The organism is Marinobacter sp. DS40M6 (genome assembly GCF_028581595.1).
Lineage (GTDB): Bacteria > Pseudomonadota > Gammaproteobacteria > Pseudomonadales > Oleiphilaceae > Marinobacter > Marinobacter salarius.
Genome location: NZ_JAFCAE010000008.1, coordinates 1 through 114,736, shown reverse-complemented (window position 1 = coordinate 114,736; position 114,736 = coordinate 1). Strand labels below are relative to the sequence as shown.

Genomic DNA, 114,736 nt, shown 5'->3' with positions numbered 1-114,736 from the left:
ACAACGATATCCCGAGCGGTTCTCCGAGGAGCTACCCGCCGTGGTTTCCTGGTTGGATGCCAAGGCCTTCTGCCAGTGGCTCGGGAAGCAATCCGACCGCAACGTGGACTTGCCTACAGAGGCACAATGGGAATACGCCGCCCGCTCTGGAGGCAAGTCATTTCGCCACGCCACTGATAACGGAGAACTAGAGCCGGGGCGGAACATTAGCGAAGCCAATGACCCAGCCCTGGCCCTTTACGGCAATGACCAGGACATCCCCGAACCTCCCGGTCTTTACCCTCCCAACCCTCTAGGGCTGTATGACATGTCAGCCAATGTGAGTGAATGGGTCAACGACTACTACCAACCGGACTACTACCAGCACTCGGAACGGGTCAACCCAAAAGGACCAGAAACGGGTGAGCGCAGTTCTTTTTTTGACGCGCCACTAAGGGTTATGCGCGGAGGGGACTTCGAGGTTCCCCTCGTCGGTAGTTCTACTGTTATTCGATTGCGGGGCACTCAATCACTCGCGCCTTTGGATGGCGGATTCCGCTGTGCAGCGAACTGAATGCCTCTCAATGGACTGGACGCCCGCCGTGCCCAGCAATCCCTCGTGCTTGCGTTATCATTGACGGCCCTGACTGGCTGCGATGCCATCAACGACTGACACGCCATTGAGATGGTCCAGCGCAACATGGACAACATGGTGTTCGTTGAAGGAGGTGAATTCCTGATGGGCAACCCAGGCGGATGGGCCATGGGGGCCGATACCGTTCCCGCTCATGATGTAGTGCTTGATGACTTTCATATCCAAAAGTACGAAGTCACCCAAGGGGATTTTGAGACTTTTGTGGAAGCCTCAGGACACGAAATTAAAGCGCGCTTTTAGGAAGACAAACGCAGTGAGTCCCCTGAAAGCTTTGCAAGCGAGCTCCCCGCACCTGTCTCCTAGCACGATGCTAAAGCATTCTGTCTATGGCTAGGGGAACAGACTGGTCACAAAGTGGATCTGCCCACTGAGGCCCAGTGGGAATATGCAGCACGCTCGGCAGGTAAACCGCTTCGCCATGCAACCGACAACGGAACACTGGAGCCGGGAAGGAATATCAGCGAAGCCAATGCCCCCGCTCTGGCCCGTTACGGCAACGATCTGGATATCCCCGAACCGCCCGGCCGTTATCCCCTAACCCGCTCGGGCTCTAAGACATGTCCGGCAATGTAGCAGAGTGGGTCAACGACTATTCCGCCCCAGATTACTACCAGAAATCGGAGAAAGTTAATCCCACGGGCCCAGAAACAGGTAAAGCGGTACCCGTAACCCCTAAACAAAAAGAACCCGAAAGAGTCATGCGTGGTGCTGACTACGAAGGTCCAATTATCAACAGTTCTACCGTTTCCCGGCGAGTAGTTCCTGAATCAGCTGTACCACTGAATAGCGGGTTCCGCTGTGTAAGAAACTAGGCTTCCGACCAAACGGGAGGGAGCAGATGGTTAAGAGTATAACGTCGAAAGCCATTGTTCTGTATCCTGGGCCTTGTTGGGCGATTGATACAAGAACCGCAGTACCAAACTCACATAGTTATTCTTGAGATCAACTACGCTACCCTTAGCTCCCCCTGCCTGTCCCATACGCCGGAGTATTTCCGTAAACTCTCGGTGCGTTTTTACAGTATTCACAACAGAGAAAGCGGCGGATGCCAATTGCCTGTGGTCATCCCCATTCTGGCGAGGGACCCGAGACACATTCTTTGAAAACAAGTGAAGCAATTCCGCCTTGGCTTCAGGTGTGTAAGTGGCAATCTCACCATTTGTCGCCAGTTGACTCGCTGCATTAATGGCCGCTTGGTAACTTTCCCTGGCTTCATCCCAATATTTCCTAAGATCGAGAATTGGCTTGGCTACGATATCGACCAAATCTTCGCCGCTGATCGCTTGAACACGTAACATTAGGGAGATCAGTGAAAACGCCTCGCTCTCTACCCATTCCAGGAACCGGAAATCGGACTGCTCCAAGGACCAGCGTATAAACTGCACCAGTTCCACAACCTGCAATACGCTCAGTTCAGCTGCAACGCCACCGCCACCGCCAGGCCCGAGAACTAAGTGACCTTTCAAAGTCATATAAATCTTATCCTGTGGAGATAGCCCGATCTTAAACTCGAATCCTGCTCCGAGCCCCGCAGACAATGCGAGTTCCGGCTTTACCTCCAGCAAAGACTTGAAGTCCTTATCCGCCCCATCCCGCCTTTCCTGTTCTTCTTCGGAAAGGGTTTCACCCTGGCCTGGGGCCTGATCTCCCTGAACCTCCGCATATGCCGCTTTCCACTTCACACTAAAGGCCGCTTCGTTTTTCAGGGTACCGCCAACAAATGCTTCGCCGTTGGACTCTCCACTAATTCCAACATTCTGGGGAGCGGAAGCCACCTTCACACTGGCTCCCAGCGAAGCACAGGCGCCTGCGAAGCCCTGAATAACATATTCCGCATCAGCCCGAATAAGGCCACAATGCAGCGAAACCAATTCGCCTTTCCTGTCCTGGTAGGACAGTCTGAAAGGCATGCCACCCTCGTTAGGAAACTTTGCTGCCAGGGAGGCCTTGCCTTCAAGCAAGCTGTAAGCACCCTCCATCTTGCCACCCACATGGGCTTCCTGCTTAACCGGATTGTAGGATGCCGACAATCCGGCTTGGGCGGCAAAGCGGAACATCTGTGCTTCCGTCGCCGCCGAGAATCGACCATCGCTTGTGGATATATCTTCCTTGAACAACTCAATATTGAGTTGATTGAAAAAGTTGTCTTCCTTACTCTTCCATTCTGCGAGTTTGAGCTTCAGCTCACGGCTTGTCTGCAAGGCACTCAAGGCTTGTTTGCCTGCTCCCTTGAACTGGTTGGCAGACATCGCTTCTCTCACGTCTGCCATTCTCATCGGCCGCCATCCCCGGCGAAGTTGCTCCAGCGCCTCCCGGTGTATATAACGGTAACCGGATTCACCGGAGCGCTTAATCTCTACCACATTCCAGGCTCGGGTATTACCAACATTCGGGCTGGCAAATACCTCATTGTTGGACGGCGGGCTACCCTCCACCAAACGGCTTAGGGCTTGCTCCTGTTCCAACAACAATTGTTCTTTTTCGTCCTGAAGTTCCCGATACTGCTCTACTTCTTCCGTATCCACCAGGCTCCACATCGTTGGGGTCGGACTGCTCGTAGAAAAGTACTCAGCAAGAGAGCGCCACCAAGAGGGGGTTGGTGTGTTCTCGATTTGATTCAGTCGCTCCCTGCGCCTTGCTAACGCTGCGATATCCCTCTCAGCGATGAACTCCGGCCAACGTGTCTGCTCTTTGAGAACCCTGGTTTCATGGGCCAATTGGGCCAGGGTTTCGTCACTAGCGTTACCGGAAGCCCGCTCAACACGGTACGCAATCTCCGCCTCTAGCCCCGCTCGAAGGTATTCCATCCGCTCATCCAGTGTTTCAAAGGCTTGCTGCTGTCTTACAACACTGTTTCGGTGAGCATTCAGAACGGTTTCGATATCCGGCAATGTCCGTTCCAGTTCGTGAGAGAGTCTGATAAACATTCGAAGAGTCAGTTGATCCTTCGGCTCATTCGTTGGGCGCCGATACATCGGGCTCAAGACCTCACGTCGAAGTTGTTCCACCTCTCTGCGGATACGAGCACGTCGGCGCTCCTGCCGATCAAGGCGTTGTTGCGCGTGCTGCCATCGCCCCCGATATTCCTGGAGCAGTTCTCCAGCGGAATTGCTTGTAGACGTCGGCGGCAAGGCATCAAGCTCTTTCAATTCCCGCCAGACTTCTGCCTTGGCTTCGGGAATACGGTTCTGGGATTTACCTTCCGCCTGTTGAAGCTTTTGCAATGGCGCCCGAAGTTCGTTGATCGCATGGCTCAACTCATTGCACTGTCTCTCGGTCAGTGCATGTACCACATCCGCTTCACCAGTAATGTGGAGTAACTCGACAAACTCGACCTGACAATCGGCGCAAGAGGCCTCGGTGGAACTTGAATCATTTGCGGCTCGTGGCGGAGCCAAGTTATTTCCTGGCTGTACGTCATGCTGTTGCGACATAGTCCGACTTCCTTATGCTTTCCATAGCTGTCAGCCTTTCACTAGCTGACCATTGTTCCTGTTTTAGAATTTCCCGGTACTCCCTGATTTCCGGAAAGTCATCACCATGCACTATGGCCAATCGTAACCAGCGTTCCTGGTCCGACACTTTTGTCATCCCTGCCCTATGCGCTTCCAACAACCGGTCCAAAACCCAAACAGAGGGATCTTTGTGCGAAATGAGGTTACTTTCGTAATAGCTGGCGAAATCCTGGGCCTGGGCGGCGAGCCGGTAATGGGATGCTTGTCGAAGCTGATCCTCACTGACAGGGGATAGGGGCTCTTCATTTAGCACAGCATTATCGGTAACTGCCGCTATGTGCGTTCGCCAAACCCCGCCATCGTGCCAGGTCCACTGTTCCCCCGGAGGCACAAACTGATGCCGCTGCGCGTCCCCCATGACGCACAATAGCGGCCCGAGCATCCTGGGTTCATGAAAGCGCAGTAGCCGCGAACTTTCCGAGCCAAGTAACCACTTCTGACAACGATCCCGCAGGTTTGTCGGCTCCAACGATGTATGGATCAGGACACCCAGGGGGCGGGCCTCCATGTCTTCCGTAAGCTGCTGTGTAAGCGAATGGCTGTTTCGCAGGTCCACCAGGATTGGACCACTAGACCAATTTGGTTGCCATTCACTGCCTTCAAACAAACTCCACCACGCAACGGTTTCGTTGGCCATTACATTGTAGAGCTGTTTCAGGAAGTCGTGAGCTATGGCCAGGTCGATAATCGCATAAGAAGCAACCTGAGGTTTGTCACTCTTAGGAGACATCTCCTCAAGTGTGGTTATGTAATATGCAGCGTCCATGCTCATCATACTCACAGTTGGTAATAGCCAGGTTGCCTGAATCCGCAGCCTCCTTCAGCAGGCTAGCTCTTGAAGGATCAGGGCTGGCGTTAGATCTCTGATTCGTGCCGCCCAGCACCGCTTGATCGTTATTTGGCGCAACACCTTCCGATAAAAGCTGAGGTACTTCTGGAACCTGGGCCGAAGCGCCGGCCCCACTTCCAGGCTCACCCCCGGAATTCATCTTCACCATGGGCCCGGACACGGTCACACCGCTGGGGTCCACCTTCACAAAGCTACCACCGGCTTTCAGGGTTACTTCCGCACCCGCTTCGATCACGATTTTCATACCGGCCTTGTGGTGGATTTCGCTGCCGGCTTCAATGAGCTGGTTCTTGCCCTGTTTGCTGTGGTAGCTGCCGTTGACGGTGAGGCTTGAGTCACCGCCGATGGATTCGCGCTTCTCACCATCCACCGTGGCGTGGTCATTGCCCTTGATGTGGGCCTTGCGGTGGTTGTCCACGGTGAGGTGGCTGTCATTCCTGATGACTTCGGTGCGGTTGTTTTCCGTCAGCAGGTCCAGGTCTTTCTGGGCGTGGACGTAGATCTGTTCCTTGTCCGCTTCGTCCTCGAACCGCAGTTCGTTGCTGCCCTCACCCTTGTGGGTCTGGGTCTTGAGAGTGGTTCTGGTCTTGTGCTCTGGCAACGCGTACGGCGGCGTGTTGGTGGCGTGGTAGGTTCTTCCGGTAATGATCGGCTGGTCCGGGTCGCCGTCCAGGAAGCTGACGATGACTTCGTTGCCGATTCTCGGCAGCGCCATGAAGCCATACTGGCCACCGGCCCAGCCCTGGCTGACCCTGAGCCAGGCGCTGCTGTGTTCGTCATTCTTTGAGTAGCGATCCCAGGGGAATCGCACTTTGACGCGCCCGTGTTCGTCGCAGTGGATCTCTTCGCCTTTGGGGCCGGTGACGAGGGCGACCTGGGGGCCGTCCATCAACGGGCGGTGTTCGACCTGGGGCCGCCAGGTGCGGTCCGTAGGGATGGCGTTGAAGGCGTTGTGGTAGGTGGTGGCGCCGTTGTTGCCATCCTCTTCCAGGGCCTGGGGTTGTTCTCCGGTGTGGGTGATGCTGGTGAACAGCCATTCCCGGTTCAGGCGTGGGTTGTCGTGGTCGGTGAGTTCGACTTTGGCACCTACGGTGAAGTCGGGGCGGTTGCTCTGGCCATCGGCGATGGCGGCGTCGTTCCTGAGGGCATCGAGACGGCTTTCGGTAAAGGGCTGGCCACTGGCGTCCTGCTTGAAGCGGCCGGGGTAGTCGTAGTGCTGGTAGTCTTCCCGCTGGCCGTCCAGTTTGTCGCCCTGGTGTTCGTGCATCAGTGCGTAGGCGGGGTTCTTGAAGGTGTAGTCCTTCATGGCCACGGAGGCGGCTTTCACCCGTTCCCGGTAGCGGAACTGGAAGACGGTACTCTGGCGGGTGCTGCCACCAGCCTTGGCGTTGTATTCCACCGGGTCGAGCCTGGGGGCGTCGCCGTGGTGGTCGGCGATGATGAGAGCGGGTTGGTCGTTGCCTTCCACATCGCCGTGGTAATAGCGGTAGTGCCAGCCTTCTTCAGCGGCCAGCCGTTCGACAAAGGCCAGGTCGCTTTCCCGGTGCTGGACGCAGTATTCCCGTTCTTCGGGGGTGCGCTTGAGATCAAACGCGGTATCGATAAGGCCCCGCTCTTCCAGCAGGGTGCGCACGATGGCGTCGGTGGCCTGGGTCTGGAAGATGCGGCTGTTGTGCATCAGGTCGAGGCGCCACAGGGGTGGCTGGACGATGACGTCGTAACGGGTGCGGCGATGGCCGGAGTCGCCCCGGACGAATTCGTTGATCACGCCGGTAAAGCGCCGCAGCGGAACGCCATCCTGCCACATCACCAGTTCCACGGGCTGTTCCAACACGTCTTCGGGGGCGATGTCGGGCGAGGTGCTGGCCAGTTCCAGCTTGCAGTAGCAGAGCCTGGAAAGGTACTCGGTCAGCTCGAAACGGGCGACCACGAACAGGTCTTTGGGGAGTTGGCCAAGGGTGGCCGTGAACTGCAGTCCGGTTGCCTGGGGCATGTCTTCGATCCCTGAAGAAGTGAATGTCTCTTGCTCGTCCTGAGCGAAGCCTGAATTATATACGCAATAAGGTGGCCATTAACAGGCCGCCTACCGATCAGCAACCCGCTAATATCCGGTGCTGTTGCTATCCAGCTCGAACACAAAATCCGTCGCCCGGCTGACTTCAGTGGAAAACTCACCCGACGGCAACAATTCGAACCACCGATAGCCCGGCGCCTTATCCTCCACCGAAAACTCCACGGAGCCGGCTGTAAACTGTATGCAGGTCGACGGCGTCGCCAGCAGGCGCGCACTCTTGCGGGTTTGATCCAGTTCCTGATGGATATGGCCCCAGAGGACGATTTTTACCTGCGGGAAACGATCGATCACCTGCCAGAACGCGTCACGATTGCGAAGCCCGATCGGTGACATCCAGCGGGTATCGATTTCAACCGGATGGTGGTGAAGAGCGACCAGTGCTGGCAGGTCGGGATTCTCACTCAGGGTCTTCTCCAGGAACGCCAGCTCAGGCTCCGAAAGCTCACCGAACACCTTCCCGGGAACCGAGGTGTCCAGCAGCACAAACTGCCACCCACCCTGGATAATATGGCGCTGATTGGCTCCTCGCTCGGCGGCGATACGGGATAGCAGTGGCGAATCGTCATGATTCCCGGCCATCCAGGCCGTGTCACACTGAAAGACCTCCAACTTGTCGCCAAACAGGCGGTAGGCTTCTTCGCTTGCATCCTGGGCAATATCACCCGTGGCGAGGATAAGGTCCGGCTGGCCATGGTCCCGGAAAACCTGAGCAATCACGGCATCCAGGCTGTCCCTCGTATTGACACCCAGCAGCCCACCCGCCGGATCGGCCATCAGGTGCGGGTCAGTCAGTTGTAGCACCCGGAGGGCACGCTGGTTGTCGTTCTCTGTCATGGCACTCGTGGTTCTTGCGTTTGCGCAACACACACCGGTGAAGCAGACCTACTGGCAGGTTATTGAGTTTTTCCGCCTGCATCCAGAATATTCATCACATTCTGCTCAGGCTTTCCCAGGCAATTGCCGGTTTTGACAACTCTCGCACAGTCTACGAGCACTCTATGCCATTGGATGCAGAGCAGACATACAACCTTAGTCCACGCCCTCTCCGGCGGACCAGGCGGCATGTTCCATCGGCAAGTGGCCGAAACGCAGGCAGTAATCCAGCCAGTCGGCCAGGAAACTGTTCACCTGAACTTTCTCGTCAGGGTGGTGCATGAAGCGGTTCGGGTAGTCGTTCACCGGCGCAATCTGTCGATCGCGGTAACAGCTGATAACCTCGGCCATGGTGGCATCGTGATAGACCCGAACCGTCAACTGGGGATTATTCAGCCAGCGCCCGGAGTTGTGCACCTGTTCAAGCAGCAGGGTTTCCGTAAACTTTGTGGTTTGCAGCACTTCGATGCGAACACGGCCCAGGTACTGGTCCTCACGATGAAGCTCGAATTCACAAATGGGGCGGCCCTTGGCTTCAAGCCTCCGCAGGCGGTGAAGCCGCATGTAATTACCATCACACAGCGCGCCGAAACGTCTTAGATCCGGTACATAACGCCGGGGTTTCATTACCCACTCTGTCATATCAGCTCCAACCTTCCCGCAAACGCGGGCGATTCAACTGCAACCACTGCAGCGCGATGATCGCGGCAGCGTTATTGATACGTCCATCATAAATCATTGCGATGGCTTCGTCGGCGCTGAATACATGAGCACGGATATCTTCGTGTTCATGCTCCATGCCAAACAAACCGCCGGCGGATTTGGTGCTGATGCGACCGCAGTATAGGTGGATCAGCTCTGTGCTCCCGCCGGGAGACACAAGATAGTCGCAGATTTTGTCCAGCGGTTTAAACGTCAGGCCGGCTTCTTCCTGGCCTTCTCGCTGGGCAACATCTTCGGGCGACTCACCCTCCTCGTTCATGCCAGCCACGAGTTCCAGTAACCAGGGAGACTGCTTCCGACCTAAAGCGCCGAGGCGGAATTGTTCGAGAAGAACAACTTCGTCACGATCGGGATCGTAAGGTAATACGCAGGTGGCGTCGCCGCGGATGAAGAGTTCGCGGGTGAATGTTGGCATTTGCCCGCCGTCAAAGCGCGGGTGCGTCAGCCAGAGCTTGTCCATGCGGAAGAAGCCATGGAACACGGTTTCGCGTTTTTCGATTTTTACGTCACGGTCTTTAAACTGGAACGGTTCGGTCATTACTGGTTTCAGATCCGTTTGTGAGAACGATTCTGAAAGATAGCCGGATTTACGGGGCTACTGCAAGCTCGGGCCCCAGCCTTAAATCACGGGGAGGCAGCAATTGGGAACCCCTTTTCCAAAACACGCTCAAGCCCGTCCCTGGGGCGCTTGAGCTCCGCCATCCATGGCTCCGCACAGTTTTGGAAAAGGGGTTCCCAATAACTGCTTCGAGCATTTGTGCAATCCTCAAAAAGCGACCAACGAGGCGATGACTGCCAATACCAGATTGAGCCAGGGTGGTGGCCCCGTTCAGAAACGTGCGGAGCCAGGGATGGCGGAGCCCGAGACGCACAGGGACGTCTCGAGTCGTTTTCTGAACGGGGCCACCACCCTGGCTCACACTCCGAACCAAGCAGTCTTACAAAAGGTCAAACCTTGTCATAAAGCTTGGACCCAGCCTCCACAAACTCCCGGGATTTCTCCTTCATGCCGGCATCCACCGCCGACACCTCGTCGAGGCCATTTTCCTTGGCATACTCCCGAACTTCCTGGGAAATCTGCATGGAACAGAACTTCGGGCCGCACATGGAGCAGAAGTGGGCCACCTTGGCGGAGTCCTTCGGCAGGGTTTCATCGTGGAAGGCACGAGCGGTGTCCGGGTCGAGGCCGAGGTTGAACTGATCTTCCCAGCGGAACTCGAAGCGGGCTTTGGACAGCGCGTTGTCGCGGACCTGGGCACCGGGGTGGCCCTTTGCCAGATCAGCGGCATGAGCTGCGATTTTGTAGGTGATGATGCCGGTCTTTACATCGTCCTTGTTGGGCAGGCCCAGATGCTCCTTCGGGGTAACGTAGCAAAGCATGGCGCAGCCGTACCAACCGATCATTGCCGCGCCGATACCGGACGTAATGTGGTCGTAGCCAGGGGCAATGTCCGTGGTCAGTGGCCCGAGTGTGTAAAACGGTGCCTCATCACAGCATTCCAGCTGCTTGTCCATGTTTTCCTTGATCAGCTGCATGGGCACATGGCCCGGCCCTTCGATCATTACCTGAACATCGTGCTTCCAGGCAATCTTGGTGAGCTCACCCAGGGTTTCGAGCTCGCCGAACTGGGCTTCGTCGTTGGCATCGGCAATGGAGCCGGGACGCAGGCCGTCACCGAGACTGAAAGCCACGTCATAGGCTTTCATAATTTCGCAGATGTCTTCGAAGTGCTCGTACAGGAAGCTTTCCTGATGATGAGCCAAACACCACTTGGCCATGATGGAGCCGCCACGGGACACAATGCCAGTGGTACGCTTGGCCGTCATTGGCACGTGATGCAGGCGTACGCCGGCATGGATGGTGAAGTAATCCACGCCCTGCTCTGCCTGTTCGATCAGCGTGTCGCGGAAAATTTCCCACGTCAGGTCTTCGGCAGCGCCGCCGACTTTTTCCAATGCCTGGTAGATGGGCACGGTACCGATGGGAACCGGCGAGTTGCGGATGATCCATTCACGGGTTTCATGGATGTTCTTGCCGGTGGACAGATCCATGATGGTGTCAGAACCCCAACGGGTGCCCCAGGTAAGCTTTTCGACTTCTTCCTCGATGGAAGAGCTGACCGCTGAGTTGCCGATGTTGCCGTTGATCTTCACCAGGAAGTTGCGGCCGATGATCATCGGTTCTGTTTCCGGGTGGTTGATGTTGTTGGGAATAATAGCCCGGCCGCGAGCAACTTCGTCCCGTACAAACTCAGGGGTAATTTCCTGGGGCAGAGACGCTCCGAATGATTGGCCCGGATGCTGGTCTTTCAGGAGCCCCTGCTCCCGGGCTTCCTGCAGCTTCATATTCTCGCGAATGGCGATGAATTCCATTTCCGGCGTGATGATCCCCTGGCGGGCATAGTGCATCTGGCTGACGTTCTTGCCGGGCTTGGCCCTCAGCGGCTTGCGCTCATCCATAAAACGGAGTGGGTCCAGCAGAGGGTCTTTCATCCGGCGACGCGTGAATTCAGAGGTGTAATCGGATAGCTGCTCTACATCTCCGCGCTCCTCAATCCAGGCGGAACGGATGGGCTTGAGTCCCTTACGCAGATCAATAGTGGCTTCAGGGTCGCTGTACGGACCGGAGGTGTCATAAACGGCGACGGGCGCATTTTTCTCGCCACCCATGTCGGTCGGCGTGTCGCCCACAGTAATTTCCCTCATGGGCACCCGAATATCAGGTCGGCTACCCTGTACGTAGATTTTTCGGGACTGGGGCAGCGGCTTGATGGCTGCAGAATCGACTTTTGCTGAATCGCTAAGATAGGAAGGTATTGTTGTCATAGTGCGTCCCCGGGTTGATTAGGTATACGGGTCGCGCATGACGGGCAGTGATCACAGAACGGTTCTGTGTCGTTGCAGCATATTGTCTCAAATCCCTACGCCGGTATTATCCGGATCAGGTTGCGGGTTCTGCATGGCAATCTCAGCCGGCGGTCAGATGTTCTGACGCCAGCACCCCGTCAAGACGCGAAATCAATGTAATTGACACTTACAATCAGTGCCGACTGCAAGTGTAGAGCTCAGGCCGATTATTGTCCATAATGGCGAGCCTGAAACGCTCAATGGTTATCTGAACATATGTGGCCAGGTATTCCAACACGCCGGGTGATTCACTAACAGGAGACATCATGAAGAAACGACTGCTTTCCGGGCTGATTGGACTGCTCGCAGCCCAGCCTGCACTATCCATGGATCTGGTTGAGACGTACGAGAAAGCACTCTCCTATGATTCCGGCATTGCAACCGCCCGCGCCACGTTTGAAGCTCAGCAGGCAGCAAGCGATGTCAGCCGTAGCAACCTGCTGCCGCAGATCGGTGCCTTTGGTGAAGCCAGCCACACCGACGTGGACGGCCCCAGCCAGGACGCGGCATATAAAACCTACGCCTACGGCGTCGAGCTGACCCAGCCATTGTTCCGAGCCGACACCTGGTTTAATTACGACGCCAGCAAATTCCAGACGGAAGCCGCGCAGGCCGAATACAACCTGGCTCAGCAGCAGCTGATTCTTGACGTCGCCACCGCCTATTTCAATGTCCTCAGGGCGGCAGACACCTTAACCACTGCCCGCGCTACCGAGGCGGCCATTCAGCGTCAATACGAGCAGGCACAGGAACGCTTTGATGTGGGACTGATTGCCATTACCGAAGTGTATGAGGCTCGTGCCAGCTATGACGACAGCAAGAGCCAGCGTATCGCTGCAGAGAGCGACCTGGATATCGCCCGCGAACAACTGGCACGATTGACCGGCGAGTACACTGAAGACCTGAACAACCTGCGCCGGAACTTCCCCCTCGGCCGCCCGGTGCCCATGGACCCTTCAGCCTGGGAAAACACCGCACTGAGTCAGAACTGGCAGATCCAGTCAGCCCTCTATGACCTGAACACCAGCGAGGCCAACCTGAAGAGCGCGAAAGCCGGTCACCTGCCAACGCTTGACCTGAATGCGTCCTACGGCAACACGGAGATTGATGGGCTGGAGCAGCCAACTCTGACACAGGGCCAGCGCGATGGCACAACGACCGAGGGTCGCATCGCCCTTACCCTCAACGTTCCCCTGTATATGGGCGGCGGAACCCAGGCCGGCGTGCGACAGCAGCGCTCCCAGGTGACGGTGGCGGAGCAGTCGCTAGAGACAGTACGTCGGGATGTCCGGGTAAACACGCGCAGCCTGTTCCGTACCGTGAATACCAACATCGAGTCTGCCTCTGCGCTGGAACAAACCATCATTTCCCGCCGCAGTGCATTGGATGCCACCCGCGCCGGTTACGAAGTGGGTACACGGAACATCGTGGAAGTGCTGGATGCGGAACGGAACTATTACGTGGCATTGCGTGACTTTGCCAATGCCCGTTATGACTACGTGATTAACACCCTGAACCTGAAACAGGCGGCTGGCACCCTCAGCCCTCAGGATCTGGTAGACCTGAACAACTGGCTGAGCGCATCAGCACCGGGGATTGAAGCCATGGCTAACGAGCAGGAAACCATCGACAACCCCTCCCAGTAAACTGATGAAAATCAGGCCGGGGCACCATGCCCCGGCCAATACAAAACACCGGTATCACGCCTTAGACCCGCTCAACTATCCCATCAACCACTTTCTCGAGCGCACCACGGTTGGCATTCACAACCGCCAGCGCGTTGTGACCCGCGTTTTGCGCAGAAGCTCTGTCCGAAAAGAGATGAACAACGCACCGGGCAAGAGACTCCGCTGAATCCGTAATAAACAGACCCTGTCCTGAATCAAGGCGGTCGTAAATGTTTTCGAAATTGAATATGTGCGGCCCGGAAACAACGGGTATTCCCCAAGCGGCTGGCTCCAGCGGGTTGTGGCCGCCACGTTCAATCAGCGAGCCGCCCACAAAGGCCACATCGGAGGCGCCGTAAAGCATTAGCAATTCACCCATGGTGTCACCAAGATACACCTCGCGCCCTACCTTTCCGCCCCCGTCACTTCCTGACTGGGACCGACGGACAAGAGAGAGCCCCATGGCGTCAATGAGCCTGGCCACATCATCAAAACGCTCTGGATGCCGCGGCACAATCATCAGCAATGCGTTCGGGAAATGCTCGAGGATTTGTTGGTGAGCCTCCAATATCTGGCGATCCTCACCGTCGTGGGTACTGGCTGCAATCCAAACCGGACGGTCAGCGCCCAGCGCCGCCCTCAGCCCCGAAGATTCGGCGCGTACTTCGTCCGAGACCTCAACATCAAACTTGATACTGCCGGTCACCGACACCGATTCCGGCGTGGCCCCAATACGCAGGAACCGGCCAGCGTCTTCCTCTGCTTGCGCGGCTATCCAGCTAATACTGCGGAGCAGCGGGCGAACCAGTGACGCCACCCGCTCATATCCCCGCGCGGAACGGCTGGAAAGGCGCGCATTAATGAGGAAAATGGGCACTTGGCGTTGGCGACTAAGAGCAATCATATTGGGCCAAAGCTCAGTTTCCATAATCACAAGCGCCCGGGGCCTTACGCGGCCAACAAACCGGCGCACCGCACCGGGTGTGTCATATGGTGAGAAAGCATAGTGGACCCGGTCACCGAACAAAGCCCTGGCTCGGGCCGAGCCGGTCGGCGTCATCGCGGTCATCAATATGGGGATATCAGGATTACGCCTCAGCAAGGCTTTCACCAGGGGGGCGGCGGCAATGGTTTCACCCACCGATACGGCATGAACCCATATGACCGGCTCATCGAAGGCCTCCACGTACCCCAGGCGCTCCTGCCAGCGCACGAACGCTTCAGGATTGGTACGCCCGATCCACCACAACCGCAGCAACACAAACGGCAGCGCGATGCGGAAAAAAAGGGAGTAGAAAAAATGAAGCATGGTAACTCCGGCCGGGTCGATGCGGCGATCATTCTACATAAAGCGGTGGCCGGCGTCTGCGACCTGGAATTCATGATTTTCCGCAACTTGCGGATATTGCGGCTTTAGCCGGAGATAATGGCCCTGCTAAACTCCGGTTCTTGCCGTTAAAAATCATCAGGGACTGACACGAGTGAAGACCGCTAAACAGAGAACTCGCGACACCCGCTATACCAGCTACCTACATCCGCGCTGGTGGCCAACCTGGATCGGGGTCGCTGCCATGTGGCTGGGTGCCCAATTGCCACTGAAGTTACAATGGTGGCTGGGAAAACGGATTGGTGACATCGCCTATCGCTTTGCCGGCCATCGCAAGCAAATCACCGATGTGAATATTCGCCTGTGCTTTCCAGAGTTATCCGAAACGGAAAAGCAGACACTGGTGAAGGCGTCATTCCGCGCCAACGGCATCGGTGTCATGGAGATTGGGCTGGCCTGGTTCCGCAGTCCCACCAGCTTCATGCCCATTACAGAAGTCCACGGCCTTGAACATGTCGACGCTGCGCTTGCCAGAGGCAAGGGCATCCTGTTGCTGGGCGGTCACTACAGCACCCTTGACTTGGGGGGCGCCCTGGTCACCGAATACATTGAGGCCGACGTGATGCAGCGCGACCATAACAACCCATTGATGAACGCGGTGATGACCCGCGCCAGGGAACGTCGTTATGGGGTGGCACTGGACAGCCGGAACCTGCGCGGCCTGCTCAAACAGCTCAAAAACAACCGTATCGTCTGGTACGCCACAGATCAGGACTACGGCCGCAAAGGCATCGTTTTTGCCCCATTTTTCGGAGTGCCTGCGGGGTCCATCACCGCCACCTCGCGCATAGCCGACCGTAGCGGCTGTGCCGTGGTGCCGTTCAGCCATTTCCGACGGGAACACGCTCCAGGGTACGATATCTACTTCCATCCTCCACTGGAGAACTTTCCTTCCGGAGATGACATGGCGGACGCCACATTGGTAAACAAAACCATCGAAAACGAAATCCGAAAACACCCGGACCAGTACCTCTGGATGCATCGCCGCTTCAAGACCCGTCCTTCCAGGGAAGATCCCAACCTGTACAGCAAGGACGCAAACTGAATGCGCTCCCACACGGGTTCACCCGCCCCGGTTGTCTGGCTACTGACCGATAATAAGCCTGGCCATCACAACCAGCTGAAAGGGTTGGGCAACCGGCTTCGGGTGCTGGCTGGCGCCAGCGTGAGTGAAATCGATGCGACCGAAGCGCCCCCGCCCTTGTGGCGGGCGCTGCTTGGCGTTGCGCCGGCCATGGATAAAGCCCTGGGAAGACCAAACCTGATTATCGCAGCCGGCAGCGGTACTCATCGCCTGTTGTTATCCCTGCGGCGGCTCCGAAAGGTAAAAACCGTGGTTTTAATGAAACCGGGCTTCCCTCTCAGCTGGGTCGATGCGGCCATCATTCCAGAACACGATAAGGTCCCCCCAGCCAGACATGTCCTTGCCACCGAAGGTGTCATAAACGCAATCACGCCCCTGGCCAGAATTACCGACAAACCCGAAGGCCTTGTTCTCGTAGGCGGCCCCTCACCCCATTTCGACTGGGATGACGACGTTATTCTCGGACAGTTATCCCAGCTAATGGGTCGCTACCCGGAATGGCGTTGGACGATCAGCGGCTCTCGCCGTACGCCCGAAAACCTGTTGATGCAACTGAACGACCTGGCAGGCCCGAAGGTCACGGTCGTGGATTCCAAGCGAACGCACGCCAGCTGGCTTCCCCACCAACTCGCCGCCTCCCGCGCGGTGTGGGTCACACCAGACAGCGCCTCCATGGCCTGCGAAGCTGCCACCTCCGGCGTGCCTACGGGTCTGTTTGAGCTCGCGCCCAAGAATAACAGCCGGGTCGCCCGGGGCATAGCCAGCCTGGTAGAGAAAGGGTACGTTGCGCACTGGAGTGACCATGCCTCGGTTATGGCTGGAAAATTGCGCGGATCGCAGGAGCTTTGGGAGGCTGATAGGGCCGCAAGGTGGCTGATTGAACACTTTTTAAGGGGAGGCAAACGTTGAGGATTCTGCAGGCGTTACCCGCGCTATACAGTGGCGGGGTGGAACGAGGCACCGTGGAGTTCGCCGCCGACCTGGTGAAACGTGGGCACGAGTCCTATGTGGTTTCGAAAGGCGGCCCCATGGCGGAGCAGCTTCGTGGGCAAGGCTCGGAACACATTTTCATGCCAATACACCGGAAGAACCCGGCGTCATTCGGACAAATCCTGCCCATGCGCAAGCTGCTTCTGGAGCTGAAACCGGACATCATACATGTCCGCTCCCGTATGCCCGCCTGGATCATCTTCCTGGCTCTGAAGACCATTCCAGCCAACCAGCGCCCGGCCGTCGTCTCAACCTTTCACGGCATGTATTCCGTGACCCCCTACAGCGCCATCATGACCCGGGCTGATCACATCATCGCCGTGTCCGGTTGTGTTCGGGATTATGTGCTGAACAAATACCCGGTGCCGGAAGAAAAACTGACCGTCATCCAACGGGGCGTGGACGTGAGTGCTTTTCGACAACGGGAGCTCAGCCCACAATGGCTGGACCGCTGGTTCCGGCAGTACCCACAATTGGCCCAGAAAAAGATCATCATGATGCCCGGGCGCATTTCCCGCTGGAAAGGCCAACTGGACTTCCTGGCCATGATGGCGCAGCTGGTGCAAAAACGACCGGACTGCCACGGCATCATTGTCGGCGGCGCTGAACCTGGCAAGGAGCAGTTTCTGGAGGAGCTGGAAAAGGAACGTGCCCGCCTGAACCTGACCGACAAGGTGAGTTTCCTCGGCCAGCGCAACGATATGACCACCCTCTACCTTCTGGCGGACGTGGTCTGCCACATGTCCACGAAACCAGAACCTTTCGGCCGCACCGTTACCGAAGCCCTGGCCTCCGGCACACCGGTGGCCGCCTTTGACCGAGGTGGCGCAGCCGAAACACTGCGCGCTTGTTTCTCCGACGGATTGGTACCGCCAGACAATATAGAAGCGTTTGCCCAGACCGCGCTCGCCCTCCTCGACAATCCCCGACCTGAGATAGAGATACCCTGGCGATTCCAACTGGAAGCACAGACCGAAACTACGCTGAAGGTCTATGAGAACCTTCTTGCGCGGAGGCCTGCGCACCAATGAATGCGCAAGGCCCGCTGACAATCGCGCTGATCATCGCCACACCCGGCACAGGCTGGGGCGGTATGGAAACGCACACAGCCGACCTCGCGAACGCCCTCTCGACAAGAGGCCACACCGTTCACGTTCTGGCACACAGCCACTACAGCGAACGCTTCGCCTCGCCGGTTTGTTTCCATCCACTGCCCGTGCAGCTCGGCCGACGCAACCCCTGGCTGCACTACCGCCTGCGGCGACACCTTCGCTCCATCCACCCGGATATCGTTCATGCCCAGGGCAACAAGGCCGCTAACCTGGTCAGTTCAGTCCGTCATCTGAACAGTGCAACAGTGGGTACGCTTCATGGCACCAAGCGCTCCCATAAGGGATTTGATCGGCTGGATGGCGTGATTGGTGTCAGCCGTGATATTACCGACACCATTGCCCAAGCCAATGCTCGGCTGATCCACAATGGCTTACCGCCTGTGGACACCTCCGGCGAAGAAAAGACGGAGGCCCCGACCTTCGAAATTCCTGCAGATCGCCCTCTCCTGTTAGCCGCAGGCCGTCTGGAGCCGGTAAAACAGTTCGACCGGCTGATTCGCGCCTGGGCCAGGGCCGACTGCGATGGCAGTCTGGTTATCCTGGGTGATGGTAGCCAGCGTGCCCAACTAGGCACCCTGATTCAGGAGCTGGACGTCTCAGACCAGATACTGCTTCCAGGCCACGAGCTCCATATGAAGCCCTGGCTCCAAGCCGCCACCGCCTGCATCATCAGCTCCAGCCGCGAAGGTTTTCCTTATATCATGGTGGAAGCGCTGATGGCGGGTTGCCCGGTACTGTCAACGCCAGTCAGCGGCGTGGGGGAATTCCTGCCTGAACAGAGTATTGCCGCGTCTGACCGCGTTGAGGATATCGCCACACTGATTCGCACCAATCTCCGCAACCCGATGGTTATGAGGGATTCCCAAAACAGCAGTTTCCTGTGGGCCCGGGAGCAACTCAGCCTTGAGGCGATGGTATCGAAGACTGAGGCCTTCTATCGGGACCTGTTGGCCAGTATGTCGACAGCGCGCTGATCACCGTATCCGCCAGGAGTCGATGCCCAGTTTCGGTAAGGTGGGTTCCGTCTGCCATCAAGGACTCGGCTTTCCGCTGCCATAATGGGCGGTAGGCATCAGCAAAAAACGCATTTGGCTCACGTTCGGCTAACTCTCGCAGGCCCTCATTGTAGCGCTCAATGCGCGGGTTCCGGGGTTCGTCGAGGTTCGGCGGCGTGGACACCAACGCGAACAGGGTGTCGGGGGCCGAGCGCAACACACGCTCAATATTGCCCAGATACTCGTCCAGCGGCACCTGCTCCACCGCGCCCCAACGATCCTGCAGGTGGAGACGCCGGGCCCATTTCTTCAGCTTTTTGACGAGCTTTCGGGCAAGCTTCCTGCGGGGGCTGTCCGGGTAATAAAGCACGTAGGGCGCACCACGAAAGGTGAGCCAGGAATCAACGAGCCCATACTGAATAAACACCAATTGATAATTCCTGGGCGGGAAGGCCTCAGCATACTGAAGCAGCTCACGGGTTGTGCTCATGGTATGACCACAATTGGTGAGCGAAAGGCCCAATTGCTTCGCAACGATCTGCGGCCAGACCGGTTCATGATAGTCTCTCAGGCCCTCGGTATTACAATCACCGTAGGCAATACAACCGTTCATAACGTGGCTTCCCGAGGCTTCCGTTGCACAAGGCAATAAAACGAGATTCGGATACGATCCATGATTGACCTGTCAGGCATTGAGCCATTCGCCTCTGGCTACAACCGACACTGCTACCGGCATCCGGATGATCCGGCATTGTGTCTCAAAGTACTGCGGCCTGAAAACATCGAAGTTCGGTTCCAGCGCCAGGCCTGGCCAAAGAAAATGCTCGGCAGAGCGAGGATTGATGACAACCGCCAGGAACTCCGGGCGCATCAACAGCAAGCCATTCGGGCGCTGATCAACGATGGCCACGACGAACTGGTCTGGGCGCACCTGCCGCAATTCCATGGCGCGGTGGAAACCTCGCTCGGCCTGGCAAACATGAGTGAGCTCATCTTCGATGACCACGGCCTACCGGGCGAAACGCTCGAACACTACCTGAAACACCGAGGGTTTGATCAACCGGTTCAGGACGCTGCAGACCGCTTCTGCAACTGGTTACTCGAAACCGGAATCCTCACCCGGAACCTGCTGCCCCACAACTTGGTGATCGCCGACAGGGGCGGACAACCGGAGCTGTTTCTGGTTGACGGGCTCGGCGCCCCCACCATCCCCGACAAATTGGCCACCCTCTCCGCTTGGCGAAAGCGATACATTGGCCGTCGTATCCGGCGCTTTTACCTGAGAATTGGCTGGGAAACCGGCGACCGAAGCACCAGCTGGGAAGCCTCACAGAGGCTGTAATGGCCAGCGGTCACATTCATCAACCTTGCCGCCCACGCCGGATGGTGGTAGCTTCCGCTCATCCTGTTTCCTGTTGATAGTCCTCTGGATTATGGCGTTTTCCAAAGCAACGTTTCTGATTACCGCTCTCCGGCTTGCCGGTAAACTCCCCCTGCGTGGCGCCCAGCTTATCGGGCGCTTCCTTGGCATGATCAGCTGGATGTCCAGATCCCAGTACCGCACGGTTACCGACATCAACCTGAAAATCTGCCTGCCGGAGCTGACGGACGACCAGCATGATCGAATGGTGCGCTCCAGCCTGCGGCACACCGGCCAGACCATGATGGAAATCCCCCTGATGTGGGAGTGGCCAGTGGAACGCTGCCTGGGCCTGATCCGCGAGATCGAAGGCGAAGAACTGCTCGCAGAGGCAAAAAAGGACGGCCGGGGGCTGTTGCTGCTGGCACCGCATCTCGGCAACTGGGAGCTCACCGGGCTTTACTTTTCCTCCCGGTACCGCATGGCGGCCCTCTACAGCCCGCCCCATATCCGGGAATTCGAGGATTACATGATCCAGGTTCGCGGGCGCATGGGCTCGGAGCTGGTTCGAGGTGACCGTCGCGGGCTGGCAAGACTGATCACCCTGCTGCGGGAAGGTGAGGTCGCCGGCATCCTCCCGGACCAGAGCCCAAGAGGCAAAGGCAACGCGTATGCCCCCTTCTTCGGCATGGAAGTGCGCACCATGACCCTGGTCTCGAAGTTGTTGCAGAAGTCCGGCGCCAAACCCCTGGTCACGTACTCCGAGCGCCTGAAAGACGGCGAAGGTTTCCGGCTGGTGATTCGCGAGTGCGAGCCTGGCATTGCCGACCCGGACCCGGTGACCGCCACAACTGCCCTGAACAAATCCATTGAGGATGTGGTACGGGAAGTGCCGGAACAATACCAGTGGGAATACAAACGCTTTCGCCATCGACCACCCGGCCTCCCCCACCCTTACCGGCCCGGTAGAGTGTGTAAGTAATTCCCCCCTCACACAGCCGGTGCCCGCGGAGTACTAAAACTGTATAATCCGCGTACCGAAGCAGTCTCCAAGACTGTCTTGTTTTACCTGAATAAAGGCCGGGCCGGATCCATGTCACCAGAACGCATTGGCGTAGTCATCACTACCTACAATTCCCCACTATGGCTGAGCAAGGTTCTGACGGGCTATGAAAACCAGAGCCAGCCGGACTTTCGGGTGATCATTGCTGATGACGGGTCAACCAACGAGACCCGCGACCTCATCGACCGGTTCCGCGGGCGCGGTATCCTGCAGATCGACCACGTGTGGCACGAGGACGATGGCTTTCGCAAGTGCCAGATCCTCAACAAGGCCATCCGGGAAACCGACTGCGACTATCTGATCTTCACGGACGGCGACTGTATCCCGGAACCGGACTTCATCGCCACCCATCGACGGCTGGCCGAACCAGGAGCTTTCCTGTCCGGTGGATACATCAAGCTCACCATGCCAGTTTCGGAAGCGATTTCCGACGACGATATCCGCAGCGGTGTCATCTTTGACCCCCAGTGGCTGGTCAGCAAGGGCCAACCGAAGAACCACAAGCTCTGGAAGCTGTCCAGCTCATCCCTGAAGAAGACACTCCTGAATGCCATCACGCCCGCAGCCGCCAGTTGGAACGGCATGAACAGCTCCACCTGGACCAAAGACCTGATTGCCGTTAATGGCTTCAATGAAGACATGCAATACGGTGGCCTGGACCGCGAACTTGGCGAGCGCCTCTGGAACTTTGGCCACAAGTCCCGGCAGATTCGCTACAGCACCGTGTGCCTGCATCTGGACCATGCCCGTGGTTACTCCAAGCCGGAAATCTGGGCGAAGAACCGGGCTATCCGCAAGGCCGTTAAGGACAACCGCACCTTCTGGGCCGAAAACGGCATTGAGAAGAGCCGCACGGCATGACCGAGCAAGGAAGCATGAGAACCCTGGTTGTGATCCACAGCCTGAAAATGGGCGGCATGGAACGGGTGGCCGTTAACCTGGCGGATGCTTTCGCGGACGAGGGCCACGAGAGCCACCTGCTGTCCTGCCGCAATCGCCCCAATGATCTCAGCCCTGCCAATTCTGCCGTTCACCTGCATCACTTCGATCAGTTCCAGGCGTTGATGAAATCGGTTATCGGTATTCCAGTTTTCCTGTTATCCCGCCTTCTACTGGGTGTACTGCTGCCGAAATCCCACTTTATGTGGGTTGGCTGGCTAAGCGGGTGGCTGCTGAAGGTACACATTCGCGGCCTGGAAAAGCGCTTCGGGCGTTTCGACCGCATTGTTTTCCGAGGCCTGGGTACCTTCAAGTATTTCTGGTCGTTCCGGGATGACCGCAATGTGTACGTGCTCGAAAACGTTATTCATTATGATCGCCCTCTGTGGCAGAAAAAGCTGGAATGGCAACTGGTCTTCAATAACCGACACCTGGCTTGCGTTTCCTCTGGCGTGCTGGACTCCGCTCAGGAGGCGTTCAAAAAGGGGGAGATTGAACCGAAAAGCCAGCGGGTGATCACCAACCCCTGCCCGGTGGAGCAGATTAACGCGTTGGCGCAAGAGGCCGACCCGGACATTCCAGCGGAGCCCTATATCCTCAATGTCGCTCGGCTCGTGCCTCAGAAAGGCCACGCCTTGCTGCTGGAAGCCTACAAGCAATCAGGAATCGCTCACAAGCTGGTCATTGTAGGCGAGGGTCCGTTGAAAAACGATTTGGAGGAGAAAGCGAAGGCCCTAGGCATCGCTGACCGCGTCTTCTTCGCGGGCAAACGCAGAAACCCCTACCCCTGGATGAAGCAGGCGGAACTGTTTGTGCTGGCCTCAGAATATGAGGGCCTGGGCATCGTATTGACCGAGGCCCTGGCCTGCAACACGCCGATCATGGCTGTAGAGAGCCGCGGTGGCGTACGGGATGTGTTCCGTGGCGAATTGGAGGATTTCCTGACGCCACGCACCGTGGATGGTCTGGCAAGCGGGCTCGCAACCGTGGTTAACCGCCTACCGGTCACCGTGAAACCGGAGTGGCTTGCGCCTTTCCGCAGCCGGGTGGTGGTGAGCGACTTTCTCGAATCCCCGGAAAAGCAAAGCCAACATGACTGAGCACGCCCAACCTCTCAATATTCTGGTAGCGGGCATTTATTGGTCCGGTTCCGGCGCTGTAGTGGATTACCTCAAGGGACACCCGGACTGCGTCGTGCCCCGGGGTGAATTTACCGACTTCAAACGGAGTGGACGAATCGGCAGCCTTCTGGAGGCGGACTCACCCTTCAAGGCAAAGTGGCTTGCCAGGATGATGTGGTTCGAAACCGCCATGGGCAAACTGCCTGCAGCACAGCTTAAAAAAGCGCGAGGCGCAGACCAGGCCAAGCTTGCTCCAAAGGAGCAGGTGAGACACAACCAGTTGAAGCTTGAATACCTTGGCCGCTATCGGAAACATTTAGCCAAAGGCGGTGCGCCCTCGGATAGCCGGATATGGAACGATTGGATGCACGCCGTCGGCCACGCGTACGCTGCTGGGGAAAAGGCCATCGTCTGGAACCAGCCAATCTGGGTCGGCAAACACGAAGGGACCTGGCCCGCTGTCTTTACCCCCTTCAAACTGATCGTGGTTCACCGAGATCCAGTGGACCAGTTTGCCGAAGTCGTCCGCCAGGGCAAGATCGGCAAGCGTAAATCCGACCCCGCGTTCGATGATAGCGAGAACGACGACATTGCCTATGTGCTCAAAGGCATCGCCGCAAAAATGGAAAGCCTGATGGCGCTTCAGGCGCAGTTGGGCGAAAGTTATATGCTTGCAGTGAGCTTTGAACGCTTCGTGAAAGACCACAAAACGGAAGCCCGGAGAGTCTGTGACTTCCTGGATTTCCCGGAAGCGCAACTGCCGTCAGCGCCGTTCAATCCTTCCTACTCCATCCGCAATGTCGGCATCGGAGACACGGACCAAATCCGCGGCATGCTCAAGGATCACCAGCCCCTTGTCGACCGACTATATGACCTGAGAACTCAGTTCGATAACGCGCAGTAGGATGCCAACTCACCTTTTTCCGCCATCGAGGAATAGGCTTCCAGCTCATCCGCGGTATCCACTTCCAGCCAACCGTTGTCCACCAGGCAGGCCTTCACCGGCCAGCCGGTGTCAATCAGGTGCTGGATAAAGCTCGTCATGTACATGTTATCGAAGTCCTTGCCATCGTAGGTGGCGCTACGGTCCAGTCTATCGAAAACATCGAGAAACGCCTGCACCTGATCGCCCCGGATCTTGATCAGCCCCATGTATTGAGCCTGGACCTGGCTGTAATCACTGGGCTTCTTGCCAAGCTCAGTCACAAAACCGGATTCGTTCATAACGAAGGTTTCCGCGTCATCCAACGGCTCCTCCATTCTTAACTGCCACAGGCGCTTCCACTTACGGTCCGCAGCCAGACAAACCGGCGCATCGCAGTCCAGAACGCTTTTCAGAACCGTAGGCTCATAGACGATATCCCCGTAACTGATCAGCAGATCCTCGCCGGGCTTCATCTTCTCGCGCGCGCAAAAGAGCGTGCGGACCATGTTGGTGGTTGCGTACTCGGGATTGAGGACGAGATCACCGCCTAGAGTGTCCAGGTCATCCGACCGATAGCCGCCGATGACGGTAATGCCATTGCTCACTCCGCAAGCTGCCATCGCCGCCATCTGACGATGAAGCAGAGGCTTGCCCGCCAGCGCCACCATGCATTTGGGGCGGTCGTTGGTGTAGGGGCGAAGTCGGGTGCCCTGCCCGGCGGCCAGTATCAGTGTTTGCATGGGGTACCTCTGAAAATACAGTTGAAAAGTTGTTTGTCGCGCTCAGTGAACGGCGCCTCCCGCTCCGGGTGCCACATGATGCCAGCCCAAGGCAGGCTACAATGCACATACGCCTCGATATCGCCTTCCGGGCTCAGCAACTGGGGGATGAGTTCCGCCGCCAGACCCTCCGGGGCAATCCCCCAGTTATGGAAACTGTTGACGTCCTGGTAGGGGCGAAACCAGCTATTTGTCTGTTCAGTTGGTGTCACCGCGTGTCGCGCGGCGGTATGGCCGGAGACCGGGGTGAGTTGCCCGCCCAGCCAGACGTTCATCATCTGCAGTCCCCGACAGACTCCGATAACTGGCCACCCCCGCTCGCGTGCAAGCGAAAGCAGGGTTCGTTCCGTCTCATCTCGCTCTGCCGACGTGTTGATGGCATCAGGCAGGTGAGTGAGATCATTGCCACCCGACAGGATCAGCCCCTCAATTCCCGTCGATGCCAGCCATTCGTTGAGATTGGACAGCGAGTTGGGAATGGGCACGGGCGTGAACCCCAGTGCCTCAAGAAACCGGAACCATTGCTGATCCAGGCAATCCCGGTGCTCACCATAAGACGCAACCACTTCCACGCGCTGACTGATTCCAATGCGCATCTTAACGGATGACCTCAATTCGCTTGTTGACGGGATCCAGTTCCAGCACGGTTGCCCTCGCCAATGCCTCGTACTTCCCCTCGCCTACGCCAATGGCGGCAGGTAGTCCAAACTCTGCGGCCCGTATGGCCATGTGGGAATTGGCACCGCCATACATGGTAATCAACCCGGCAATGCCATGGCCAAACAGCCAGTCATAACCGGGGTCGGCCTGGGGAATCATGGCAATTTTGCCGGACAGGTTACTCCGCTCGTCAGTGGCTCGTTTTTGCAGATCGACGCACTCGGCGGAGATCTTCCCGGCACCCACGAAATTCGCGTGGCTATCAGTGTACAGGAAGGCGTAAAAGTCACTTTCTGACAGCAGCAAGGGGGGTAATTCAACCATAGCCGCTGCCCGGCTGGCCTCATAACCTTCGGTAGCCTGGTCTGCCAGCCAGGAGGCCTCATCGGCCACCGCCACGGTTCCTGACCTCAACGCGGACAGGGCTTCAACGGAAATACACGCCATCTGCTCCCGCGTTACCCCATGACGCTCTCCGTAACCCGCCAGGCAATTCAGGGCCAGAGAAAGATGCCGGGTAAACACAAACTTGGCGTACTCACGGCCCTCGATGGCACTACGCATAAAACGCTCAAGCTGCTCAATGTCACCGGGCAAACCGGCATCTGAAACCGCCTGCGCGAACGTCTGCCTCTCATTTTCCCACGCGTCCAGAGCGATATGGGAACCCGAGTCGGCGTGCAACTCCGACGCTGAACGCTCAATCACCGGAACCAGGAAATGCTCAGGGTTATCGCCATAACAGGGCGAGGTTATGTCGTAGGTACCTGGCCGCAAGTGCCCATATTGTTGGGTGAAGGCGGCCATGGACAATTCTTGACGAGCCACCTTCGCAGCATCGTCGGTAAACCGGTGGGAAACCGTGCGGATAGAGTTGAGGAACGCATCCATGGCGCCCTGGGACAACACACCTTTTTCGACGGCCGACCGAAGCAATGTGATCGCAACAAAGGCACTGCGGGCAAGATGGGCAAACGCCAGGGTTCCGTATCGCCGACACTCTTCAAGCAGCGACAGTGCATCGTCCAGACTGGAGGCATCAGTGTTCCGGAAACACGCCAGCCGCTCTTCGAAGCGGTCAATTACTTGCAGATCCGCGTCGGTTCGAGCGATGGCGCAGGCAGTGATGGTTTTCAATCCCACGCCAAGCCGATCTGCCTCATCGGCATTAAAACCACCCTCGTGGATCAAACGTTCCCGCCAGCGCTCAAAATCCAGCGCGTAGCAGGTAGGCACCACATCAAACTCAACTTTGTCGTGTAGATGCGGGTGGCGACGTAACCACTCCATGTAGAAGTCCACCAGCCGCCCTGCCAAGCCGTCATCCAGGGATTGCGGAATGAAAGAGTTGAAGCTGGCGCGAATATCCACGTAAGGGTGCCCGGCAAACATCCTGAGCAACGGCTGGGGGCGAACGTCCCGATAACCGTATTCCGCTCTCTGGGCTGCCCACACGTCGTCCATGATCAGATAGCGATACAGGCTGGATGCCAGTCGTCCCGGCCGGGTGCCGATGATTTCAGCCGGGTTCCAGTCCGGCATCACACCGAAATAGGCACGCTTGCCGACAACAAATGGCGCTGGAGCCTGCCACTGCCGAAATCGATCCACGGCGTTCGTCAGCAAGCTCTCTGCCGCATCACTCTGAGTGAGCTCGTGCTGAACCGCAATCGGGCGCACCTGAAGGATATGGATCAGTCCGCCCTCAGTGATAGCGAATTCCATATCGAGAGAATCGAAATCCAACAGGTCCTCGACTTCCCTCAGCGCTGGCATCAGTCCCGCCAGGTTCTCCGGCACCCGTACCAGCTTCTCCGGAGCATCCCGATGAACAAAGAGGGTTTTGTGATCCCGGCTGGCACCGCTGGTGATGGACTCGGTGCTATTCGTAGTATCGTCGTAATTCACGACATAATACGGAGCCCCCGAGGACAGGGTTTTGGTGAACGCCACACCACTGGCAATCACCTGTTCCAGCATCGGCTGCACCAGAACCTGGTTGTCGGGGTGGCCATCGGGATAGGAGGCAATGACCTTCTCAATGGCGGCTCTAAGCTCGCCTTCACTCTGGCGACTGACATTGAGAACACTGGTGTAAGCGCCAGCGTTGGATACCCCGAACCCGTCCTCTGACAAGGCACTGCTGCGGACAACCAGTTTTTCCGTTTCCGATAGGCGCGCCCCGATCCGGGCGAGTACTTCTGTGTCCAAGTCCTGCCATTCGGCAACCGTAAAGCTGACCTGGTCTTCAATACGACTTCTCGTAACCACGCCCTGCAAACGATGGAGCGTCTGCGCCTTGGTGCCCAGGATAAACCGACTGAGATCGTTCGGCTCGTTCAGTTCTGCCCATCCACCGGCCACATCCACCGCAGCCACACTGAACCCACGAACCCGCAACAGCTCAAGAAGCTGGGTGAGGCTGCCCTTGCGTATGGCTTCCGGAAAATCCGACTGCCCCGCCAGAAAACCCGCAACCTTGGGCTGCAGCCGAACCAGACCAACGAATTCGGCATCGGCCAGTTCGGGAAGGATATCCCGCCCCAAACGGGTGATCCGGCCGCCGTGCACGTTCACTTTTTCACATCGCTGTAAATCTTCTTCAGAGCGCCCCTCAAACCGGTGACGCCAATTGCTGTCCACCAAAACGGCTATATCCGCCTCGCTGGAGGATAAAGATTGCACCGCGGAATCCCGAAACAGCACGTCGGAATAGGACACGTAGTGAACGACGCGATCATTCAGTGGCGCTTCCAGCAACGACGCCGCCGCACCGGTGGATTGCCAATGAGGGTTCACCGAATAGTGAAGCTCGGGATAACGCTCGGCAATTTCATCCAGCTGGTATCCGCCCACGAAATGAACGTCGGGCTCTACTGCGCACATGGAGTGCAATACCCAGTCCAGTACCCGCCTGCGACCGGTTGTGCCCCGGAGCACACTATGCTGTTCGCCGCTGAACGGCTTGCCAGCGCCGAGGATGATGAGGCGTGTCTGGCTCTCTTTCACAATTCTATCCACCCATAAATTCTAAGCTGTAATACATAACATCCTCAGGACGATATGATTAATGGCATAACGTAAAGTGCTAAACTCCGAATCCTGAAGAGAAACGCCCAGCCCGGAGTCTTTGGCGGATAGTTTACACGATAGGTGAGTCTACAGCGGCATGAGCATCACAGAGAAAAGTGGCTTTGAACAAGCTCGCAGAAACTGGAGTAGCCGTCTAAAAGCATGGGCGAGAGACAGGAAAAGCCGGCAACGGTATGGACCAGAGGCACCGCTCTTCGCGGAGCGTTTGTGGATTCCCGTAGATCAGATGCAGCACGCACTTAAATACTGGAGCACGAAGCAGAGTGGAACCGTTGTTACTGAATGGCCTGCGGAGAAAATAACATCGATCCACAACATCGAAGTTGTCAGGGCCTGCGCCCGCCATTGGCATGATAATACTCCGTGGGAAGAAACCGGTATCTACCAACAAATGATGGAATATATCCGTCAGCGAGGCAAAGTGGATCGCCTGACATCTGAGAACGATGTGAGAGTACGCTACGAAGAATTGGATGAGCTCTACAACATCGTCACCCAAAGCGGCACGTTAAGCCCCAGACATGAGCTGATTAAGGGGAATTTTCGCGAGGAAGGCGGCATCCTCGTTCACATCGGCCCGGACGGCGCTCCATACTTTGGTGGCAAGGGCCACCACAGGTTGGCCGTTGCCCTGGCGGCGGGGGTTGATCTTATTCCTGCCCAAATCGGCGTTGTTCACAGGGACGGCCTGACAAAGCTTGGCGCATTTCGGGATCAATCCTGACAGTCAGGCTACCGCACTTCACCAGCACCAAGAGCTTTGGTCTTAGCCTCTTCCACCAGATTCGCTAGTCGTGCTTTTGTTTCAACAACCAGCTTTTCCGGATCAGATTCCGTCATTTCATCATAGGTCGCTTTGGTGCCTGCAAAAAACTCACAGGAGTAGACAGGCCCTCTTCCAGTATAGACATCTCCAGAATGATGGACCGGTAGGAAGAAGTGACTCGGCAGGATGGTCATATCTTTGTTCCCGGAGGCGAAAATAGCGTCAGTAAAAGGAACCGGCCCTGTCGTCTGCCAGACTTTACGCTTCTTGTACCTCAACTTTTTCCAAACAAAACGACGCGTAATATCTCGGATCTCATTCAAGCCCGTCACCACCGAACGAATCACTTCGTGTCCAGGTCTGGCTCCCACGTAGCCGTTTGCCACAAGCCCCGGTCGGGTATACTCGTTTTCCCAAAGCGCAAAGAGATCACAACCGAAAATCCAGTCTGGCAGACGCTGCAAACAAACAGAGTCTGCATCCAAAGCGAAGCCGCCTTCCGACAACAGTATTTCCCAGCGCATTAGGTCAGCAACCCCCGCGAACCCTCTATCCAGCGTTGAGATTCGGTCCATATGTTCACGGTTGATCCAGTCGCGTTTCTTCCAGTCCTGATTGCCCCATATCCGGATCTCGTAATCAGGATGTTGACGCCTCCAGGTTTCAATATACGCATCAGGCCGCAATGACTCATCTCCGACCCAGATAAAATGAAGTTTGCGGGGGATACTGGTCATTGCTTCAAACCTGTTTGTCATAAGCGGGTGGGAAAAAGCATTGGAATCGCGACCGGTTTTTATCTGCCACCAGGTGTTGTCCGTTCACGGCCTGGCTTGAAAGTAGCAACATCGCCGGTACCCAGAAACAGAACCAGTCGAAATGGAACGGCGACAGCGGGTCACCGCCATCGAACATTAATGCAGCCAAACCCACCAGCAGCGGGATTAGCATATATCCATCTTGCTGATTCTCCGGGCGAACCCATATCCTGGCAAGAACTCCCGGGAGCCATAATGCGACCCAGAACAGAAACCCGAACACCCCCAAGAAGTAGATAACCGAAAGCGCCATATTGTGCGGGTGGCGGAATTGCTGGATAACACCTTGCTCATGGTCGAACACTACAACGGGAGTGACCTTGTTCGTAATACCATGCCCAAAAAACGGCGCACTACCAATTGAATCAAGCGTCGACATCCAGATTGCTGGTCGCCAGGACAGACCGCGACTGAGAATGAACTCCGGGTAGAAAATCAGCACCAGGGTTCCACACAGTACGGCGGCGCCAAATAGCAGGTACCAAACGCGGCTCCTGTAAAGAATAATGCAAGTGACGATCGCAACGATTATAGCTACTTGCCCCGTTCTCCTTTCCAGTGCCACCAAGAATAGAAGTAAAATGGCCAGAGCCAGAACCCCCACCCAACGGAGGTTTCTGTTTTCCTCACTCAGTATCAACCCAAGGAGCATCGCGGCCTGGGGCGCCACGAGCAAAGTGGCCAACATCGCATTCGCCGGCTTTACTCCATGGGCTTCCAGCCTTTGCTCCCCAATACCTTGGTACAGCGTCGTCGTCCAGGGCATGTCCAATATCCCGTACATTGCAAACAGATGCCATGCCCCGAGAGAGGCAGTGCAAGTGCAGGCCAACAAGAGAGCTCGCTTAAGCAATAATGTATTTCCAGACAACTTCAGGTAGGAAAACAACACAAAAATAGCCGTGGACTGTCCAGCCGCCCGGAAAGTTTTTGAATAATCCGGTGAGTTGGCCCATACCAACGATATAAGTGAGAACGCCAAATAAACGGCGAGTGGTGCCGCAGCCATCAAGAATCCCCTGCCAACCCATCCCCGGCGGATCATCAAAGGGCCCAGAATCAGAAGTGATGGCAAGCTGACGAGAGCATCGAAAATATTCAACCCCGCCCCAGTCGACTGCTGCCACATCAGCAGACTAAAAACGCATGAAAGACTGAAGCACACCCAAAGAGGCAACAACCAATCAGGAACAGGACGTGACGCCGACAAACTGACCACCTTCCGAATTAACAACATCAAATACCAGGACAACTTCCAATGCCTGGATTACATTGCAATGGCCAAACTCCACGGCCACCCCCACACTGCACAATCCATATCTGTCTGAATTCACGCAAAAGTTCAGATACAATCGCTATACTACTTGCTAATGATTGAAGCTAATGCCCCAACTATCCATTGTCATCCCGACTCACAATCGCCCTGACATGCTGAAGAAAGCTGTCGAATCAGCAATTGCCCAGACCACTAGCGACCTGGAAGTAATTGTGGTCGATGATGGAAGCAGCCCACCCATTGCTGACGACCGCTTTGACGCCAGGGTTTCAGTTCATCGCCACCCTTCACCAAGAGGCGCCTCGGCAGCCCGGAATACTGGCGTTTCACTCGCCAAGGGCACTTATACAGCATTTCTTGATGACGATGACACTTTTCACCCAGACTATGCTGCAGCGATGCTTCACTTCATGGAGAGCACCGGCGACAACATCGATTTTGCGTGGCCATCCCTTAACGTTATCGATGTTTCCAACGGGAAAACATCCAAGGCACAAGACTTCCCCTGCCTGATCCATCGCAACCATTTGGGCTCTGAGTCATCGTATGCCGCAGCAGCCTACACACGAACCACTGGCATGATATTCAGAACGACCACCATCCGCGAATTCAACGGATTTGATGAATCACTCAGTGTTTCCGAGGATCGCGAGCTCATTTTCCGCATGCTTAGCCAGGGCTGCGGCTGCGGCTCGATCGACCGGGCCCTCGTCGACTTCTTCATCCACACTGGCCCTCGCCTCAGCACCAATGACAATCTCTTGAAACAGGCCAAATGCGATGCAATGGTCGCCGATCGGCACGCCGATTTCATTGCCCAGCACCCCAAACTTGCTTCGCGCTACCTGAACCTCCTGGCTCGCAGACAGAAAGACGCAGGTCTAGCTCAGGAATATCGCTCAACGCTAAAAACGCTACTGAAGATAAACCCAATGGACATCCGTGCACTAAAGCGTTTGGTTTTGTCCTTGATCACACCAACTCGCCATCAGTCAAACTGACGAGGCGCAATGTTCCGGCTGGCTCGCTTGGCATCCAGCATTGCCCGCCAGCCTTTGACACTGGCCCAGAAAGCACCACTATCCCACTCAGAGCCTTGCTCAACAAACGCATCCTCAAGGTAGGCGGTCAACAGGGTTTCAACCATACCCTCGTCCGGCAACCTTGCGGCCACATTAGCTAGGTTGGAAATGGCAACCCCAACCGAAAGCATGCCGGAATGAACCCGGATATCGTCTTCATCCACCATGCAGAGCTCATCGCTGCCGCCCAACAGAAAGTTCGTCAGATTTCCATCCGGCTGCTCAATACCCCGTTTATGAACATCGGCCATGGTCCGGCCCAGCAGATAAATGATAGCCTTCTGCCTTGAGCGGGATGGCTCCTCCATCAGCACGGCCCTAAGCGGGCGGTACCCTTCCAGAAACGCCGTGCCATACCCAAAGCAGCGCTCCGACGACAACCAACCGGCAAATACAATAGGCGGTACCGGCCCACCCACGCGCCGAATTTTCTTGCCACGGCGCAACGCACGAATCCAATGAACCAACCCGAAAAGCGGCTTACGGTAACACTTGATCGCCGCCACCCGGCCATCCACCAGCCCCCGATAGGTAATCCGGGTTCTACGGGTATTGGAGTGAAGCTCTTCTTCGAGTTTGACGGTGGTCATTAACGTGAATCGGGCCTGATTGGAAATTTAGTGGGAGGGCTGGCGATGATAGGCTTGGAGCAGATGCTGCCAGAGGTTTTCCCGCTGGGATGGGGATAAACCTGGGCACCGCTTCCTGACAGAACGCTGAAGTCGTTCCAGGTTTCGCTGCTTCCATGCTGAATCTGTTTCATTTTCGCTCTCTGGGACCAGTTTGCAACGGTCAAAGTCGATCAGATAAAGCTGATCCCCCGTCACGAGTATGTTATCGCAGTTCAAATCAACGTGATTGAGGCCGTTGTCGTGAAAGCGTCGGATGACCTGCCCCAACTGAGCCCACAGAGACTCATCGCTTAAGCGATCGCTGTCGGAAAACGTGACGGAATTCGGTATCCGCTCTACCAGTATAGCGGCCCGATACCAGAAAAGCCGGTATTTCCAGGCAATGGCAGCAACGGCTTCCGGCACCGGCAGACCCAGCGAGCGAAGTTGGCCCAGCAACCGGAACTCGGCCACAGACCGGGTCTGTTCAAAGCCGGTAAACAAATACGTCTTTTCCGCGAAACGGGCCATCATGCCGCCACGTCTGTAATGACGAAGCACCATACCCGGCGGCTCCATATCAACAAACCAGGCACCGCCACGTCCACCAGAGGAGACCGGTTTCGCCCTTCCCTCCCAGAAGTCAGGGGAAAACCAGGACGCGGCCACCCCCTCATACCTCGGTGAGACCAGCAGCAATGACGTTCCGGAATCTGAATGAGTGCCCGTTGCCAATGTCAAAAGATCGTTACCCTCGGCCCGGCAAACCATAGGTTTGCGGGTAAAGACGTTAAAAGCCCAGTAGGCTAGAATGGCGCTCAGTTTACCAACGAGCCCCGCCCGGCTCCACATCCGGCAGTGAAAGATTGGAAACGGACCGTAACTTGATTAACTCCATCTGTATATTGCGCCTGTCCGCCATTGGCGACGTCACCCATGTCATTCCCGTGGTATTGAGCCTTCAGGAACAGGTGCCCGGCATTAGAATCACCTGGGTAATCGGCAAGATTGAAGCAAAGCTGATTGGCGACCTGCCCGGTGTCGAGTTTGTCGTTTTCGACAAGAAAGCCGGTCGAAAAGGTTATGCGGACTTGCATGACACCCTGAAAAACAGAAAATTTGACGCCTTGCTGCATATGCAGGTGGCCTTCAGGGCTAATCTCGCGGCGGCGATGATTCCGGCAAAGGTGAAAGTGGGGTACGACCGTGCCCGTAGCAAAGACCTTCACAGCCTGTTTATAAACCGGAAAATTGCTCCGGCAGCGCAACAGCACGTGCGGGATTGCCTGGCGAGTTTCCTGGAGCCACTTGGCCTGAAGCCCGCCGCACCAAAATGGGTCATTCCATTGGCCTCCGAAGATCGCGAGTTCGCCAGGCAGCACCTCGCAACAGACCGCAGGAACCTCGTGATCAGCCCCTGTGCCAGCCACACCCTTCGCAACTGGCCTGCCGAGCGCTATGCCCAGCTGGCTGATCACGCCATCCGCACTCACGGCATGAAGGTGATCCTGGTGGGCAGTCCTGCCCCCTTTGAAGCGGAATTTTGCACAGACATCGAAAATGCTATGGCGGAACAAGCGCACAACATCTGTGGCAAGGATACACTGAAACAGCTCACCGCTCTGTTGGAACGCGCCGATCTGGTCGTCGCACCGGATACCGGGCCGGCCCACATTGCCAGCTCAATGGGCACCGATGTGCTGGGTATTTTCGCGGCCAGCAATCCCAATCGTTCCGGCCCTTACAACTCGCTGCAATGGTGCGTGAATCGATATCCGGAAGCGTTGAAGCGGTTCACCGGCAAGACGGTTGAGCAGGCACGCTGGGGCGCAAAGGCGGAGTTCGAGGGGGCGATGGAACTGGTGACGGTGGAGGACGTGACGGGGATGCTGGATCAGTGGGTTGCCCAGCACTGATGCCGCGCCACTGTCTACGGCTCTCTCGGGCTACGGCTCTCTCGGGCCTTCTCTTTAACCCTCTCCCGCGATGGGAGAGGGTATGACAATCCAGGCGAGTGAAAGCACCGCTTTACTTGCGGGCGGTGTAATCCTGATAGGACTTTTCTTCCACAAATCGTGACCCCAGGGCCAGGTTCACGTCCTTCTTGATAGCGGCGCGCTTGTCGTTGGTGACATAGACGGCACGAGCCAGTTCAATAAACTTTGCGCCGAAATCCTGAGCAGCTTCCTGATCACGAATGTCGTCTTCGATTTCCCAGAGCGCCTCGTTCACTTCCTTAAGCTGCCTGCGCAGGTCTGCGATGGCTGCCTGATCCTGAACGGCCTCGTTCCAGGTGGCGCTCAGTTCGTCCAGCTCGAGCCGAACATTTTTGACCTTTTCCGCGTCTGCTATGCGTTCAGACTTGATCTCCAGAATGGTGATCTTGTCCAGCACTTCGCCGAAGGAGACCGGCACTTTGATAACGTCTGCCATTTGCTCTTCCTGCAGGTGTTGTTAGTGGACCACGGCGTTAGCCGTTAACCGCTGTCAGCCAGTGTGAATGCGCAGGACTCTTGCCCTTCACAGCATCGAAATACATACCCTGCAACTTCTCGGTCAGCGGGCCGCGCTTGCCAGCGCCGATCAAACGGCCATCCAGCTCACGGATCGGCAGCACTTCTGCAGCGGTGCCAGTAAAGAAGGCTTCATCCGCAATATAGACCTCATCCCGGGTGATACGGCGCTCTTTCACCGGAATGTTCAGCTCTTTCGCGAAATCCAGGATGGTCTGGCGGGTGATGCCTTCCAGGCAGGACGTCAGTTCCGGTGTATGGAGCACGCCATCACGCATAATGAAGATATTCTCGCCGGAACCTTCAGCCACGTAGCCTTCATTATCCAGCAACAGGGCTTCTTCGCAGCCACTGGCAATGGCTTCATTCAAGGCCAGCATGGAGTTGATGTAGTTACCGTTGGCCTTGGCCTTACACATGGTGATGTTGACGTGATGCCGCGTGTAGGAAGAGGTGCGAACCTTGATGCCCAACTCCTTCGCTTCCGGTGACATGTAGGACGGCCAGCTCCAGGCGGCGACCATCACATGAACCTTGAGGTTGTCGGCACGCAGCCCCATACCTTCAGAGCCGAGAAACACCATCGGGCGCAGGTAGGCTTCGTCCAGATTATTCTCCCGCACGGCGGCGGTCTGTGCCGCATTCAACTCGTCCTTGCTGAACGGCATGGTCATGTTGAGGATATGCGCGGAGCGGAAAAGACGATTGGTGTGATCTTCCAGCCGAAAAATCGCAGCACCCTTTTCAGTGCTGTAGGCGCGGACACCCTCGAAACAACCCAGACCATAGTGCAGGGTGTGGGTCAGCACGTGAGTTTTGGCTTCCCGCCAGGGAACCATTTCACCATCCAGCCAGATCAGGCCATCGCGATCAGCCATCGACATTGTTTCTGCTCCTAAAGCACTCTATTCGGGAAACCGGCATTCTAGCAGGAAAACTCGGGCTTACGAAGGGGCGCAATCACTCTTCCATAACTCCTCCATCACCTCTCAATCACCCCAACATAACCCGATTCCACATACTTTGGATGTAATCACGCTCTTCGGGAAACGCGTCACCCGCCACCTGGCTGTTCAGGTTCTGCAGTGCCCGCCGGTGTATCGTAGAGCGCAGGGTAATAAATGTTTCCCTGAGTTTCTCAGTGTCTTCCACCGGCAATACCCCCGCCCGGCCCAGCTCCTCCATCTGGCGAATATTATCAGACCACTGCGTCAATTCCGGATGCTCGGAACAACAGGCCAGCATCAGGTACTGCACCATGAACTCGATATCGATAATGCCGCCATAGTCGTGTTTGATATGGAAAACCTCTGGCACCTTGCCTTCGATTTGCGGGGTGCCCAGGGCGGTGCGCATCTTCTCTCGCATGCCGACCACTTCTTCCCTCAGCTTTCCCCGATCCCTTTGCTGACACAGGATGTCTGCACGTAGCTTTTCAAAGGCTTCCAACGTTTCCGGACAGCCTGCCACCCCACGGGCGCGGGCCAGCGCTTGGTGCTCCCAGATCCAGGCATCGTTACGCTGGTACTTCTCGAAGGCGGACAGCGTACTGACCAACAGCCCCGAGCTGCCCGAGGGTCGCAGGCGCATATCCACTTCGTAGAGCTGGCCGGACGGCGTCTGGGTGTTGAGAATGTGCACAATTCGCTGCCCGAGCCGGGTGTAGAAAACGGCGTTGTCGATGGGCTTGTCACCATCCGTTGACTGCTCCGGATCGGCATCGTGGATAAAGACCAGGTCAAGGTCCGAGGTGTAGCCAAGCTCGATACCCCCCAACTTGCCATAGCCAACGACGGCAAAATCGGTGTCACAGGCTGAGCCATCCTTGCGTCGTGGGTAGCCATGGCGGCTGACCAGATTAGCGAACGCCACGTCCACCACATGGTCCAGCACCACTTCGGCAATCCACGTCAGGTAGTCACTGACCTTCATCAATGGCAGGGTTTCCCGTATTTCCGAGGCGGCCACCCGCAATATGTGGGCTTTCTTGAAGTGCCGCAGAGTCTCCATCTGCTCCTCGAGATCCTCGTAGGGAATCCGCAGCATCTGCTGGCGCAGGTCATCCTGAAGTTCGGTTTTTGCCGGCGGGCTGTACAGGCTCTCTGCGTTCAACAGCTCGTCGAGCAGCAAGGGCGTTTCCGCCAGTTGGCTCGCGATCCAGGGGCTTTCACTGCACAGGCGGACCAGCTGGGTCCTGGCTCCCGGATTCTCCAACAGCAACACCATGTAGGCGGTTCTGCGCAGAATCGCTTCAACCAGTTGAAGAACCCGCACCAGCGTCTGGGACGGCCCCTCCACGTGAGTAAGCGCTTCCAACAATACCGGTATGAACTTGTTTAACCGCTGTCGCCCTTGGGTCTGCAGCGTCTGCAATGTGCGGGTTTCGCGCAGGTCGCTGAGGGCAGCATAGCTGCCTTCGGCGTCCTCAAAACCATGTTCATCGAGCCAGGCGGTCGCCGCCTCCTCGTCCATTTCACCCAGCCAAAGTTCCTGCCAGCCTTCATCAAGCGCCGCCACCTCGTGTTCTTCATCTTCGATGGCGATGATATCCGCAAAATGCGTGGCCACCCGTTCGCGATGCTTTTCCAGTTCCGCAACGCAGGCTGGCCAATCATCAAACCCCATGATCAGCGCTACACGAGCTTGCGACAGACCATCGTCCGGCAGCAGTTGGGTCTGTTTGTCTTCCATGCCCTGAAGGGCATGCTCAAGATTGCGAAGGAAGACATAGGCCTCCTTCAGCTCCTTTACCACCGGTGATGGCAACAACTCCAATTCTTCCAGCTCCTTCAGGATTACCAACAGCTCCCGCTGTTGTAATTCCCTATCACGGCCGCCCCGGATCAACTGGAAGGCCTGTACCACGAACTCAATCTCGCGGATGCCTCCATTGCCGAGCTTGATGTTATTTTCCAGGCCTTTACGGCGCACTTCCCGGCCGATCATGGACTTCATGGCACGTAGGGACTCAAACGCACTGAAGTCGATATACTTGCGATAGACAAAGGGCTTCAGGCTATCCATCAGCACTTGCCCCGCCTGCTGGTCACCGGCCACAACCCGCGCTTTTACCATGGCATAGCGCTCCCAGTCCCGCCCCTGATCCTGGTAATAGGTCTCCAGCGCAGCGAAACTCAGCACCAATGCCCCACTCTGACCATAGGGGCGAAGGCGCATATCCACGCGGAAAACGAAGCCGTCGGCGGTGATCTGGTCCAGCGCCTGGATCAACCTCTGACCCAGGCGGATAAAAAACTGCTGGTTATCAATGGATCGGCGCCCGCCACGAGTTTCGCCCTTCCCCGGGAACGCGAAGATGAGATCAATATCAGAAGAGACGTTAAGCTCGTGCCCTCCCAACTTCCCCATGCCCAGAACAATCAGGGGTTGCGGGCCTTCCTTACCCGTCGCAGGATTAACTCCCCACGGCGTTCCAGATTGTTCGCAAGTGTCTTCGTACAACCATTCCAGGGCACCCTGGATACAGGTATCGGCGAAATCACTTGTGGCCGCCATGGTTTCAGCAAGATCAGCCCACCGCATCAAATCCCGCCAGATAATCCGGAACTGTATTTCCGTCCGGAATCGCCGCAAAGCCGACTGTAGACTGCCTTCATCAACCACTTCTGAAAGAAACTCCTGCCAGCGCTGATGAAGGTAATCCGAGGTTGTGGGCTCAGCCAGGGGGCGGGACTGACATAGCGCCGCGACCTGCTCCGGATGGCGCTCAAGGGTGCGCCTGACAAACAGGCTGCGCGCGACGGCCTGGGCTACATCCTCATCGGACACACCACCCTGAGCGCCCAAAAAGCTGGGCACTCCCTCGGGAAACACCGAAGACCAGGCACCACCAACCTCATCTGCCAGACTCTTCGGTAAGGAGCGCCACGGCTCGGACATAATGCAAACCCCTGTGTCTCTGTTATATTTCCCGTACTGTATAACGAACGCTCCCCCGACTGAACCGTTGTAAGGAAACCGATGCAGAGGAATCGCCGTCCGCTGAACCCGGAACACCAGCTTTCTCACTTGCCCATGTCTGGCATTATCCGGTCACGCATCAAGCGGCTTTTTACCATTCTTGGCGGGCTGTTGATCACCCAGGTGGTGATCATTTGGGCGGCCGAGGACCTCACACTCTTCGAGTCTGCGTGGATGACCATGACAACGCTGGTTACCGTGGGCTACGGTGATTTTGCGCCGCAAACCATCATCGGACGGCTCAGCACCGTTTTCCTGATGTTCATTGCCGCCATCACGCTGCTGACACTTATCGTCAGTGATTACATCGAATACCGGTTCTACCGCCGGGAACGCATTTTAACCGGACGTTGGATATACGCCATGAAAGACCACATCGTTATCATCAACACACCGCAGACGGGTGGGGAACAGTATTTTTCCCGCTTTGCCTCCCAGATGCGGGCCGTACCCGGCTATGAAACCGTTCCCATCATCATACTGACCAGCCAGTTTCCGAACGGGCTTCCGCCCGAACTGGCAGACAACGGACTGGTTCACTTCCATGGCTCCGGCAGCGATCCGGAAGCTCTCAAGGCGGTGCACGCGGGTGCGGCCCGACATATTATCGTGCTGGCCGCCGACGAATCCGACCCAACCTCCGACAGCCTGACTTTCGATATCGCCCACAGGCTGAGTGAGTCCAACCTTGGCCAGAAAGTCACGGTGGAGTGCGTACGGGATGAAAATCGGGATCGCTTTACTTCTGTGGGTGTCCGCACCGTTATCCGACCGGTTAGAACCTATCCGGAGATCATGGTGCGCTCGGTCATCGCACCGGGGTCAGAGAAAGTCCTTGAGGACTTGTTCAATTATCAACACGACCACCCCCACCGCTACGAAATTGAACTGGACGACCTGAACTGGGCGGATATCGTCAGCGCGCTGATTCGGCATGGCATCGGCACCGCACTCGCCTATATTGACGACAACAACGAAGTCGTTTGCCACCCGCCCACCGACAAGGAAATTGAAGGTAAGGGCCTGATCGTTCTGGTGAAGTCCAGTGAGACCCCGGAAGTGGAAGTGGTGAAAGAAGCCTTGTCCCATTATCGCGATTTCATTAACAAATGGCACAACCTGCAAAAACAGGCCACTCAAGAGGATAGCAACGTCCCCAAAGCGGCCGATCAGCCATAAGCTATGCCGCTGCGATGGCCAGTTGCAGCTGGCCGAGTTCCTTGCTGGTTGTCATATCGCCGATGGACCTCCCCTCTGCCAGCATACGGAACACACACTGGCAAAACTCCTCGGCGCCGCGCTCGCGAGCCATCCGAGCTATCGCTCGAAAATCGTCTTCCTTCACGGGAGCGGGCTGCCCGATGAGCCATGACACGCTGAGGAGCGAGAGAAACTCATTCACCGACAACTCGGCATCCCGCTCTGCTTTCGGAACCGGTTGATAGAGCCCCGCGAGGTAGTACCCTTGCTCCGCCTTGCTGACAAGGTTCAGAAACACCGGCACTTCATCCGCCAGACGTCGCGCCCACGCTAGTAACAACGAGGCATCTCCAGCCTTAAGCTCAAATTCAACTTCACTGAGCGGGCGGGACTGCCCACCCGCCACGATTTCCCCGGAATCAATGGCCACCTCAACCAGGCTTTCCCCTTGCTCGATCATGACCACACGACGCTGAAAGTTGGTCTCAAACACCGGTTGCAGTTTGGCAAGGTTCACGCTCTGCCCCACAGGGGTGTCCGCGATGAGCCCCATATTGAGCGTGGTACCGATCAGCGGCCACTCCCACTCCTGGCGACGATGAGCACCATCAACGAACTCACCGCGGGTTTTCAGGGTCTGGATGTGCCTGTCACCCAACTTCCGGATTCGCAGGGCAATCTTCTGGCGGTTGAGATCCCCGTCGGGCGTGTCGTAGTAGGTGTTTCCCAACTGTAGGGTCCCGGACTCATAAGTGTTTGGCTGACCCAAAAGCCAGTCAACGGCTCGGTCCAGATCAGGCTGCGCCACGCTGAGTTTGATTTCCAGTTCCTGAGCCATCCGCCCTCCTGCCGTGTGAATTCTGATTTCAGCATACATAAAAAAACCGGCAGCCCGAAGGCTGCCGGTTTTCGACTACTTAATAGATTAGCTGATTAGCTGATCAGAAGTAGTAAACACCGCCAATGGCCAGCGCGGTGCGCTCATCTGTAAAGGCATCGTTGACGTCATCGCCATCGGTGTCAACGCCATAAACGTCGTCATCGCCGCCGCCGAGGTAGCCTTCAACGTACACGTACATGTGATCAGACAGGTTGTGCAACGCCTGCAGAGTAATGGTGCTACGCTCGGTGTCGTCTGAATCATCAGCTACGTCGAGCTCATAAGTCGCGGCGAACTGGTTCGGACCAACGGCGTATACAGCGTGAACGCCGTAGCGATTGCCAACGTCTTTACGAGTCTGGAACTGACCAGTCAGGCTCAGGGCGTCCAGGCCAACAGTGGCACGCAGGCCGTAGGTGTTCTCGTTGTTCGGACCACCAGCACCGTCGTTGGAATCCATGGCGACAGCCAGCTCTACGTTGTCAACAGCGTAGGTGGCAGCCAACTGGTAGGGATAAGATTTGTCGCTACCTTTATCAGACAGGCTAGCGTCATCAAGATCGCCATTGATCTGTACAGCCGCGCCCAGGGTCAGACCACCGAAAGACGGAGTCATGTACTGAACCAGGTCTCCTTCGCCAGTTTCGTAACCGCCACCGAAGTTATAGGCAGCAAACTCGTAGAAGTTGGCAATCTTGTCGATAGCGCTTTCGTATGTGGAGTCGTCAGAACCAACCCATACCTGGCCGAAGCTGTCGCCTTTCACACCGATGTAAGCCTCATCAACGTCTTCCAGACCGCTCTCGCGATCCTTATCGTCAGCGGCCAGACCTTCAAGTTCCAACTTGAAGAAGCCAGTGATGCCCGGAGCGATTTCATGGTCGTGCTTTACACCAATCGTGGAACCGTTATCAGCGTGCTCCACACCATTGTAGATATCTTTGTAGTCTTCGTGATATGCAACGTATTGGATGTTGCCGTAAACTTCCGGCATGGAGTCCATACGGGCTGCCAGTTCAGAAGCACTCTCCATAGCCAGCGCGGAACCAGAGAAGGTCGCTGCGGCGATTGCAGATGCGAGGAGCGTTTTTTTCATGTTGCGTCTTCCTTTTGAGTTAACTCAGGTTTTAGCGTCGGGTTAGTTTCCCGCTCTTTAGACTTCACCAGTCGGGCTGGTTGAGCCCTATTCTGTTTATTAACCATGTCAGTTTTGTGACAAGGCCATAACAATTCATTTTTCTTCTTGTCGGTAAAGAGCTCATCAGGCTCTTTACAGCTCAGTCACTTACATTGCTTTTTTAAAGCACTGAGTGATGAACCTGTTTTAATACAATGATGTCGAATTTGCAAATTTTTAATCGAGACTTTTTAGCTCAATTAAGCTTAAAAGGGAAACTATTTATGCCATGAACTGTCATCTGCTTTCGCGAAACTTTCTCTTCAAATCCGGGGCCAGAAACCATTAATTTGTTTAAAATCAGAAAATTAATGGCCAAAAACCGCTTCACGGGCGAACTAGGAACCCAGCCTGCTGGCTACTGCTGCACCAGAAAAGAACAACCACCGTTGCAATGCCTCGCAATAGGGCGACACCTCAACCCCGCCCTGGCACACCCGACACCTCCAGAAGAAACGTGACCGGCCCATCGTTTACCAAGGCCACCTTCATGTCCGCACCGAACTGCCCCTGCCCAACCCGATCTGCGCCCAACCGCGACTCACACGACGCCACGAATTCATGAAACAGGGCTTCGGCGGATTCCGGACGCGCAGCCACCGAAAATCCCGGGCGAGACCCGGACCGGGTATCAGCAGCAAGCGTAAACTGGGGAACAACGAGGAGGGAGCCGCCCGTATCGAGCAGGCTGCGATTCATCCGTCCCTGGTCGTCGGGAAATACCCGGTAGGCGAGTAGTTTTCGACACAGTTCCCGCACCGTGCTGGAGTCGTCTGACTTCTCAACTCCGAGCAACAACAACAGCCCCGAACCAATCTCGGAGATGACCTCATTGTCGACGGTGACGCTGGCGTGGGTAACCCGCTGTATCAGCCCTTTCATCAAGCTCCCTGCACAAGGACTCAAAATTCGGAACGAAGTTTATCCACGCACCAGGCTCGCCGCAACCTTCTTCATGTGACTTTACGTATCCCTACCTTCAAGCTTCGCGGCGACCTCATCGACCCCACGCATCAGGGCATCAATGATGGCGGGCTCGGACGCTGAGTGTCCTGCGTCCCGTATGATCCTCAAGTCGGCTTCTGGCCAGGCCTGGCTCAAAGCCAGAGCATTGTCCAGCGGGCACACCATGTCGTAACGGCCATGGACAATGATGCCTGGAATATCTTTGAGTAACGCCGCGTCACGTACGATCTGATTATCGTCCAGAAACGCATTATTCATGAAGTAATGGCATTCGATTCGTGCCAGGGCAATAGCCACATGGGGGTGCCCGAAGTGCTCAACCACACGAGGGTTCGGATGCAGGGTTGCACACCGCCCCTCCCAGATGGACCACGCCTTGGCGGCCTGTATCTGCTCCAGTTCGTTGCTGCTCGTCAGGCGACGGTAGTAGGCCGTCACGAGATCGCCACGTTCATCCTCAGGAATGGGTGCCAGGAAATCGCGCCAGTAATCAGGGAATACGCGGCTCGCACCTTCCTGGTAGAACCAGTGGATATCTCTGGGCCGGCAAAGAAAAATCCCCCTCAGCACCAGGCCAAGCACCCTGTCCGGGTGCGACTGGGCATACACCAGGCTCAATGTAGATCCCCAACTACCGCCAAACAGTATCCATCGGTCTACCCCAAGAAAGGCCCGCACCGTTTCCATATCGTCCACCAGTTTTTGCGTGGTGTTTCCTGAAAACTCGGCCAGCGGGCTCGAACGGCCGGCGCCCCGCTGATCCATAAGAATAACCCGGTAGCGCTCGGCGTCGAAAAAACGGCGGTGATAGTCCTCACATCCGCCGCCGGGCCCGCCATGGACAACCAGAACGGGAATACCATTCGGATTGCCGCTTTCTTCAACATACAGTTCATGGGGCGGATCAACCGCAATGCGATGCTGGGCGTTGGGCTTGATATCAGGGAACAGGGTGAGCATGAGGCGCTCCGGACAAAGGATTTAACCGGAGTTTAGCTGAAGACAACGAAAAAGGGGCGGGCCACATTGGCACCGCCCCTTAATATCACGTACTGAAGATTACTTCTTATGAGCGCGCTTACGCTCATTCTCGGTCAGAAGCTTCTTGCGCAGGCGGATCGACTTGGGCGTCACTTCCACCAATTCATCTTCATCGATGAACTCCAGAGCCTGCTCAAGGGTATGCTTGATCGGCGGCACCAGGCCGATGACCTCGTCCTTGCCGGACGCACGCATATTGTCCAGCTTCTTCCCCTTGGTGGGGTTAATCACCAGATCGTTGTCACGACTGTGAATACCACACAACTGACCTTCGTACACTTCCTGGCCGGGATCCAGGAACAACTTGCCCCGGCTCTGCAGTGTTTCCAGCGAATAAGTCAGCGCGGCACCAGTTGCCATTGACACCAGCACACCGTTCTGACGACTGGTCACATCACCGCTCTTAATAGGGCCGTAATGGCTGAAGGTTGAAGTCAGAATACCCGAACCGGAGGTCATGGTCAGGAAGGCGTTACGGAAACCGATCAGCCCGCGCGCCGGAATCGTATACTCAAGACGCATACGGCCCTTTCCGTCCGGCACCATGTTGGTCATTTCACCCTTGCGGAGCCCCATCTGATCCATAAGCGCACCCTGGTGCTGCTCTTCGATGTCGATGATGACGTTTTCGTACGGCTCCTGTTTAACACCATCGATCTCACGGATAACCACTTCCGGACGACCCACGGCGAGCTCAAAGTTCTCGCGACGCATGTTTTCGATCAACACTGAGAGGTGCAGCTCGCCACGGCCGGATACCTTGAACTTATCTGCCGACTCACCTTCTTCAACTCGCAGAGCAACGTTGTGCAGCAGCTCTTTTTCCAAACGCTCTTTGATGTTGCGGCTGGTGACAAACTTACCTTCCTTGCCACAAAACGGTGAGTCGTTGACCTGGAACGTCATGGAAACCGTCGGCTCATCCACCGTCAACGGCGGCAAGGCTTCAACATTGGCCTGGTCACACAAGGTGTCAGAGATGTACAGCTCATCCATGCCGCTGACGCAAATAATGTCGCCCGCCTGCGCTTCGTCGACTTCAACACGCTGCAGCCCGGAATGGCCCATGATCTTGAGAATACGGCCCTGGCGCTTTTTGCCGTTGGCACCAATGGCCGTAACCGGAGAGTTGGTTTTAATTTTGCCGCGCATAATGCGGCCGATGCCAATAACGCCCAGGAAGCTGTTGTAGTCCAGCTGGGAAATCTGCATCTGGAACGGACCATCCCGGTCGACGTTGGGTGCAGGTACGTGATCAACGATGGCCTGGAAAACCGCGTCCATGTTGTCGTCCAGCTTTTCGTGATCCATTCCGGCAATGCCGTTCAGGGCACTGGCGTAGACAATCGGAAAATCCAGTTGCTCATCGCTGGCGCCAAGGTTGTCGAACAAGTCGAACACCTGATCCACTACCCAGTCCGGGCGAGCTCCAGGGCGGTCAATCTTGTTCACGACGACAATCGGGTGCAGGCCCGCATCAAACGCTTTCTGGGTGACAAACCGGGTTTGTGGCATCGGGCCATCAATAGAGTCAACCACGAGCAACACGCAATCGACCATACTCATGACACGCTCGACTTCACCCCCGAAATCGGCGTGACCCGGGGTGTCCACGATATTGATGTCGTAGTCGTGCCACTTCAGCGCCGTGTTCTTGGCCAGAATGGTAATACCACGTTCTTTTTCCTGGTCATTGGAGTCCATGACACGCTCGTTTTCGAGCTCTTTGCGATCCAGAGTGCCGGACTGGCGAAGAAGCTGGTCAACCAGTGTGGTCTTGCCATGGTCAACGTGGGCGATGATGGCGATATTACGAAGTTTATCAATCACAACTATAATCCTGCAGCATGCACTGAATGACCTGAGAGGTCTTCAGTAGGCGCAAAGCCCCTTACATGCCGTCTCAAATCCGTAAAATGAATTTCATTTGTCGGGCCGGGAAGCCCGAATACCCCCTGAAGAAACTCAGCGTCTGTGCTGAATACCTGAGGCAAAAATGAAGTGGCGCGCAGTATATAGCAAACTCACTTGCGTTTATATGAAGAAAAACGCTTATCGAAGCAACAACCCAACCGCATCATTTTGGTGCATTATTTCAGCTATCGCACCGTTTTAACGCACCACGAAAGAGCGATAGGGCCACCCAATCAGCACATATCGCTCCAAAACAGCCCGAACGCCTTGGTATTGCGCACTTGTGGCGCATGCATCAAAAACTGGCAAGGCTATTGCTAAACCTTAAGCAGCCGAATTTGCAGGTAACTCGCAACAGCTTTTGTTAAGCTGCCCTACCTGAAAGAAAGATCGGGAGTCAGCACTGCTGAACGATCCGGCAACAATGTACACAGAAATCGCCCGCACGGCGGGATAACAGACGGAGCATGCACAATGTCCAAGACGATTGATCTGATCAAGGAACACGAAGTCAAATGGATCGACCTGAGATTCACTGACAGCCGTGGCAAAGAACAACACGTAACGCTGCCGGCCACCGAGGTGGACGAGGACTTTTTCAGCGACGGCAAGATGTTCGACGGCTCTTCAATCTCCGGCTGGAAAGGCATCAATGAATCCGACATGATTCTGATGCCGGACGACAGCACCTCCGTGCTGGACCCGTTCACCGAAGAAACCACACTGAACATTACCTGTGACATCGTAGAGCCTTCCACCATGCAGGGCTATGAGCGTGACCCACGCTCCGTTGCCCGCCGTGCGGAAGAGTACCTCAAGTCCACCGGCATCGCTGACGGTGCCCTGTTTGGTCCAGAGCCTGAGTTCTTTGTTTTCGATTCTGTTAAATGGAATGTGGATATGCAGGGCGCTTCCTACCACATCCACTCTGAAGAAGCCGCCTGGGTATCCGGCGAAGACTTCGATCGCAACAACATCGGTCACCGCCCGGGTGTTAAAGGTGGTTACTTTCCGGTTCCGCCAGTGGATAGCCTGCACGACCTGCGTGGCGCCATGTGTGCCGCTATGGAATCCATGGGCCTGGAAATTGAGGTTCATCACCACGAAGTCGGCACCGCTGGCCAGTGTGAAATCGGCGTTGGCGCCAACACCCTGACCCGCAAGGCTGACGAAGTGCAGATTCTCAAGTACTGCGTACACAACGTGGCCCACGCCTACGGTAAAACCGCCACCTTCATGCCCAAGCCTGTGGTTGGTGATAACGGCTCCGGCATGCACGTACACATGTCCCTGAGCAAAGACGGCAAGAACCTGTTCGCAGGTGACAGCTATGCCGGCCTGAGCGAAGCAGCGCTTTACTATATCGGTGGTGTCGTCAAGCACGCCAAGGCCATCAACGCCTTTACCAACCCTGCAACCAATAGCTACAAGCGTCTGGTTCCGGGCTACGAAGCACCGGTTATGCTGGCCTACTCCGCCCGTAACCGTTCGGCCTCCATCCGTATTCCATACGTGAACAGCCCGAAAGCACGTCGTATCGAAGTGCGTTTCCCTGACCCGGCGGCCAACCCGTACCTGGCGTTCGCTGCATTGATGATGGCCGGCCTGGATGGTATCCAGAACAAGATCCACCCGGGCGATGCCATGGACAAGGATCTGTACGACCTGCCGAAGGAAGAAGCGCTGAACATTCCGAAGGTTGCTGAAACCCTGTCCGAAGCTCTGGATTGCCTGGCTGAAGATCATGAATTCCTGACCCGCGGCGGCGTGTTCACCGAGGACATGATTGCCGGCTACATCGATCTGAAGCGCGGTGAAGTTGAGAAACTGAACATGACCACACATCCGGTCGAGTTCCAGCTCTACTACTCCTGCTAATCCGTTCGTAAGGATCAGCAACCCAGAAAAGCCCCGCCTCGTGCGGGGCTTTTTCGTGTACGACCGCACATTTCGGCCAGCCTTAACGGAATGTAACCAAGCTACCGGGTAATGGCGTTGAAATACTCATGACTGGCGCTGATAATCGGATAAAACAATCAAACAGGTTGTCTCTATGAATGCACGGTTCGCACTACTCTCAGGCATTGTCGCTCTCGCGGCGTTTCCGGTTTCCGCCGAGGTCTATCGCCAGGTGGATGCTCAGGGCAACGTTACCTATACCGACGAACCCTCGGAAGGCACGCCTGCTGAGGAGATCAAAGTGAAACCGGTCACCACGGTCACCCTGCCAAAACTCGAAGCGGTTCGTGAGCCAGAGCGGTTGCGGGAAAAAGTGCAACAGGAAGGCTCCGTCTACGACAGCGTCCGTTTCCTCGCGCCGGGCGATGACCAGGCCTTCCACAGTGGCAGCGGCGACGTGGAATTCCGCGTGACCAGTTCACCTGGCCTTCGGGGCAGCCACAAGTACGAAGTGACACTCGACGGCCAACCGGTTGGCCAGAGCGCTTCCGGGACAGTGATGGTGCGCAATGTGTTTCGCGGCACCCACGATGCAGGCGTCAATATCGTCGACAGCAACGGTGTTACCGTCAAGAGCGGCGAAACCATTACCTTCACCATCCACCGGCCCAGCGTCAACAACTGATGCACCCTTCCGGGGCCCCGACCGCTTCGAGCCGGGGCGCCATACAAACGCAGACCTGTAGCGGTTAGCGAACCACCACGCCATTCTTGATTGCACCATTTTAGTGCGATCGCACCATAAAAAAGCCATACTCTGACCATTCCCAGGGCGGATATCCGCGGGCAGGCTTTACGCAATGATATTTCTGCACTACACCACGCCGTGTTCACAGGCCTGTAACCCGCATGCCCGCTAAATGCGCACTGTCATAGCCACGAACAGCCAATGTGGTTCGTTTTTTGCAAAACTGCCTTAGCAACCCGCAAGGCCCATCAAAAGGGACAAACGAATGGCAATACCGGCCGGATACAAAAGCATACTGGACAGCCTGACCACAGCCGTACTGGTGCTGAGTGACGGGTTGCGGGTCCAGTACCTGAATCCGGCGGCCGAAAGTCTGTTTGAAACCAGCGTAACCAGAAGTAAGGGAGCCCCGATCAACGACATCCTGATCGACTCTGAAGATGCCCTGCAAACACTGTATGCGGCAGCCGAGAATGGCCAGTCGTACACCAGACGCGAAGCGGAGTTCATACTGACAAGCGGATTGCGGCTAACGGTTGATTATTCCGTGTCCCCCATAAGCCTTGAGCCAACGGAACTGTTGATCGAAATCCAGCCCAGGGACCGCTTGCTACGGATCAGCCGGGAAGAAGACATCATCTCCCAGCAGGAAACCACCCGGATACTGGTCCGGGGCATGGCCCATGAAATCAAAAACCCTCTTGGAGGTATTCGCGGGGCCGCCCAGTTGCTGGACCGCGAGCTGCACAACGAAGACCAGAAAGAATACACCCAGGTGATCATTGCAGAAGCGGACCGCCTGCGAACCCTGGTGGACCGCATGCTCGGCCCGAACAAAGCCCCAAAAATGGCGTCCACCAATATTCATGAGGTTCTGGAGCGCGTCAAAACCCTTTTGGAAGCTGAGAGCCGCGGCCGCCTGAACTTCCGAAGAGATTACGATCCCAGCCTGCCTGAGTTCCAGGGCGACAAGGAACAGCTGATTCAGGCTTTCCTTAACATCGCCCGCAACGCCATGGAAGCCGCGTTCGAGAACCAGGCGGAGATGACCGGCGACGAACAGCCGACGATCACCTTCCGCACACGCGCATTGCGACAGTTCACCATCGGCCACAAACGCCATCGCCTGGTGTGCCGCGTGGATGTGATTGATAACGGCCCGGGCATACCACCGGATCTGTTGCAAAACGTTTTCTACCCGATGATCAGTGGGCGAGCCAGCGGCACAGGCCTCGGCCTGTCCATCACCCAAAGCATCATCGGGCAACATCACGGGCTTGTTGAATGCGAGAGCGAGCCCGGAAAAACCGACTTCATCATCTTCCTGCCTCTGGAGGAAAACCAATGAGCCAACCGGCAAACGTCTGGATAATTGACGACGATCGCAGTATACGTTGGGTGCTGGAGCGCGCCCTGAACCAGGCCGGTATGCAGCCCCGGGTGTTTGAAAGTGGCGAAAGCATCATGATGAGGCTGGAGCACGAACAGCCCGATGCCATCATCAGCGACATCCGTATGCCCGGCGTCGACGGCATCACCTTGCTCTCACAGATTGTTGACTCACACCCGGATCTGCCGGTGATCATCATGACCGCCCATTCCGACCTGGAAAGCGCGGTGACCAGCTACCAGACGGGCGCCTTCGAGTACCTTCCAAAACCGTTTGACGTGGATGATGCCGTCGCACTGGTGAAGCGGGCCGTTGCTCACAGCCACGAACGCCGGGCCACCTCGGAGCCGCAAGCTGAAAGCGCACAGAGAAATGCCGAAATCATTGGTGAAGCGCCTGCGATGCAGGAGGTGTTCAGGGCCATCGGCCGATTGTCCCACTCCAACATCACCGTACTGATCAATGGCGAAAGTGGTACCGGTAAGGAACTGGTTGCCCAGGCCCTTCACAACCACAGCCCCCGGGCCAGCCACCCTTTTATCGCACTCAACATGGCCGCGATTCCAAAGGACCTGATTGAGTCCGAGCTGTTTGGCCATGAGAAAGGCGCCTTCACCGGCGCGGCTGCCGCCAGGCAGGGTCGCTTCGAGCAATCCAACGGAGGCACCCTGTTCCTCGACGAGATCGGTGATATGCCCGCCGACACCCAAACACGGTTATTGCGGGTGCTTGCGGATGGGGAGTTCTATCGGGTGGGCGGCACCACGCCTATCAAAGTGGACGTCCGCATCATCGCGGCTACACACCAGGACCTGGAAAAGCTCGTCCAGGCGGGCACCTTTCGGGAAGATTTGTTCCATCGCCTGAATGTTATCCGGGTGCACCTGCCAAAACTCGCGGAGCGCCGCGAGGACATCCCGCGGTTAATGGAACATTTCCTCAAGCGGGCTGCCCGGGAACTGGCCGTGGAAACCAAAATACTGCGCCCGGAAGCCGAGGAATACCTCACCACCCTGCCCTGGCCCGGCAACGTCCGCCAGCTTGAGAACACCTGTCGCTGGCTGACGGTGATGGCCAGTGGCCGCGAGGTTCACATCGATGACCTGCCGCCCGAGCTGATGCAGCAGGCCGAAGCGCCGGCCACCGGCCAGACCTGGCAGGAAGGCCTGCGCAACTGGTCGGAACAGGAGCTCAAACGCGGCCACAAAGGCATTCTGGATACCGCCGTGCCGGAGTTTGAACGCATCATGATCGAGACCGCATTGAAGCACACCGGCGGGCGCCGGCGTGATGCCTCCATCCTGCTAGGCTGGGGACGGAATACCTTGACCCGCAAGATTAATGAACTCGGGATGGATCACCCGGAGGGGGAGGAGGACTGACCCCCTTCCCGCTATTTTTCCTGCCAGTATATAACGCGGTCGTGGCCACGGTAGACGCCGAAGGTGGCCAGGGCTGAGGGCGCTTCGGCAGTACCATCCTCGTCTGAATCCTCCCGGAGCCATTCGTCAACTGTCCATGTCAGTCGATCTGTACCTTGGGAGCCGGTCGCCTGAAGCCGTAGTGGTCCGGCCTCACCCGCGGTAAACGTGCCCGAATCCGAAACGAGTGTGTGGTGATTGGCAGCGCTCGAAATGGTGGCTGTCGTCCAGCTGGTGCAGTTATCGACCGTATTGGTTACGTACCGCGAGCCATTCCAGTATTCCAGCCTGAAAGGCATCCGTAGCTCTTGCACATTTTCAGGACCATACACGTTGTCCATGGACAACCGGCCAAAACGGATGTCGAAAGTCGCTGCCGGTGAAAATTTATACGGCGCATCGTCGGCACTGACGCCATCAGCGTCGGTGATATCAGTCACACCATAGGTCAGAAGATGATTCGCTGGGCCGGGAAGGTCGGGTGGGGAAGGTGGCGGCGTAAGGGGGGCAACCCTCGCTTCAGGGACCTTCAGGTAACGAACGGTATCACCAGCAGCATAGTTGAACTGCAGAAGACCGGGCTCGGCCACCGACAGCTCCTCCCCTGGGGATACGTTGGTACTGACGTCAATGCTCTCATTCTCACGGTTCACTGCCGAGCTGTCTTCGACGGGAAAAGTTCGAATCACGTCCTCCTTGACCAGCTTCTGGAATCCGGGCTCGGTGTAGTTCCTGGTACGAGCTCCATCCATCGACAGGGCTTCAATTGTCAGTGTTGGCGCCAATAACCATGAAATGTCCTGCCCGGTGTAATTGAAAGGCGTTGGTGCACCGCAATGAGCGCCCAGTGCACCTTCGTCAATGGTGACGTTAAAACGATCGGGGTAAAAACGCCCCGTAGGTGCACTGGTGCCCTTAGGCACCGTTTTACCAAGATACCCACCGGTTACCGGAGTCGCTGTAAAACGGAACACGCCAACCTCTGACATCTTTACGCTGACCGTTTCAGTCGCATCCAATGACCGGGAATGGGAATAGCTAGAGGGCGACACAGTGCCATTGACACCACCCGAGGGCGCAACCAGTTCCGAGGCAATGGGGACCGTCAACATCCGGAAGTTAGGAGTAACAGGGTTTGCATCACATAGATCGGTGTCAGTGTCGCTCTGCCAGCCAACAGCGGTGATCGACAGATCAAAAGGCTCATCGGCCCTGACGAATACGTCACAAGAAGAATCGCCCGCCGCACACGCTCCTGCGCTACTGACACAAAACCCCGCCGGGGTGCTGACAAAGGCATCTGAGCCTGGCATCGACAAGCCTTCGTCGTTATTCGCAGGTGATCCGTCATATCTGGCACCGAGGTCCAGACGCCCCGCATCCGGGTAGCTGACTTCAATCTCGGCGATACCGTCATCACCAAATGAGAGGTTCAGAGGTGTAGGCGCACTCTCGTCCCCACTGATATCCGTGTTGTTCACCGACAAGGGGCGATCAACAGGACGGCCTCCCGGGCCGGGATCCACATACGTTGACCAGAAATGGACTTCCCGCTCAGCGTTTTCAAACGCTGGAACACACGCTTGGCTTGCATCGTCCTGCCGTACGGCTTGAACCTGCACCGGGCCCGAAGGCTTGTGGGATGTCAGATCGGGAATATCAAAAGCCAGCCCTGACTCAAAAAACTCCAGCTTGCAGTTTTCAGAAGACAGAGGACTGCTGCCGCGCCGACACAGCGTTACGGATTGAGGACGAGTTGATGGCTGCGAGCCCACCACATTGAGGACGACCTCACCGGCGACTGTATTCTGCAATACGAACTCGCCCGTCCCGCCAACAATCGTCACGGGATTGCCTCCCTGCCAGCCTTCAGTAGGCTCAAGCGTTGCCTCAACCGGGTCGGTAAAGAGTTCGTTGTCGTTACACCCTGCAGTGGCACAGGCACGGATGGTGACCGTTTCTGGCTGGCAGGTCAGCGCCACGCCATCATGAAGGATTTCAAAATGATCAACCTGGGCGCCCACCGGGTTCAGCTTGAGGGCGCACAACTGGAAGCCGTCCAGTTCATGGATATTGTTAGAACCGCCGGTGGAGCCCGTCAACGACAACAGGAAATTTTCTGGCACAGCGGGCTGCCCAGGTTCGTTCAGCGCATTAAAACTTTCCACAAGGATCTGGTAATTGTCACCAGTACCGGACACATCACGCTCCACCGATACCAGGGCCTCGCCGGAAACACGTGAATCTACGGTGACCCGGTAACGATGGGCAGACGGATTGTTTCCCGGCTGGTCAATACCCGGAGATACACTGCCGGTTCCCCGCAAATACCGGTACCCACCCTGCTCTGCTCCCCTGACGGCGACTGCATCCCGTCTGAATCCCGCCCCTCCAACACGGCCTTCGTTGGAGTTAGAAAAATTACCAAACTCATCAAGACCTATACCAAGCCACCCGCCGGCAAATCCCGGATCTCCATTACTCCTCTGGGCGTACCCCAGGGACCCGCCATAACTTCCAGGCTGAGGCGTCACCCTCGCATCAGAAAGTACGACTGCCAGACCATCCGCGCCATTTCCCCCATAGGCGTAGTAATCGAATTCAATGATCACCAGATTTTCCGCACCCGGAATCTCGCGCTGAATAGTTGCAGCCGTGGCCTGGTTAGAACGGGCTTCTGTCATACGAAGACGACCGTTCACAATACTTGGCGTGAAATTTCCTCTCGACACGGATGTCACCCAATCGTCTGCAGACAGGCTGCCATCAAGATAATCATCAGTGAAGCAGGTGAGCGCATCGTCGTCGCTCACATCCATAGTGATCGTGTCGCCACCATGCTCCTGCCACCCACCACAAAAGAAGCCTAAAAAACAGTTCCGGTACTCAACCGTTAACAGGACCGCGTACTGTCCTTCCGTATCGAACGTATCTGTCCGGATAAGCGGCGACCTTGAGCAGCTGGATGATCCAGATACAGACTGAGCCACCTGCTGTCCATCGACCAACCATGTTTCACGCCAGTCCTGAGTCGAGAGAGTCGGCACTGGAGGGCAACCTGCCACATCAGCAGAAAACGAAACGCTATCGTCGACGCCTATCGACACTGGGCCCACTGACTCACCGTTGGCCGACAAATCCACGGGCCCCGCTGCTCCTGAATCACACAGCCCTTCCAACAGGTCCGTATTGACGTCAGAGTCAGAAAACTCTACGTCTCTGTTTCCAGTGGAAATCGCCCCTCCGGCGGCTACAGCACCGTCGATGTAGACGTTGTTCCCAATCGACGCCGAGCCAGCTGCGTATATCAGACCATTAATCACAACCCGGTTGTTTGCACTATTCCCGCCACCTGCAATGCTGAGGCTTCCGCGCACAACAATAAGCAGTTGGTCCGGAGAGCCGGATTCGTTCAACCGAGTGCCGCGATCAATTGTCAGGTTGCCGTTGACGAATATGACCTTTTGCGCCCCGGGCTGAAGCACAAGCTCATAGCTAGGTCCTGGCTGAGAGGAGACATATTCCTCACCTCCCAATTGGGGAACTCCTGAGGGAGGCCAGGTTCCGTTGGCCCAGTTCACACCGGTAAGGTCAAGGGTGTTTCCCGATGCCTGCAGGTTGTCATTGACACCATCCGGTTGACTGAACACATCGCTACATTGTGCCGCATACGCCAATGGAGCAATCATCGAACACAGAACAATAACCACGATCCGTGGTAACTCGCGCAGAACAGACATCATCGCACACGCACCTCTACCACCCTGGTTGATTCATCCGGCCCAGCACCGCATTGCCCGGTACTGGTTATGGTATACACCGTGTTGCCACCGGAACCGCCAATATTGGCCGCTACCGACTCGCAGGTCATGCGGGAACGACAGCTTTGCAGTCCGCCGGCATCATTAAAAACCAGTGGGCTGTTCAGCCCGGCACAGTCGGAGGCCTCGAGCACGTCACGAACCGCGACCTGCGCACCGCTTTCAGCCGCAAAGAATGCCCGCTGTGACTGAATCTGCAGGCTGACTGACTCACCGCTGATCTGCTGCATCTGAGACATGCCCAAAACCAGCAGCGACAGCACGGTGATAACAAAGAGGGCAACGGGCAGGCCTGCACCAGCCTGATGCTGTCGAGATCTGTCAGGGAACATTGCGGATCTGTACCTCCTGACTGATGGCGGTGGACTCTCCGGTTCCAGTATCTTCCAGCACCAGACGGAAGGACACTACCGCACCACGCTGCAAGGTAGGGGGCGTAACCTCAAACAACAGTGATGCCGCCTCAAGGTTTGCTGCCAGGACCTCGCGCCCCGGATACGCGATTGGCAAGCCGGACGCCACCGGCTCGTTGATACCGTAGTTTCTGTATCGGTATAGCCAGCGGCCAGACTGGCAGAGTGCTACCGGGTCACCAACAACATAAAATCGCTTCTCAGGCGATTTAGCGGAAAAACGATGGGGCGAGTCCAGAGTGACCGTCACCGGTGAAGCACCGGCAGGCATAGTCGCCAACGGCGACACCGGGCCGGGATTGGTCACATCGTAGAGATTACTGCCGTATCCATAGACCACAACCCGGCCCCTTGCGGAACCTCCATCCGGAAGCGGCACCGCTTCAAACGAATCAGGAGTCGGCCCGCCGGGCAAATTCTCGTAGTTCGACGCAGCAATGATCGGCATCCATTCAATACAGGAACCGCTCGAATTGGTCCGAACCGAAGTCGGCAGGGCTTCCCTCAGCCCCCGGCTGATATGCTCGCTGACAACCACGCCAGTAAGCGCCCGCTGCTGACGAGATCCCACATCAATGGCACCACGGGTGGAGAGTGCTACAAACTGCACCGAAATCGTAGCAACAATAGCGAGCAGAACGATCACGATGACCAGCTCCACAAGGGTAAACCCTGCCACACGCCTCATCAGAAATTTGCCCTGTAGGCCGAAAATGAAAACGATTGCCCTCCCGGAGCAAGAACCGTTAGATCGACCCTTTTGGCCTCAGAACCGGGGAGTCCCACATCAGCACCAGCACAAACCACCGAAACTGAAACAGAAAAGCCCGCATAGCCATCAAGAACTTCACCATCGTTATCGCGGGCGTTTTTCGGCGGGCTATCCGTCAAGTCGTTGTAGTCATCGACGTCATCGTAGGTACCGCGTTCTTCACCAGGTTCTGCTCCTATATTGCAGCCGCCTGAATATTTCGGCATACCTCCCTGAGGCACTGAGTCGTCGTACTTCCGGGTAATGATTTCATCCATGTACAGCTGTGCAAGCTCTACGGCCCGGGTCTGGTTCAAGGGATCAGCGCTGCGACCACTGATAAGGGCGAACGCTCCCACCACTCCGGCAATGGCCACACTGATAATGACAATGGTCATCACCAGCTCCACCAGGGTGGCACCGCGCTGGTCAGACATCACAGCTGACAACTCCCACGATAGACCGCACCGAGGGAACTCAGGCAGGATTCAAAGGTGCTGTCGCCAGTAAAGGTAAACTCGATATTGGTCCCGGCCCCTGGTGAACCGTCTGCTCCGAATGTCACCGTCAGTGGCAAGCCACTAGCAACAGACAAAGACGTTTCCGCCCGTGGCAGCTCAAACGTCCTCGCCCCGACGGTAAACCGGAAGTGCTCTGCACTCTGTGAAATGGTCAGACTGTTAGAAGAGTTGCCTGCCAACGCTGCTTGTTGGGCAAGCAGCGTTGCAGAGGCAAGTTGTTGGGTAGCCAACAAGGGAGAAAAGGCGGAGCGGCTGGCAAGCAGGCCAACACCCAGAGCGGAGAGAACCCCGATCAGGATGATGACCATGACCAACTCAACAAGGGTGAACCCCGATGACATCGGGGCGATTCTTTTTCTCATGCCCCACTCCCGGATTTACCGTAGCTGCATTACTCAGGTCGAATTAGAGAGTCGCTAACTCGACCTACACTACTACAATTGCTTAGCAATCAGCGGTTGCTCGAGCTGTCACGCCACCGGTCGAAGGGTCATATGTGAAGTTACAATCTACAGTCCCGTTCCCATCGGTATCCTCTGCTGATACCAGTTCGATATTTCCACCACTGAACACAAAATCGTTTGCATCTAACTGTGCAGCGGTACCAATACCAGCAGCATCGTTTGTCGGATAGCCCTCTGCGGACATGGTGATTCCGTTAGCGCCATCCAGATTAACCGCCTGACTCGCAACGCTGCCATTGGCAACCCAGCGGGAGTGGGCGATTGCAGCTGCTGACTTCACAGAACCAACACCGCCTTCAAGTGCTGCCGAACGAGCATCGGTTCCAAAATCCGCAAACCTCGGCAACGCAAACGCGGCCAAAATCCCGAGAATCACAATCACCATCACCAGTTCAATAAGGGTGAAGCCTTTCTCTTTTCTTGCTGCCATCTGGTTCATCATATTCATGGTCTTCTCCTGCTTTTGCTGCTTTAAAATGGATTAATTAATAACCCGAATTACTTCGCCGCTGTCGGCGTCGTATTGAATGTTGTCCGTGCCACCATTGAGGTTGTACTCGTAGGTACAAACGGACCCGCTTGCGCTTGCTGTGTAATCGCTTGTACTGCCCGACGTTGCCACGGTCGGCGCGTTCGACTGCATCAGGGCCAGCCAGAGGTTTTGGCACTCTGTGGCACTCATGGCGGTCGGGTCGGTGTTGCCACCTACGCCCGTTGGCCAACCGTCAGCACTCACGTCGACGTTTTCCTCGCCAAAGCCGGGCAGATTGGTTTGTGCGCCAGCGGCGCCACGGGCGGTCCACTGGGCACGAACCAGTGCAACAGCAGCGGCGTAGGCGCCCGAGGTGCCCTGGATGCTTGCCCGGTGGGCCTCGTCCGACAGTTCGGCGAACCTTGGCAACGCAAAGGCTGCAAGAATGGCGAGTATGGAGATCACCACCACCAGCTCAATCAGGGTAAACCCCTTTGTCTGGCGCGATTTTAGTGTCATTGCCCTCATAGCGTGGCCTCCCTGAGGCTTGTTATCAATGTTCGGCACGATCGTTTTGCGTCTCCACCGGCTGCAATCTCAGCCCGGACTGGAGATCCTGTCCATCAAGGCGTCCGTTGCCGTTCCTGTCCGTGAACTCGACCGCCACAACCCAGGCCATGGGTGTGTCGCCGCTTCCCTGCCTGTCTCCAAGGGTTATCGGCTGGCGTGGTTGAAATATAACCTGTCCCTGCGCGCCTGCCGTGTCTTTTTTGTAGCCTTTATCGCCGGTTTGTAACGGCTTGAAACACCACCTGCCGGGCTCCGGCAGCCCGTCATGACAAACCCCATCATACCGGGCCGGTTCTGATCCAAACCATTCGAAAGGGTTTCCGCCCGACCAGGCCCTGAAGTCGGCCCCTTCCTGCAGGCGAATCTCCGCCCCTTTTACGACCAGCACACTTCTGATCTGGTTGATCATCAGCCGTGTACCTTGTTGTTCCGCCCTGCCGGCTTCCCGCTCTACAACTCCCAGTATTACCCACCAGAGGGTAAAAAGGATGCACAGGGCCACCAGAAACCTCAGGCGATGTGAATTGGTCAGCACCGACATCGCCGAATACTTCTGGCCGGTCATTCACCCACGCCCCATGGCGGCCGCTCCCAGGTCCCATATGGGCAGAAACACGCCCAGTGCAAGAATGAGAACCAGGATACCCATGGCCACGATCAGTATCGGTTCGATGGATTCCGCCAGCCGCTTGAGGCCGTAGTCCACGTCTTCATCGTAAAAGTCCGCCACATTCACGAGCATGTCGTCCACCGAACCGGTTTCCTCACCCACCGCAATCATCTGCAAGATCAGCGGCGTGAACATATCGCTCTGCCGGGCTGTCCGCAGCAGGCTTTCACCGCGTTCGATACCGATCCGCATCTCCTTGATGTGTTTGGATATCCAGGCGTTATCCGTGGCGTCTGCAACCACGGTCAACGCATGGGTCACGGGCATACCCGCAGACAGCATACTGGCGAAGTTACGGGCAAACCGGCTTAGGGTAATCAACTCCAGCAGCGGTCCGATAATAGGCATTTTCAGTTTGTAGCGGTCCCAGGTCAGGCGTCCCTGGTCGGTGTTTTTCCACTGCCTCACCAAAAGCGCCGTTGCAGCCATACCGAACAACACGATGTACCAGTAGCCCAACAGGAAGTTTGAGGTACCAACAAGTACCTGGGTCAGGAATGGCAGGTCGGCACCCAGTTTGCTGAAGACCGCCGAAAACTTCGGAATCACCAGGAAGTTCACCACCATCAGCGCCCCAAACAGGGCAATCATCACGAAGGTGGGATAACGCATGGCCTGCTTGAGGCGCCGTTTGGTGTCCCGCTCCAGCTCGAGGATCTCAGACAACCGCTTGAAGGCGTCGTCCAATTGCCCGGTGTTCTCCCCCACATGGATCATGGCGATAAACAGATCCGGAAACACCTTGGGATGCGCCTGCATGGCGGTAGCCATCGTGGAACCGGCCTCAAGGCGATCCGTTACGTCGTCCAGCACTTCGCTGAGCGCGGGCGAGCGCGTCGTGTCCGCCAGGCCACGCATGGTTCGTATCAACGGGATGCCCGCCTTGGTCAACGCATGCATCTGACGGCAGAACACGATCAGTTCGTCCAGGGTGATCTTCTTGCGGAACAGCGGCAAGTTGTTCAGCCGGTCGCCGATGGATTCGCCTTGTGCCTGCTCATGGATCGCCAGGGGTGTGATGCCCCGCCGCATGAGTTCAGACGCTGCCGCCTCGGGGCTCGGTGCAGCCAGCGCACCCTGTTGCACGACTCCTCTGCTGTCCTTACCCCGGTACGTAAACTGCATCAGACACCTCCCTCATTGGGAGCAGGGTTGTCGGCGCCGCTATCACCAGAGGATTGAGAGAGCACCGGCACCTCATCCAGGGACACGTCGCCCTCAGAGGTCGCCGCCACCCGGGCCACTTCTTCCAGAGTGGTCACGCCCTGCAGTGCAAAATCCATGGCACAAAGACCAAGCGGCCGGTAAAGGTGGCTCCTGCGCGCTTCCCGGGTGAAACCGGCGATGTCCTGGCGGCGCAGTGCGTCCAGCATCGCCTCGTTCATTTCCAGCATTTCGTACACACCCAGACGCCCCCGGTAACCACTGTTGCTGCACTGGTAGCAACCGCGACCATGTACAAACCCGGCCTCCAGGTCGAGCGGATCAAGATCGAACTGGTTCAGCCAGACTTTTTCCTGACTGGTGGGCTCGTAGGCCTCGCGACAGTTCTCACAAACCTTGCGCACCAGCCGCTGGGCAACAACGCCAAGCAGGGAACTGGCCACCAGGAAAGGCTCCACGCCCATATCAATCAGTCGCATGGCGCTGCTGATGGAGTCGTTGGTGTGCAGCGTCGAGAGCACCAGATGGCCGGTCATCGCCGCACGCAGGCCAATCTCGGCGGTTTCATGGTCCCGCATCTCGCCCACCAGGATCACGTCCGGGTCCTGGCGCAGCGCGGCGCGCAGTACACTGGCGAATTCCAGGCCGATTTTCGGGTTTACCTGCACCTGGGTAATGCGCGGCAGCCGGTACTCCAGCGGGTCTTCTGCGGTGATGATTTTGACTTCCGGACGGTTGAGTTCGGTTAGCGCGCCATAAAGGGTTGTGGTCTTACCGCTACCGGTCGGGCCGGTGACCAGGATCATGCCATGGGGCTTCTTGATCATACGGCGGAAGTTTTCGAGCAGCGTTTCCGGCATGCCGGTGACGTCCAGGTTCAGCATGCCCTGGCTCTGGTCCAGCAAACGCATGACCACCGACTCGCCGTACTGAACCGGCATGGTGGAAACCCGCACATCGATGCTGCGGCCCTTTACGCGGATATTGAAGCGGCCATCCTGGGGAATCCGCTTCTCGGAAATGTTCAGGCCAGCCATCAGTTTAAGGCGTAGCACCAGAGCGGAGTTAACCCGCTTTTCCTTCATCACCTGTTCCTGCAGCACGCCATCCACCCGTTGGCGAATACGTACCACAGTCTCATCAGGTTCAATGTGAATATCGGAGCTGCGGGCCTGCACGGCATCTTCAAACAGCGTCTGCAGAAGCTTTACCACAGGTGCTTCCGCGCTTTCAGACTCGGCGCTGAGGTCCGCCAGGTCAAAGGCGTCGTCGCCCAGTTCGTCTTCCAGTTCTTCCGCCAGCGAGGCAATTTCGTCAGTACGGCGATACACCAGATCGAGGGTATTCAGCAGTTCGCTTTCCCGCACAACGGCCTGCTTGATCGGCTGTTTCAGCACCCGCACCAGTTCGTCGTAGGCGAAGATGTCGAGCGGGTCGGCCATACCTACCAGCAATTCGCCGCTCTGTTCCGCCAATACGATGCTGCGGAAACGGCGGGCCATGGCTTCCGGCAGCTTCTTGACCAGCTCGTTATTGAACTGGAAGTGGCGCAACTGAACGAATGGCACATCCAGTTGGCGTGACAGGATGTTGAGGAGGTTGTCCTCTTCCACATAGCCCAGATCGATCAGGGTACGGCCCAGCTTGCGTCCGGTATTTTTCTGCTCACGCAAGGCGGTCATCAACTGTTGCTCAGTGATGACGTCGTTCTGGACCAGCAGGTCGCCTATGCGGATTTTTTTCTTTGCTTCAGCCATGGATCATCCTGCCCGCAATGCCTGCAGGCGTTGCTGTACGTAGTCGGCCAACGACCGGGGCAGCCCCGGAAGTTCGGCTGCCTGCTGGTAGGCCCTGGCCGCTCCGGCCTGCTCGCCCTGTGTCTCGAGGGAAATTGCCAGCCCCACCCACCATGGAGCCTGGCTGTCATCCCAGGCAATCAGTGCCGCCCAGTGCCGGGCGGCTTCTGCACTGTCACCCTGTTGTTGCAGCAACGTTGCCAGCGTAACGCGGTATTCGGCATGTCCTTCCACAGGCGGAATGCTCGACGTCAGTGTGTTGAGGGCCGCACCCAGATCATTGTTGGCGTGCAGGGCCCTTGCTCTCAGCAAACGCAAAGCCGTGTTTTGTGCGGTAACCTCCGCGGGCAGCCAGCCAAGGGCCTGATCCTGTTTGCCATCAACCAGCAATGCCCTGGCAACCACATAGCGGCTGCGGGGGGCGTCCTGCTCCCGGGTCAGGGCCGCAAGACGGCGCTCTGCGTCGGTAATACGGCCCTGCGCCACCAATTTTTCCAACTCCCTCGCAGTGCTGCGATCGGTCGCAGCCGGCGTTTCCGGCACCTGTTTCACGTCAGCAATGGCAGTCTTTTCTGGTTCCGTTTCCTTAGCTTCTGTTTCTGCCTCTTTCTCTGGCTCCGTCGATGACGGTTCAACCTTTTCCCTTTTCGCCACCGAGGCAGGGGGCGACTGGGCTGGCTCCTGCTCCGTGGTATCAGGTTCCGTGGTTTCCGGTGACAACGGCTCTGGTGCCGGGTTTTGAGACGCGGGTGTCCGCGGTGTGGATGCTTGTATTTGAACCGGTTCCGGCTCAGCCATTGCGGGCGACGACACGGCCTTCACCGCTTCTGCTGGTTCTTCGGGCTCCGCTCGCGAAACGTCAGCGGCAACATCGCTTACCTTGGCTTGACTTGGTTCATCTGCCGAGGGCGCAGTATCGGTAGAGGGAACTGACGCGAGTTCTGCGGGGGCAGAAGAGGAGTCGATGGAGAGCAGCCAGTAGCCGCCAAGGCCAGCGACTACGATCGCCAGAACCACCAACACGCTCACCAACGCACGCTTGCGATTGCCAGCCTGCGCCTGACCTCCCGCATAGACTCCGGGCGCCACAGGCCGATCCTGGCGCTGTTCGGCGGCCCGCAGAGCATCATTGAGCAAACTCATAGCCACCTCACCAGAAGGTTGGGCACGCGGGCGCTGTCAGTGTCCCTGACTGCTTGCATCACGTGCCAGCGGCTGACCTGTTGGTCGCCCCGGCCCCACGCTGACAACAGGGACTTATGGGCGATAATATTGACCAACCGCGGGATACCGCCGGATGAGCGGGAAATCAAACGCAGTGCGGAGGGTGCAAACAGGTCACCGCCGTTGTACCCGGCCTGGGACAGGCGGTGCCTGAGGTACTGTGCTACCGACACCTTATCCAATGGTGCCAGGCGATACTGAAAGGTAATCCGCTGCCGTAGCTGCCTCATGCTGTCTCGTTGGAGTATCTGGTCCAGTTCCGGTTGTCCGAATAGCACCACTTGCAACAGCCGGGTACTTTCGGTTTCCAGATTGGTCAACAGACGCAGCGCCTCGATGGTTTCCTCGGGCATGGCCTGGGCTTCATCAATCACCAGCACCACCTGGCGTTGCTCCATGGCCAGCGCAATCAGGCGCTCGTTCAGAGCTTTCAGTATCTGGTGGGTGTTGGCGCAACTCGCAACGTCCACACCCAGCTCCTCCGCCACAGCCTCATAGAGGGTCTCCGGTGTCAGGTGCGGGTTGGGAATGTAGGCCGTATGGGCGTCCTGCTCCAGCTCATTGAGCAACAACCGGCACAGCAGGGTTTTGCCGGTACCAACCTCGCCGGTGATTTTTATAAAGCCTTCCCGTTCACGCAAGGCCACCAACAGCAGTTCCAGCGCATCGCTGTGGCTACGTGCCCGGAGGAAATACCGGGTGTTGGGCGTCAATGCAAACGGTGCTTCCTGCAGTCCGAAATGAGCTTCGTACATGCTAGCGCCTGGCTTTCTCCGGTTGGGGTTTCACAGATTCGGAAGACTCCAGCAGTTCCCGCAGAACCCGCATCCGGTCGCGACTGGCCGATACATCCGCATTCATCTGCTGGCTGCCGGCAACCACGGGGCGCAACAGGATGACCAGCTCGCTCTTGCGAGACTGGAACCGTCGCTGTTTAAACAATTCTCCCAACAAGGGAATTTCACTGAAGAAGGGCACTGCCGAGTTGTTGTCCTCGCTGGTGTTCTGGATCAACCCGCCGATCACTACAATCTGGCCACTTTCGGCACGGATCACACTGTCGGTCTCGCGAACCGTGCTGAGCGCCAAAGGCAGTGTGACGTCCCGGTCGCCCACCGTGATCACCTTCTCCTGATCATTCACCTCGCTCACGGAGGGGTGCACATGCAGGGTAATGGCGCCGTCTTCTGAAATCTGTGGGGTAACGTCGAGCGAAATCCCGGAGAAAAACGGGGTCAGTTCCACTGAGGTGGAGGTCCGGTCAGTGGCTGTCACTGCCGAGTTGTTGTCGTCGAAGTCGATGTCCGTTACGAAAAACTCGTCGGTGCCAACCTTGATCACCGCTTTTTGATTATTGATGGTCGAAATTCGGGGGCTGGAGAGAATCTGCACATTGCCCTGCTCGCCCAAAAGTTCAATAAGCGCCGTGAAGGTTCCTTCCCGGAAGGTCGCCGAAAACAAGCCCCCAATATCGGAGGTCCGTATCGCCTGCCCCGCCAGCGATTGGGCAGTGAACTCGGCCGGCAAGCCATCGCTCGCTGTTACCGAGGAGGCACTCTGAATATCAGACCAGTTAACCCCTTGCTGATAGCCTTCATTCAGACCAATCTCCAGAATCTTGGCTTCCAGCACCACCTGCCGCTGCATAATCAACTGAGTTCGGCGAAGGTACTCTTCCACCTGCGCCAGGGACTTTCCATCGGAGCGCACCATCACCAGCCCCGCGCCGGGATTGATGATCACCTGATTGCCATTCTCCGATCCTACGATCATTTGCAGCGCGCGCTGAATATCGGTCCAGAAATCGGACTCGGTCTCGGTGGAGATGCGAGTGCCAACGAGATTCGCTGTTGAAGTGTTGTCGGAATTGTCCTGCGACGCGCCCGCACCGGTTGAATTGTCACGTGAACTGCTGACCTGCCCTGAACTGACACGGGTTTCAGAGCCGCCACTGCGCTTGAAGTGCAGGTAGTCGATCGGGAACATCCGAGTCTGGACGCTTTCAGCCTTTACCTGAAACAGTCGCCCGTTGCGCTGAATATCCAGGCCATAGAGGTCACTGGCGATATCCATAACTTCGGGAACAGTCACGTCCCGGAGCCTCAGGTCAACAACCGCGTCAACACCGGGGTGAACCACCACGTTATACCGGCTACCCTCCACCAGCGCTTCGAAGAACGGGCCGGCGGCAAGGCCACGGGCATCGACATCGAACCGTTCCTCATCATCCGTGTCAGCAGACAGCGACGGCATCAGGGCCGCACTGACTTCTTCCGGAACACCTGCCCGTGCGGCCTGTTCCCGCTCGGCACGCTGCAACGCGGATTTGGCTTCGGCCTCCGCCAGCGCGTCATCAATCGACTGGGCAGCGTCCGTCGAGGTGGCCTGGCTGGTGCGCATCAGCGGGTTATTGCTGCAGGCGGCCAGTGACGTTGCCAGCAGCACGGTCAAAAACGTTCGATTCAGTGTCATAGCAGCTCGTTTGTCTGTCATTGCGAACTCCGCACTTGCGGAAGGGGGTCCAGGCGTAGAACGCGCACTCTTCCCTGATCAACCAGCTCAACCCGGTCGGGGTAAATACGCCGAATGCGAACCCCCTCAAACGCCTGCCCTTCCCTGCGGGCCTCTCCATCGATAACCGCCAACCTGCGATTATTGCCAATAAATATCGACGCCAGTGAAAACTCCCTCGCCGGTTCTGACTGTGGCGCACTGCCTGAAAAGCCGCTCGGCCGGGTTGGATCCTCAAGGGCAAAGGCATACCCTGCAGCCAACATCAATACGATCAGCAACACCCTCATTTCAGACTCCCAACCATGCACGGTCCAGGCTCAGTGTCCTGACCCGAACCCGGATCTCGTTGTGCGGATACTCGCTGACATCATAGTCAAGCAGCACCCAACCGAGGCGGGCGTCCATGGCTTCAAGGGTCTCGAGGTAAGACAGCACGTCCATATAGCCTCCACGAATGGCAATTTCCGCATCGTGTGCGAACAGCAGCGGCTCACGGGTTTCATTGTCGTCATTGCTGTTAGTATCTTCTGGCGTGCCAGGACCGTCCTCAAATACGGGCACAGGCGGCATCAATTCAACACCCAGCAGCTCAAGTTCTTCCTGGGCCGCCAGGATGTCCCGCAATAATCCCACCATGGCCCTCGGCGCGATCAGCCGTCCGGTGGTTTCGGCCAGTTCCTCATCGAGTTGGTCAAGACGCTGCTGGCGCGACGCGAGCCTGTCCCGAATTTGTTGGGACGGGTCGGAGGACAAGCGCGCAGTCAACACCTGTTGTTGCTCAAGCAACGACGCCTGAGTGTTGGCCAAAGAATCCAGGCGGGACTGGAGCTGGTCGTTGCGGCCCATCACAGGCGCTACACACAATTCCCAGCCAACAAAAAGAACCAGGACCACGGCGGTTACAGTAATCATTGCCCGCTCGCGAACAGGACGGTCATCGAACCAGGCTATGCCTCTATCAAACTGCTGACGAAAAGCCTGATTCATTCAGCACCCTCCCAGTTCCTGTCCGTGGCAACCTGAAACTCAATCCAGCGCCCGTCTTCCTCTCGGTCAAGCCGAAAGCTGCCGAAGGTCTTGCCCACGAAGGCGGGCTCCCCGCTAAGCTTTTCGAGGTATATCGGCACAAGCCGTCCAGACTGCGACCTGCCTGCCAAAGCAACATTCCCCTGATGACCGTCCAGACGGATGTGCGTCAGCCAGAGTCCTTGCGGCACCTGTCGGGCTAATGCCGACAGCTGCGTTGAAAATCCCGCTGCTTCGCTGGCCACCAGGTCCTCCACACGACTCAGCAATCGCTGCCTTCGTGCCAACGTCGCGGTTACACGCTCAAGGGCGGCTTCAACCTCAGGGTCGGGTTGGCGGGCTTCCGCCTCAGTGGTCAATTGTTCCACCGCACGCTGTAGCTGATCATTCTGTGCCTGCCGAGAATCGACCTGCGCCTGCAAGTGCGACGCCTGATATCGGACACCCCCTGCGGAAACCACAATCACAACCAGCGCCAGGGCCAGAATGGACAACGCCATCCGGGCCTGCAGTTTTTCCTTTCGGGGACGCAGTTCATCGGTATAGAGGTTGACCTGCTGGATCATTTTGCCCCCTTGCCGGTCGGTACCAGACTTGCGCCCCAGGCAACCAGGCAGCGGCTGTCCAAGGGTTGATCAAGACCGTAAGGCGACCAATCCAGCGTTTCAACGGTGGCGGCCACATAGGAGGCAAGCATGGAGGGCAATGGCATGAGGTTGTCACGCGCCACCAGGCGAATGACGGCAGGGGGCACTTGCCCCAACTGGCTTTCGTAATAATCGAGGGAGCGTTGCATCTCAAGGGCCAAAGACTGCACGGCATTTTCCTGCCGCGCTGCATCCCGGAGGTCATCCGAAGTCACGTCCAGCCGTCGCGACAGGTACAGTGTTTCGCCTTTACAGACGATCATCTGCCCGAACCGCTCGCGCATGTGCACCACGGCCGCCCCCCGATGATCGGGATCAATACGGGGCACCAGGTTACGCAGAGCCAACTCGGCGATATCAATGGAAATCAACGCCAGATCGCATGCCTCGACCAGTGCAACCAGCTCACTAATGAGAGACTTTCTGGCGGCAACCACGTTAACCAGGTCCCCGCGGCCACGAGAAGCATCTTCCGGAAACGGAAATACATCGCAGACTGCATCGGACGGATTGAAATCGAGAATGTCCTTGAGTTTCCACTTCAGGGCATCACCAAGCTCCGAGTCTTCAACGCCCTCAGGGCGCTCCAACTGGAACACCTGGTATTGATCCATCGGTAAAACCAGAGTGGTATCGACACCGGCCCAGGCGCGCTCGCCGACTAATGCACGGAGAACAGACTCCCGCTTTGCCGGCAAGCAATCGGCAAAAGCCGCGCTACCTCCGGATTCCGCCCACGCGATGCCGTCAGGACGAATTTCCAGATAGATCTGCTGCCGTTTATCGGAACGATTCAGAAAGCTTTTAATAAAGCTCAGGGCCACTCGAAAGCCTCGATGCCTAAAAAATGGACGATTCTTATAGTGACTTTAATAGTAGTTGAAAAAGTAAACGTAATTCCATGTTTTATTGTTCTATTTCACTGCTTTTTGCAACTCGTTAACAGAAAAGCCCCCGCTTGGCGGGGGCTTTTTGTAACTAACCCTAGAAGGGTATGTCGTCGTCGAAGTCATCAACCGGTTCCGGCATGCTGCCTTGTGACGGCTGACTGTAGCCCCCGCCTCCGGATTGCTGCCCAGACGGGCCCGCGGCTGCTGGCGCGGCATTGCCCGCTTGCTGCGGACGGCCAGCGGGAGCACCTTGGCTCATGCCGCCGCCTTCGCCACCACGACTGTCGAGCATCTGCATCTGGCCGTTGATGTCCACCACTACCTCGGTGGTGTAGCGATCCTGACCATCCTGCCCCTGCCACTTGCGCGTCTGTAACTTACCCTCGATGTAGACCTTTGAGCCCTTACGCAGGTACTGACCAGCCACCTCGGCAATCTTGCCGAACATCACAATCCGGTGCCACTCGGTTTTCGGCACCAACTGGCCTGTTTGCCTGTCCTTGTAACTTTCATCGGTTGCAAGGTTGAGGTTCACCACCGCATTGCCATTCGGGGTATAGCGGGTTTCCGGGTCCTGCCCCAGATTCCCAATCAGAATAACCTTGTTTACGCCTCGTGCCATGATCTGCTCCTGACTCTGTTTTCAGGGATGGCCTGCCTTCCCTGCAGACCTCCGAATTTCAAGATTGGCTGCCCTGCCGGACAAATGAAAAGCCCGCAAGCGACAGTTCATCAAATGTTTGACGATCCACCTTCAGGTAGGCAGTTTCCGCCTCCTCCAGGATGACAACATCCTGCACCCCGGGGATGCTTCTCAGCGTGTCATCAATCTCATCAAACTGACTGTAAACCACAGGCTGCAACTGTACCACGAAACTGGTGGTATGGCCCGGGGTCGACATCGTCAACGCTACCGCGAGCCATATCAGCAGCGCACCTACCATAAACCAAAGCACGCCCTGAAGACCCAACTGCTCGAGCAGAATACCACCAACCGCCCCACCCAGAAATGCCCCAAAAAATTGCGACGTGGAATAGACCCCCATAGCAGTGCCTTTTGCCGCTGCCGGCGATTCTTTGCTGACCAGAGACGGCAAACTGGCCTCCAGCAGGTTAAACGCCATAAAGAAGAAGAACAGCACCCCCCAGGCCATCGCAAGCCCACCACCAAGCGCGCCAACACAAGCGGTTGATAGGGCAAGCAGCGCGATGGCACCACAAAAAACAGGTTTCATCCGGCGCTTTTTCTCCCCAACGATAATAAACGGCACCATGGCAAAGAAAGAGGCCACCATAACCGTCAGGTAGAACCACCAATGTGACGAAGCGGGAAGCCCCAGCCGATCCTGAAGCAGGGTTGGAAACACCAGGAACATCGCGGTCAACACCAGGTGTAATGCAAAAATTCCGAAATCCAGCCTCAGCAGTCGGCCATCAGACAGGACGGTTTGCAACATTGCCCTGGCCGGATGGGTATCCGCACTGGACTTGTGCTCATGGGGTGTTGGCACCACACGATTGACGATCATTATTGCCACCAACGCGAGTACGGCCGTGGCATAAAAAATGCCGGACAAACCAGAGACAGACCCCAGCAAGGGCCCCAGAACCAGCGATACGGAAAATGACAGGCCGATGGAGATGCCGACCGTTGCCATAGCCTTGGTCCGCTCCTCCTCCCGCGTCAGATCACTCAATAACGCCATCAAAACACTGGCGATGGCGCCCGCGCCCTGAAGAATCCGACCAGCGATTACAACGTATATGGAGTCTGTAGAGGCTGCCAGCAAACTGCCTGCGGCGAAAAGTACCAGCCCGATGTAGATCATCCGTTTACGGCCAACGCGATCAGACAGCATGCCAAACGGAATCTGCAGCAGCGCCTGGCTCAGACCATAGGCACCGATGGCCAGACCAATCAGCGCCGGTGTTGCGCCGTCAAGATCACTGCCAAGGAGCACGAACACTGGCATCACCATAAAGAGCCCAAGCATCCGCATGGCATACACGGATGCCAGTGCTGCAACAGAGCGTCTTTCCAGTGAATTCATGAGATGCCTGACCTGTTACGGTGTCCGGAAACGAGGGTTCAGAAGGGGCACATGCCCCTTCAGGAAATCGCCGCGCATTGTAACAGAAGCCACGCAGGCAGGGCATCGTGCATTTACCTGCTTAAAAGTCCCGGGCACTTGGCCGGCCGGGGGGCAAACACGGTATAATTTTCGTTTTTTCCGACAGCGAGGTGTTATGGACCATATCCAGATCAAAGGGGCACGAACCCACAATCTGAAGAACATTGACCTGGATATGCCGAGGGACAAGCTGATCGTTATCACCGGGCTGTCCGGCTCTGGCAAATCTTCTTTGGCGTTTGACACGCTTTACGCCGAGGGACAGCGTCGGTACGTGGAATCACTGTCCACCTACGCAAGGCAGTTTCTGTCGATGATGGAAAAGCCAGACGTGGATCATATTGAAGGCCTGTCGCCGGCCATTTCGATCGAGCAGAAGAGCACCTCCCACAACCCCCGTTCTACCGTCGGCACCATCACCGAAATCTACGACTACCTTCGCCTGCTGTTTGCCCGCGCTGGCGAGCCCCGCTGCCCGGATCACGATCTGCCACTAGAGGCCCAGACTGTAAGCCAGATGGTGGATCAGGTGTTGGCCATGCCCGATGACAGCAAGCTGATGATCCTCGCTCCGGTCATCCGTGACCGCAAGGGTGAGCACCTGCAGGTCATCGACACGATGCGCAGCCAGGGCTTTATCCGCCTGCGGGTGGACGGCCGTGTTTACGATATCGATGACGTTCCAACACTGGACAAGAAACGGAAGCACCAGATTGACGTGGTGGTCGACCGCTTCAAGGTCAAACCGGGGCTTGAGCAACGGCTTGCCGAGAGTTTTGAAACCGCTCTGGGCCTGGCTGATGGCATCGCGCTCGTTGCCCCCATGGATAATGAGGGAAACGAACATACGTTTTCTGCCCGCTACGCGTGTACCCAGTGCGGATACGCCATCAGCGAGCTGGAACCGAGACTGTTTTCCTTCAACAACCCTGCCGGCGCCTGCCCGACTTGCGATGGCCTGGGCGTCAAGCAATTCTTCGATGCCGAAAAGATCGTCCAGCACCCAGAGGCCACCCTTGCCGAGGGCGCCATCAAGGGCTGGGACCGCAGGGCCGTGTACTATTTCCAGATGCTGACCAGTGTGGCCGAACATTACGACATCAACATGGACACTCCCTGGGAGGACCTGCCGGAGGATTTTCGTCAGGCGCTGCTCTACGGCACGGGAACCGAAGACGTCCCATTCCGCTATGTAAACTCGCGCGGCCACATCATGGAGAAGGCCCATCCTTTTGAGGGCATCCTGCCAAACCTCGAGCGCCGCTACCGGGAAACCGAATCACAGAGCATGCGAGAGGAACTGGCCCGCAACCTCAGCACGCAGCCCTGCAAAGAGTGCGGCGGCTCACGACTGCGACGCAGCGCCCGGCATGTGTTTGTTGAGAAGAACAACATCTCGGACGTCACCCACATGCCTGTCGGCGACGCCCATGACTATTTCGGACAACTTGCCCTTCCTGGCCGCAAGGGCGAAATTGCCGAAAAAATCCTCAAGGAAGTTCGTCAGCGACTGCAATTCCTCGTTAACGTTGGCCTGGAATACCTGACCCTTGAACGCAGCGCCGATACACTCTCCGGCGGCGAAGCCCAGCGCATACGGCTGGCGAGCCAGATCGGTGCCGGCCTTGTGGGCGTCATGTACATTCTCGATGAACCATCCATTGGCCTGCACCAACGGGATAACGATCGCCTACTGGCCACACTGTTCCATCTGCGGGATCTGGGCAATACCGTTATCGTTGTCGAGCACGACGAAGACGCCATCCGGGCTGCGGATCACGTGATCGATATCGGGCCGGGTGCAGGCGTGCACGGTGGCCACATCATTGCCCAAGGCACGCCCGAAGACATCATCGCCTCCAAGGACTCCCTCACCGGGCAGTACTTGTGCGGCGAAAAAGAGATCGCGGTCCCTGAACAACGCCATAGCCGGAAGGGTAAACCACTGGTACTGGCAGGCGCGACCGGAAACAACCTGCAAGGTGTCACATTAACCTTACCGCTGGGTGTTATGACGTGTGTCACCGGCGTTTCGGGCTCCGGCAAGTCCACGCTGATCAACAGCACCCTGTATCCGGTGTGTGCTGCAAAGCTCAACAAAGCCACTAGCCTGAGCCACGCGCCCTATGAATCCCTGAAAGGGCTGGACCAGCTCGACAAAGTCATCGACATCGACCAGAGCCCCATAGGCCGGACACCCCGCTCCAACCCGGCGACCTACACCGGACTGTTCACTCCGATACGTGAACTGTTTGCAGGCACCCAGGAAGCCCGTTCCCGCGGATACAAACCGGGCCGTTTCAGCTTCAACGTTAAGGGCGGTCGTTGTGAGGCCTGTCAGGGCGACGGCGTGATCAAGGTAGAAATGCACTTCCTGCCGGACGTGTATGTCCCCTGCGATGTCTGCAAAGGCAAGCGCTACAACCGCGAAACTCTGGAGGTCCGATACAAGGGCAAGAGCATTCACGAAGTGCTGGAGATGACCGTAGAAGAAGCCCGCGAATTTTTCGACCCGGTTCCGTTCCTCGCCCGCAAGCTGCAAACGCTGATGGACGTCGGGCTATCGTATATCCGCCTCGGGCAAAGTGCAGTCACCCTTTCCGGAGGCGAGGCCCAACGCGTCAAACTGGCCAAGGAACTGTCCAAGCGCGATACCGGCAAGACACTCTACATTCTTGATGAGCCCACTACCGGCCTGCACTTCTACGACATCCAGCAACTACTGACCGTACTGCAGCGACTTCGTGATCATGGCAACACCATCGTGGTGATCGAGCACAACCTGGATGTGATCAAGACGGCGGACTGGATTATTGACCTTGGGCCCGAAGGCGGCTCCGGTGGCGGTCAGATCATTGCGGAAGGGACGCCAGAGCATGTTGCCGCAGAGACGGGGTCACATACCGGGCGGTACCTGAAGGGCGTCTTGGCCCAGAATCGGAAATAAACACTACACGTGATGAGACATAAAAAAACCGGAGGGATTAACCTCCGGTTTTTTTATGGGCTTGGCGAAAAACTTAATCTTCGCTTTCGTCCACTTCTTCTGCTTCGATGTCCAGCGGACGACCAACCAGCTCTACAAATGCCATGGGGGCATTGTCGCCGGCACGGAAGCCACACTTCAGGATACGAAGGTAACCACCCGGACGCTCGTTGTAACGGGGACCAAGCTCATTGAACAGCTTGGCAACCGCCGCATCGTCACGCAGGCGAGAAAACGCCAGACGACGATTCGCGACCGAATCATTCTTTGACAGCGTGATCAAAGGCTCCGCTACCCGGCGAAGTTCTTTCGCTTTCGGGAGCGTAGTTTTGATCAGCTCGTGTTCAACCAGTGACGCAGTCATGTTACGGAACATGGCCTTGCGATGCGCACTGGTCCTGCTGAACTTACGACCACTCTTACGATGACGCATTGCTCTGATTCCTTACCTTAAACTAATCGGCGATTAACCGCCCAGGACCCGATCGTCGCCACGAAGGCTAGCCGGCGGCCAGTTATCAAGACGCATACCCAGTGACAGACCGCGGGACGCGAGCACGTCCTTGATCTCAGTAAGCGACTTTTTACCAAGGTTAGGCGTCTTCAGCAGCTCAACTTCAGTGCGCTGTATCAGATCGCCGATGTAGTAAATATTCTCAGCTTTCAAGCAGTTAGCTGAACGCACTGTCAATTCCAGATCATCAACCGGACGCAGGAGAATCGGATCAATTTCTTCCTCTTCCTCAACACGCTCGGGTTCTTTCTCGTGATCGAAATCAACAAACACGGCCAGTTGTTGCTGGAGGATGGTCGCGGCCCGGCGAATCGCTTCTTCCGGGTCGATCGTACCATTGGTTTCCAGATCAATAACCAGCTTGTCCAGGTCGGTGCGCTGTTCTACCCGTGCACTTTCCACGGCGTAGGCAACACGGCGGACCGGACTGAAAGTTGCGTCCAGTTGCAGGCGTCCAATGGCGCGAGTTTCGTCCTCGTCCAGACCCCGCTGATCAGCAGGCTCATAGCCGCGACCACGGGCAACCTTCAGACGCATGTTCACTTCACCATTGGCACTCAGGTGACAGATCACATGTTCCGGGTTGGTGATCTCGACATCGTGATCCAGCTTGATATCACCGGCAGTGACAACGCCCGGGCCTTTCTTGCTGAGGGTTACCTCGGCATCGTCCCGGCCGCCCATTTTCACGGCCACGCCTTTAAGATTCAAAAGAATCTCAATGACGTCTTCCTGAACACCTTCGATCGCGCTGTACTCGTGCAACACGCCGTCGATCTGTGCCTCGGTAATGGCACAGCCCGGCATTGAGGACAAGAGTATCCGACGCAGTGCGCTACCAAGAGTATGACCGAAGCCCCTTTCCAGAGGCTCCAGGGTCACTTTGGCGCGCATGGCGCTTGATTCTTTCACGTCAATGGTACGAGGTGTCAATAACTCATGTACTGAACGCTGCATAGACGCCCCTAATTGCTCTCGTTGCTAACTGGGCTTTACTTGGAGTAAAGCTCGACGATGAGGTTCTCGTTGATGTCGGCCGGCAATTCAGTGCGCTCGGGCACTGACCTGTAAACGCCGGACATCTTGCTGGCGTCGACCTCTACCCAGCTCACCGGTGCGCGGCTGGAAGACAGATCCAGCGCGCCTTTAACGCGAAGCTGGTTTTTTGCCTTCTCACGCACGCTCACAACATCACCCGGACGGACCTGATAAGACGGGATGTTCACCAGCTTATCGTTGACCAGGATCGCTTTGTGAGAAACGAGCTGACGGGACTCAGCACGGGTAGAACCAAAACCCATGCGATAGACAACGTTATCAAGACGGCCTTCCAGCAGCTGCAACAGGTTCTCACCGGTTGCACCCTTGATGCGGGCGGCCTCTTTGTAATAGTTGCGGAATTGCTTCTCCAGCACGCCGTAGATACGACGGACTTTCTGTTTTTCACGAAGCTGTACGCCATATTCGGACAGACGACCGCGACGCGCGCCGTGCATACCCGGCGGAGTCTCGATGTTGCACTTTGAATCGAGCGCGCGAACACCGCTCTTCAGAAAAAGATCTGTCCCTTCACGACGAGACAGCTTGCACTTCGGGCCTATGTAACGAGCCATAATTCACTGTCTCCTGTGTTAGACGCGGCGCTTTTTGGGCGGACGACAACCGTTATGGGGAATCGGCGTCACATCAGTGATGTTAGTGATCTTGTAGCCGCACGCGTTCAGCGCACGAACCGCAGATTCACGTCCGGGCCCCGGACCTTTAACCTCTACGTCCAGGTTTTTAAGGCCGTATTCAGCAGCCGCATTACCGGCTCTTTCAGCTGCTACCTGCGCAGCAAAAGGTGTACTCTTGCGTGACCCACGGAAACCGGACCCACCAGAAGTGGCCCAGGACAATACGTTGCCCTGACGGTCAGAAATGGTCACGATAGTGTTGTTGAAGGACGCGTGAATGTGCGCGACGCCATCAACAACCGTCTTTTTCACCTTTTTACGGGTACGTGTACCTGGCTTTGCCATGTTTGCCTACCTGTTACTTACGAATAGGTTTGCGAGGACCTTTACGGGTGCGGGCGTTGGTCTTTGTGCGCTGGCCACGGACAGGGAGTCCATGACGGTGGCGCAGACCACGGTGGCAACCGAGATCCTTCAAACGCTTAATGTTCATCTGAACTTCACGACGCAGATCGCCTTCAACGGCCAGCTTGCCTACTTCTGTACGAAGTGATTCAAGCTGCTCGTCGGACAGGTCCTTGACCTTGACGTCCGGCTTAACACCGGTTGCATCGCAAAGCTTCTGGGCTGCTGTCTTACCGACTCCAAAAATGTAAGTCAGAGAGATAACAGCATGTTTGTGATCGGGTATATTGACACCGGCTATACGTGCCATCCAAATTACTCCGCGTTCAAAGCTTTGCTGTGTGAATTTTCCGCCACTATAAAAGGGCGCGAAATAATAGCGCCTGACCCCACCTGAGGTCAAGCGCCATTAATCGTACCCTTTACAATGTCAGTGCTGAATCCGTAAGGATTAACCCTGACGCTGCTTGTGGCGAGGCTCCGAGCAAATGACTCGTACTGAGCCATTGCGACGAATTACTTTGCAGTTACGGCAAATTTTCTTTACCGAAGCGCGTACTTTCATTGTCGACTCCAGTTTTCAAGGGGAACGAAATTATCCGTTCCGACCATAGCCCTTGAGATTGGACTTCTTCATCAACGAATCATATTGATGAGACATCAGGTGCGACTGAACCTGAGCCATGAAATCCATCACCACGACTACAACAATCAGCAGAGACGTGCCGCCCAGATAGAACGGTACATTCCCGGCAACCATCAGAAACTGAGGGAACAGGGACACTGCTGCAATGTACATTGCACCGAACAGAGTCAGGCGGGTCAGCACACCATCAATATACTTGGCAGTCTGATCGCCCGGACGAATGCCCGGAATAAACGCGCCTGAGCGCTTGAGGTTATCCGCAACTTCTTTCGGGTTATACATCAACGCTGTATAGAAGAAGCAGAAGAAAACGACTGCTGCTGCGAACAGAATGATGTATAGCGGCTGGCTAGGTGCCAATGCCTGGGAAATATCACTCAGCCATTCCATGCCCTCGCCCTGACCGAACCACTGCCCCAGCGACGCCGGGAACAGCAGAATGGAGGAAGCGAAGATCGGCGGAATAACGCCTGCCATATTCACTTTTAAAGGCAAATGGCTGGACTGCTGAGCAAATACCCGCCGGCCTTGCTGGCGCTTCGCGTAATTGATGGTCAGTCGACGCTGACCACGCTCCATAAACACCACGAAGCCAATTACAGCAACCGCCAGGATACCAATACCCAGAACCACCAACAGACTCATCTCGCCGTTACGCGCTTGCTCCAGGGTCTGCCCTATGGCACCTGGAAGGCCAGCAACAATACCGGCAAAAATCAGCAGGGAAATCCCGTTGCCGACGCCGCGCTCGGTGATCTGCTCACCCAACCACATCATGAACACGGCACCACTGACAAAGGATACCACAGCCACAAAGTGGAAGCTGAAGCTGTCGTTGAAGGTCACACCCTGGGATGCCAGCCCGACAGAAATACCAAAGCCCTGAACCAGGGCCAGGATAACCGTACCATACCGCGTGTACTGGCTTATCTTGCGACGGCCAGCTTCACCCTCCTTCTTCAGTTGCTCCAGCGTCGGACTGACCGCTGTCATCAACTGCATAATAATAGAGGCTGAAATATACGGCATGATACCAAGTGCGAAGATACTCATCCGCTCAAGCGCACCACCGGAAAACATGTTGAACATGCTCAGGATTGTGCCCTGGTTCTGTTCAAACAGTGCCGCCAGACGGTCGGGGTTAATACCCGGCACCGGGATGTGGGCACCGATCCGGTACACCAGCAATGCCAGGAAGACGAACCAGAGCCGCGATCGCAGCTCTGCCAGTCCTTTACCCGCGCCCGCAGGCAATGATGCGTTCTTGGCCATTTAGTCCTCGACTCGCCTTAGTCTTCGACTTTACCGCCCGCGGCAGTGATCGCCTCGCGTGCGCCTTTGGTCACCTTCAGACCCTTGACAGTCACTGCGCGGCTCAGTTCGCCGGACAGAATAACCTTCGCTTCACGAATTTCTTCGCGAACGATGTCAGCCTTCTTCAGGGCCTCGAGATCAGCTACGTCACCGTCGACTTTCGCCAGTTCGTTCAGACGAATTTCAGCCACATAGCGCTGCTGGCGCGAGGTGAAACCGAATTTCGGCAGACGACGGGCCAACGGCTGCTGGCCGCCCTCGAAACCAGGCGCGACACTGCCGCCGGAACGGGCCTTAAGACCCTTGTGACCACGACCACCGGTCTTGCCGAGGCCGCTACCGATACCGCGACCCACGCGCTTGGCGGCAGGACGTGAACCAGGCTCCGGACTAAGTTCGTTCAGACGCATCTTAGTTCTCCTCTACCTGCACCAGGTAGTTAACCCGGTTGATCATCCCGCGGATGGAAGGGGTATCTTCCACTTCCACGGTGTGACCGATTTTACGGAGACCCAGGCCCTTGACGCACAGCTTGTGCTTGGGCTGACAGCCGATTGGGCTGCGGGTCAGTGTTACTTTGATCGTTTTTGCGTTCGCCATGACTTCAACCCAGAATCTCTTCCACGGATTTACCGCGCTTGGCTGCAATATCTTCAGGCGCTTGAGTTGCCTGGAGACCCTTGATGGTGGAACGTACCACGTTCACCGGGTTGGTGGACCCGTAACACTTGGACAGTACGTTCTGCACACCCGCTACTTCCAGTACGGCACGCATAGCGCCGCCGGCGATGATACCGGTACCTTCTGATGCAGGCTGCATGTAAACCTTGGAACCACCATGCTGCGCTTTAACCGCGTACTGCAGGGTATTTCCGTCAAGCGGGATGTCGACCATGTTCTTGCGTGCAGCTTCCATCGCTTTCTGGATCGCAACCGGCACTTCACGCGCCTTGCCACGACCGAAACCAACGCGTCCTTTACCATCACCCACTACAGTCAGTGCAGTGAAGGCAAAAATACGACCGCCCTTAACAACCTTGGCGACGCGATTGACCTGAACCAGCTTCTCCTGGAGCTCAGGCGCCTTCTGTTCGTTAACGCTCATCTTCTCCACCTCTTAGAATTGCAAGCCAGCTTCACGGGCTGCGTCGGCCAGAGCCTGGACGCGACCATGATAACGGTAACCGGAGCGGTCAAAAGCGACCTGCTCTACACCTGCTGCCTTGGCACGCTCAGCAATCAACTGACCGACCTTTTTGGCAGCGTCCACGTTACCGGTTGCACCCTGGCGCAGGTCCTTATCCAACGTGGAGGCAGCCGCCAGCACCTTGCTGCCGTCTGCAGTGGTAACCTGGGCGTACATGTGCCGGGGTGTACGATGTACACACAGGCGGTTGGTGCCCAGCTTACGGATCTTCATGCGCACTTTGCGTGCGCGACGCAATCTTTCGTTATTCGCGCTCATAGTCCCGCCTTATTTCTTCTTGGCTTCTTTGCGTCTGACCTGCTCATCCGCATAACGCACACCCTTGCCTTTGTAAGGCTCTGGCGGACGGAATGCGCGGACTTCTGCAGCGACCTGGCCAACCTGTTGCTTGTCGATTCCGCGAATCACAACTTCCGTATTGGACGGAGTTTCAGCGGTAATCCCCTCGGGCAGCTCATACTCAACCGGGTGTGAAAAACCCAGCGTCAGATTGAGCTTCTTACCTTGCGCCTGGGCACGGTAGCCTACGCCCGTCAGCGCGAGCTTGCGCTCAAAGCCTGTAGACACACCGGTCACCATATTGTTGACCAATGCGCGGGTAGTACCAGCAAGAGCGCGGGACTGTTTGGCTCCATCACGGGGTGCGAAGCGCAGAACGTTTTCTTCCTGCGTGACCTCTACCACATGGTGGATGGTGAATTGAAGCGATCCTTTGGACCCCTTCACATTAATTTCCTGTCCGTTCAGCTTAACCTCAACACCGGAAGGCAGCACGACAGGATTATTGGCAACCCTGGACATGTGTATCTCCTAAAATACGGTGCAGATGACTTCGCCACCCACGCCGGCAGCACGTGCAGCGCGGTCTGTCATTACGCCCTTGGACGTAGAGACAATCGCGACTCCCAGACCACCGGATACCTTCGGCAGCTCCCCAGCGCCCTTGTACTGGCGCAGACTCGGACGGCTGACCCGCTTGATTTCCTCAATAACCGGCTTGCCACCGAAGTATTTGAGGTTAATGGTCAGCTCGGGTTTCGCGTCAGCTGAGACGGAAAAATCGGCTACGTAACCTTCGTCCTTAAGGACCTGGGCTACGGAGATCTTCATCTTTGAAGACGGCATGGCCACATCGGCCTTCTGTGCCATCTGTGCATTACGGATACGGGTAAACATATCCGCAAGCGTATCTTGCATACTCATTGGTATGAGACTCCTGATCTTTTTAGTTGTGCAGCGGCGCGCCGCACCGCTTACCAACGGGCACCTGACCTGCGGTCAGTGTACCTGCCTTACCAGCTTGCTTTGGTCAGGCCCGGGACGTCGCCGCGCATGCCAGCTTCACGCAACTTAATACGTGACAGCTTGAACTTGCGCAGAACGCCGTGGGGACGACCTGTAACCTGGCAACGATTACGAAGACGCGAGGGAGACGCATCACGAGGAAGCTGTTGCAGCTTCATCTGTGCATCCCAACGGTCATCATCGCTGGTATTCGGGTTCTTGATAATCGCCTTGAGTTCGGCGCGCTTCGCTGCGTACTTCGCAACGGTTTTTTCGCGCTTGAACTCGCGGTTCTTCATGGAAACCTTAGCCATTACACTCGTTCCTTATTTCTTGAACGGAAAGCCGAAGGCTTTCAACAGTTCGCGACCTTCATCGTCGGTACCGGCAGTGGTGGTAATGGTGATATCAAGTCCACGGATCTTGTCGACTCTGTCGTACTCGATCTCGGGGAAAATGATCTGCTCACGCACACCCATGCTGTAGTTACCGCGACCATCGAAGGACTTGGGATTCAGACCGCGGAAGTCACGAATGCGGGGTACCGCAATGTGAACCAGACGATCAAAGAAATCCCACATACGCTCACCGCGCAGGGTAACTTTACAACCGATCGGCCAACCTTCACGGATTTTAAAGCCCGCTACGGATTTACGTGCCAAAGTGACAACGGCTTTTTGACCTGCCAGGCGCTCAAGATCCGCCACGGCATTTTCAATCAGCTTCTTGTCACCGACCGCTTCGCCGACACCCATATTCAGGGTGATCTTTTCGATACGCGGCACCTGCATGATGTTCTTGTAGCTGAACTCTTTCTGCAGGGCGGGTACCACTTCCTTACTGTACTGCTCTTTCATGTTAAGCATCGTAACCACCACCGCTTACTGGTTATCGACGACTTCTTTCGTGGACTTAAAGATCCGCACTTTAGCGCCGTCTTCCTTGATCTGGAAGCCTACGCGATCGGCTTTGCCGGTCTGCGGATTAAAAATAGCCACGTTGGAAGCCTGGATAGGTGCTTCTTTTTCGACGATGCCACCTGGGGTGCCGAGCATCGGGTTTGGCTTGGTGTGCTTCTTGATCATATTGATCCCAGAAACAACAACCCGGCCATCGTCCTGAACCTTCAAGACTTTACCACGTTTGCCTTGGTCTTTCCCCGTAGTGACGATTACTTCGTCATCTCGTTTGATCTTTTTCATAACCGGCCTCTGGTCCTTAAAGTACTTCGGGTGCCAGTGAAATAATTTTCATGAACTTCTCATTTCGCAGTTCACGGGTAACCGGTCCGAAGATACGGGTACCAATGGGTGCGTCCTGATTGTTCAGAAGTACTGCCGCGTTTCCGTCGAAACGAATAAGCGACCCGTCGGGACGACGCACACCTTTACGGGTACGTACAACGACAGCTTTCAGGACCTGGCCTTTTTTCACTTTACCGCGGGGGATGGCTTCCTTAACGGTTACCTTGATGATATCCCCAACGCTGGCATAACGCCGATGTGAACCGCCCAGGACCTTGATGCACATCACCTGACGTGCACCACTGTTGTCCGCGACTTCAAGCATTGTTTGAGTCTGAATCATGGTTATTCTCCAGCAGAAACCACTTTGCCGTTACGACAAGACTCACCGTCCGGGCGAGTTACACCTTCGATGCGCGTTCGGTGACTTCCACCAGAGCCCAGCTTTTGGTCTTGGAGACCGGGCGGGTTTCCTGGATTGTAACGGTGTCACCGATGTTGCACTGATTGCTCTCGTCGTGAGCATGAATTTTGGATGAACGCTTCATGTACTTACCGTACAGAGGATGCTTAACCTGGCGCTCAACCAGAACCACAATGGATTTCTCCATTTTGTTGCTCACGACCTTGCCGCTCAGGGTTCTGGCAGTTTGGGTAGCTTCAGTCATGTTACTGTCCTGCCTTTTCATTCATAACTGTTTTCACGCGAGCAATGTCACGCTTCACCTTCGGAAGAAGATGAGACTGATTCAGCTGACCTGTCGCCTTACGCATGCGCAGGTTGAACTGCTCCTTCAGGAGGTCGATCAGCTCTTTGTTCAGCTCCTCGACTGACTTGTCACGCAGCTCTGTTGCTTTCATCACATCACCGTCCTCGTTACAAAGGTGGTCTGTACGGGCAGCTTGGCCGCAGCAAGAGTGAACGCGTCACGAGCGATTTCCTCGGAAACACCTTCCATCTCATACAGCATCCGGCCTGGCTGAATTTCAGCCACCCAGTACTCGACAGAACCCTTACCTTTACCCATTCGTACTTCGAGCGGCTTGCTGGAGATCGGCTTGTCCGGGAAAATCCGGATCCAGATCTTACCGCCCCGCTTGATGCGGCGAGTCATGGTACGACGCGCTGCCTCAATCTGGCGCGCAGTTATACGTCCACGGCTTGTCGCCTTCAATCCGTATTCACCGAAGCTCACCTTGTTAGCACGGTGCGCAAGACCGGTGTTACGGCCTTTCATTACCTTGCGAAATTTGGTGCGTTTTGGTTGCAGCATTTGAGTGCCCCTTTACTTAGAACCTTTCTTCCCAGAGGCTTTCTTGTCAGCACGGACCTGCTCCATACCACCAAGAATCTCACCTTTGAAGATCCATACCTTGACGCCGATAATGCCGTAAGTGGTTTTCGCTTCGTAGGTCGAGTAATCAATGTCTGCACGCAGTGTGTGCAGCGGTACACGACCTTCGCGATACCACTCGGAACGGGCAATTTCAGCACCCCCGAGACGACCGCCTACCTGAATCTTGATGCCTTTCGCACCCTGGCGCATGGCGTTCTGTACCGCACGCTTCATAGCGCGACGGAACATCACACGACGCTCCAGCTGACCGGCAACGTTCTGCGCGACCAGGCGGGCATCCAGGTCCGGCTTGCGGACTTCTTCGATGTTGATGTGCACGGGCACACCCATCATGTCGCTGACTTCGCGACGCAGACGGTCAACATCTTCACCCTTCTTACCGATAACAATACCGGGACGGGCTGTATGGATCGTGATACGGGCGTTCTGAGCAGGGCGCTCGATCACAATCTTGCTGACAGACGCCTTTACCAGACGCTTGTCCAGGAATTCGCGAACCTGAATATCATTCAACAGGTTGTTCGCGTATTCCGCCTTTTCGGCGTACCACACTGAGCTGTGCTCTTTGATCACACCCAGGCGCATGCCGGTTGGATTTACTTTATGACCCATCTGAGCATCTCCTACTTGTCGGCGACCTTGACGGTGATATGACAGGTGCGCTTGAAAATCCGGTCAGCGCGCCCCTTGGCTCGAGCTTTGATTCGCTTGAGCGTCGGACCCTCATCCACCATAACGGTGGAAACCCGCAAATCATCTACGTCCAGACCTTCGTTGTGCTCAGCGTTAGCGATGGCAGACTCAAGGGCTTTCTTGAGAATGACCGCCGCCTTCTTCGGGCTGAAAGTCAGAATGTTCAGGGCGTCCTCAACAGCCTTGCCGCGTACTTGGTCAGCGACAAGACGCGCTTTCTGAGCTGAGAGGCGAGCGCCCTTGTACTTGGCTGCTACTTCCATTTCTATTACCTCACAATCAGCGTTTAGCTTTCTTGTCGGCCGCATGACCACGATAAGTACGCGTCGCCGCGAACTCACCCAGCTTATGCCCGACCATATCTTCGGTGACATAAACCGGCACGTGCTGCTTGCCGTTGTGGACTGCAATGGTCAGGCCTACCATCTCCGGAAACACTGTCGACCGGCGGGACCAGGTTTTGATCGGCCGCTTGTCGTTAGCTTCCAGAGCTGCCTCGACCTTCTTCAACAGATGCAGGTCTATAAAAGGACCTTTCTTCAAAGAACGTGGCACAGCATTTACCTCTATGTAGTCGTTTACTTGGCTGAACGACGACGTACTATCATCTTATCAGTACGTTTGTTCTTACGAGTCTTATGCCCTTTGGTCGGAACACCCCACGGAGTAACCGGGTGACGCCCGCCAGAGGTACGCCCTTCACCACCACCATGCGGGTGGTCAACTGGGTTCATAGCAACACCACGTACTGTTGGACGTTTACCGCGCCAACGTGATGCACCCGCTTTACCAAGCTGCTTGAGGCTGTGTTCGCTGTTGGACACTTCGCCCAACGTTGCGCGACAGTCAACAAGCACCTTACGCATTTCACCTGAGCGCAGGCGGATGGTGGCATAAGCCCCTTCCCGAGCAACCAGCTGTACGGATGCGCCCGCAGAGCGAGCCAGCTGAGCACCTTTGCCAGGCTTGATTTCGACGCAGTGAATCACAGAACCGACCGGAATATTCCGGAGCGGAAGTGTGCTTCCTACTTTAATCGGCGCGTCGATGCCGGAGCGCACAGGGTCACCAATCTGCATACCTTTGGGAGCGATAATGTAGCGACGCTCGCCATCGGCGTACTTGATCAGCGCAATGTGCGCAGAGCGGTTAGGATCGTATTCCAGGCGCTCGATAGTCGCCGGGATACCATCTTTGGTCCGCTTAAAGTCAATGACACGGTAGTGTTTTTTATGTCCACCACCAATGTGACGGGTAGTGATGCGACCAAAATGGTTGCGACCACCCGATTTACTAAGAGTTTCTACCAACGGCTCGTAAGGGCGCCCCTTGTGAAGATCAGGGTTAAAGAGCTTAACAACGTGACGGCGGCCGGCAGATGTTGGCTTGGTTTTGACGATCGGCATTTTACGACCCCTTTACCTTATTCCACATCCAGAAAATCAATGTCCTGACCGTCCGCAAGCTTAACGTAAGCCTTACGAATGTCAGCACGCTTGCCGAAGCCGCGAACGGTACGCTTGAGCTTACCCTTACGGTTCAGAACCTGAACACCTTCGACGGTGACGTTGAACAGCTGCTCAACGGCTTTCTTGATCTCGGGCTTGGTTGCGTCAGGGGCTACACGGAATACCACCTGACCACTTTCCGCGACCAGAGAGGCTTTCTCTGATACGTGAGGCCCAAGAAGAACCTTGTAAATACGTTCCTGATTCATCCCAGCATCTCCTCGATTTTCTTCAGAGCGGGAACAGTCACAACCACTTTGTCGAAGGCGACAAGGCTAACCGGGTCAAGGCCGGCGACATCACGCACATCAACGTGCGGGATATTGCGCGAGGCCAGGTGCAGGTTCTGCTCGACGTTGTCGGACAGAATCAGCGCGTTACTGACACCGATATCGCTCAGCTTGGCAGTGAAGGCCTTGGTCTTGGGCGTTTCGACATTCATGTCGTCGACCACAACCAGGCGCTCCTGACGGACCAGCTCGGAAAAAATGGAGCGCATCGCTGCGCGGTACATTTTGCGGTTTACCTTCTGCTCAAAACTCTGAGGCTTGGCAGCGAAGGTAACACCACCGGACCGCCACAGCGGACTGCGGATGGTACCGGCACGGGCACGACCCGTACCCTTCTGACGCCAGGGCTTCTTACCACCACCAGCGACTTCCGAACGTGTTTTCTGAGCACGGGTACCCTGGCGCGCACCGGACATATACGCGGTGACAACCTGGTGAACCAGTGACTCATTAAAATCTTTGGCGAATGCAGCGTCGGAAACCGAGATTCCCTTGCCGCTACCTGTAATAGTCAATTCCATCGCACCGCTCCTCAGGCTTTAACTGCAGGCTTGATGACAACATTTCCGCCGGTCGCGCCCGGAACGGCACCACGAATCAGCAGAAGGTTGCGCTCGGCGTCGACACGGACGACTTGCAGGTTCTGCACGGTCACCTGCGCATTGCCCATCTGGCCCGCCATCTTTTTGCCCTTGAATACCTTGCCCGGAGTCTGGTTCTGACCGATGGAACCCGGAGCACGATGAGAAAGGGAGTTACCGTGTGTGGCGTCCTGCATGGAGAAGTTCCAGCGCTTTACGCCGCCCTGGAAACCTTTACCCTTGGACTGACCAACAGCATCAACGACCTGGCCATCTTCAAAGATGGAAGCGGTAATCTCTCCGCCTGCAGCCAGCTCTTCGCCTTCGCCATCAGCGAGACGGAATTCCCACAGACCACGACCAGCCTCGACTCCGGCTTTGGCGTAATGGCCCGCTTCGCTTTTAGTCACACGAGAGGAACGACGCTTACCAACGGTTACCTGAACCGCGCGATAGCCATCGCTTTCAAGAGTTTTCAGCTGGGTAATGCGGTTGGGCTCAACCTCAATTACCGTTACGGACACTGCTTGCCCGTCTTCCGTAAAAATACGGGTCATACCGGCCTTGCGACCGACAATTCCAATTGCCATGTTTCACCTCTTAAGTGTACGGGGCTCTCACCCTCTATGGCCTTATGACAGTTACACAGACTAACGCTTGGCGTTAGCCGAGGCTGATCTGAACGTCTACACCTGCTGCCAGATCCAGCTTCATCAAAGCATCTACTGTCTTTTCCGTCGGCTCGACGATATCCAGCAAACGCTTGTGTGTACGAATCTCGTACTGATCGCGCGCGTCTTTGTTGACGTGCGGTGAAATCAGAACGGTGTACTTTTCCTTCCGCGTCGGCAGAGGGATTGGTCCACGCACTTGAGCGCCGGTCCGCTTCGCGGTATCGACAATCTCCTGCGTTGACTGGTCGATCAGGCGATAATCAAACGCCTTCAACCGGATTCGAATTTTTTGGCTTTGCATGATGCACCAAACTCCACTCGTAGCAGCTACTAGTTAGCCGACCTTCAAAAAAAGGAGCCGCATTGTATGCATAATACCCAGCAGTGTCAACTGCGATGAGCAGCGACTCTACCAGGTCAGATTGTGCGGCTGAAACAGAAAAAGGGGCTGACTTTCAGCCCCTTTTTCCTTAGATCATTCGAATAATTTATTCGATGATCTTTGAGACTACGCCGGCACCAACGGTACGACCACCTTCACGAATCGCGAAGCGCAGGCCATCTTCCATGGCGATCGGAGCAATCAGGGTAACACTCATCTTCACGTTGTCACCCGGCATAACCATTTCCACACCTTCCGGCAGCTCACAGGAACCTGTGACGTCGGTGGTACGGAAGTAAAACTGCGGACGGTAACCCTTAAAGAACGGGGTATGACGACCACCTTCTTCTTTGCTCAGCACGTACACTTCGCACTCGAACTTGGTGTGCGGCTTGATGGAGCCCGGCACACACAGAACCTGACCACGCTCTACGTCGTCACGCTTGGTACCACGCAGCAGAACACCAACGTTCTCACCAGCACGACCTTCGTCCAGCAGCTTGCGGAACATCTCAACACCGGTACAAACGGTCTTCACGGTATCTTTGATACCGACGATTTCCACTTCGTCACCAACCTTGATGATGCCGCGCTCTACACGACCGGTTACAACCGTACCGCGACCAGAGATGGAGAACACGTCCTCGATCGGCATCAGGAACGGCTGATCAATCGCACGCTCCGGATCCGGGATGTACTCGTCCAGGGCTTCTACCAGCTTCTTAACAGCGGTAGTACCCATTTCGTTATCATCCTTACCTTCCAGCGCCATCAGCGCGGAACCGGTAACGATCGGCGTGTCATCGCCCGGGAAGTCGTACTGGCTCAGCAGTTCGCGAACTTCCATCTCGACCAGCTCCAGCAACTCCTCGTCATCAACCATGTCCGCCTTGTTCAGGAACACAACGATGAAAGGAACGCCAACCTGGCGGGACAGCAGGATGTGCTCGCGAGTCTGCGGCATGGGGCCGTCAGCTGCGGAACAAACCAGGATCGCGCCGTCCATCTGCGCCGCACCCGTGATCATGTTCTTCACGTAGTCAGCGTGGCCCGGGCAGTCAACGTGCGCATAGTGACGCGCCGGCGAATCGTACTCAACGTGAGAGGTCGCGATGGTGATACCACGTGCCTTCTCTTCCGGTGCGTTATCGATCTGGTCGAATGCGCTTGCACTACCAGTACCCCACACTTCGTGACACACACGAGTCAGCGCGGCTGTCAGCGTGGTCTTGCCATGGTCTACGTGACCAATGGTGCCCACGTTTACGTGCGGCTTATTACGCTCAAATTTTGCTTTAGACACGGTTACACCTCTTCCTGTTTCTTAAGTCCTGGGGATCAACCCTTTTTAATGATCGCTTCGGCAATGTTCGAGGGAGCTTCCATATAGCGGGAGAACTCCATCGCATAAGACGCCCGACCCTGCGTTGCAGAACGCAGATCGGTGGCGTAACCGAACATCTCCGACAACGGAACCTCGGCACGGATTGTCTTGCCCGATGGGCCGTCTTCCATACCCTGAACCAGACCACGACGGCGGTTCAGATCACCAACGACGTCACCCATATACTCTTCAGGGGTAACGCACTCGACCTTCATGAGCGGCTCAAGAAGGGCCGGACTAGCCTCCAACGCGCCTTTTTTCATCGCCATGGATCCGGCGACCTTGAACGCCATCTCGTTGGAGTCAACGTCATGGTAGGAACCATCGTACAGCGTGGCCTTGATCCGCAGCAGAGGATAACCGGCCAGACAGCCGTTCTTCATCTGCTCTTCAATGCCCTGCTGAACAGCGGGAATGTATTCCTTGGGAACCACACCACCAACGATTTCGTTTACGAAGATGAAGTTCTCGCCATCCTCCTCGTCGAGAGGCAGCGGCTCAAGCTTGAGCTTGACATGACCATACTGACCACGACCGCCAGACTGACGTACGAACTTACCTTCCACATCCACGTTCTTACGGATGCATTCACGATAAGCCACCTGCGGCTTACCAATGTTCGCTTCAACCTTGAACTCGCGACGCATTCGGTCAACGATGATGTCCAGGTGAAGCTCACCCATACCGGAGATGATGGTCTGGCCAGATTCTTCATCAGTACGAACCTGGAAAGACGGATCTTCCTGAGCAAGCTTGCCCAGAGCAACACCCATTTTCTCCTGGTCAGCCTTGGACTTCGGCTCAACGGCTACAGAAATAACCGGCTCAGGGAACTCCATGCGTTCCAGGATAATTTTATGATTCTCATCACAAAGGGTATCACCGGTGGTGACACTCTTCAGGCCGATTGCCGCAGCAATATCACCCGCGAGAACTTCCTTGATCTCCTGACGCTCTTTGGAGTGCATCTGAACCATACGGCCGACGCGTTCCTTCTTGCTCTTTACGGAGTTGTAGACTGCATTACCAGATTCGAGCTTACCGGAGTAAACCCGGAAGAAGGTTAGCGTGCCAACAAACGGATCGGTGGCGATTTTGAACGCGAGAGCCGAGAAAGGCGCGTCGTCGTCAGCCTGACGGGTTTCTTCAGTACCGTCTTCATCGACCTCACCACGGATGGCTTTGACTTCGTCCGGAGCCGGCAGGAATTCGATCACCGAATCCAGCACCGCCTGAACACCCTTATTCTTAAAGGCAGAACCACATGTCGCGACAACAATCTCGTTGGCGAGCGTACGGATACGCAGACCTTTCTTGATGTCTTCAATGCTGAGCTCGCCCTCTTCAAGGTAGCGCTCCATCAGCTCTTCATTAGCTTCAGCAGCCGCTTCCATCATTTCTTCGCGGTACTTCGCTACTTCGTCAGCCATTTCGGCAGGAACGTCGCGCTGGTCATAGGTAGCACCGGCATCATCTTCGTTCCAGTAAATCGCCTTGTTACGAATCAGGTCAACCAGACCAGCGAACTCGTCTTCGGCACCGATCGGCAACTGAATGGGAACGGCAGTCGCACCCAGACGGTTCTTAATCTGATTCACAACGCGCAGGAAGTTGGCACCGGCACGGTCCATCTTGTTGACGAACACCATGCGGGGCACTTCGTACTTGTTGGCCTGACGCCAAACAGTCTCGGACTGCGGCTCAACACCAGAGGAGCCACAGAACACCACAACTGCACCGTCGAGCACACGCAGGGAACGCTCTACCTCGATGGTAAAGTCAACGTGCCCCGGGGTGTCGATGATGTTGATGCGGTGCTCAGGATACTGCTTATCCATGCCCTGCCAGAAACAGGTGGTTGCAGCAGACGTGATGGTAATACCACGCTCCTGCTCCTGCTCCATCCAGTCCATGGTCGCCGCGCCATCATGAACCTCACCGATTTTGTGGGAAATGCCTGTGTAGAACAGAACCCGCTCGGTGGTTGTGGTCTTGCCCGCATCAACGTGCGCACAAATACCAATGTTTCTGTATCTCTTGATCGGAGTCTTGCGTGCCACTGTATGAACCTCGGCTGATTAGAAACGGAAGTGAGAGAACGCCTTGTTGGCTTCTGCCATGCGATGAACGTCTTCGCGCTTCTTAACAGCGGAGCCCTTGCTATCAGCGGCATCCAGGATTTCACCTGCCAGACGCTGCGCCATGGACTTTTCACCACGCTTCCGTGAAAATTCTACGAGCCAGCGCATGGCCAGCGCGTTCTGACGGGAAGGCCGTACTTCGACAGGCACCTGGTAGGTAGCACCACCCACACGACGGGATTTAACTTCAACCATCGGCTGGATGTTTTCCAGGGCCTTCTCGAACATGTCGATCGGCTCTTCCTTGGACTTGTCGGCAACGATATCGAGCGCGCCATAAACAATGCGCTCAGCAACAGCTTTTTTGCCGCTTTCCATCACATGGTTGATGAACTTGGCCAGCCGTGCACTGCCGAATTTGGGATCCGGGATAATTTCCCGTTTTGCTGCAACTCTTCTTCTAGGCATCGATAAGCCCTTATCTATTAAAAGGTCTTCAGGAACCCCTGAGATAGCATCAGCTACTCAGCCTTACTCTTACCGTTCTACGTAGCAACGATAAAAGACACCCGTGTGGGACATCAGGACTTGGGTCGTTTTGCACCGTACTTGGAGCGGCCCTGCTTACGGTTCTGCACACCCTGGGTGTCCAGTGTTCCGCGAACAGTGTGATAGCGCACACCCGGAAGGTCTTTTACTCGACCGCCACGGATCAGCACAACACTGTGCTCCTGAAGGTTGTGACCTTCACCACCAATGTATGAGGAAACCTCGTAGCCGTTGGTCAGGCGAACACGGCACACTTTACGCAGTGCTGAGTTCGGCTTCTTCGGCGTTGTGGTGTACACACGAGTACAAACACCACGGCGCTGCGGGCAAGCCTGCAGAGCAGGAACGTCGCTCTTGGCCGCTTTGCGTTTACGAGGCTTACGCACCAACTGATTAATCGTTGCCATGTAAGCAAACTCCAAAAAACCGTATCAATGAAACTTACCCCCGACAGGCGGGGGTAAAATTTGAGGGTCGCAAGTTTAAGCCTGCGACCCTGAACAGTCAAGATGACTGATCTCTTTTTGACCACCCGCCAGGTAAGTAACTACCGGCGGGTGGCGTTACCGGTCAACTCAGCTTTCGCGGTTGAGTTCGGCACTCAGAGCTTCTTCGACATCCGCTGCCGTTACGCCCTGCTCTTCCAGATCACGCTTGCGACGACGCTCTGCGTGGTATGCCAGACCGGTACCAGCCGGAATCAGCCGACCAACGACAACGTTCTCTTTCAGCCCGCGGAGGTAATCCCGCTTGCCGGTGACGGCGCCTTCGGTCAGAACCCGCGTGGTTTCCTGGAACGATGCCGCTGAAATGAACGACTCCGTCGCCAGAGATGCCTTGGTAATACCCAGCAACAAGCGCTCACAACGTGCGGTTTCCTTGTCTGCCGCTTCCGCTTTTTCGTTCTCTTCCATGAACTGGGTAATTTCTACCTGATCGCCAGCCAGCAGGCTGGTATCACCGGCATCAGTGATCTCCACCTTACGCAGCATCTGTCGAACGATAACCTCAATATGCTTATCGTTGATGACAACACCCTGCAGACGGTAAACGTCCTGGATTTCGTTGGTGATGTACTTGGCCAACGCAACCACACCCAGAAGACGAAGGATGTCGTGCGGATTGGACGGGCCATCAGAGATAACCTCACCCTTCTCGACCGTTTCACCCTCGAACACGTTCATCTGGCGATGCTTGGGAATCAGAACCTCATACGGATCCGCATCCTTCGGCGTAATCACCAGACGTTTCTTGCCCTTGGTTTCCTTGCCGAAGGACACCACACCACTGACTTCAGCCAGGATGGACGATTCTTTCGGACGACGGGCCTCGAACAGGTCGGCAACACGCGGCAGACCACCGGTGATATCCCGGGTCTTCGAGCTTTCCTGCGGAATACGGGCAACCACGTCACCCAACTCGATCTTGGCGCCATTGGCCATGGTCACCAGCGCGTTGGCCGGCAGGAAGAAGATCGCGGTACCACCACCTGGCAACTCAACATCGTTACCCTTGTCGTCGATCAGCTGAATGGCAGGACGAATGTCCTTACCAGCCGCCGGACGCTCTTTCGGGTCGATAACCTCCATCGTGGAAAGACCCGTCAGCTCATCAGTCTGGGTACGGACGGTAATGCCCTGATCCATGTTGACGAACTTGGCGGTACCTTCCGCTTCAGCGATGATTGGGTGCGTGTGCGGATCCCACTTGGCAACCGCAACCCCTGCTTCCACGGCGTCGCCGTGCTTGACAGACAGCACCGCACCATAGGGCAGCTTGTACCACTCGCGCTCACGACCCTGCTCATCGGCAATGGCCAGCGCTGAGGAACGGGACACAACAACCAGACTGCCGTCGCTCTTCTCGATCGATTTCAGGTTGTGCAGACGAACGGTGCCGCCGTGCTTGACCTGGATATTGTCAACCGCTGATGCCCGGCTTGCCGCACCACCGATGTGGAAGGTACGCATGGTCAGCTGGGTACCCGGCTCACCGATGGACTGTGCAGCGATAACACCGACAGCCTCGCCCACATTGACCTCATGGCCACGGGCAAGATCACGGCCATAACACTTGGAGCAGATACCGTGGCGAGTCTCACAGGTGATCGCAGAGCGAACCCAGACTTCGTCCACACCGGCACGCTCAAGGGATTCAACCGCTTTCTCGTCCAGCAGGACGCCGGCCTCGACAACGGCATTATCCTTGTCCGTTGGCGTAAAGGCTGCACGGGCCGTAACACGACCAAGCACACGATCACCCAGCGGTACAACAACGTCGCCACCCTCGATGTGCGGCGTCATCAACAGACCTTCTTCGGTACCACAGTCGGTTTCGGTAACGACCAGATCTTGGGAAACGTCTACCAGACGGCGAGTCAGGTAACCTGAGTTCGCGGTCTTCAGCGCCGTATCCGCCAGACCCTTACGGGCACCGTGGGTGGATATGAAGTACTGGAGTACGTTCAGACCCTCACGGAAGTTCGCAGTGATCGGCGTCTCGATGATGGAGCCGTCCGGCTTCGCCATCAGGCCACGCATACCAGCCAGCTGGCGAATCTGAGCCGCGGAACCCCGGGCGCCCGAATCAGCCATCATGTAAACCGAGTTGAACGACTCCTGCATCAAGTCTTCGCCGTCCTCACCTTTAACTGGCTTGCCGTCTGGCCCGATAACCTGCTCCTTCGAGAGCCGATCCATCATCGCCTTCGACACTTTGTCGTTGGCACGGGACCAGATATCGATAACCTTGTTGTACTTCTCACCCTGGGTCAGCAGACCGGATGCGTACTGGGTCTCGATGTCCTTGACTTCCTCGGAGGCAGCATCCACCAACTCGTATTTCTCGGGAGGAATCTCGAAGTCGTTGAAGCCGATCGAGATACCGGAAACCGTCGCATAGTGGTAGCCCATGTACATGAGCTGGTCAGCAAAGATAACGGTATCCTTGAGGCCGGCATCACGGTAACAGGTGTTGATCAGATTCGAGATCGACTTCTTGACCATCGGCTTGTTGACCAGCTCATAGGACAGGCCGTCAGGAACGATATCGAACAACAGCGCACGACCGACCGTGGTGTCAACGATCTTGTACTCTTCGGTACGCTCGCCGTCTTCCTGGATCGTGACTTCCTTGACCCGGACCTTGACGATCGCCTGAAGGTCAACCTTGCCAGCACCATAGGCACGGTGCGCTTCTTTAACATCGGCAAACACCATGCCTTCACCGACGGCACTCTTGCGCTCGCGGGTCATGTAGTAAAGACCCAGTACCACGTCCTGGGACGGCACGATGATCGGCTCGCCGTTGGCCGGCGACAGCACGTTGTTGGTGGACATCATCAACGCACGGGCTTCGAGCTGGGCTTCCAGGGTCAGCGGCACGTGTACCGCCATCTGGTCACCGTCGAAGTCGGCGTTGTAGGCCGCACACACCAGCGGATGCAGCTGAATGGCCTTGCCTTCGATCAGTACCGGCTCGAACGCCTGGATACCCAGACGGTGAAGAGTCGGTGCCCGGTTCAGCATGATCGGATGCTCACGGATGACCTCGTCCAGGATATCCCAGACCACGCCTTCCTCACGCTCGACCATCTTCTTGGCGGCCTTGATGGTGGTCGCCAAGCCACGGTGCTCAAGCTTTGAGAAGATGAACGGCTTGAACAGCTCCAACGCCATCTTCTTGGGCAGACCACACTGATGCAAACGCAGGTACGGACCAACCACGATCACGGAACGACCGGAGTAGTCCACACGCTTACCGAGCAGGTTCTGACGGAAGCGACCTTGCTTACCCTTGATCATGTCGGCCAGGGACTTCAGCGGACGCTTGTTGGTACCAGTGATGGCGCGACCACGACGGCCGTTATCCAACAGCGCATCAACCGCTTCCTGTAGCATCCGCTTCTCGTTGCGCACAATAATGTCCGGAGCATTCAGCTCCAACAGGCGCTTGAGGCGGTTGTTACGGTTGATCACCCGGCGATACAGGTCGTTCAGGTCAGAGGTGGCAAAACGGCCACCATCCAGCGGCACCAGCGGACGAAGATCCGGCGGCAGAACCGGCAGAACGGTCATGACCATGTCGCCCGGCTTATTGCCGGAATACAGGAAAGCCTCAAGAATCTTCAGGCGCTTGCTGAACTTCTTGATCTTGGTCTCGGAGTTGGTCTGGGGAATCTCTTCCCGCAAGGCCTCAACCTCGGCCTGCAGATCAATACCTTCCAGCAGCTCCTGGACGGCTTCGGCACCCATGCGGGCATCGAATTCGTCACCGAACTCTTCAAGGGCTTCGTAATACTGCTCGTCGTTCAGCAATTGACCGCGCTCAAGCGTCGTCATGCCCGGCTCGATCACGATGAACGACTCAAAATACAGGACCCGCTCGATATCGCGCAGGGTCATGTCCAGCATCAGGCCGATGCGGGACGGCAGTGATTTCAGGAACCAGATGTGGGCGACCGGGCTGGCGAGCTCGATGTGACCCATGCGCTCACGGCGCACACTGGCCAGTGCCACTTCAACACCGCACTTCTCGCAGATGACACCACGGTGCTTGAGCCGCTTGTACTTGCCGCACAGGCACTCGTAATCCTTGATCGGGCCGAAGATCTTGGCACAGAAAAGACCGTCACGCTCAGGCTTGAACGTACGGTAGTTGATGGTCTCAGGCTTTTTGACCTCACCAAAAGACCATGAACGGATCATGTCAGGCGACGCCAGGCCAATACGGATGGCGTCAAATTCCTGCTTCTGGTTCTGGTTTTTGAGAAGATTCAGCAAATCTTTCATCAGTAACAGCTCCGGATGGCGTTATTCTCGGGCGGGTACCGACCGGTACCCGCTCACGCTGCCAAAAACAATTCGGCTCAGTCGGATTCCAGCTCGATGTCGATACCCAGCGAGCGGATTTCCTTGACCAGAACATTGAAGGACTCGGGCATGCCCGGCTCCATACGATGATCGCCATCGACAATGTTCTTGTACATCTTGGTCCGACCATTCACATCATCAGACTTCACGGTAAGCATTTCCTGCAGCGTATACGCCGCACCGTAGGCCTCGAGTGCCCACACTTCCATCTCACCGAAGCGCTGACCACCGAACTGCGCCTTACCACCCAGCGGCTGCTGGGTAACCAGGCTGTACGAACCGGTGGAACGAGCGTGCATCTTGTCGTCGATCAAGTGGTTCAGCTTGAGGATGTACATGTAGCCAACCGTTACCGGGCGGTCAAATTCATCACCCGTACGGCCGTCATACAACACAGTCTGGCCAGTCGTACTCAGACCTGCCAGCTCAAGCATACGCTTGACCTCTGCTTCCTTGGCACCGTCGAAGACCGGCGTTGCCATGGGGACACCTGCGCGCAGATTGTTAGCCAGGGCCAGGATCTCTTTGTCACTCAGCGAATCCAGGTCCACCTTGGTGACCTCGTCCGAGTGGTTATAGATCTCGTCCAGCAAATTGCGGAGCTCAGCGATCTTACGCTGCTCATCCAGCATCTGGCTGATGCGCTCACCCAGCCCTTTGGCTGCTGCACCCAGGTGCGTTTCAAGAACCTGACCGACGTTCATCCGCGACGGAACACCCAAGGGGTTGAGAACCACGTCAACTGTGTTGCCATGTTCATCATAAGGCATGTCCTCAATCGGCATGACCGATGAAATAACACCCTTGTTACCATGACGTCCGGCCATCTTGTCGCCCGGCTGAATCCGACGCTTGATCGCGAGGTACACCTTGACGATCTTGAGAACACCCGGGGCAAGGTCATCACCCTGCTGAAGCTTGCCTTTCTTATCGTCAAAGCGCGCTTCGTGCTCTTTTTTGCGATCTTCAAGACCCTGCTCGGATTTTTCAAGCAGCTCATTCAGCGCCTCATCTTTCATCCGTAGCTTGAACCAGTCGTCGCGCGGCAACTCTGCCAGGTACGATTCGTCCAACTTGGCGCCTTTCTTGAGACCAGGACCACTGATGACTTCCTGCCCCTTGAGGGCATTGGTCAAACGCTCGAAGGTGGCACCTTCTACAATGCGATACTCGTCCTTCAGGTCCTTGCGATACTCGTCCAACTGCTCTTTTTCGATGGACTGGGCACGCGTGTCCTTTTCGATGCCGTCACGGGTAAAGACCTGAACGTCGATAACCGTGCCACGGGTGCCAGTGGGCACACGTGAGGACGTGTCCTTCACGTCCGAAGCCTTCTCGCCGAAGATGGCCCTCAGCAGCTTCTCCTCCGGGGTCAACTGGGTTTCACCTTTCGGTGTTACCTTGCCAACCAGGATATCGCCAGGACCTACTTCCGCACCGATATACACGATGCCGGACTCATCCAGCTTGGACAGCGCACTTTCACCAACGTTCGGAATATCCGCGGTGATTTCCTCGCTACCCAGTTTGGTATCCCGAGCCACACAGGTCAGTTCCTGGATGTGGATGGTAGTCAGGCGGTCTTCCTGAACCACTTTCTCGGAAATGAGGATCGAGTCCTCAAAGTTGTAACCGTTCCAGGGCATGAACGCGATACGCATGTTCTGCCCCAGAGCCAGCTCACCCAGATCCACGGACGGGCCGTCAGCCAGCACGTCACCACGGGCAATTTCATCGCCCTGGTTAACAATGGAGCGCTGGTTGATACAGGTGTTCTGGTTCGAACGGGTGTACTTGGTGAGGTTGTAGATATCCACACCAGCATCACCGGCTTCAGTCTCATCGTCGTTGACACGTACCACGATACGGGCCGCATCGACGCTCTCGATCACACCACCGCGACGAGCGGTTACGCAAACGCCAGAGTCCTGGGCCACGGTACGCTCAACACCAGTACCTACCAAGGGCACCTGCGAACGCAACGTCGGAACCGCCTGGCGCTGCATGTTGGAGCCCATCAGTGCACGGTTGGCGTCGTCGTGTTCCAGGAACGGAATCAGCGAGGCTGCTACCGACACTACCTGGCGCGGTGAAACGTCCATGAAGTTGACGTTTTCCGGCGGCGTTACCGTGAACTCGTTCTGATGACGAACCGTTACCAGCTCATCAGACAGACGCTTGTTCTCGTCCATTGCCGCACTGGCCTGGGCGATGATGTAGTTGCTCTCTTCAATGGCCGACAGATAAACCACTTCATCGGTCACCTCGCCGTCAACCACCTTCCGGTACGGACTCTCAAGGAAACCGTAAGAATTGGAGCGGGCGTAGGTTGCCAGCGAGTTGATCAGACCGATGTTCGGGCCTTCCGGCGTCTCGATCGGACACACACGACCATAGTGAGTCGGATGTACGTCACGAACCTCAAAGCCGGCACGCTCACGGGTCAGACCACCTGGACCGAGAGCCGAGATACGACGCTTGTGAGTCACTTCCGACAGCGGGTTGTTCTGGTCCATGAACTGGGACAGCTGGCTGGAGCCAAAGAATTCCTTCACCGCAGCCGCTACCGGCTTGGCGTTGATCAGATCCTGAGGCATCAGGCCTTCGCTTTCCGCCAGACTCAAACGCTCGCGCACAGCACGCTCAACACGCACCAGGCCAACGCGGAACTGGTTCTCCGCCATCTCACCCACACAACGAACTCGACGGTTGCCCAGGTTATCAATGTCGTCGACATTGCCCTGACCGTTACGAATATCGATCAGCGTCTTGAGGACGTCGATGATGTCGTCATGGGTCAACGTGCCTTCGCCGGTGCTTTCTTCGCGACGCAGGCGACGGTTCAGCTTCATTCGGCCAACGGAGGACAGGTCATACCGCTCTTCAGAGAAGAACAGGTTGTTGAACAGGTTCTCGGCCGACTCTTTGGTGGGCGGCTCACCCGGGCGCATCATGCGATAGATCTCAACCAGCGCCTCGAGGGGCGTGCGGGTTGGGTCGATGCGCAGCGTATCCGACATGAACGGACCACAATCCAAGTCGTTGGTGTACAGAGTTTCAATTTCTGTAACGCCAGCGTCGAGAATCTTGGTAACAACTTCTTCGGTCAGCTCGGTATTACACTCAACCAGAACCTCTCCGGACTTGGTGTCCACCATGTCTTTCGAGAGTACACGGCCGTAAAGGTATTCCGTCGGCACTTCCAGCTCGGTCAAGCCCGCTTTTTCAAGCTGCTTGATATGACGAGCGGTGATCCGGCGACCCTCTTCAACGATGACGGAGCCCTTCTTGTCCTTGATGTCGAACGTCGCAATGTCACCGCGCAGGCGACTTGGAACCAGCTCGAGCTTGCACACCTCAGGACCGATACTGAACTTACTGGTATCAAAGAACATCTCCAGCATCTGCTCTGAGTTATAACCCAGGGCACGCAGGAGAATAGACGCGGGCAGCTTGCGGCGACGGTCGATACGGACAAAGACCGAGTCCTTGGCGTCGAACTCGAAGTCCAGCCAGGAACCACGGTAAGGAATCACCCGCGCCGAATACAACAGCTTACCTGACGAGTGGGTCTTACCCTTGTCATGATCGAAGAACACACCGGGTGAACGGTGGAGCTGGGAAACGATAACACGCTCGGTACCGTTGATAACGAAGGTACCGTTCTCGGTCATCAGGGGCATTTCGCCCATGTAGACTTCCTGCTCTTTAATATCCTTGATCGCCTTGTTGGACGATTCCTTATCATAAATGATAAGTCTTACTTTCACCCGCAGCGGTGCTGCGTAGGTGACGCCCCTAAGCTGGCATTCCTTGACGTCAAATACCGGCTCGCCGATGCGGTAACTCACGTATTCGAGTGCGGCGTTGCCAGAATAACTGACAATCGGGAATACGGATTTGAATGCTGCGTGGAGACCGGTTTCCCGACGATTTTCGGGCGCGGCTTCACTTTGGAGGAAGTCCCGGAACGAATCCAGCTGTATAGACAGCAAATAGGGAACATCCATCACGGACGGCAATTTACTAAAATCTTTGCGAATCCGCTTTTTCTCAGTATAGGAGTAAGTCATCTGCATTCCCCAGCTTTAGACCTGATACCTGGTATCAAGAAGCAACCATTTTCATGCTTCGGGGCCGAATTGCTCGGCTTACTGCGCCGTCTTGAACAAGACTCTCGCTGTAGGTTATAGATTCTGACAGCACCACTGAATCGGCGTTCAGAGTCTATAGCATATACAACAGAAAAAGGCCGGTGGCACATGGCCACCAGCCTGTCCATGCTTAACGCACGGTTTCGATCAAAAGCCAACTCTTACTTGAGCTCAACAGAAGCGCCTGCTTCCTCAAGCTTCTTCTTGGCTTCTTCAGCGTCGTCTTTGCTCGCCGCTTCCTTGATAACGGAAGGAGCGCTGTCGACCATTTCTTTCGCTTCTTTCAGACCCAGGCCAGTCAGTTCACGAACGGCCTTGATGACGTTAACTTTCTTCTCACCAGGACCGGTAAGAACAACGTCAAATTCAGTCTGCTCTTCAGCAGCAGCGGCTTCGCCACCGGCGGCAGCCGGAGCAGCAGCTACAGCAGCAGCGGCGGATACGCCGAATTTTTCTTCCATTGCTTCAACCAGCGCAACAACGTCCATTACGCTCATTTCGGCAATTGCGTTCAAAATGTCTTCGTTAGACAGAGCCATGACTTTCTCCCAAAAATATAAAAATGGTGTTCAACAGAATCAAGCAGCTTCTTGCTTCTGGTCTCGAACTGCCGCAACAGCACGGGTCACTTTCGTTGGAACTTCGTTCAGTGTCCGCGCAAGCTTGGTGATCGGTGCCTGTGTTACAGCGGCCAGCATCGTCAACGCCTCGTGGCGTGTCGGTAGCTTGGCAAGGCGATCAATCTGGTCTGCGCCCATCAGCTCACCGCCGACAGCCAGGCCCTTGATCTCGAATGCCTCTTTCTCTTTGGCAAAATCCTTCAGCAGGCGCGCAGCCGCACCCGGATCTTCCATAGAGAACGCCAGAATTGTCGGGCCGACCAGCGCCGCATCAATACACTCGAACTCAGTACCGCGGATTGCGATCTTCGCCAGGTTGTTACGAACAACCTTTAGATGAACGCTTTCAGCGCGGGCCTTCGCTCGCAGCGCCGTCATATCACCTGAGGTGATACCACGGTAGTCAGCCAGAACAACAGACAGAGCACCACCGGCAGTCTCGTTGACTTCAGCGACGATCGCTTTCTTGTCTTCGAGTCTAATTGCCACTGGATTTCTCCTCGATTTCGCCGGGCATATTCCCGGCAAACCCACATATACCCCTCGCGGGGCTCCCAACGGTGTTTGGGTTCAGAGAGAACGTCTTCACACCGTCTGCGCAGGCGTTGCTTTAACCCTTCCAGCATCTCTTCTATAAAAAGAGCGCTTCGGGGGCCTGCGGTCTTTGACAGCCTTGGCTTCCGCCCAGACTACAAAGTAACTACCGAACAAAGCCTCAGATGCTCAGAGCGCTCTGATCGATAGTCAGGCCAGGACCCATCGTCGACGACAGGGTTACCTTCTTGAGGTAAACACCTTTCGAAGAAGACGGCTTGGCCTTTTTCAGGTCCGCGATCAGAGCTTCAAGGTTTTCCTTGATGTTCTGCGCAGAGAATTCCACATTACCCATCGGCGCATGGATGATACCGTTCTTATCAGTACGGTAACGCACCTGACCTGCCTTGGCGTTCTTTACAGCAGTCTCAACATCCGGGGTAACAGTGCCGACTTTCGGGTTCGGCATCAGGCCGCGGGGACCAAGAATCTGGCCCAGCTGACCAACAACACGCATGGCGTCCGGAGTGGCGATAACCACATCGAAATCCATGTTGCCTTTTTTGACTTCTTCCGCCAGGTCATCCATACCAACAATATCAGCACCGGCAGCGGTGGCTTTCTCGGCGTTGGCGCCCTGGGTGAATACCGCCACACGAACGGTTTTGCCAGTACCGTGAGGCAGAACAGTGCTGCTGCGCACAACCTGGTCTGATTTACGCGCATCGACGCCCAGATTGACGGCAACGTCCACGGATTCCTTGAACTTGACGTTACCGCCCAGCTCAACCAGCAACGCTACCGCTTCGTCAACGGAATATGCGCGGGTGGAATCGACTTTTTCACGAATCAGCTTCTGACGCTTGCTAAGCTTTGCCATGTTACAGGCCCTCCACGTTCAGGCCCATGCTACGGGCAGTTCCGGCAATGGTACGAACCGCAGCATCCATGTCGGCTGCAGTCAGATCCGGCTCTTTCGTCTTGGCAATTTCTTCCAACTGGTCACGAGTTACCGTGCCAACTTTGTCGGTATTGGGACGACCAGAGCCGCTCTTGATGCCGGCCGCCTTCTTCAGCAGCACCGGTGCGGGCGGAGTCTTGGTGATAAAGGTAAAGCTGCGATCACTGTAAACGGTGATAACAGTAGGAATCGGCAGGCCCGGTTCCATATCCTGGGTCTGTGCGTTGAACGCCTTACAGAACTCCATGATATTTACGCCACGCTGACCCAGCGCGGGACCAACGGGAGGACTCGGGTTGGCCTTGCCGGCAGCAACCTGAAGCTTGATGTACGCTTCAATCTTCTTAGCCATGATATTTCTCCTGTGGGTTCGAACGCCTCTCGGCTCCCCTGTATTTACAACTGCCAGTAGCAGACACAAAAAGCCCGCGTCGCCATAGCGCGCGAGCTCTCAGCATGTAAGGCTGCTGCTCAGTCTTTTTCGACTTGCCCAAACTCCAGCTCTACCGGAGTTGAACGACCGAAAATCAACACAGCAACCTTGACCCGACTCTTGTCGTAGTCAACTTCTTCAACAACGCCATTGAAGTCCGCAAACGGCCCTTCAGTGACGCGAACAATCTCGCCTGGCTCGAACAGAGTCTTCGGCTTGGGCTTGTCAGCGCCGCTCTCAACACGGCGAAGAATGGCCTCTGCCTCACGCTCTGTAATTGGGGCCGGCTTATCCTTGGTACCACCAATGAAACCAAGAACCCTGGGCGTATTCTTGACCAGATGCCAGGTGCCGTCATCCATTTCCATCTGCACCAGAACGTAGCCGGGATAGAACTTGCGCTCACTCTTGCGCTTCTTCCCGTCACGCATCTCAACGACTTCTTCAGTCGGCACAAGGATTTCGCCGAACTTCTCTTCCAAGTCATTGAGAGCAACACGCTCCCTGAGAGTGCGCATTACGTGCTTTTCAAAGCCAGAATACGCATGAACGACGTACCAGCGCTTAGCCATTGCCCACTCCTGTTACCCGATAACTCCGGAGACCAGCCAACTGATCAACGAATCCATACCCCACAGCATCAACGCCACAACCAATACAAACACAACGACGATGGCTGTGGTCTGGATCAGCTCCGGCCTGGTGGGCCATACGACCTTCCGGATTTCAACCCTGGCTTCCTTGAGCAGAGTCGCAAAACGCCGACCACGCTCGGTTTGGAGCGCCACAAAAGCAGCGACCAGAGCAAGAGCTACGAGAGCCAGCACCCGATACAGCAGTGACTCGGCATTAAAATACTGATTGCCAACGACGCCCGCTGCAATCAGAACAAATACGACCAGCCACTTTACTGCATCGAAGCTACTGGTCGAACGATCGGCTTTTGACTCCATAGGAATCAGCTTATGTATCCGGATGTTAAAAAATGGCAGGCCAGGAGGGAATCGAACCCCCAACCTGCGGTTTTGGAGACCGCTGCTCTGCCAATTGAGCTACTGGCCTGCACCGAAACAACTCAGCGCACTTACTTCAAGTTCTTACTCAAAAAGAGCAATTACTCGATGATCTTTGAGACTACGCCGGCACCAACGGTACGGCCACCTTCACGAATCGCGAAGCGCAGACCATCTTCCATGGCGATCGGAGCAATCAGGGTAACACTCATCTTCACGTTGTCACCCGGCATAACCATTTCCACACCTTCCGGCAGCTCACAGGAACCTGTGACGTCGGTGGTACGGAAGTAAAACTGCGGACGGTAACCCTTAAAGAACGGGGTATGACGACCACCTTCTTCTTTGCTCAGCACGTACACTTCGCACTCGAACTTGGTGTGCGGCTTGATGGAGCCCGGCACACACAGAACCTGACCACGCTCTACGTCGTCACGCTTGGTACCACGCAGCAGAACACCAACGTTCTCACCAGCACGACCTTCGTCCAGCAGCTTGCGGAACATCTCAACACCGGTACAAACGGTCTTCACGGTATCTTTGATACCGACGATTTCCACTTCGTCACCAACCTTGATGATGCCGCGCTCTACACGACCGGTTACAACCGTACCGCGACCAGAGATGGAGAACACGTCCTCGATCGGCATCAGGAACGGCTGATCAATCGCACGCTCCGGATCCGGGATGTACTCGTCCAGGGCTTCTACCAGCTTCTTAACAGCGGTAGTACCCATTTCGTTATCATCCTTACCTTCCAGCGCCATCAGCGCGGAACCGGTAACGATCGGCGTGTCATCGCCCGGGAAGTCGTACTGGCTCAGCAGTTCGCGAACTTCCATCTCGACCAGCTCCAGCAACTCCTCGTCATCAACCATGTCCGCCTTGTTCAGGAACACAACGATGAAAGGAACGCCAACCTGGCGGGACAGCAGGATGTGCTCGCGAGTCTGCGGCATGGGGCCGTCAGCTGCGGAACAAACCAGGATCGCGCCGTCCATCTGCGCCGCACCCGTGATCATGTTCTTCACGTAGTCAGCGTGGCCCGGGCAGTCAACGTGCGCATAGTGACGCGCCGGCGAATCGTACTCAACGTGAGAGGTCGCGATGGTGATACCACGTGCCTTCTCTTCCGGTGCGTTATCGATCTGGTCGAATGCGCTTGCACTACCAGTACCCCACACTTCGTGACACACACGAGTCAGCGCGGCTGTCAGCGTGGTCTTGCCATGGTCTACGTGACCAATGGTGCCCACGTTTACGTGCGGCTTATTACGCTCAAATTTTGCTTTAGACATTCGACCTATCTCCCTAATCAACTGGACCGTAACGTTGACCGGACAAATAATGGAGCTCATGACCGGAATTGAACCGGTGACCTCATCCTTACCAAGGATGTGCTCTACCGACTGAGCTACATGAGCGCTTTCAACACTACAAATTGGAGCGGGCAGCGGGAATCGAACCCGCGTCATCAGCTTGGAAGGCTGAGGTAATAGCCACTATACGATGCCCGCGAGCAATAAGTGGTGGAGGGGGCAGGATTCGAACCTGCGAAGCTTTCGCGTCAGATTTACAGTCTGATCCCTTTGGCCACTCGGGAACCCCTCCGAGTCAGGCATGCCAACGGCAAACCTGCCTAAACTTAAAGTGGAGCTGGCGGACGGAATCGAACCCCCGACCTGCTGATTACAAGTCAGCTGCTCTACCAACTGAGCTACGCCAGCTCACATTCGCCTCTTCAGCGAGGGCGGTATACTACGGATTTTCAGAACGCGTTGCAACACCTTCACAACGCCTGATTTCGACCATGTCGAAATTCTCTCTGTAATCCGTTTCCGCCGCCCCAACCGCACCGGAATCCGGCACCAGTTGGTCTTCAAAAACGAGCGCGTAGCTTAGCTGATTTCGGGGGAAGTTGGCCAGTATTGCATTGAGATTCTGGCGTTTTTTTTCAGCCAGGACATTTTCGGCGGCCTGTCGGGACTCGAACAGCCCAAGAGAAATGGCATTTTTATTCTCGCCCCGGGTTACCAGGTAGGAGTCGATCCCCCTCTGCTGGAGATCGCGAAACAGATCCAGCGCCCGATCTTCCGGTTGAGGAGGTATGATCACCCAATGCAGTGGTGCCAGTTCCCGCTCCTCCTCAGCAACGTCGTAGTCGGTTCCAGGCCGCCCCAGGGAACGATAAGCCTGCCGCGCACTCTGCTCCGAGTCGAACCACCCCAACTGAACGCAGAAACTCAGGGGAACCGCTTCCCTCTCTGGCGGAGCCTCAACATCAACGGCTGGCTGAGTGGCTTCGCCCTCGGCCAGCGTCACATCATCCCTGGCGGCTTCGGGTTCAACCTCTGGCGACAGCGGTTTCAGATCAGCCACCCGCGGCAATGCCTGGCGTTCAGTTACAACGGCAACGGGCTTTGGTCCGAACTTGTCCCCGTATAACCAAAGCGCCCCATTGATCAGAATCAGAGCAACAGCAAACCACCTCATTCGCGTTCACTCTCCCCATCAACAGCCGCAAGCCCCTTGAGCACCAATGAAGGCTCGTGGTGGGCCGAAAGCCCGGCATCAAGCAGGCCTTCGGCGTCGCCTCCCGTCACCAGGACGCGACCAAGACCAAGACGACGGCAATCCGCCTCAATCCGTGCAGCCATTGATGCCCAGAGCCAGAGCAGTCCATGCTGAACGCATTCGGTTGTCGACGCCCCAGGCTCCGCAGCCTGCACATCACTGGCATCAAAACCAATTCTCGCAGCGTCCTGCCTCAAGGACCTGAGCATCATCTGCTTACCCGGGAGAATATAGCCGCCCAGGTGCGCCCCCGAATCGGCAACATAATCAATCGTAATAGCACTGCCGGCATCAACAACCGCAAAACCACCTTTATCGGCCTGCCATGCAGCGTACATGGCGTGCCAGCGATCGGCCCCCATCCTGCCGGTTTCGGTGTAGGCATTCACCAAACCACCTCGACGGGGTTCAGCCCAATGAAACACAATCGGAGCACGACAGAACGCTTCCAACTGCACCTGCAAATGTTGGCGCCTTTCTTCCGAGATCACAGTGGATACTGCAACTCGCCTGATATGGGCGGACTGACAACGGATGTCGCAGAATGGGTCGTCGGCGTCCAGAATGGCGGAACCGGTGCCAACCAAATGACCATCGCCGACCAGCAGCCACTTCAGCCGGGTATTCCCGGCATCCACCAATAGCTTCATGGGCGGACCCGCAGGCTTATCTCGCCGGCACGAACCCTGACCAACTCTTTGCCGTCGTCGATCAGGTAATTACCGGTATCATCGATTCCACGCCCGTTCCCGGCGAGTCCACCCTGGCTGGCAACCAGAGACTTACCGGAAAAAATATCTCGACCCTGCCAACGTGAACGGAACCCGGTAAACCCCTGACTGGCGAACTCGTCCACGGAGTCAAGGACGGAATTAACGAGTGACGCAGCAAGCTCGCTACGATTCCAGCGACGTTCAGGCACGGCTATGTCAAGACTGCTCCAGGATTGATCCACCTCCGCAGACTCTTTCATATGCACGTTCAGACCAATACCTGCAACAACCTGAACCACCCCCTCTTCAAGTTCGCCCTGAAGCTCAACCAGAATACCAGCCAGCTTGCTACCGCCGAGAAAAATATCGTTGGGCCACTTCAGCCCCACATCTGCAACACCATGCTGCTCCAGGGCTTCGGCGACCGCCACACCCAGAACCAGGCTTAAACCATCCAGCATGGCGAAGCTGCCTCGAAACGTCAGCCCCAGGCTCAGGTACAGGTTCTGTCCCCGCGGGCTTTGCCAGGGCCGGCCGCGCCTGCCACGGCCAGCGGTCTGACAGTCAGAGATGCACACGGGAATGCGACCGGAATCGGAGCCCGCACGGCGTCGTACAATTTCAGCATTGGTCGAATCTACTTCATCCATTACGATCAGTTCGACCCTGGTGCGACAATCCGGCGCCAGACTCTGCGTTATCCGTTCCGCATCAAGCAAGTCCATGTCGCTCAACAGACGATAGCCCTTGCCACGAATGGTTTCTATGCGGACACCCTCCTCCGCTGCACGACGAACCTGCTTCCAAATTGCCGTGCGACTGATGCCAAGACTGCTGGCAAGGGACTCACCGGAATGAAACTGGCCGTCTGCCAGGAGGCCAAGAAGTGCTTTGGATTTCATCAAGGAACGCCCGCGTATTTGAATGGGATCAGGGCGGGATTAAACAACACGTCGAACCAAAAGACAAAGGACGACGCCGCGGCACGTCCAAAATTTGCCGCCTGAGACCTCAGGGTATGGGCGTTGCAGTCAGATTGGCCTCAATATTGAAGTTCTGCATTTTCACGCCATAGACTGCTGTTTGTGGACCACCGGTGGGATGGACCAGATCAATGTTGTTGATGGAGAGTTCCTTGAACTGGCTCCTCGCCCGAACGGCGAACCCCAGCGGGCGATTATCCAGGTCAGCCGCAGTGGGCGATGAGACATAGCGGTACCCCGCCCCTGCGGCCGGGTCCATTATTTTTTCGTCGCCCCTTGCGCCGACCACTCCCAAAGCATCTGCGCCATCTGTCTTCTTGACCACCTTGGTCTGGTAGACATCGACAGAAAGGTCCGTGCGTATTCCGAAGGTATTGTCGTCTACACCGTCACCGTCGAAGTCACCGCCATCGCTGGTATGAATATCGTCAAGTACGAGCCTGGAGCCTGTGTTGTTGATCGGCTTGCCACTGGAATCCACCTGACGATTGGTTTCCCAGGTAAATGCATTCTTGCGTGCCTCACTAACTTCCCTTGCGAGTATCTGTTTGAGCTGGATCGTGATTCCCTCATCACCACGAGCCTCCCAGATTCCGCCCGATGCAGCACAGGCCGACTCAGAGCCCCCCGAACCGCCGGCGCATACATTGCCAGCCCCACCCGGGACAATGGTCATGCTACTTCCGGTTTCGTATTTCTGAACCACAAATCGGCCAAAGCTTGATCCCGCCGCCTTATCGCCAACCCGCAGGTTGCCAACATCCATAAGGCTCCAGGCCTCCCCCTTGATGAGGGCCAGCCCGTCTTCGGTCACATCCAGGGTCATATCCCGAACATGGGCATCGTAGCTGAGATCGCTGATCCACAAACCCTTTTGAGAAATCTCCCCCGAACCTTCATCGTAAGGCGCGGCGATGATAGCAGCCCGGCCATTCCGTATACGGATATCCGAGTTGATGGTTAGGCCCTCACCACTGGCACCGCCCGCTCCAAGCGTCACCTGGCCATCCATATCGAATTCGTAAGCCGGGTAGAAGCCAAGCGCCAGAAGCAGCTCCGTACCACCCTGAAGCGGGGCATCCTCGCTGCCTACTCGTAAGCCATTAATCCTGTAGCCGGCCGACACATCCTCAAAGCCAATCCGGAGCCCGTCATAAAAACGCGTTCCATTAAGCTCACCATCCCGCGTAACGTTAACTGTGACATCCCCCTGCCCCCAGGACTGCAGTCCGCTGAAGATAACGCGGTTGCCATCCTCGGTATAACTCAGGTCGGCCAACTGCAAACTCCACTCAGTGGACAACCTGAGCCCTTGAGAGCCGGCATCTGGGTGCCCCCCACCTTGCAGGTAAACCGCGTTGGTGTAGCTGCGCCCATTGTAGACGTGGTCCTGCAACATGAAGCTGACATTCACTTCGCCAATACTTTGCCCGCTGGCGCCCATTTCAATGCGACCAATGTTAAACTCCCCGCTCAGCGACCCCAGCGTGAACCCCAGGGCGTCGCGTCCGTATCGGTCCGCTGTCACGTCCACCCGGAGATCATTCAGCCGGTATTGTCCTGTAATCTCGCGGAACGCAAGCGCGTGGTCGTCGTCATGATAGATAAAGGATGCACTGTTAATCGTGGTTTCGTTATCCAACCGAAAACCCTCCCCTTCGCGCCCACCGGCTGTAATGCCGGTTTTCGACGAGAGGTCGAAGGAACCGCTGAGCCCGCCGTAACTGGACAGGGCCTGGCCACTTGCGACGTCGTAGGTGTTGCCATGATTGGCAGGGTTATTACTGTATCGGATTGCTCCCACATCGTAGGAACCGGATACGCGGGGGGCGTTCAGCTCCAGAGTACTGCCAACTACATCCAGGGTGACACCCAGGGCCTCTACACTGAGGGTGATATCATCCAGGAAGACTTCATTACCGTTGGTTCGATAGCCCAGACGGCCGCCGGTCATGGTGTAGGCAGTGTCGAATGTGTAACCCGATGAGCCAAACGCACCTCCCGGGCTGATGCGCAGGTTTCCCTGCAGGCTGTGATCAAAGAAAATGCCACCCATGCCAATCCCCGGGGCGCCAGCCAACCGTATATCGCCGAACTCAATCCGCCGATCCTCAACCAGGTAGTCCAGATTCAACGATGCCTCATCGGTGATATCGACCCTTATGACATGAGCAGCCGACTCACCTGGCTGGCTTGCTGAACCAACCCGGAAATCCTCAAGGTAGATACCGCGATCATCATCGAAATACGTTAAACGGTCCGCGGTCATACCCAGCTCCATTTCCAGGGTAATACCGCTTTGGCCACTTATATCCGCCATATCTTCGTCGCCCAGAAGCTGCATATCCGCCATCGCGGGTGCCGACAACGCCAACACTACGCCCCTCACAGACTGTGTGACCACGATGTGCTTTCTGATCCCGGCCATACCCGCTCCCTATGGATTTCCCGTAGGGAAAACCAATAGGTTTCCCTCCATGATGACGTCACCCTGCATTTCCACCGCAAAGATGTCTGTTTGCTGGAATCCCGGGTCTGTTGGTCTGGGTGTGTTGCTCCCGGCGATTTTGAACCGCACATCGTTGTAGCGAACGGTATCCGGCAGACCAATCTCTACAACGTCACCGTTGAACGCCTCGCCGTCACCGGCAAATCCGGAATCAATCGAACGAACACGGAGGGTCAGTCCTTCGAAGGCAAAGTTCCCCCTGATCTCATCCAGCACCATCCAGCCGCCATCCTCTTTCAATCGGTAGGCCAGCCTGGCACCGCACTTCTTACCGGCATCATCACAACGGCCGAAATAGCCGTTCTCAATAGGCCCGCCCATTTCATTAATGCTGATATCCCCTGATAGATATATGCCGCCCTGACCGGATACCTCAGAGAGTGCCTCATCGTTCAGACGATCGAGTTCACCCACCGCATGTTTTGAGCTGGACAATGCGAGGGCCAATAACAGGGCATGCGCGTACCGTCTATTCATGGCGCCAGATCCTTGGTTCGGATATCAAGGTGCTGAATCAGCATGCCCTCAACCCGTGCCGACCCGAAATCCCGGTCACCCACGGAAAAACTTCCGATGTGCAGGTTACTGCGATAATCGGGATTGGTGTAATAGTCCTCATAGAAATCCCAGGTTTGCGCGTCACTGCTACCTCGCAGCCCATCAGCGCCAATCGATCCCGGAGCTGGCGGTTCGATGGCCGCGACTTCCACCACAAAATTGCCAGTGCCATCAACGTCGAAAAATACCGGCTGCAACTGGTTGCCAATCGCCAGCTCCAGCGCAAAGTTGGTCATGGTGATTCTTGAACCGCAGGATTGGCCATCCTGAGAACAGGCATTGATCGACAATTCCGGTGTTTGGAAATTGAGCTTGAACTGCCCCACCATCTGTCGACGATCGTCATCGCCCCAAAGGCGAAGGTAGCTACCATCAATAACTGCGCTTTTCGCATGAATGTTGATATTGGCCGAACGGTCTTCTCCCACAGCCACATTCATCTGCAGCCCGATATCAGGGCGCTCACCTACAAAATCCGCCGTCGCCGGCCGACTGGAGCAAACGCCACTACCCGCAATAGCACCCGAGCTCATACAGTCGTACCCTTGGGCAGCGTCCACCAAAGCTGGCGCCGCGAACTCGAGAACGGCCTTGTCCCGGATGCCGATACTATTGCCGTCGACCACGTCAATCCGATAGGGATTCACCAGCCGACCAATATTTACCGGGCTTAGGTTCTGCCCGTAGTTGCTGCCGGTTCCGGAGATGTACAAGTGATTCACCACGATCTCGACATCGCGGCCGTCCGTACTCTTAAGGCCGCCAATCTTGAAAATCCGGGCCTGGTTACCATTGGCATCGGGCGTGTCCGTGCCATGGGAAAACGTGAAGTCTTCCAACACGATTCCAATGCCAGCACCATCGATCTCCGACAGTTCCTGCTCTGACAGGTCCTGAAGTTCCGCGTTTGCTGTGCACGTTCCGAGTAACAGTCCCAGGACAGCGCAAACTCGCGTGGGGCAGAACGACCAGACAGTGGGGGTTAGAAGGCGCCTTCTGGATAACATCAGAACAACCCCCTGCCCCGATCGATGTATTCCGTTCGGTAACGGTCGGTGCCGTAAAGGGCCTCGTTAAGATTGACCTCGGTTGCACCGTTCGGAATATTGAAGAAGGCCCCGGAAGTCGCCCGAATGAAATCCTCCGGCGTCGGGTTGGTGTTCTTGACGTCTTCCAGCCAGTCAAGGTCTTTGGTCTGGAATGAAATAAACGCTCCGTCGGCCGGCCCTGTAATCCTCCGCTGATTACCAACTTCTTCCACCGTGCCGATTGGAAAGCTGTTGTAAATATCGAGATCAAAGCAGGAATCGATACCCAGGACCAGGCAGTCCTGGGCGTAGACATAAATATCTCCACTGCCACAACTGAAGAAAGAGCAATCAGGCACATCAATACGGGAACTGGAGCCCCAACCAATAAGGTTCTTTACTGACCAGCGAGTGAACCCGCCCGCATCCTCGAGCACGAAGCGTTCTCCATTGGGGATGCCAATATGTTCCGCCCGAATGGGATCAAGCTCACCGATATCAGGATGCCCTTCTTCGCCGTACACCAGTTGCGCCTTGGTCTGGAGCGGACTACCACCTTCAAGCAACGGGGTAAGCAGAACGATGACCTGATCGAAGAAGTTGCCGCCGGAGCTCGCCTGACTCAAACCTTCACCGCGATCAATGATGTCTACATTGACGTTGCCGGTGAGAGTTTCAATCTTGCCAGAGAGGATGCCCATGGACTCTCCGAAGCCCAGCCGAAAACCAACGATCTCCTGAGCGCCCTCGTCGAACGCAAATTCCAGATAGGGGTTCTCGATGTTAAACGGGACGATTTCGCCTTCTCCATAGGCCGAGCCATCCGGCTTGAGCTGGCGGGGCGCCTTGGAGTTGCGCTCGAAGTACGCTTGGTTATTGATATATCCGAGCGCAAAGTCCTCTATATAGACATCGGACGTTCCGGCTTTTTCACCATCCCGCTCGTAGCGCCCCAACTCGAGTACGTCAACATTGGTCTGGATATCAATGTCCATTCCCAGGTTAACGCGTGTATAAGAGGTATTGTCGGTCTCGTCGGGGTGATATTGGCGATCAACCGAAATGAATGCTTGACCAGTTACTTCCGACATATCGCTATCGGAGATTGGCTGCAGGTCCGCAAACGCAGGAGGGGTCACTGACAGCACCGCTAACAAATGCCAAACGACACGATTCATAGACAGATCTCACCATTAACCGCATTCTGAAAAGCGGTTTATTGTTATTTTCGATGAGTGTCTCTGAACACTAATGCTGCTTTCGCTGGCAATTTTTATTTTGGCCAGTTCTTGTACAGATCCTAACCTCGTTTACAGTTTGTCACTGTGAGCAAGGTCATAGATTTGAAAAATGAGTCGACGCTGAAGGTACTTTTTTACAGGCAATAAAAAACCCCCGTCGGCGAAGCCGCGGGGGTTTTTGGTATTAAGAGCCTGACGATGACCTACTCTCACATGGGCAGAAGCCACACTACCATCGGCGCTGGTCTGTTTCACGGCT

Annotated in this window: 115 protein-coding genes, 5 tRNA genes, 1 pseudogene and 1 riboswitch (1 of these 122 cut by a window edge); of the genes and pseudogenes, 22 read left to right on the top strand and 99 right to left on the bottom strand. The window is 56.2% G+C overall.

Going from position 1 to position 114,736, the window contains the following annotated elements; all coding sequences use genetic code 11:
- On the top strand, window positions 1-553 hold the 3' portion of the coding sequence (locus JJO78_RS18410) for a formylglycine-generating enzyme family protein (protein ID WP_051946566.1). It extends 317 nt beyond the left edge of the window; the window shows 553 of its 870 coding nt (coding positions 318-870); its start codon lies beyond the left edge, outside the window; it ends in the stop codon at window positions 551-553.
- Between the two features lie 57 nt (window positions 554-610).
- Here JJO78_RS18410 and JJO78_RS18405 read toward each other — a convergent pair whose 3' ends face one another.
- Window positions 611-799: a hypothetical protein gene (locus tag JJO78_RS18405; RefSeq protein ID WP_273624405.1), complete on the bottom strand. Its 189-nt coding sequence runs from the start codon at window positions 797-799 to the stop codon at window positions 611-613.
- Here JJO78_RS18405 and JJO78_RS20625 point away from each other — a divergent pair.
- Both JJO78_RS20625 and JJO78_RS20620 read left to right on the top strand, forming a co-directional pair.
- Window positions 719-1,207 (top strand): annotated as a pseudogene (locus tag JJO78_RS20625) (formylglycine-generating enzyme family protein). The gene JJO78_RS18405 and the pseudogene JJO78_RS20625 overlap by 81 nt on opposite strands.
- Window positions 1,192-1,446, top strand: coding sequence for an SUMF1/EgtB/PvdO family nonheme iron enzyme (locus tag JJO78_RS20620; RefSeq protein ID WP_443094035.1), 255 nt, complete (start codon window positions 1,192-1,194; stop codon window positions 1,444-1,446). The pseudogene JJO78_RS20625 and the gene JJO78_RS20620 overlap by 16 nt, the downstream one beginning before the upstream one ends.
- Window positions 1,447-1,476: 30 nt before the next feature.
- On the opposite strand, the gene JJO78_RS18400 is transcribed toward JJO78_RS20620, so the two are convergent.
- The 7 genes from JJO78_RS18400 to thiC form a co-directional block, all read right to left on the bottom strand.
- Window positions 1,477-4,068: a hypothetical protein gene (locus JJO78_RS18400; protein WP_273624404.1), complete on the bottom strand. Its 2,592-nt coding sequence runs from the start codon at window positions 4,066-4,068 to the stop codon at window positions 1,477-1,479.
- On the bottom strand, window positions 4,052-4,915 hold the full coding sequence (locus tag JJO78_RS18395; RefSeq protein ID WP_177190644.1) for a DUF4123 domain-containing protein: 864 nt from the start codon (window positions 4,913-4,915) through the stop codon (window positions 4,052-4,054). The genes JJO78_RS18400 and JJO78_RS18395 overlap by 17 nt, the downstream gene beginning before the upstream one ends.
- Window positions 4,884-6,992 carry a type VI secretion system Vgr family protein gene (locus JJO78_RS18390; protein WP_273624403.1) on the bottom strand — a complete coding sequence of 703 codons (2,109 nt, stop codon included), beginning with the start codon at window positions 6,990-6,992 and terminating at the stop codon, window positions 4,884-4,886. The genes JJO78_RS18395 and JJO78_RS18390 overlap by 32 nt, the downstream gene beginning before the upstream one ends.
- Before the next feature lie 108 nt (window positions 6,993-7,100).
- Window positions 7,101-7,907 (bottom strand): 3',5'-cyclic-AMP phosphodiesterase, encoded by an 807-nt coding sequence (cpdA, locus tag JJO78_RS18385; protein WP_036203523.1) that lies wholly within the window; start codon window positions 7,905-7,907, stop codon window positions 7,101-7,103.
- Window positions 7,908-8,102: 195 nt separating this feature from the next.
- A complete protein-coding gene (locus JJO78_RS18380; protein WP_036203520.1) occupies window positions 8,103-8,588 on the bottom strand; it encodes a DUF1249 domain-containing protein in 486 nt (161 codons plus the stop codon).
- A 1-nt stretch (window position 8,589) separates the two neighbouring features.
- On the bottom strand, window positions 8,590-9,207 hold the full coding sequence (locus tag JJO78_RS18375) for an NUDIX domain-containing protein (protein WP_036203517.1): 618 nt from the start codon (window positions 9,205-9,207) through the stop codon (window positions 8,590-8,592).
- 410 nt (window positions 9,208-9,617) lie between these two features.
- Complete coding sequence (gene thiC / locus JJO78_RS18370; RefSeq protein ID WP_151981431.1) at window positions 9,618-11,495, bottom strand: phosphomethylpyrimidine synthase ThiC; 1,878 nt, start codon at window positions 11,493-11,495, stop codon at window positions 9,618-9,620.
- Window positions 11,496-11,569: 74 nt separating this feature from the next.
- A riboswitch (TPP riboswitch) is annotated at window positions 11,570-11,684 on the bottom strand.
- A gap of 158 nt (window positions 11,685-11,842) precedes the next feature.
- On the opposite strand from thiC, the gene JJO78_RS18365 reads away from it, so the two are divergent.
- Window positions 11,843-13,222: a TolC family outer membrane protein gene (locus JJO78_RS18365; RefSeq protein ID WP_273624402.1), complete on the top strand. Its 1,380-nt coding sequence runs from the start codon at window positions 11,843-11,845 to the stop codon at window positions 13,220-13,222.
- Window positions 13,223-13,283: 61 nt separating this feature from the next.
- On the opposite strand, the gene waaA is transcribed toward JJO78_RS18365, so the two are convergent.
- Window positions 13,284-14,552, bottom strand: coding sequence for a lipid IV(A) 3-deoxy-D-manno-octulosonic acid transferase (gene waaA, locus JJO78_RS18360; protein WP_126810596.1), 1,269 nt, complete (start codon window positions 14,550-14,552; stop codon window positions 13,284-13,286).
- A 172-nt stretch (window positions 14,553-14,724) separates the two neighbouring features.
- On the opposite strand from waaA, the gene lpxL reads away from it, so the two are divergent.
- The 4 genes from lpxL to JJO78_RS18340 are packed head-to-tail and all read left to right on the top strand — an operon-like array spanning window position 14,725 to window position 18,790.
- Window positions 14,725-15,675 carry an LpxL/LpxP family Kdo(2)-lipid IV(A) lauroyl/palmitoleoyl acyltransferase gene (gene lpxL / locus JJO78_RS18355; protein WP_085681611.1) on the top strand — a complete coding sequence of 317 codons (951 nt, stop codon included), beginning with the start codon at window positions 14,725-14,727 and terminating at the stop codon, window positions 15,673-15,675.
- Complete coding sequence (locus tag JJO78_RS18350) at window positions 15,676-16,623, top strand: mitochondrial fission ELM1 family protein (RefSeq protein WP_273624401.1); 948 nt, start codon at window positions 15,676-15,678, stop codon at window positions 16,621-16,623.
- On the top strand, window positions 16,620-17,735 hold the full coding sequence (locus JJO78_RS18345; RefSeq protein ID WP_136634094.1) for a glycosyltransferase family 4 protein: 1,116 nt from the start codon (window positions 16,620-16,622) through the stop codon (window positions 17,733-17,735). Before JJO78_RS18350 ends, JJO78_RS18345 begins: the two co-directional genes overlap by 4 nt.
- The gene (locus JJO78_RS18340; protein ID WP_273624400.1) at window positions 17,732-18,790 is read left to right on the top strand and encodes a glycosyltransferase; all 1,059 of its coding nucleotides are present in this window, start codon (window positions 17,732-17,734) and stop codon (window positions 18,788-18,790) included. Before JJO78_RS18345 ends, JJO78_RS18340 begins: the two co-directional genes overlap by 4 nt.
- Here the strand turns inward: JJO78_RS18340 and JJO78_RS18335 are convergent.
- Window positions 18,714-19,424 (bottom strand): SGNH/GDSL hydrolase family protein, encoded by a 711-nt coding sequence (locus JJO78_RS18335; protein WP_273624399.1) that lies wholly within the window; start codon window positions 19,422-19,424, stop codon window positions 18,714-18,716. The genes JJO78_RS18340 and JJO78_RS18335 overlap by 77 nt on opposite strands.
- 60 nt (window positions 19,425-19,484) lie before the next feature.
- On the opposite strand from JJO78_RS18335, the gene JJO78_RS18330 reads away from it, so the two are divergent.
- The 5 genes from JJO78_RS18330 (at window position 19,485) to JJO78_RS18310 (ending at window position 24,198) form a co-directional block, all read left to right on the top strand.
- Window positions 19,485-20,153, top strand: a complete 669-nt coding sequence (locus JJO78_RS18330; RefSeq protein ID WP_273624398.1) for a YrbL family protein — start codon at window positions 19,485-19,487, stop codon at window positions 20,151-20,153.
- Between the two features lie 91 nt (window positions 20,154-20,244).
- Window positions 20,245-21,153 carry a lysophospholipid acyltransferase family protein gene (locus JJO78_RS18325; protein ID WP_136634098.1) on the top strand — a complete coding sequence of 303 codons (909 nt, stop codon included), beginning with the start codon at window positions 20,245-20,247 and terminating at the stop codon, window positions 21,151-21,153.
- A 111-nt stretch (window positions 21,154-21,264) separates the two neighbouring features.
- Window positions 21,265-22,095, top strand: coding sequence for a glycosyltransferase family 2 protein (locus JJO78_RS18320; protein WP_273624397.1), 831 nt, complete (start codon window positions 21,265-21,267; stop codon window positions 22,093-22,095).
- Window positions 22,092-23,273: a glycosyltransferase gene (locus JJO78_RS18315; RefSeq protein ID WP_273624396.1), complete on the top strand. Its 1,182-nt coding sequence runs from the start codon at window positions 22,092-22,094 to the stop codon at window positions 23,271-23,273. Before JJO78_RS18320 ends, JJO78_RS18315 begins: the two co-directional genes overlap by 4 nt.
- Complete coding sequence (locus JJO78_RS18310) at window positions 23,266-24,198, top strand: sulfotransferase family protein (protein WP_273624395.1); 933 nt, start codon at window positions 23,266-23,268, stop codon at window positions 24,196-24,198. Before JJO78_RS18315 ends, JJO78_RS18310 begins: the two co-directional genes overlap by 8 nt.
- Here JJO78_RS18310 and JJO78_RS18305 read toward each other — a convergent pair.
- The 3 genes from JJO78_RS18305 to JJO78_RS18295 are packed head-to-tail and all read right to left on the bottom strand — an operon-like array spanning window position 24,177 to window position 28,667.
- The gene (locus JJO78_RS18305) at window positions 24,177-24,959 is read right to left on the bottom strand and encodes a phosphocholine cytidylyltransferase family protein (RefSeq protein ID WP_126810605.1); all 783 of its coding nucleotides are present in this window, start codon (window positions 24,957-24,959) and stop codon (window positions 24,177-24,179) included. The genes JJO78_RS18310 and JJO78_RS18305 overlap by 22 nt on opposite strands.
- Entirely contained in the window at window positions 24,947-25,594 is a 648-nt protein-coding gene (locus JJO78_RS18300; protein ID WP_273624394.1) for a gamma-glutamyl-gamma-aminobutyrate hydrolase family protein, read from the bottom strand. Before JJO78_RS18300 ends, JJO78_RS18305 begins: the two co-directional genes overlap by 13 nt.
- 1 nt (window position 25,595) lies before the next feature.
- The gene (locus tag JJO78_RS18295) at window positions 25,596-28,667 is read right to left on the bottom strand and encodes a PEP/pyruvate-binding domain-containing protein (protein WP_273624393.1); all 3,072 of its coding nucleotides are present in this window, start codon (window positions 28,665-28,667) and stop codon (window positions 25,596-25,598) included.
- A 310-nt stretch (window positions 28,668-28,977) separates the two neighbouring features.
- Between JJO78_RS18295 and JJO78_RS18290 the strand changes: the two genes are divergently transcribed.
- Window positions 28,978-29,475, top strand: a complete 498-nt coding sequence (locus tag JJO78_RS18290; RefSeq protein WP_273624392.1) for a hypothetical protein — start codon at window positions 28,978-28,980, stop codon at window positions 29,473-29,475.
- A gap of 8 nt (window positions 29,476-29,483) precedes the next feature.
- Here JJO78_RS18290 and JJO78_RS18285 read toward each other — a convergent pair whose 3' ends face one another.
- The 3 genes from JJO78_RS18285 to JJO78_RS18275 all read right to left on the bottom strand — a co-directional run bounded on the left by JJO78_RS18285 (window position 29,484) and on the right by JJO78_RS18275 (window position 31,462).
- On the bottom strand, window positions 29,484-30,254 hold the full coding sequence (locus JJO78_RS18285) for a glycosyltransferase family 32 protein (protein ID WP_159265571.1): 771 nt from the start codon (window positions 30,252-30,254) through the stop codon (window positions 29,484-29,486).
- 4 nt (window positions 30,255-30,258) lie between these two features.
- Complete coding sequence (locus tag JJO78_RS18280; protein ID WP_159265573.1) at window positions 30,259-31,101, bottom strand: O-antigen ligase family protein; 843 nt, start codon at window positions 31,099-31,101, stop codon at window positions 30,259-30,261.
- A gap of 79 nt (window positions 31,102-31,180) precedes the next feature.
- Window positions 31,181-31,462: a hypothetical protein gene (locus JJO78_RS18275; protein ID WP_159265575.1), complete on the bottom strand. Its 282-nt coding sequence runs from the start codon at window positions 31,460-31,462 to the stop codon at window positions 31,181-31,183.
- Window positions 31,463-31,718: 256 nt separating this feature from the next.
- Between JJO78_RS18275 and JJO78_RS18270 the strand changes: the two genes are divergently transcribed.
- On the top strand, window positions 31,719-32,612 hold the full coding sequence (locus JJO78_RS18270) for a glycosyltransferase family 2 protein (RefSeq protein WP_126810611.1): 894 nt from the start codon (window positions 31,719-31,721) through the stop codon (window positions 32,610-32,612).
- Here JJO78_RS18270 and JJO78_RS18265 read toward each other — a convergent pair.
- Window positions 32,600-33,283 (bottom strand): hypothetical protein, encoded by a 684-nt coding sequence (locus JJO78_RS18265; protein ID WP_151981458.1) that lies wholly within the window; start codon window positions 33,281-33,283, stop codon window positions 32,600-32,602. The two genes, JJO78_RS18270 and JJO78_RS18265, sit on opposite strands and share 13 nt — an antisense overlap.
- 27 nt (window positions 33,284-33,310) lie before the next feature.
- Entirely contained in the window at window positions 33,311-34,045 is a 735-nt protein-coding gene (locus JJO78_RS18260) for a 3-deoxy-D-manno-octulosonic acid kinase (protein ID WP_273624391.1), read from the bottom strand.
- Window positions 34,046-34,191: 146 nt separating this feature from the next.
- On the opposite strand from JJO78_RS18260, the gene JJO78_RS18255 reads away from it, so the two are divergent.
- Window positions 34,192-35,220, top strand: coding sequence for a glycosyltransferase family 9 protein (locus tag JJO78_RS18255; RefSeq protein ID WP_273624418.1), 1,029 nt, complete (start codon window positions 34,192-34,194; stop codon window positions 35,218-35,220).
- A gap of 112 nt (window positions 35,221-35,332) precedes the next feature.
- On the opposite strand, the gene JJO78_RS18250 is transcribed toward JJO78_RS18255, so the two are convergent.
- The 3 genes from JJO78_RS18250 to glnE all read right to left on the bottom strand — a co-directional run bounded on the left by JJO78_RS18250 (window position 35,333) and on the right by glnE (window position 39,717).
- Window positions 35,333-35,737 (bottom strand): DUF6165 family protein, encoded by a 405-nt coding sequence (locus tag JJO78_RS18250; protein WP_036203455.1) that lies wholly within the window; start codon window positions 35,735-35,737, stop codon window positions 35,333-35,335.
- Window positions 35,738-35,774: 37 nt separating this feature from the next.
- Entirely contained in the window at window positions 35,775-36,701 is a 927-nt protein-coding gene (locus JJO78_RS18245) for a branched-chain amino acid transaminase (protein WP_041336053.1), read from the bottom strand.
- Between the two features lie 109 nt (window positions 36,702-36,810).
- Entirely contained in the window at window positions 36,811-39,717 is a 2,907-nt protein-coding gene (gene glnE, locus JJO78_RS18240; protein WP_273624390.1) for a bifunctional [glutamate--ammonia ligase]-adenylyl-L-tyrosine phosphorylase/[glutamate--ammonia-ligase] adenylyltransferase, read from the bottom strand.
- A gap of 81 nt (window positions 39,718-39,798) precedes the next feature.
- On the opposite strand from glnE, the gene JJO78_RS18235 reads away from it, so the two are divergent.
- On the top strand, window positions 39,799-40,977 hold the full coding sequence (locus JJO78_RS18235) for an ion channel (protein ID WP_273624389.1): 1,179 nt from the start codon (window positions 39,799-39,801) through the stop codon (window positions 40,975-40,977).
- 1 nt (window position 40,978) lies between these two features.
- On the opposite strand, the gene JJO78_RS18230 is transcribed toward JJO78_RS18235, so the two are convergent.
- The 5 genes from JJO78_RS18230 to typA all read right to left on the bottom strand — a co-directional run bounded on the left by JJO78_RS18230 (window position 40,979) and on the right by typA (window position 46,892).
- Window positions 40,979-41,836, bottom strand: coding sequence for a CYTH domain-containing protein (locus JJO78_RS18230; RefSeq protein WP_273624388.1), 858 nt, complete (start codon window positions 41,834-41,836; stop codon window positions 40,979-40,981).
- A gap of 103 nt (window positions 41,837-41,939) precedes the next feature.
- Window positions 41,940-42,974 carry a porin gene (locus tag JJO78_RS18225; protein WP_151981464.1) on the bottom strand — a complete coding sequence of 345 codons (1,035 nt, stop codon included), beginning with the start codon at window positions 42,972-42,974 and terminating at the stop codon, window positions 41,940-41,942.
- A gap of 498 nt (window positions 42,975-43,472) precedes the next feature.
- A complete protein-coding gene (gene dtd, locus JJO78_RS18220) occupies window positions 43,473-43,937 on the bottom strand; it encodes a D-aminoacyl-tRNA deacylase (protein ID WP_151981466.1) in 465 nt (154 codons plus the stop codon).
- Between the two features lie 81 nt (window positions 43,938-44,018).
- Window positions 44,019-44,981, bottom strand: a complete 963-nt coding sequence (gene pip / locus JJO78_RS18215; RefSeq protein WP_036203435.1) for a prolyl aminopeptidase — start codon at window positions 44,979-44,981, stop codon at window positions 44,019-44,021.
- Between the two features lie 99 nt (window positions 44,982-45,080).
- Window positions 45,081-46,892 carry a translational GTPase TypA gene (gene typA / locus JJO78_RS18210; protein WP_036203432.1) on the bottom strand — a complete coding sequence of 604 codons (1,812 nt, stop codon included), beginning with the start codon at window positions 46,890-46,892 and terminating at the stop codon, window positions 45,081-45,083.
- A gap of 558 nt (window positions 46,893-47,450) precedes the next feature.
- Here typA and glnA point away from each other — a divergent pair.
- From glnA to ntrC, 4 genes are all read left to right on the top strand, one after another.
- Entirely contained in the window at window positions 47,451-48,854 is a 1,404-nt protein-coding gene (gene glnA, locus JJO78_RS18205; RefSeq protein ID WP_036203429.1) for a glutamate--ammonia ligase, read from the top strand.
- A 175-nt stretch (window positions 48,855-49,029) separates the two neighbouring features.
- Window positions 49,030-49,560 (top strand): DUF4124 domain-containing protein, encoded by a 531-nt coding sequence (locus tag JJO78_RS18200; protein WP_036203426.1) that lies wholly within the window; start codon window positions 49,030-49,032, stop codon window positions 49,558-49,560.
- Window positions 49,561-49,888: 328 nt separating this feature from the next.
- Complete coding sequence (gene glnL / locus JJO78_RS18195) at window positions 49,889-50,971, top strand: nitrogen regulation protein NR(II) (protein WP_036203423.1); 1,083 nt, start codon at window positions 49,889-49,891, stop codon at window positions 50,969-50,971.
- Window positions 50,968-52,395: a nitrogen regulation protein NR(I) gene (gene ntrC, locus JJO78_RS18190; RefSeq protein WP_041335667.1), complete on the top strand. Its 1,428-nt coding sequence runs from the start codon at window positions 50,968-50,970 to the stop codon at window positions 52,393-52,395. The genes glnL and ntrC overlap by 4 nt, the downstream gene beginning before the upstream one ends.
- Before the next feature lie 11 nt (window positions 52,396-52,406).
- Here the strand turns inward: ntrC and JJO78_RS18185 are convergent, their stop codons facing one another.
- The 19 genes from JJO78_RS18185 to JJO78_RS18095 form a co-directional block, all read right to left on the bottom strand.
- Window positions 52,407-56,177, bottom strand: a complete 3,771-nt coding sequence (locus JJO78_RS18185) for a DUF6701 domain-containing protein (protein ID WP_273624387.1) — start codon at window positions 56,175-56,177, stop codon at window positions 52,407-52,409.
- A complete protein-coding gene (locus JJO78_RS18180) occupies window positions 56,174-56,587 on the bottom strand; it encodes a hypothetical protein (RefSeq protein WP_199448889.1) in 414 nt (137 codons plus the stop codon). Before JJO78_RS18180 ends, JJO78_RS18185 begins: the two co-directional genes overlap by 4 nt.
- Window positions 56,577-57,356: a PulJ/GspJ family protein gene (locus tag JJO78_RS18175; protein WP_036203405.1), complete on the bottom strand. Its 780-nt coding sequence runs from the start codon at window positions 57,354-57,356 to the stop codon at window positions 56,577-56,579. Before JJO78_RS18175 ends, JJO78_RS18180 begins: the two co-directional genes overlap by 11 nt.
- Entirely contained in the window at window positions 57,356-57,856 is a 501-nt protein-coding gene (locus tag JJO78_RS18170; protein WP_085681641.1) for a type II secretion system protein, read from the bottom strand. The genes JJO78_RS18175 and JJO78_RS18170 overlap by 1 nt, the downstream gene beginning before the upstream one ends.
- Entirely contained in the window at window positions 57,856-58,302 is a 447-nt protein-coding gene (locus tag JJO78_RS18165) for a type II secretion system protein (RefSeq protein ID WP_273624386.1), read from the bottom strand. The genes JJO78_RS18170 and JJO78_RS18165 overlap by 1 nt, the downstream gene beginning before the upstream one ends.
- Before the next feature lie 82 nt (window positions 58,303-58,384).
- The gene (locus JJO78_RS18160; protein ID WP_273624385.1) at window positions 58,385-58,852 is read right to left on the bottom strand and encodes a type IV pilin protein; all 468 of its coding nucleotides are present in this window, start codon (window positions 58,850-58,852) and stop codon (window positions 58,385-58,387) included.
- A gap of 33 nt (window positions 58,853-58,885) precedes the next feature.
- Complete coding sequence (locus JJO78_RS18155) at window positions 58,886-59,395, bottom strand: type II secretion system protein (protein ID WP_273624383.1); 510 nt, start codon at window positions 59,393-59,395, stop codon at window positions 58,886-58,888.
- Between the two features lie 34 nt (window positions 59,396-59,429).
- Complete coding sequence (locus JJO78_RS18150; RefSeq protein WP_273624381.1) at window positions 59,430-60,011, bottom strand: hypothetical protein; 582 nt, start codon at window positions 60,009-60,011, stop codon at window positions 59,430-59,432.
- A complete protein-coding gene (locus JJO78_RS18145; RefSeq protein WP_075195659.1) occupies window positions 60,012-61,241 on the bottom strand; it encodes a type II secretion system F family protein in 1,230 nt (409 codons plus the stop codon).
- The gene (locus JJO78_RS18140) at window positions 61,241-63,037 is read right to left on the bottom strand and encodes a GspE/PulE family protein (protein WP_273624380.1); all 1,797 of its coding nucleotides are present in this window, start codon (window positions 63,035-63,037) and stop codon (window positions 61,241-61,243) included. Before JJO78_RS18140 ends, JJO78_RS18145 begins: the two co-directional genes overlap by 1 nt.
- Before the next feature lie 3 nt (window positions 63,038-63,040).
- Window positions 63,041-64,219 (bottom strand): tetratricopeptide repeat protein, encoded by a 1,179-nt coding sequence (locus JJO78_RS18135; protein ID WP_085681644.1) that lies wholly within the window; start codon window positions 64,217-64,219, stop codon window positions 63,041-63,043.
- Window positions 64,216-65,055 carry an ExeA family protein gene (locus tag JJO78_RS18130; protein ID WP_036203392.1) on the bottom strand — a complete coding sequence of 280 codons (840 nt, stop codon included), beginning with the start codon at window positions 65,053-65,055 and terminating at the stop codon, window positions 64,216-64,218. Before JJO78_RS18130 ends, JJO78_RS18135 begins: the two co-directional genes overlap by 4 nt.
- Window position 65,056: 1 nt before the next feature.
- Entirely contained in the window at window positions 65,057-66,793 is a 1,737-nt protein-coding gene (gene mshL, locus JJO78_RS18125) for a pilus (MSHA type) biogenesis protein MshL (RefSeq protein ID WP_036203391.1), read from the bottom strand.
- Window positions 66,790-67,101: a hypothetical protein gene (locus tag JJO78_RS18120; RefSeq protein ID WP_085681645.1), complete on the bottom strand. Its 312-nt coding sequence runs from the start codon at window positions 67,099-67,101 to the stop codon at window positions 66,790-66,792. Before JJO78_RS18120 ends, mshL begins: the two co-directional genes overlap by 4 nt.
- Window position 67,102: 1 nt before the next feature.
- Entirely contained in the window at window positions 67,103-67,801 is a 699-nt protein-coding gene (gene gspM / locus JJO78_RS18115) for a type II secretion system protein GspM (RefSeq protein ID WP_036203381.1), read from the bottom strand.
- Window positions 67,798-68,406, bottom strand: a complete 609-nt coding sequence (locus tag JJO78_RS18110; RefSeq protein ID WP_127402090.1) for a PilN domain-containing protein — start codon at window positions 68,404-68,406, stop codon at window positions 67,798-67,800. Before JJO78_RS18110 ends, gspM begins: the two co-directional genes overlap by 4 nt.
- The gene (locus JJO78_RS18105; protein WP_199480604.1) at window positions 68,403-69,311 is read right to left on the bottom strand and encodes a biogenesis protein MshI; all 909 of its coding nucleotides are present in this window, start codon (window positions 69,309-69,311) and stop codon (window positions 68,403-68,405) included. Before JJO78_RS18105 ends, JJO78_RS18110 begins: the two co-directional genes overlap by 4 nt.
- Window positions 69,312-69,471: 160 nt before the next feature.
- Window positions 69,472-69,999 carry a single-stranded DNA-binding protein gene (gene ssb, locus JJO78_RS18100; protein ID WP_075195655.1) on the bottom strand — a complete coding sequence of 176 codons (528 nt, stop codon included), beginning with the start codon at window positions 69,997-69,999 and terminating at the stop codon, window positions 69,472-69,474.
- A 58-nt stretch (window positions 70,000-70,057) separates the two neighbouring features.
- Window positions 70,058-71,428: an MFS transporter gene (locus JJO78_RS18095; RefSeq protein ID WP_126810622.1), complete on the bottom strand. Its 1,371-nt coding sequence runs from the start codon at window positions 71,426-71,428 to the stop codon at window positions 70,058-70,060.
- A gap of 196 nt (window positions 71,429-71,624) precedes the next feature.
- Here JJO78_RS18095 and uvrA point away from each other — a divergent pair, with 196 nt between their 5' ends.
- Window positions 71,625-74,456: an excinuclease ABC subunit UvrA gene (uvrA, locus tag JJO78_RS18090; RefSeq protein WP_273624376.1), complete on the top strand. Its 2,832-nt coding sequence runs from the start codon at window positions 71,625-71,627 to the stop codon at window positions 74,454-74,456.
- 73 nt (window positions 74,457-74,529) lie between these two features.
- Here uvrA and rplQ read toward each other — a convergent pair whose 3' ends face one another.
- The 54 genes from rplQ to JJO78_RS17820 form a co-directional block, all read right to left on the bottom strand.
- On the bottom strand, window positions 74,530-74,928 hold the full coding sequence (rplQ, locus tag JJO78_RS18085) for a 50S ribosomal protein L17 (RefSeq protein WP_007153989.1): 399 nt from the start codon (window positions 74,926-74,928) through the stop codon (window positions 74,530-74,532).
- A 33-nt stretch (window positions 74,929-74,961) separates the two neighbouring features.
- Entirely contained in the window at window positions 74,962-75,966 is a 1,005-nt protein-coding gene (locus JJO78_RS18080; protein WP_036203352.1) for a DNA-directed RNA polymerase subunit alpha, read from the bottom strand.
- A gap of 35 nt (window positions 75,967-76,001) precedes the next feature.
- Window positions 76,002-76,622 (bottom strand): 30S ribosomal protein S4, encoded by a 621-nt coding sequence (gene rpsD, locus JJO78_RS18075; RefSeq protein WP_007153991.1) that lies wholly within the window; start codon window positions 76,620-76,622, stop codon window positions 76,002-76,004.
- Between the two features lie 18 nt (window positions 76,623-76,640).
- Complete coding sequence (gene rpsK, locus JJO78_RS18070) at window positions 76,641-77,030, bottom strand: 30S ribosomal protein S11 (RefSeq protein ID WP_007153992.1); 390 nt, start codon at window positions 77,028-77,030, stop codon at window positions 76,641-76,643.
- Window positions 77,031-77,043: 13 nt separating this feature from the next.
- Complete coding sequence (rpsM, locus tag JJO78_RS18065) at window positions 77,044-77,400, bottom strand: 30S ribosomal protein S13 (protein ID WP_007153993.1); 357 nt, start codon at window positions 77,398-77,400, stop codon at window positions 77,044-77,046.
- Window positions 77,401-77,541: 141 nt separating this feature from the next.
- Entirely contained in the window at window positions 77,542-77,655 is a 114-nt protein-coding gene (gene rpmJ / locus JJO78_RS18060) for a 50S ribosomal protein L36 (protein ID WP_008174902.1), read from the bottom strand.
- 30 nt (window positions 77,656-77,685) lie between these two features.
- Window positions 77,686-79,008: a preprotein translocase subunit SecY gene (secY, locus tag JJO78_RS18055; protein ID WP_007153995.1), complete on the bottom strand. Its 1,323-nt coding sequence runs from the start codon at window positions 79,006-79,008 to the stop codon at window positions 77,686-77,688.
- Between the two features lie 17 nt (window positions 79,009-79,025).
- Window positions 79,026-79,460, bottom strand: coding sequence for a 50S ribosomal protein L15 (gene rplO / locus JJO78_RS18050; protein WP_007153996.1), 435 nt, complete (start codon window positions 79,458-79,460; stop codon window positions 79,026-79,028).
- 1 nt (window position 79,461) lies between these two features.
- Entirely contained in the window at window positions 79,462-79,650 is a 189-nt protein-coding gene (gene rpmD / locus JJO78_RS18045; RefSeq protein ID WP_007153997.1) for a 50S ribosomal protein L30, read from the bottom strand.
- A gap of 4 nt (window positions 79,651-79,654) precedes the next feature.
- A complete protein-coding gene (rpsE, locus tag JJO78_RS18040; protein ID WP_007153998.1) occupies window positions 79,655-80,155 on the bottom strand; it encodes a 30S ribosomal protein S5 in 501 nt (166 codons plus the stop codon).
- Window positions 80,156-80,167: 12 nt separating this feature from the next.
- The gene (rplR, locus tag JJO78_RS18035) at window positions 80,168-80,515 is read right to left on the bottom strand and encodes a 50S ribosomal protein L18 (RefSeq protein ID WP_007153999.1); all 348 of its coding nucleotides are present in this window, start codon (window positions 80,513-80,515) and stop codon (window positions 80,168-80,170) included.
- A gap of 9 nt (window positions 80,516-80,524) precedes the next feature.
- Complete coding sequence (rplF, locus tag JJO78_RS18030; protein WP_036203349.1) at window positions 80,525-81,058, bottom strand: 50S ribosomal protein L6; 534 nt, start codon at window positions 81,056-81,058, stop codon at window positions 80,525-80,527.
- A gap of 9 nt (window positions 81,059-81,067) precedes the next feature.
- Window positions 81,068-81,460 (bottom strand): 30S ribosomal protein S8, encoded by a 393-nt coding sequence (gene rpsH / locus JJO78_RS18025; protein WP_007154001.1) that lies wholly within the window; start codon window positions 81,458-81,460, stop codon window positions 81,068-81,070.
- 89 nt (window positions 81,461-81,549) lie between these two features.
- Entirely contained in the window at window positions 81,550-81,855 is a 306-nt protein-coding gene (rpsN, locus tag JJO78_RS18020) for a 30S ribosomal protein S14 (protein WP_007154002.1), read from the bottom strand.
- Between the two features lie 12 nt (window positions 81,856-81,867).
- On the bottom strand, window positions 81,868-82,407 hold the full coding sequence (gene rplE, locus JJO78_RS18015; RefSeq protein ID WP_036203346.1) for a 50S ribosomal protein L5: 540 nt from the start codon (window positions 82,405-82,407) through the stop codon (window positions 81,868-81,870).
- Window positions 82,408-82,422: 15 nt separating this feature from the next.
- On the bottom strand, window positions 82,423-82,743 hold the full coding sequence (gene rplX / locus JJO78_RS18010) for a 50S ribosomal protein L24 (protein WP_007154004.1): 321 nt from the start codon (window positions 82,741-82,743) through the stop codon (window positions 82,423-82,425).
- Between the two features lie 16 nt (window positions 82,744-82,759).
- A complete protein-coding gene (gene rplN, locus JJO78_RS18005; RefSeq protein ID WP_007154005.1) occupies window positions 82,760-83,128 on the bottom strand; it encodes a 50S ribosomal protein L14 in 369 nt (122 codons plus the stop codon).
- A gap of 58 nt (window positions 83,129-83,186) precedes the next feature.
- Window positions 83,187-83,453 (bottom strand): 30S ribosomal protein S17, encoded by a 267-nt coding sequence (gene rpsQ / locus JJO78_RS18000; protein ID WP_007154006.1) that lies wholly within the window; start codon window positions 83,451-83,453, stop codon window positions 83,187-83,189.
- Window position 83,454: 1 nt separating this feature from the next.
- On the bottom strand, window positions 83,455-83,646 hold the full coding sequence (rpmC, locus tag JJO78_RS17995) for a 50S ribosomal protein L29 (RefSeq protein WP_007154007.1): 192 nt from the start codon (window positions 83,644-83,646) through the stop codon (window positions 83,455-83,457).
- On the bottom strand, window positions 83,646-84,059 hold the full coding sequence (gene rplP / locus JJO78_RS17990) for a 50S ribosomal protein L16 (protein ID WP_007154008.1): 414 nt from the start codon (window positions 84,057-84,059) through the stop codon (window positions 83,646-83,648). Before rplP ends, rpmC begins: the two co-directional genes overlap by 1 nt.
- 12 nt (window positions 84,060-84,071) lie before the next feature.
- Window positions 84,072-84,755, bottom strand: coding sequence for a 30S ribosomal protein S3 (rpsC, locus tag JJO78_RS17985; protein WP_273624361.1), 684 nt, complete (start codon window positions 84,753-84,755; stop codon window positions 84,072-84,074).
- 11 nt (window positions 84,756-84,766) lie between these two features.
- Window positions 84,767-85,099 (bottom strand): 50S ribosomal protein L22, encoded by a 333-nt coding sequence (rplV, locus tag JJO78_RS17980; RefSeq protein WP_007154010.1) that lies wholly within the window; start codon window positions 85,097-85,099, stop codon window positions 84,767-84,769.
- A 16-nt stretch (window positions 85,100-85,115) separates the two neighbouring features.
- The gene (rpsS, locus tag JJO78_RS17975; protein ID WP_007154011.1) at window positions 85,116-85,391 is read right to left on the bottom strand and encodes a 30S ribosomal protein S19; all 276 of its coding nucleotides are present in this window, start codon (window positions 85,389-85,391) and stop codon (window positions 85,116-85,118) included.
- Window positions 85,392-85,414: 23 nt separating this feature from the next.
- Window positions 85,415-86,242: a 50S ribosomal protein L2 gene (rplB, locus tag JJO78_RS17970; protein ID WP_007154012.1), complete on the bottom strand. Its 828-nt coding sequence runs from the start codon at window positions 86,240-86,242 to the stop codon at window positions 85,415-85,417.
- A gap of 17 nt (window positions 86,243-86,259) precedes the next feature.
- The gene (rplW, locus tag JJO78_RS17965; RefSeq protein ID WP_007154014.1) at window positions 86,260-86,553 is read right to left on the bottom strand and encodes a 50S ribosomal protein L23; all 294 of its coding nucleotides are present in this window, start codon (window positions 86,551-86,553) and stop codon (window positions 86,260-86,262) included.
- Window positions 86,550-87,155, bottom strand: coding sequence for a 50S ribosomal protein L4 (gene rplD, locus JJO78_RS17960; protein WP_007154015.1), 606 nt, complete (start codon window positions 87,153-87,155; stop codon window positions 86,550-86,552). The genes rplW and rplD overlap by 4 nt, the downstream gene beginning before the upstream one ends.
- 11 nt (window positions 87,156-87,166) lie before the next feature.
- Window positions 87,167-87,805, bottom strand: coding sequence for a 50S ribosomal protein L3 (rplC, locus tag JJO78_RS17955; protein ID WP_007154017.1), 639 nt, complete (start codon window positions 87,803-87,805; stop codon window positions 87,167-87,169).
- A 73-nt stretch (window positions 87,806-87,878) separates the two neighbouring features.
- Window positions 87,879-88,190, bottom strand: a complete 312-nt coding sequence (rpsJ, locus tag JJO78_RS17950; protein WP_004580743.1) for a 30S ribosomal protein S10 — start codon at window positions 88,188-88,190, stop codon at window positions 87,879-87,881.
- Between the two features lie 187 nt (window positions 88,191-88,377).
- The gene (gene tuf, locus JJO78_RS17945; RefSeq protein WP_007154018.1) at window positions 88,378-89,574 is read right to left on the bottom strand and encodes an elongation factor Tu; all 1,197 of its coding nucleotides are present in this window, start codon (window positions 89,572-89,574) and stop codon (window positions 88,378-88,380) included.
- Window positions 89,575-89,609: 35 nt separating this feature from the next.
- A complete protein-coding gene (fusA, locus tag JJO78_RS17940) occupies window positions 89,610-91,715 on the bottom strand; it encodes an elongation factor G (RefSeq protein ID WP_036203343.1) in 2,106 nt (701 codons plus the stop codon).
- 18 nt (window positions 91,716-91,733) lie between these two features.
- Window positions 91,734-92,204: a 30S ribosomal protein S7 gene (gene rpsG, locus JJO78_RS17935; RefSeq protein WP_036203340.1), complete on the bottom strand. Its 471-nt coding sequence runs from the start codon at window positions 92,202-92,204 to the stop codon at window positions 91,734-91,736.
- Window positions 92,205-92,317: 113 nt separating this feature from the next.
- Window positions 92,318-92,692, bottom strand: coding sequence for a 30S ribosomal protein S12 (gene rpsL / locus JJO78_RS17930; RefSeq protein ID WP_007154021.1), 375 nt, complete (start codon window positions 92,690-92,692; stop codon window positions 92,318-92,320).
- Between the two features lie 168 nt (window positions 92,693-92,860).
- Window positions 92,861-97,075, bottom strand: a complete 4,215-nt coding sequence (gene rpoC, locus JJO78_RS17925) for a DNA-directed RNA polymerase subunit beta' (RefSeq protein WP_036203337.1) — start codon at window positions 97,073-97,075, stop codon at window positions 92,861-92,863.
- A 77-nt stretch (window positions 97,076-97,152) separates the two neighbouring features.
- On the bottom strand, window positions 97,153-101,229 hold the full coding sequence (rpoB, locus tag JJO78_RS17920) for a DNA-directed RNA polymerase subunit beta (protein ID WP_036205627.1): 4,077 nt from the start codon (window positions 101,227-101,229) through the stop codon (window positions 97,153-97,155).
- A 242-nt stretch (window positions 101,230-101,471) separates the two neighbouring features.
- The gene (rplL, locus tag JJO78_RS17915) at window positions 101,472-101,849 is read right to left on the bottom strand and encodes a 50S ribosomal protein L7/L12 (protein ID WP_007154024.1); all 378 of its coding nucleotides are present in this window, start codon (window positions 101,847-101,849) and stop codon (window positions 101,472-101,474) included.
- A 39-nt stretch (window positions 101,850-101,888) separates the two neighbouring features.
- Window positions 101,889-102,419: a 50S ribosomal protein L10 gene (gene rplJ, locus JJO78_RS17910; protein WP_007154025.1), complete on the bottom strand. Its 531-nt coding sequence runs from the start codon at window positions 102,417-102,419 to the stop codon at window positions 101,889-101,891.
- 226 nt (window positions 102,420-102,645) lie between these two features.
- The gene (rplA, locus tag JJO78_RS17905) at window positions 102,646-103,344 is read right to left on the bottom strand and encodes a 50S ribosomal protein L1 (protein ID WP_036203334.1); all 699 of its coding nucleotides are present in this window, start codon (window positions 103,342-103,344) and stop codon (window positions 102,646-102,648) included.
- A 1-nt stretch (window position 103,345) separates the two neighbouring features.
- Window positions 103,346-103,777 carry a 50S ribosomal protein L11 gene (gene rplK, locus JJO78_RS17900; RefSeq protein ID WP_007154027.1) on the bottom strand — a complete coding sequence of 144 codons (432 nt, stop codon included), beginning with the start codon at window positions 103,775-103,777 and terminating at the stop codon, window positions 103,346-103,348.
- A 119-nt stretch (window positions 103,778-103,896) separates the two neighbouring features.
- On the bottom strand, window positions 103,897-104,430 hold the full coding sequence (nusG, locus tag JJO78_RS17895; protein ID WP_036203331.1) for a transcription termination/antitermination protein NusG: 534 nt from the start codon (window positions 104,428-104,430) through the stop codon (window positions 103,897-103,899).
- 12 nt (window positions 104,431-104,442) lie between these two features.
- A complete protein-coding gene (gene secE, locus JJO78_RS17890; protein ID WP_007154029.1) occupies window positions 104,443-104,811 on the bottom strand; it encodes a preprotein translocase subunit SecE in 369 nt (122 codons plus the stop codon).
- A gap of 33 nt (window positions 104,812-104,844) precedes the next feature.
- Window positions 104,845-104,920 (bottom strand) — tRNA-Trp (locus JJO78_RS17885).
- 52 nt (window positions 104,921-104,972) lie between these two features.
- Window positions 104,973-106,169 carry an elongation factor Tu gene (gene tuf, locus JJO78_RS17880; RefSeq protein ID WP_007154018.1) on the bottom strand — a complete coding sequence of 399 codons (1,197 nt, stop codon included), beginning with the start codon at window positions 106,167-106,169 and terminating at the stop codon, window positions 104,973-104,975.
- 50 nt (window positions 106,170-106,219) lie between these two features.
- A tRNA-Thr gene (locus tag JJO78_RS17875) sits at window positions 106,220-106,295 on the bottom strand.
- An 18-nt stretch (window positions 106,296-106,313) separates the two neighbouring features.
- Window positions 106,314-106,388, bottom strand: a tRNA-Gly gene (locus tag JJO78_RS17870).
- A gap of 10 nt (window positions 106,389-106,398) precedes the next feature.
- Window positions 106,399-106,482: transfer RNA gene (locus JJO78_RS17865), tRNA-Tyr, on the bottom strand.
- A gap of 40 nt (window positions 106,483-106,522) precedes the next feature.
- Window positions 106,523-106,598, bottom strand: a tRNA-Thr gene (locus JJO78_RS17860).
- Window positions 106,599-106,629: 31 nt separating this feature from the next.
- Window positions 106,630-107,364: a hypothetical protein gene (locus JJO78_RS17855; protein ID WP_226909879.1), complete on the bottom strand. Its 735-nt coding sequence runs from the start codon at window positions 107,362-107,364 to the stop codon at window positions 106,630-106,632.
- A complete protein-coding gene (locus JJO78_RS17850; RefSeq protein ID WP_151981471.1) occupies window positions 107,361-108,095 on the bottom strand; it encodes a type III pantothenate kinase in 735 nt (244 codons plus the stop codon). The genes JJO78_RS17855 and JJO78_RS17850 overlap by 4 nt, the downstream gene beginning before the upstream one ends.
- Window positions 108,092-109,060: a biotin--[acetyl-CoA-carboxylase] ligase gene (locus JJO78_RS17845; protein ID WP_036203322.1), complete on the bottom strand. Its 969-nt coding sequence runs from the start codon at window positions 109,058-109,060 to the stop codon at window positions 108,092-108,094. Before JJO78_RS17845 ends, JJO78_RS17850 begins: the two co-directional genes overlap by 4 nt.
- A gap of 109 nt (window positions 109,061-109,169) precedes the next feature.
- The gene (locus JJO78_RS17840; protein WP_151981473.1) at window positions 109,170-111,569 is read right to left on the bottom strand and encodes a DUF6160 family protein; all 2,400 of its coding nucleotides are present in this window, start codon (window positions 111,567-111,569) and stop codon (window positions 109,170-109,172) included.
- Window positions 111,570-111,578: 9 nt separating this feature from the next.
- Entirely contained in the window at window positions 111,579-112,127 is a 549-nt protein-coding gene (locus tag JJO78_RS17835; RefSeq protein WP_007154034.1) for a hypothetical protein, read from the bottom strand.
- Entirely contained in the window at window positions 112,124-113,215 is a 1,092-nt protein-coding gene (locus tag JJO78_RS17830) for a hypothetical protein (RefSeq protein ID WP_151981475.1), read from the bottom strand. The genes JJO78_RS17835 and JJO78_RS17830 overlap by 4 nt, the downstream gene beginning before the upstream one ends.
- Window positions 113,215-114,414, bottom strand: a complete 1,200-nt coding sequence (locus tag JJO78_RS17825; protein ID WP_151981477.1) for a hypothetical protein — start codon at window positions 114,412-114,414, stop codon at window positions 113,215-113,217. The genes JJO78_RS17830 and JJO78_RS17825 overlap by 1 nt, the downstream gene beginning before the upstream one ends.
- A gap of 132 nt (window positions 114,415-114,546) precedes the next feature.
- The coding region (locus tag JJO78_RS17820) for a hypothetical protein (RefSeq protein ID WP_273624327.1) at window positions 114,547-114,736 on the bottom strand (190 nt) is incomplete at its 5' end.

Excerpts from the sequence above, each read along its gene's own strand:
- JJO78_RS20620 (WP_443094035.1), top strand. The coding sequence starts at position 1,192 with ATGTCCGGCAATGTAGCAGAGTGGGTCAACGACTATTCCGCCCCAGAT.
- JJO78_RS18400 (WP_273624404.1), bottom strand. The coding sequence starts at position 4,068 with ATGTCGCAACAGCATGACGTACAGCCAGGAAATAACTTGGCTCCGCCA.
- JJO78_RS18395 (WP_177190644.1), bottom strand. The coding sequence starts at position 4,915 with ATGGACGCTGCATATTACATAACCACACTTGAGGAGATGTCTCCTAAG.
- JJO78_RS18390 (WP_273624403.1), bottom strand. The coding sequence starts at position 6,992 with ATGCCCCAGGCAACCGGACTGCAGTTCACGGCCACCCTTGGCCAACTC.
- cpdA (WP_036203523.1), bottom strand. The coding sequence starts at position 7,907 with ATGACAGAGAACGACAACCAGCGTGCCCTCCGGGTGCTACAACTGACT.
- JJO78_RS18380 (WP_036203520.1), bottom strand. The coding sequence starts at position 8,588 with ATGACAGAGTGGGTAATGAAACCCCGGCGTTATGTACCGGATCTAAGA.
- JJO78_RS18375 (WP_036203517.1), bottom strand. The coding sequence starts at position 9,207 with ATGACCGAACCGTTCCAGTTTAAAGACCGTGACGTAAAAATCGAAAAA.
- thiC (WP_151981431.1), bottom strand. The coding sequence starts at position 11,495 with ATGACAACAATACCTTCCTATCTTAGCGATTCAGCAAAAGTCGATTCT.
- JJO78_RS18365 (WP_273624402.1), top strand. The coding sequence starts at position 11,843 with ATGAAGAAACGACTGCTTTCCGGGCTGATTGGACTGCTCGCAGCCCAG.
- waaA (WP_126810596.1), bottom strand. The coding sequence starts at position 14,552 with ATGCTTCATTTTTTCTACTCCCTTTTTTTCCGCATCGCGCTGCCGTTT.
- JJO78_RS18350 (WP_273624401.1), top strand. The coding sequence starts at position 15,676 with ATGCGCTCCCACACGGGTTCACCCGCCCCGGTTGTCTGGCTACTGACC.
- JJO78_RS18340 (WP_273624400.1), top strand. The coding sequence starts at position 17,732 with ATGAATGCGCAAGGCCCGCTGACAATCGCGCTGATCATCGCCACACCC.
- JJO78_RS18335 (WP_273624399.1), bottom strand. The coding sequence starts at position 19,424 with ATGAACGGTTGTATTGCCTACGGTGATTGTAATACCGAGGGCCTGAGA.
- JJO78_RS18330 (WP_273624398.1), top strand. The coding sequence starts at position 19,485 with ATGATTGACCTGTCAGGCATTGAGCCATTCGCCTCTGGCTACAACCGA.
- JJO78_RS18325 (WP_136634098.1), top strand. The coding sequence starts at position 20,245 with ATGGCGTTTTCCAAAGCAACGTTTCTGATTACCGCTCTCCGGCTTGCC.
- JJO78_RS18320 (WP_273624397.1), top strand. The coding sequence starts at position 21,265 with ATGTCACCAGAACGCATTGGCGTAGTCATCACTACCTACAATTCCCCA.
- JJO78_RS18315 (WP_273624396.1), top strand. The coding sequence starts at position 22,092 with ATGACCGAGCAAGGAAGCATGAGAACCCTGGTTGTGATCCACAGCCTG.
- JJO78_RS18310 (WP_273624395.1), top strand. The coding sequence starts at position 23,266 with ATGACTGAGCACGCCCAACCTCTCAATATTCTGGTAGCGGGCATTTAT.
- JJO78_RS18305 (WP_126810605.1), bottom strand. The coding sequence starts at position 24,959 with ATGCAAACACTGATACTGGCCGCCGGGCAGGGCACCCGACTTCGCCCC.
- JJO78_RS18300 (WP_273624394.1), bottom strand. The coding sequence starts at position 25,594 with ATGCGCATTGGAATCAGTCAGCGCGTGGAAGTGGTTGCGTCTTATGGT.
- JJO78_RS18290 (WP_273624392.1), top strand. The coding sequence starts at position 28,978 with ATGCAGCACGCACTTAAATACTGGAGCACGAAGCAGAGTGGAACCGTT.
- JJO78_RS18285 (WP_159265571.1), bottom strand. The coding sequence starts at position 30,254 with ATGACCAGTATCCCCCGCAAACTTCATTTTATCTGGGTCGGAGATGAG.
- JJO78_RS18280 (WP_159265573.1), bottom strand. The coding sequence starts at position 31,101 with ATGCCCTGGACGACGACGCTGTACCAAGGTATTGGGGAGCAAAGGCTG.
- JJO78_RS18270 (WP_126810611.1), top strand. The coding sequence starts at position 31,719 with ATGCCCCAACTATCCATTGTCATCCCGACTCACAATCGCCCTGACATG.
- JJO78_RS18265 (WP_151981458.1), bottom strand. The coding sequence starts at position 33,283 with ATGACCACCGTCAAACTCGAAGAAGAGCTTCACTCCAATACCCGTAGA.
- JJO78_RS18250 (WP_036203455.1), bottom strand. The coding sequence starts at position 35,737 with ATGGCAGACGTTATCAAAGTGCCGGTCTCCTTCGGCGAAGTGCTGGAC.
- JJO78_RS18245 (WP_041336053.1), bottom strand. The coding sequence starts at position 36,701 with ATGTCGATGGCTGATCGCGATGGCCTGATCTGGCTGGATGGTGAAATG.
- glnE (WP_273624390.1), bottom strand. The coding sequence starts at position 39,717 with ATGTCCGAGCCGTGGCGCTCCTTACCGAAGAGTCTGGCAGATGAGGTT.
- JJO78_RS18235 (WP_273624389.1), top strand. The coding sequence starts at position 39,799 with ATGCAGAGGAATCGCCGTCCGCTGAACCCGGAACACCAGCTTTCTCAC.
- JJO78_RS18230 (WP_273624388.1), bottom strand. The coding sequence starts at position 41,836 with ATGGCTCAGGAACTGGAAATCAAACTCAGCGTGGCGCAGCCTGATCTG.
- JJO78_RS18225 (WP_151981464.1), bottom strand. The coding sequence starts at position 42,974 with ATGAAAAAAACGCTCCTCGCATCTGCAATCGCCGCAGCGACCTTCTCT.
- dtd (WP_151981466.1), bottom strand. The coding sequence starts at position 43,937 with ATGAAAGGGCTGATACAGCGGGTTACCCACGCCAGCGTCACCGTCGAC.
- pip (WP_036203435.1), bottom strand. The coding sequence starts at position 44,981 with ATGCTCACCCTGTTCCCTGATATCAAGCCCAACGCCCAGCATCGCATT.
- glnA (WP_036203429.1), top strand. The coding sequence starts at position 47,451 with ATGTCCAAGACGATTGATCTGATCAAGGAACACGAAGTCAAATGGATC.
- JJO78_RS18200 (WP_036203426.1), top strand. The coding sequence starts at position 49,030 with ATGAATGCACGGTTCGCACTACTCTCAGGCATTGTCGCTCTCGCGGCG.
- glnL (WP_036203423.1), top strand. The coding sequence starts at position 49,889 with ATGGCAATACCGGCCGGATACAAAAGCATACTGGACAGCCTGACCACA.
- ntrC (WP_041335667.1), top strand. The coding sequence starts at position 50,968 with ATGAGCCAACCGGCAAACGTCTGGATAATTGACGACGATCGCAGTATA.
- JJO78_RS18185 (WP_273624387.1), bottom strand. The coding sequence starts at position 56,177 with ATGATGTCTGTTCTGCGCGAGTTACCACGGATCGTGGTTATTGTTCTG.
- JJO78_RS18180 (WP_199448889.1), bottom strand. The coding sequence starts at position 56,587 with ATGTTCCCTGACAGATCTCGACAGCATCAGGCTGGTGCAGGCCTGCCC.
- JJO78_RS18175 (WP_036203405.1), bottom strand. The coding sequence starts at position 57,356 with ATGAGGCGTGTGGCAGGGTTTACCCTTGTGGAGCTGGTCATCGTGATC.
- JJO78_RS18170 (WP_085681641.1), bottom strand. The coding sequence starts at position 57,856 with ATGTCTGACCAGCGCGGTGCCACCCTGGTGGAGCTGGTGATGACCATT.
- JJO78_RS18165 (WP_273624386.1), bottom strand. The coding sequence starts at position 58,302 with ATGAGAAAAAGAATCGCCCCGATGTCATCGGGGTTCACCCTTGTTGAG.
- JJO78_RS18160 (WP_273624385.1), bottom strand. The coding sequence starts at position 58,852 with ATGAATATGATGAACCAGATGGCAGCAAGAAAAGAGAAAGGCTTCACC.
- JJO78_RS18155 (WP_273624383.1), bottom strand. The coding sequence starts at position 59,395 with ATGACACTAAAATCGCGCCAGACAAAGGGGTTTACCCTGATTGAGCTG.
- JJO78_RS18150 (WP_273624381.1), bottom strand. The coding sequence starts at position 60,011 with ATGACCGGCCAGAAGTATTCGGCGATGTCGGTGCTGACCAATTCACAT.
- JJO78_RS18145 (WP_075195659.1), bottom strand. The coding sequence starts at position 61,241 with ATGCAGTTTACGTACCGGGGTAAGGACAGCAGAGGAGTCGTGCAACAG.
- JJO78_RS18140 (WP_273624380.1), bottom strand. The coding sequence starts at position 63,037 with ATGGCTGAAGCAAAGAAAAAAATCCGCATAGGCGACCTGCTGGTCCAG.
- JJO78_RS18135 (WP_085681644.1), bottom strand. The coding sequence starts at position 64,219 with ATGAGTTTGCTCAATGATGCTCTGCGGGCCGCCGAACAGCGCCAGGAT.
- JJO78_RS18130 (WP_036203392.1), bottom strand. The coding sequence starts at position 65,055 with ATGTACGAAGCTCATTTCGGACTGCAGGAAGCACCGTTTGCATTGACG.
- mshL (WP_036203391.1), bottom strand. The coding sequence starts at position 66,793 with ATGACAGACAAACGAGCTGCTATGACACTGAATCGAACGTTTTTGACC.
- JJO78_RS18120 (WP_085681645.1), bottom strand. The coding sequence starts at position 67,101 with ATGAGGGTGTTGCTGATCGTATTGATGTTGGCTGCAGGGTATGCCTTT.
- gspM (WP_036203381.1), bottom strand. The coding sequence starts at position 67,801 with ATGAATCAGGCTTTTCGTCAGCAGTTTGATAGAGGCATAGCCTGGTTC.
- JJO78_RS18110 (WP_127402090.1), bottom strand. The coding sequence starts at position 68,406 with ATGATCCAGCAGGTCAACCTCTATACCGATGAACTGCGTCCCCGAAAG.
- ssb (WP_075195655.1), bottom strand. The coding sequence starts at position 69,999 with ATGGCACGAGGCGTAAACAAGGTTATTCTGATTGGGAATCTGGGGCAG.
- JJO78_RS18095 (WP_126810622.1), bottom strand. The coding sequence starts at position 71,428 with ATGAATTCACTGGAAAGACGCTCTGTTGCAGCACTGGCATCCGTGTAT.
- uvrA (WP_273624376.1), top strand. The coding sequence starts at position 71,625 with ATGGACCATATCCAGATCAAAGGGGCACGAACCCACAATCTGAAGAAC.
- rplQ (WP_007153989.1), bottom strand. The coding sequence starts at position 74,928 with ATGCGTCATCGTAAGAGTGGTCGTAAGTTCAGCAGGACCAGTGCGCAT.
- JJO78_RS18080 (WP_036203352.1), bottom strand. The coding sequence starts at position 75,966 with ATGCAGCGTTCAGTACATGAGTTATTGACACCTCGTACCATTGACGTG.
- rpsD (WP_007153991.1), bottom strand. The coding sequence starts at position 76,622 with ATGGCTCGTTACATAGGCCCGAAGTGCAAGCTGTCTCGTCGTGAAGGG.
- rpsK (WP_007153992.1), bottom strand. The coding sequence starts at position 77,030 with ATGGCAAAGCCAGGTACACGTACCCGTAAAAAGGTGAAAAAGACGGTT.
- rpsM (WP_007153993.1), bottom strand. The coding sequence starts at position 77,400 with ATGGCACGTATAGCCGGTGTCAATATACCCGATCACAAACATGCTGTT.
- rpmJ (WP_008174902.1), bottom strand. The coding sequence starts at position 77,655 with ATGAAAGTACGCGCTTCGGTAAAGAAAATTTGCCGTAACTGCAAAGTA.
- secY (WP_007153995.1), bottom strand. The coding sequence starts at position 79,008 with ATGGCCAAGAACGCATCATTGCCTGCGGGCGCGGGTAAAGGACTGGCA.
- rplO (WP_007153996.1), bottom strand. The coding sequence starts at position 79,460 with ATGCGTCTGAACGAACTTAGTCCGGAGCCTGGTTCACGTCCTGCCGCC.
- rpmD (WP_007153997.1), bottom strand. The coding sequence starts at position 79,650 with ATGGCGAACGCAAAAACGATCAAAGTAACACTGACCCGCAGCCCAATC.
- rpsE (WP_007153998.1), bottom strand. The coding sequence starts at position 80,155 with ATGAGCGTTAACGAACAGAAGGCGCCTGAGCTCCAGGAGAAGCTGGTT.
- rplR (WP_007153999.1), bottom strand. The coding sequence starts at position 80,515 with ATGAGCGCGAATAACGAAAGATTGCGTCGCGCACGCAAAGTGCGCATG.
- rplF (WP_036203349.1), bottom strand. The coding sequence starts at position 81,058 with ATGTCCAGGGTTGCCAATAATCCTGTCGTGCTGCCTTCCGGTGTTGAG.
- rpsH (WP_007154001.1), bottom strand. The coding sequence starts at position 81,460 with ATGAGTATGCAAGATACGCTTGCGGATATGTTTACCCGTATCCGTAAT.
- rpsN (WP_007154002.1), bottom strand. The coding sequence starts at position 81,855 with ATGGCTAAGGTTTCCATGAAGAACCGCGAGTTCAAGCGCGAAAAAACC.
- rplE (WP_036203346.1), bottom strand. The coding sequence starts at position 82,407 with ATGCTTAACATGAAAGAGCAGTACAGTAAGGAAGTGGTACCCGCCCTG.
- rplX (WP_007154004.1), bottom strand. The coding sequence starts at position 82,743 with ATGAAAAAGATCAAACGAGATGACGAAGTAATCGTCACTACGGGGAAA.
- rplN (WP_007154005.1), bottom strand. The coding sequence starts at position 83,128 with ATGATTCAGACTCAAACAATGCTTGAAGTCGCGGACAACAGTGGTGCA.
- rpsQ (WP_007154006.1), bottom strand. The coding sequence starts at position 83,453 with ATGACTGAAGCTACCCAAACTGCCAGAACCCTGAGCGGCAAGGTCGTG.
- rpmC (WP_007154007.1), bottom strand. The coding sequence starts at position 83,646 with ATGAAAGCAACAGAGCTGCGTGACAAGTCAGTCGAGGAGCTGAACAAA.
- rplP (WP_007154008.1), bottom strand. The coding sequence starts at position 84,059 with ATGCTGCAACCAAAACGCACCAAATTTCGCAAGGTAATGAAAGGCCGT.
- rpsC (WP_273624361.1), bottom strand. The coding sequence starts at position 84,755 with ATGGGTCATAAAGTAAATCCAACCGGCATGCGCCTGGGTGTGATCAAA.
- rplV (WP_007154010.1), bottom strand. The coding sequence starts at position 85,099 with ATGGAAGTAGCAGCCAAGTACAAGGGCGCTCGCCTCTCAGCTCAGAAA.
- rplB (WP_007154012.1), bottom strand. The coding sequence starts at position 86,242 with ATGCCGATCGTCAAAACCAAGCCAACATCTGCCGGCCGCCGTCACGTT.
- rplW (WP_007154014.1), bottom strand. The coding sequence starts at position 86,553 with ATGAATCAGGAACGTATTTACAAGGTTCTTCTTGGGCCTCACGTATCA.
- rplD (WP_007154015.1), bottom strand. The coding sequence starts at position 87,155 with ATGGAATTGACTATTACAGGTAGCGGCAAGGGAATCTCGGTTTCCGAC.
- rplC (WP_007154017.1), bottom strand. The coding sequence starts at position 87,805 with ATGGCAATTGGAATTGTCGGTCGCAAGGCCGGTATGACCCGTATTTTT.
- rpsJ (WP_004580743.1), bottom strand. The coding sequence starts at position 88,190 with ATGCAAAGCCAAAAAATTCGAATCCGGTTGAAGGCGTTTGATTATCGC.
- rpsG (WP_036203340.1), bottom strand. The coding sequence starts at position 92,204 with ATGCCTAGAAGAAGAGTTGCAGCAAAACGGGAAATTATCCCGGATCCC.
- rpsL (WP_007154021.1), bottom strand. The coding sequence starts at position 92,692 with ATGGCAACGATTAATCAGTTGGTGCGTAAGCCTCGTAAACGCAAAGCG.
- rpoC (WP_036203337.1), bottom strand. The coding sequence starts at position 97,075 with ATGAAAGATTTGCTGAATCTTCTCAAAAACCAGAACCAGAAGCAGGAA.
- rpoB (WP_036205627.1), bottom strand. The coding sequence starts at position 101,229 with ATGACTTACTCCTATACTGAGAAAAAGCGGATTCGCAAAGATTTTAGT.
- rplL (WP_007154024.1), bottom strand. The coding sequence starts at position 101,849 with ATGGCTCTGTCTAACGAAGACATTTTGAACGCAATTGCCGAAATGAGC.
- rplA (WP_036203334.1), bottom strand. The coding sequence starts at position 103,344 with ATGGCAAAGCTTAGCAAGCGTCAGAAGCTGATTCGTGAAAAAGTCGAT.
- rplK (WP_007154027.1), bottom strand. The coding sequence starts at position 103,777 with ATGGCTAAGAAGATTGAAGCGTACATCAAGCTTCAGGTTGCTGCCGGC.
- nusG (WP_036203331.1), bottom strand. The coding sequence starts at position 104,430 with ATGGCTAAGCGCTGGTACGTCGTTCATGCGTATTCTGGCTTTGAAAAG.
- secE (WP_007154029.1), bottom strand. The coding sequence starts at position 104,811 with ATGGAGTCAAAAGCCGATCGTTCGACCAGTAGCTTCGATGCAGTAAAG.
- tuf (WP_007154018.1), bottom strand. The coding sequence starts at position 106,169 with ATGTCTAAAGCAAAATTTGAGCGTAATAAGCCGCACGTAAACGTGGGC.
- JJO78_RS17855 (WP_226909879.1), bottom strand. The coding sequence starts at position 107,364 with ATGAGGTGGTTTGCTGTTGCTCTGATTCTGATCAATGGGGCGCTTTGG.
- JJO78_RS17850 (WP_151981471.1), bottom strand. The coding sequence starts at position 108,095 with ATGAAGCTATTGGTGGATGCCGGGAATACCCGGCTGAAGTGGCTGCTG.
- JJO78_RS17845 (WP_036203322.1), bottom strand. The coding sequence starts at position 109,060 with ATGAAATCCAAAGCACTTCTTGGCCTCCTGGCAGACGGCCAGTTTCAT.
- JJO78_RS17840 (WP_151981473.1), bottom strand. The coding sequence starts at position 111,569 with ATGGCCGGGATCAGAAAGCACATCGTGGTCACACAGTCTGTGAGGGGC.
- JJO78_RS17835 (WP_007154034.1), bottom strand. The coding sequence starts at position 112,127 with ATGAATAGACGGTACGCGCATGCCCTGTTATTGGCCCTCGCATTGTCC.
- JJO78_RS17830 (WP_151981475.1), bottom strand. The coding sequence starts at position 113,215 with ATGTTATCCAGAAGGCGCCTTCTAACCCCCACTGTCTGGTCGTTCTGC.
- JJO78_RS17825 (WP_151981477.1), bottom strand. The coding sequence starts at position 114,414 with ATGAATCGTGTCGTTTGGCATTTGTTAGCGGTGCTGTCAGTGACCCCT.